Source organism: Bradyrhizobium sp. GW821-FHT13H06 (genome assembly GCF_058803975.1).
The window spans coordinates 166739-250692 of sequence record NZ_JBXAPN010000010.1; the positions used below are offsets into that span (position 1 = coordinate 166739).

General features: G+C 65.0%; 82 protein-coding genes and 1 tRNA gene (1 of these 83 cut by a window edge). 49 read left to right on the forward strand and 34 right to left on the reverse strand.

The features are described 5' to 3' along the window. The 4 genes from AC1RQP_RS32510 to AC1RQP_RS32525 form a co-directional block, all read right to left on the reverse strand. A protein-coding gene (locus tag AC1RQP_RS32510) for an MFS transporter (protein ID WP_492941059.1) crosses the window boundary here: on the reverse strand, positions 1–83 show its start. 1339 nt of this gene lie to the left of the window's left edge; only the first 83 of its 1422 coding nucleotides appear in the window; the start codon lies at positions 81–83; its stop codon lies off the left edge, out of view. A gap of 84 nt (positions 84–167) precedes the next feature. Next, positions 168–512, reverse strand: coding sequence for a c-type cytochrome (locus AC1RQP_RS32515; protein WP_239624046.1), 345 nt, complete (start codon positions 510–512; stop codon positions 168–170). Between the two features lie 115 nt (positions 513–627). Continuing rightward, positions 628–1653: an aldo/keto reductase gene (locus tag AC1RQP_RS32520; RefSeq protein ID WP_492941061.1), complete on the reverse strand. Its 1026-nt coding sequence runs from the start codon at positions 1651–1653 to the stop codon at positions 628–630. 296 nt (positions 1654–1949) lie between these two features. Next, the gene (locus tag AC1RQP_RS32525; RefSeq protein WP_492941063.1) at positions 1950–2906 is read right to left on the reverse strand and encodes an AraC-like ligand-binding domain-containing protein; all 957 of its coding nucleotides are present in this window, start codon (positions 2904–2906) and stop codon (positions 1950–1952) included. 190 nt (positions 2907–3096) lie between these two features. Here AC1RQP_RS32525 and AC1RQP_RS32530 point away from each other — a divergent pair, with 190 nt between their 5' ends. Continuing rightward, the gene (locus tag AC1RQP_RS32530) at positions 3097–4113 is read left to right on the forward strand and encodes a carbon-nitrogen hydrolase family protein (RefSeq protein WP_492941065.1); all 1017 of its coding nucleotides are present in this window, start codon (positions 3097–3099) and stop codon (positions 4111–4113) included. Between the two features lie 27 nt (positions 4114–4140). On the opposite strand, the gene AC1RQP_RS32535 is transcribed toward AC1RQP_RS32530, so the two are convergent. Next, positions 4141–4779, reverse strand: a complete 639-nt coding sequence (locus AC1RQP_RS32535; protein WP_492941067.1) for an HAD family hydrolase — start codon at positions 4777–4779, stop codon at positions 4141–4143. 88 nt (positions 4780–4867) lie between these two features. Between AC1RQP_RS32535 and AC1RQP_RS32540 the strand changes: the two genes are divergently transcribed. From AC1RQP_RS32540 to tsaA, 4 genes are all read left to right on the forward strand, one after another. Further along, entirely contained in the window at positions 4868–5821 is a 954-nt protein-coding gene (locus AC1RQP_RS32540; protein ID WP_492941069.1) for a transglycosylase SLT domain-containing protein, read from the forward strand. A gap of 130 nt (positions 5822–5951) precedes the next feature. Continuing rightward, positions 5952–6692: an AzlC family ABC transporter permease gene (locus AC1RQP_RS32545; protein WP_492941071.1), complete on the forward strand. Its 741-nt coding sequence runs from the start codon at positions 5952–5954 to the stop codon at positions 6690–6692. Beyond that, positions 6689–7039: an AzlD domain-containing protein gene (locus AC1RQP_RS32550; protein ID WP_061877280.1), complete on the forward strand. Its 351-nt coding sequence runs from the start codon at positions 6689–6691 to the stop codon at positions 7037–7039. Before AC1RQP_RS32545 ends, AC1RQP_RS32550 begins: the two co-directional genes overlap by 4 nt. Before the next feature lie 30 nt (positions 7040–7069). Then, a complete protein-coding gene (gene tsaA / locus AC1RQP_RS32555) occupies positions 7070–7561 on the forward strand; it encodes a tRNA (N6-threonylcarbamoyladenosine(37)-N6)-methyltransferase TrmO (RefSeq protein ID WP_131867964.1) in 492 nt (163 codons plus the stop codon). Between the two features lie 120 nt (positions 7562–7681). On the opposite strand, the gene AC1RQP_RS32560 is transcribed toward tsaA, so the two are convergent. The 4 genes from AC1RQP_RS32560 to AC1RQP_RS32575 all read right to left on the reverse strand — a co-directional run bounded on the left by AC1RQP_RS32560 (position 7682) and on the right by AC1RQP_RS32575 (position 10775). After that, entirely contained in the window at positions 7682–8110 is a 429-nt protein-coding gene (locus AC1RQP_RS32560; protein WP_239624035.1) for an HIT family protein, read from the reverse strand. Positions 8111–8170: 60 nt separating this feature from the next. Next, a complete protein-coding gene (locus AC1RQP_RS32565) occupies positions 8171–9427 on the reverse strand; it encodes a GNAT family N-acetyltransferase (protein WP_492941074.1) in 1257 nt (418 codons plus the stop codon). A gap of 128 nt (positions 9428–9555) precedes the next feature. Beyond that, positions 9556–10302 (reverse strand): glycerophosphodiester phosphodiesterase, encoded by a 747-nt coding sequence (locus AC1RQP_RS32570; protein WP_492941076.1) that lies wholly within the window; start codon positions 10300–10302, stop codon positions 9556–9558. 5 nt (positions 10303–10307) lie between these two features. Further along, positions 10308–10775, reverse strand: coding sequence for a RidA family protein (locus tag AC1RQP_RS32575; protein WP_061021329.1), 468 nt, complete (start codon positions 10773–10775; stop codon positions 10308–10310). A gap of 222 nt (positions 10776–10997) precedes the next feature. Between AC1RQP_RS32575 and AC1RQP_RS32580 the strand changes: the two genes are divergently transcribed. Both AC1RQP_RS32580 and AC1RQP_RS32585 read left to right on the forward strand, forming a co-directional pair. Next, the gene (locus AC1RQP_RS32580; protein ID WP_492941078.1) at positions 10998–11843 is read left to right on the forward strand and encodes a cell envelope integrity EipB family protein; all 846 of its coding nucleotides are present in this window, start codon (positions 10998–11000) and stop codon (positions 11841–11843) included. 76 nt (positions 11844–11919) lie between these two features. Beyond that, positions 11920–12321 carry a RidA family protein gene (locus AC1RQP_RS32585; RefSeq protein ID WP_239624027.1) on the forward strand — a complete coding sequence of 134 codons (402 nt, stop codon included), beginning with the start codon at positions 11920–11922 and terminating at the stop codon, positions 12319–12321. 7 nt (positions 12322–12328) lie between these two features. Here AC1RQP_RS32585 and AC1RQP_RS32590 read toward each other — a convergent pair whose 3' ends face one another. Continuing rightward, on the reverse strand, positions 12329–12733 hold the full coding sequence (locus AC1RQP_RS32590) for an ACT domain-containing protein (protein WP_492941080.1): 405 nt from the start codon (positions 12731–12733) through the stop codon (positions 12329–12331). Positions 12734–12800: 67 nt separating this feature from the next. On the opposite strand from AC1RQP_RS32590, the gene AC1RQP_RS32595 reads away from it, so the two are divergent. Further along, entirely contained in the window at positions 12801–13310 is a 510-nt protein-coding gene (locus AC1RQP_RS32595) for a DUF4269 domain-containing protein (protein ID WP_492941082.1), read from the forward strand. 24 nt (positions 13311–13334) lie between these two features. Here AC1RQP_RS32595 and AC1RQP_RS32600 read toward each other — a convergent pair whose 3' ends face one another. Further along, complete coding sequence (locus tag AC1RQP_RS32600; RefSeq protein WP_492941084.1) at positions 13335–14624, reverse strand: DNA polymerase IV; 1290 nt, start codon at positions 14622–14624, stop codon at positions 13335–13337. Further along, a complete protein-coding gene (locus AC1RQP_RS32605) occupies positions 14621–14932 on the reverse strand; it encodes a DUF3572 domain-containing protein (protein ID WP_061877289.1) in 312 nt (103 codons plus the stop codon). Before AC1RQP_RS32605 ends, AC1RQP_RS32600 begins: the two co-directional genes overlap by 4 nt. 238 nt (positions 14933–15170) lie before the next feature. On the opposite strand from AC1RQP_RS32605, the gene AC1RQP_RS32610 reads away from it, so the two are divergent. Beyond that, positions 15171–15536, forward strand: coding sequence for a response regulator (locus AC1RQP_RS32610; RefSeq protein ID WP_028177873.1), 366 nt, complete (start codon positions 15171–15173; stop codon positions 15534–15536). 14 nt (positions 15537–15550) lie between these two features. After that, positions 15551–16924: a PleD family two-component system response regulator gene (locus AC1RQP_RS32615; protein WP_131867980.1), complete on the forward strand. Its 1374-nt coding sequence runs from the start codon at positions 15551–15553 to the stop codon at positions 16922–16924. A 297-nt stretch (positions 16925–17221) separates the two neighbouring features. On the opposite strand, the gene AC1RQP_RS32620 is transcribed toward AC1RQP_RS32615, so the two are convergent. Further along, complete coding sequence (locus tag AC1RQP_RS32620) at positions 17222–17830, reverse strand: TetR/AcrR family transcriptional regulator (protein ID WP_345946136.1); 609 nt, start codon at positions 17828–17830, stop codon at positions 17222–17224. A gap of 129 nt (positions 17831–17959) precedes the next feature. Here AC1RQP_RS32620 and AC1RQP_RS32625 point away from each other — a divergent pair, with 129 nt between their 5' ends. After that, positions 17960–19198: an MFS transporter gene (locus tag AC1RQP_RS32625; protein ID WP_239624018.1), complete on the forward strand. Its 1239-nt coding sequence runs from the start codon at positions 17960–17962 to the stop codon at positions 19196–19198. Between the two features lie 1265 nt (positions 19199–20463). Here AC1RQP_RS32625 and rpmG read toward each other — a convergent pair. The 6 genes from rpmG to topA form a co-directional block, all read right to left on the reverse strand. Continuing rightward, positions 20464–20631 (reverse strand): 50S ribosomal protein L33, encoded by a 168-nt coding sequence (rpmG, locus tag AC1RQP_RS32630; protein ID WP_007603295.1) that lies wholly within the window; start codon positions 20629–20631, stop codon positions 20464–20466. 207 nt (positions 20632–20838) lie between these two features. Then, the gene (locus tag AC1RQP_RS32635; protein ID WP_492941088.1) at positions 20839–22164 is read right to left on the reverse strand and encodes an LLM class flavin-dependent oxidoreductase; all 1326 of its coding nucleotides are present in this window, start codon (positions 22162–22164) and stop codon (positions 20839–20841) included. A gap of 341 nt (positions 22165–22505) precedes the next feature. After that, positions 22506–23258 (reverse strand): NUDIX hydrolase, encoded by a 753-nt coding sequence (locus tag AC1RQP_RS32640; RefSeq protein WP_492941090.1) that lies wholly within the window; start codon positions 23256–23258, stop codon positions 22506–22508. Positions 23259–23289: 31 nt separating this feature from the next. Next, a complete protein-coding gene (locus tag AC1RQP_RS32645; protein ID WP_239624013.1) occupies positions 23290–23730 on the reverse strand; it encodes a DUF983 domain-containing protein in 441 nt (146 codons plus the stop codon). After that, on the reverse strand, positions 23724–26066 hold the full coding sequence (rnr, locus tag AC1RQP_RS32650; RefSeq protein ID WP_492941092.1) for a ribonuclease R: 2343 nt from the start codon (positions 26064–26066) through the stop codon (positions 23724–23726). The genes AC1RQP_RS32645 and rnr overlap by 7 nt, the downstream gene beginning before the upstream one ends. Positions 26067–26073: 7 nt before the next feature. Next, positions 26074–28860: a type I DNA topoisomerase gene (topA, locus tag AC1RQP_RS32655; RefSeq protein WP_492941094.1), complete on the reverse strand. Its 2787-nt coding sequence runs from the start codon at positions 28858–28860 to the stop codon at positions 26074–26076. Positions 28861–29183: 323 nt separating this feature from the next. Between topA and AC1RQP_RS32660 the strand changes: the two genes are divergently transcribed. Beyond that, on the forward strand, positions 29184–29327 hold the full coding sequence (locus AC1RQP_RS32660; RefSeq protein WP_225150133.1) for a hypothetical protein: 144 nt from the start codon (positions 29184–29186) through the stop codon (positions 29325–29327). Positions 29328–29542: 215 nt separating this feature from the next. Here AC1RQP_RS32660 and AC1RQP_RS32665 read toward each other — a convergent pair whose 3' ends face one another. Continuing rightward, positions 29543–30007, reverse strand: coding sequence for a winged helix-turn-helix transcriptional regulator (locus AC1RQP_RS32665; RefSeq protein ID WP_492941096.1), 465 nt, complete (start codon positions 30005–30007; stop codon positions 29543–29545). 122 nt (positions 30008–30129) lie between these two features. Between AC1RQP_RS32665 and AC1RQP_RS32670 the strand changes: the two genes are divergently transcribed. Then, entirely contained in the window at positions 30130–30903 is a 774-nt protein-coding gene (locus AC1RQP_RS32670; protein ID WP_239624003.1) for an SDR family oxidoreductase, read from the forward strand. 176 nt (positions 30904–31079) lie between these two features. Beyond that, on the forward strand, positions 31080–31247 hold the full coding sequence (locus tag AC1RQP_RS32675; protein WP_448031437.1) for a hypothetical protein: 168 nt from the start codon (positions 31080–31082) through the stop codon (positions 31245–31247). A gap of 76 nt (positions 31248–31323) precedes the next feature. Here the strand turns inward: AC1RQP_RS32675 and AC1RQP_RS32680 are convergent, their stop codons facing one another. Then, a complete protein-coding gene (locus tag AC1RQP_RS32680) occupies positions 31324–31932 on the reverse strand; it encodes an FMN-dependent NADH-azoreductase (protein ID WP_492941098.1) in 609 nt (202 codons plus the stop codon). An 83-nt stretch (positions 31933–32015) separates the two neighbouring features. Here AC1RQP_RS32680 and AC1RQP_RS32685 point away from each other — a divergent pair, with 83 nt between their 5' ends. Beyond that, complete coding sequence (locus AC1RQP_RS32685) at positions 32016–32462, forward strand: winged helix-turn-helix transcriptional regulator (protein ID WP_492941100.1); 447 nt, start codon at positions 32016–32018, stop codon at positions 32460–32462. Here AC1RQP_RS32685 and dprA read toward each other — a convergent pair. After that, entirely contained in the window at positions 32459–33601 is a 1143-nt protein-coding gene (gene dprA / locus AC1RQP_RS32690) for a DNA-processing protein DprA (RefSeq protein WP_492941102.1), read from the reverse strand. The genes AC1RQP_RS32685 and dprA overlap by 4 nt on opposite strands. Positions 33602–33692: 91 nt before the next feature. Between dprA and AC1RQP_RS32695 the strand changes: the two genes are divergently transcribed. The 3 genes from AC1RQP_RS32695 to AC1RQP_RS32705 all read left to right on the forward strand — a co-directional run bounded on the left by AC1RQP_RS32695 (position 33693) and on the right by AC1RQP_RS32705 (position 36507). Continuing rightward, the gene (locus AC1RQP_RS32695; protein ID WP_492941104.1) at positions 33693–34934 is read left to right on the forward strand and encodes an amidase; all 1242 of its coding nucleotides are present in this window, start codon (positions 33693–33695) and stop codon (positions 34932–34934) included. A gap of 69 nt (positions 34935–35003) precedes the next feature. Next, positions 35004–35861 (forward strand): helix-turn-helix domain-containing protein, encoded by an 858-nt coding sequence (locus AC1RQP_RS32700; RefSeq protein ID WP_239623990.1) that lies wholly within the window; start codon positions 35004–35006, stop codon positions 35859–35861. A gap of 43 nt (positions 35862–35904) precedes the next feature. Further along, the gene (locus tag AC1RQP_RS32705) at positions 35905–36507 is read left to right on the forward strand and encodes a cupin domain-containing protein (RefSeq protein WP_492941106.1); all 603 of its coding nucleotides are present in this window, start codon (positions 35905–35907) and stop codon (positions 36505–36507) included. A gap of 7 nt (positions 36508–36514) precedes the next feature. Here the strand turns inward: AC1RQP_RS32705 and AC1RQP_RS32710 are convergent, their stop codons facing one another. From AC1RQP_RS32710 to AC1RQP_RS32725, 4 genes are all read right to left on the reverse strand, one after another. Further along, complete coding sequence (locus AC1RQP_RS32710) at positions 36515–37705, reverse strand: patatin-like phospholipase family protein (RefSeq protein WP_492941108.1); 1191 nt, start codon at positions 37703–37705, stop codon at positions 36515–36517. Between the two features lie 217 nt (positions 37706–37922). Then, on the reverse strand, positions 37923–38519 hold the full coding sequence (gene plsY / locus AC1RQP_RS32715; RefSeq protein ID WP_492941110.1) for a glycerol-3-phosphate 1-O-acyltransferase PlsY: 597 nt from the start codon (positions 38517–38519) through the stop codon (positions 37923–37925). 47 nt (positions 38520–38566) lie between these two features. Next, positions 38567–39868: a dihydroorotase gene (locus tag AC1RQP_RS32720; RefSeq protein WP_492941163.1), complete on the reverse strand. Its 1302-nt coding sequence runs from the start codon at positions 39866–39868 to the stop codon at positions 38567–38569. Positions 39869–39873: 5 nt separating this feature from the next. Further along, entirely contained in the window at positions 39874–40821 is a 948-nt protein-coding gene (locus AC1RQP_RS32725; protein ID WP_239623982.1) for an aspartate carbamoyltransferase catalytic subunit, read from the reverse strand. 229 nt (positions 40822–41050) lie between these two features. Here AC1RQP_RS32725 and AC1RQP_RS32730 point away from each other — a divergent pair, with 229 nt between their 5' ends. The 3 genes from AC1RQP_RS32730 to AC1RQP_RS32740 all read left to right on the forward strand — a co-directional run bounded on the left by AC1RQP_RS32730 (position 41051) and on the right by AC1RQP_RS32740 (position 44351). After that, positions 41051–41776 (forward strand): M15 family metallopeptidase, encoded by a 726-nt coding sequence (locus AC1RQP_RS32730; protein WP_492941112.1) that lies wholly within the window; start codon positions 41051–41053, stop codon positions 41774–41776. A gap of 20 nt (positions 41777–41796) precedes the next feature. Further along, the gene (locus AC1RQP_RS32735; RefSeq protein ID WP_492941114.1) at positions 41797–43440 is read left to right on the forward strand and encodes an isovaleryl-CoA dehydrogenase; all 1644 of its coding nucleotides are present in this window, start codon (positions 41797–41799) and stop codon (positions 43438–43440) included. 146 nt (positions 43441–43586) lie between these two features. After that, positions 43587–44351, forward strand: coding sequence for a CPBP family intramembrane glutamic endopeptidase (locus AC1RQP_RS32740; RefSeq protein ID WP_239623977.1), 765 nt, complete (start codon positions 43587–43589; stop codon positions 44349–44351). Between the two features lie 45 nt (positions 44352–44396). Here the strand turns inward: AC1RQP_RS32740 and AC1RQP_RS32745 are convergent, their stop codons facing one another. Together AC1RQP_RS32745 and ruvX are read right to left on the reverse strand one after the other, a co-directional pair. Next, positions 44397–45317 (reverse strand): AEC family transporter, encoded by a 921-nt coding sequence (locus AC1RQP_RS32745; protein ID WP_492941116.1) that lies wholly within the window; start codon positions 45315–45317, stop codon positions 44397–44399. Between the two features lie 3 nt (positions 45318–45320). After that, the gene (gene ruvX, locus AC1RQP_RS32750) at positions 45321–45812 is read right to left on the reverse strand and encodes a Holliday junction resolvase RuvX (protein WP_492941118.1); all 492 of its coding nucleotides are present in this window, start codon (positions 45810–45812) and stop codon (positions 45321–45323) included. A 45-nt stretch (positions 45813–45857) separates the two neighbouring features. Between ruvX and AC1RQP_RS32755 the strand changes: the two genes are divergently transcribed. Both AC1RQP_RS32755 and AC1RQP_RS32760 read left to right on the forward strand, forming a co-directional pair. Continuing rightward, positions 45858–46085 (forward strand): hypothetical protein, encoded by a 228-nt coding sequence (locus AC1RQP_RS32755; RefSeq protein ID WP_239623971.1) that lies wholly within the window; start codon positions 45858–45860, stop codon positions 46083–46085. 271 nt (positions 46086–46356) lie between these two features. Then, complete coding sequence (locus AC1RQP_RS32760) at positions 46357–48603, forward strand: DNA/RNA non-specific endonuclease (protein ID WP_492941120.1); 2247 nt, start codon at positions 46357–46359, stop codon at positions 48601–48603. Between the two features lie 111 nt (positions 48604–48714). Here AC1RQP_RS32760 and AC1RQP_RS32765 read toward each other — a convergent pair whose 3' ends face one another. Beyond that, positions 48715–49650 carry a cyclase family protein gene (locus AC1RQP_RS32765; RefSeq protein ID WP_492941122.1) on the reverse strand — a complete coding sequence of 312 codons (936 nt, stop codon included), beginning with the start codon at positions 49648–49650 and terminating at the stop codon, positions 48715–48717. Positions 49651–49836: 186 nt separating this feature from the next. Beyond that, complete coding sequence (locus tag AC1RQP_RS32770; RefSeq protein ID WP_492941124.1) at positions 49837–50727, reverse strand: LysR family transcriptional regulator; 891 nt, start codon at positions 50725–50727, stop codon at positions 49837–49839. Between the two features lie 99 nt (positions 50728–50826). Here AC1RQP_RS32770 and AC1RQP_RS32775 point away from each other — a divergent pair, with 99 nt between their 5' ends. From AC1RQP_RS32775 to AC1RQP_RS32810, 8 genes are all read left to right on the forward strand, one after another. Continuing rightward, entirely contained in the window at positions 50827–51870 is a 1044-nt protein-coding gene (locus AC1RQP_RS32775) for an NAD(P)H-dependent flavin oxidoreductase (protein WP_492941126.1), read from the forward strand. 104 nt (positions 51871–51974) lie between these two features. Beyond that, complete coding sequence (locus AC1RQP_RS32780; protein ID WP_239623963.1) at positions 51975–53051, forward strand: NAD(P)H-dependent flavin oxidoreductase; 1077 nt, start codon at positions 51975–51977, stop codon at positions 53049–53051. A gap of 139 nt (positions 53052–53190) precedes the next feature. After that, complete coding sequence (gene gatC, locus AC1RQP_RS32785; RefSeq protein WP_008548395.1) at positions 53191–53478, forward strand: Asp-tRNA(Asn)/Glu-tRNA(Gln) amidotransferase subunit GatC; 288 nt, start codon at positions 53191–53193, stop codon at positions 53476–53478. A 78-nt stretch (positions 53479–53556) separates the two neighbouring features. Continuing rightward, positions 53557–53769 (forward strand): hypothetical protein, encoded by a 213-nt coding sequence (locus tag AC1RQP_RS32790; protein ID WP_239623962.1) that lies wholly within the window; start codon positions 53557–53559, stop codon positions 53767–53769. Further along, complete coding sequence (gene gatA / locus AC1RQP_RS32795; protein ID WP_239623960.1) at positions 53766–55241, forward strand: Asp-tRNA(Asn)/Glu-tRNA(Gln) amidotransferase subunit GatA; 1476 nt, start codon at positions 53766–53768, stop codon at positions 55239–55241. The genes AC1RQP_RS32790 and gatA overlap by 4 nt, the downstream gene beginning before the upstream one ends. Then, on the forward strand, positions 55232–55534 hold the full coding sequence (locus AC1RQP_RS32800; RefSeq protein WP_492941129.1) for a hypothetical protein: 303 nt from the start codon (positions 55232–55234) through the stop codon (positions 55532–55534). The genes gatA and AC1RQP_RS32800 overlap by 10 nt, the downstream gene beginning before the upstream one ends. Continuing rightward, positions 55531–56982, forward strand: a complete 1452-nt coding sequence (gatB, locus tag AC1RQP_RS32805) for an Asp-tRNA(Asn)/Glu-tRNA(Gln) amidotransferase subunit GatB (RefSeq protein ID WP_492941131.1) — start codon at positions 55531–55533, stop codon at positions 56980–56982. The genes AC1RQP_RS32800 and gatB overlap by 4 nt, the downstream gene beginning before the upstream one ends. A gap of 1537 nt (positions 56983–58519) precedes the next feature. Further along, positions 58520–58786 (forward strand): hypothetical protein, encoded by a 267-nt coding sequence (locus tag AC1RQP_RS32810; protein WP_061877321.1) that lies wholly within the window; start codon positions 58520–58522, stop codon positions 58784–58786. A gap of 422 nt (positions 58787–59208) precedes the next feature. On the opposite strand, the gene AC1RQP_RS32815 is transcribed toward AC1RQP_RS32810, so the two are convergent. Continuing rightward, positions 59209–59301, reverse strand: a tRNA-Ser gene (locus tag AC1RQP_RS32815). 831 nt (positions 59302–60132) lie between these two features. Between AC1RQP_RS32815 and AC1RQP_RS32820 the strand changes: the two genes are divergently transcribed. After that, complete coding sequence (locus AC1RQP_RS32820; protein WP_492941133.1) at positions 60133–61671, forward strand: porin; 1539 nt, start codon at positions 60133–60135, stop codon at positions 61669–61671. 457 nt (positions 61672–62128) lie between these two features. Here the strand turns inward: AC1RQP_RS32820 and AC1RQP_RS32825 are convergent, their stop codons facing one another. Continuing rightward, positions 62129–64561 (reverse strand): lytic transglycosylase domain-containing protein, encoded by a 2433-nt coding sequence (locus AC1RQP_RS32825; protein WP_492941165.1) that lies wholly within the window; start codon positions 64559–64561, stop codon positions 62129–62131. A gap of 280 nt (positions 64562–64841) precedes the next feature. Here AC1RQP_RS32825 and dapA point away from each other — a divergent pair, with 280 nt between their 5' ends. From dapA to AC1RQP_RS32845, 4 genes are read left to right on the forward strand one after another with little or no spacing between them, the layout of a single operon-like run. After that, positions 64842–65732, forward strand: coding sequence for a 4-hydroxy-tetrahydrodipicolinate synthase (dapA, locus tag AC1RQP_RS32830; RefSeq protein WP_239623954.1), 891 nt, complete (start codon positions 64842–64844; stop codon positions 65730–65732). 54 nt (positions 65733–65786) lie between these two features. After that, the gene (gene mscL, locus AC1RQP_RS32835) at positions 65787–66200 is read left to right on the forward strand and encodes a large conductance mechanosensitive channel protein MscL (protein ID WP_492941167.1); all 414 of its coding nucleotides are present in this window, start codon (positions 65787–65789) and stop codon (positions 66198–66200) included. 59 nt (positions 66201–66259) lie between these two features. After that, positions 66260–66733, forward strand: coding sequence for an SsrA-binding protein SmpB (smpB, locus tag AC1RQP_RS32840; protein ID WP_492941135.1), 474 nt, complete (start codon positions 66260–66262; stop codon positions 66731–66733). A gap of 4 nt (positions 66734–66737) precedes the next feature. Further along, the gene (locus tag AC1RQP_RS32845; protein WP_492941137.1) at positions 66738–67319 is read left to right on the forward strand and encodes a peroxiredoxin; all 582 of its coding nucleotides are present in this window, start codon (positions 66738–66740) and stop codon (positions 67317–67319) included. 256 nt (positions 67320–67575) lie between these two features. Here AC1RQP_RS32845 and AC1RQP_RS32850 read toward each other — a convergent pair whose 3' ends face one another. After that, entirely contained in the window at positions 67576–68250 is a 675-nt protein-coding gene (locus AC1RQP_RS32850; RefSeq protein ID WP_492941139.1) for a uracil-DNA glycosylase, read from the reverse strand. Next, a complete protein-coding gene (locus AC1RQP_RS32855) occupies positions 68231–68875 on the reverse strand; it encodes a LabA-like NYN domain-containing protein (protein WP_239623949.1) in 645 nt (214 codons plus the stop codon). The genes AC1RQP_RS32850 and AC1RQP_RS32855 overlap by 20 nt, the downstream gene beginning before the upstream one ends. 327 nt (positions 68876–69202) lie before the next feature. Here AC1RQP_RS32855 and rpoZ point away from each other — a divergent pair, with 327 nt between their 5' ends. The 13 genes from rpoZ to AC1RQP_RS32920 all read left to right on the forward strand — a co-directional run bounded on the left by rpoZ (position 69203) and on the right by AC1RQP_RS32920 (position 83364). Beyond that, the gene (gene rpoZ / locus AC1RQP_RS32860) at positions 69203–69595 is read left to right on the forward strand and encodes a DNA-directed RNA polymerase subunit omega (RefSeq protein WP_007603391.1); all 393 of its coding nucleotides are present in this window, start codon (positions 69203–69205) and stop codon (positions 69593–69595) included. A 205-nt stretch (positions 69596–69800) separates the two neighbouring features. Then, positions 69801–72083 (forward strand): RelA/SpoT family protein, encoded by a 2283-nt coding sequence (locus AC1RQP_RS32865; RefSeq protein ID WP_492941142.1) that lies wholly within the window; start codon positions 69801–69803, stop codon positions 72081–72083. A 45-nt stretch (positions 72084–72128) separates the two neighbouring features. Further along, positions 72129–72881, forward strand: coding sequence for a pyridoxine 5'-phosphate synthase (locus AC1RQP_RS32870; protein WP_492941144.1), 753 nt, complete (start codon positions 72129–72131; stop codon positions 72879–72881). Beyond that, positions 72878–73297 carry a holo-ACP synthase gene (gene acpS / locus AC1RQP_RS32875; protein ID WP_131868067.1) on the forward strand — a complete coding sequence of 140 codons (420 nt, stop codon included), beginning with the start codon at positions 72878–72880 and terminating at the stop codon, positions 73295–73297. Before AC1RQP_RS32870 ends, acpS begins: the two co-directional genes overlap by 4 nt. A 249-nt stretch (positions 73298–73546) precedes the next feature. Beyond that, complete coding sequence (lepB, locus tag AC1RQP_RS32880; protein ID WP_028179695.1) at positions 73547–74311, forward strand: signal peptidase I; 765 nt, start codon at positions 73547–73549, stop codon at positions 74309–74311. Further along, positions 74308–75144, forward strand: a complete 837-nt coding sequence (gene rnc, locus AC1RQP_RS32885) for a ribonuclease III (protein WP_239623944.1) — start codon at positions 74308–74310, stop codon at positions 75142–75144. The genes lepB and rnc overlap by 4 nt, the downstream gene beginning before the upstream one ends. Next, complete coding sequence (era, locus tag AC1RQP_RS32890; RefSeq protein ID WP_239623942.1) at positions 75134–76060, forward strand: GTPase Era; 927 nt, start codon at positions 75134–75136, stop codon at positions 76058–76060. The genes rnc and era overlap by 11 nt, the downstream gene beginning before the upstream one ends. 21 nt (positions 76061–76081) lie before the next feature. After that, a complete protein-coding gene (locus AC1RQP_RS32895) occupies positions 76082–76462 on the forward strand; it encodes a hypothetical protein (RefSeq protein WP_492941147.1) in 381 nt (126 codons plus the stop codon). Positions 76463–76611: 149 nt separating this feature from the next. Continuing rightward, positions 76612–77364: a DNA repair protein RecO gene (recO, locus tag AC1RQP_RS32900; protein WP_492941149.1), complete on the forward strand. Its 753-nt coding sequence runs from the start codon at positions 76612–76614 to the stop codon at positions 77362–77364. A gap of 99 nt (positions 77365–77463) precedes the next feature. After that, on the forward strand, positions 77464–77751 hold the full coding sequence (locus AC1RQP_RS32905) for a hypothetical protein (RefSeq protein WP_492941151.1): 288 nt from the start codon (positions 77464–77466) through the stop codon (positions 77749–77751). Positions 77752–77812: 61 nt separating this feature from the next. Further along, positions 77813–80068 (forward strand): DNA topoisomerase IV subunit A, encoded by a 2256-nt coding sequence (gene parC / locus AC1RQP_RS32910; protein WP_492941153.1) that lies wholly within the window; start codon positions 77813–77815, stop codon positions 80066–80068. A 196-nt stretch (positions 80069–80264) separates the two neighbouring features. Beyond that, entirely contained in the window at positions 80265–81815 is a 1551-nt protein-coding gene (locus tag AC1RQP_RS32915; protein ID WP_492941155.1) for an ABC transporter substrate-binding protein, read from the forward strand. 4 nt (positions 81816–81819) lie between these two features. Further along, on the forward strand, positions 81820–83364 hold the full coding sequence (locus AC1RQP_RS32920; RefSeq protein ID WP_492941157.1) for a GMC family oxidoreductase: 1545 nt from the start codon (positions 81820–81822) through the stop codon (positions 83362–83364). Positions 83365–83954: the final 590 nt, after the last annotated feature.

The following is an 83954-nucleotide window of genomic DNA, read 5'->3' on the forward strand; positions in this document are numbered from 1 at the left end:
ATGCCGAGCGCAATCGTCAGCACCGCCTGGTTGCGCTGTGGCTGCGGCAGGCCGTCGGCATGCTCGATGGTGGTCGATGACATCGTGAAGCGTGCTTGCTCGAGACGCGGTTGCTGGTCCGCAACCTGATCCGACCCGGGATGGTTCCAGCCAAAGCCTGGGCGGTTTCAGTCCTGTTTCGGCTTCCGTGGCTCCTGAATCGCCTTGAGGTAGCTTACCACGGCCTCGGCGTCGTCTCGGCCGAATCGAGCCGTGGGCATGGCGCGGTGGATGCTGCTGTAGCCGTCCTGGAGGCGCTGCATGAAATCGGGGTCGTAGAGTTTGTTCTCGCCGAGGTTCCGGAAGGGCGGTGCCAGTTCGTTCCGGCTCTTGCCCGTCCTGCCGACCGCGTGGCACTGCGCGCACATCCGTTGCAGCAATGCTTCGGCGCGGCGCTGTTCGAGATCCAGGGCTTGACTTGCCGTGCTCCACAGAACGCCAACGGCCAGCAGCGCTGGCGCGATCCTATTCATCGCTCATGTCCATCGTTCTCAGCGCAGGGCCTTCATGGCAAATCGGCGCGGCAGCCTCGCAAGTGCTGCAGCGTGTCACGGCCGACGCAGGCGGGCTTGATGCAGCTCAACTGTCCTACACCGCCGGGGGATTCCGCTCGGTGAAGGTCACGCGCTGGTGCCAATAGGGATAGGGCAGCGTCACCGTGCTCGCGGCATCGAGCTTTGCGACCTGGTCCTTGGTCAAGGACCAGCCGACCGCGCCGAGATTTTCACGCAGCTGACTCTCGTTGCGCGCGCCGATGATCAGCGTCGAAACAGTCGGACGCTGGAGCAGCCAGTTGAGCGCGATCTGCGAGACGCTCTTGCCCGTCTCCTTCGCGATTTCGTCGATGGCCTCGACGACACGGTAGACATGCTCGTCCGGAACGGGCGGTCCGAACTCGGCCGTCTTGGGCAGTCGGCTGACTTCCGGCTTCGGCTGGCCACGGCGGATTTTTCCGGTGAGGCGTCCCCATCCGAGCGGCGACCAGACCACGGCACCCAACCCCTGGTCGAGCCCGAGCGGCATCAACTCCCATTCGTAGTCGCGCCCGATCAGCGAATAGTAGGTCTGGTTGGCGACGTAGCGCGGAAAGCCGTGCTTGTCGGCGATGGCGAGCGATTTCATCAGGTGCCAGCCCGAGAAATTCGAGACGCCGACGTAGCGGATCTTGCCGGCGCGCACGAGCACGTCGAGTGTTGAGAGCACCTCTTCCGGCGGGGTGAAGGCGTCGAAGCCGTGCAGCTGGAACAGGTCGATGTAATCAGTGCCGAGCCGGCTCAACGAACCGTCGACGGCCGCGAGCAGATGCTGCCGCGACGAGCCGATATCGTTGGGGCCCTCGCCGAAGCGGAAGGTCGCCTTGGTCGAGATCAGAACCTTGTCGCGGCGGCCCTTGATCGCTTCGCCAAGCACCCGCTCGGACTCGCCGAGAGAATAGACATTCGCAGTGTCGAACATCGACACGCCGGCTTCGAGGCAGATGTCCAGAAGGCGCCGTGCTTCGGTCGCGTCGGTCGCGCCCCAAGCCGCAAGGCGGCCGACGCCGCCGAAGGTGCCGGTGCCAAGACTGAGAGCGGGCACCATGAGGCCTGAGCTGCCCAAGCGTCGGTATTCCATCGATGTGCTCCTCGGCTGGCCGCTGGTTGATCGATGCGGCCCGTCGGCCGATGGTAGTGCAAGCAGGCGCTGCGTCCTATCACGCGCTCACATACCGGCCTTGCTTGGGATAGGCGCATCTCGTCGAATACGGCCTCGCAACGCGCGCGCCGAACGTCGTCACCAAAGATTGAGCTTCGAGCCTCGTTGCGGGTGAGAGGGAGCACACGTGTTCGCATCACCCGCCTGCCGCGGCAGAAGCGTCAGGCTCCAGCCATCACGACCAGCACCAGATCGATCGCGGTCACACCCAGATCTCAATGCCGCAACTGGCTCTGCCGGAAGTCGCGCGGCGACATTCCGAAATGTTCGCGGAAGACGCGGCCGAAATGCGAGAGGTCGTTGAAGCCCCAGCCGAATGCGACCTCGCTGATGTGGCGATGGGCGAGCACAGGCGAAGCGAGGTCGCGCCGGCATCGGGCGAGGCGTTCAGCAAGAACATGGCGCTGGAAGGAGGTGTCCTCGTCGGCGAGAAGATCGTTGACGTAGCGCGGCGAGATGCCGAGCGCGCCGGCGGTCTCCGCGAGCGAGAGGTCGGGATCGGAGAGATGCGCGCGGATGTGCGCCTTCAACCGGTAGAGCAGGGCCGAGCGGTGGGTCGAGGACGGCAGCGATGTCCTGCCGAGCCGCTCGCTCAAAGCCATGGCGAGCAGATCGACCGCCTGCTCCGACAGCGCGGCGGCGGTGTCCGGGGCCAGCCCGTCCGCGCTCTGGCAAAGCCGGAAGATGAAATCATAGGCGAGCCGCTCGAGCGGCGCGTCGGCCCCGAACGACGTCGCAGTCAGCGTCTCGGTGCCGCCGAGCCGGCGCCGCAGCATCTCGCGCGGCACCTTGAAGATGGTCTGCGTGAAGGCGTCGTTGAACTTCAGCTCATACGGACGCGTGGTGTCATAGAGCGCGAACTCGCCGGGATGGATCACGGTTTCCCGGCCGTCCTGCACAACACCGCCGCTGCCGCGATTGCCGAGGGCAATGAGAACAAAATCCTGGTCCGAGCGCGCGATGCGAGAGGGCGTGCGGAACACGTGCTGGCGGTCGGAGCAGACTTCGGAGCATGCCGCCTTGCCGAGCGAAGCCTGCGTGACCGAGCCGCGAAAGGCGCTGCCGAGGTCGGACTTGCAGTCGAGGCCGACGAAGACGTCGCAGACGATGTCCTGCCAGAGGGCGAGCCGCCGATAGCCGGGGCTGCCGTCTGTCGTGAACTGGATGGTCATCTGGACAGCCTCCCTTTCACATCCCGCAAAATCGCCGGGGACCCGGCCTGCCGGAGGCAAATCCCGTACCGACCGACGGTCCCTACCCAGTCGAGTTTTTGTTCCGCCGTGGTCGAGCGCCCGGCCGCCCGGCTTGGCCAAATAGACTGCATCGGACGTGGTTTCCGATCAACCGGCAATGGAGGCGGGAATGGGCATCGAGCATCCGAAATACAAGGTCGCGGTGGTGCAGGCGGCGCCGGCCTGGCTTGACCTCGAGGCCTCGATCGACAAGTCGATCGCCCTGATCAGGGAGGCCGCGGAAAAGGGCGCCAAGCTGATCGCCTTTCCCGAGGCCTTCATCCCCGGTTACCCCTGGCATATCTGGATGGACTCGCCGGCCTGGGCCATCGGCCGCGGCTTCGTGCAGCGCTATTTCGACAATTCGCTGTCCTACGACAGCCCGCAGGCCGAGCGGCTGCGCGAGGCCGTGCGCAAGGCAAAGCTCACCGCCGTGATAGGCCTGTCCGAACGCGATGGCGGCAGCCTCTATCTGGCGCAATGGCTGATCGGACCCGACGGCGAGACCATCGCAAAGCGCCGCAAGCTGCGGCCGACCCATGCCGAGCGCACCGTCTATGGCGAGGGCGACGGCAGCGACCTTGCCGTGCATGCGCGGCCCGACATCGGCCGTCTCGGCGCACTGTGCTGCTGGGAGCATCTCCAGCCGCTGTCGAAATACGCGATGTATGCCCAGAACGAGCAGGTCCATGTCGCGGCCTGGCCGAGCTTCTCGCTCTACGATCCCTTCGCGCCGGCGCTGGGTGCCGAGGTCAACAACGCCGCCTCGCGTGTCTATGCGGTGGAGGGCTCCTGCTTCGTGCTGGCGCCTTGCGCGACGGTGTCGCAGGCCATGATCGACGAGCTCTGCGACCGGCCGGACAAGCATGCGCTGCTGCATGCTGGCGGCGGGTTTGCCGCGATCTACGCCCCCGACGGCAGTCAGATAGGCGAGAAGCTGGCGCCGGATCAGGAGGGATTGCTGATCGCCGAGATTGATCTTGGCGCCATCGGCGTTGCCAAGAACGCCGCTGACCCCGCCGGCCACTATTCGCGGCCCGATGTGACGCGGCTTCTGCTCAACAAGAAGCGGTACCAGCGCGTCGAGCAGTTCGCGCTGCCGGTCGACACCGTCGAGGCCACGGAGATCGCGGCGGCGGCAAGCTGAGCGTCGCTGGGCGAAGACGGGCTTACGTCAAGCCACACAATGTCCTAGCAGTTCGGGATGTGCGGCGCAGATGTGGTGCGCGCCGGCATCGCGCAGCTCGGCCTCGCTGCCATAGCCATAGAGCACGCCGATGGCGGTCATGCCGTTGGTCCTGGCTCCGACCACGTCATGGCTGCGGTCGCCGATCATGATCGCGTTGTTCGCGTCGACCCTGGCCTCGTCGAGCGCATAGCGGAGCAGGTCGCGCTTGTCGACGCGGGTGCCGTCGAGCTCGGAGCCGAACACGCGCTCGAAATACGGCTTCAGGCCGAAATGATCGACGATGCGGGTGGCGTAGACCGCAGGCTTGCTGGTCGCGACGAACATGCGCGGTGTTGTCGCAGCAAGCCTCTTGAGGGTGTCCATGATGCCGGCATAGGCTTCGTTCTCGAACAGGCCGATATCGCTGAAGCGCTCCCGATAGAGCAGCAGCGCGCGGTCGGCGAGTTCGTCGGTTCCGGTGAGCTTTTTCAAGCTGGCATGCAGCGGCGGCCCGATGCACCAGGTCAGCTCGTCCTCGCTCGGGACAGGCTGGTTGAGCCGCTCCAGCGCGTATTGGATGGATCGCGTGATTCCCGGCTTGGGATTGGTCAGCGTGCCGTCGAGATCAAAAAAGATTGTCACCATTCGGGCGCGACCTGCGTTGATACTGCCGCTTGTGCTAGTTGGCTGGGGTTCCAAGTCAAGGTCCGATTTGTCCGATAGCGTCAACGCCATGCGAATAGCTCGGGTCATCGCAGTCTTGTGCCACGCCTTCGTGCTGTCGCCGGTGCTCGCAGACGATACGCCGGCCCCCGTCGTGCCTTCCAATGCCGAGGAACCCGCGAAGCCTGCGGAGAAACCCGCAGACGCGCGCGAGAGCGACACGCGGGAGTCGATTTGCCTGATCGTGGAGGCGGCTGCGCGCGATGCCAATCTCCCGCTCGAATTCTTCGCCCGGGTGATCTGGCAGGAGAGCCGCTTCCAGGCCGATGCGGTCGGCCCCATGACGCGCAACGGCGAGCACGCACAAGGGATTGCGCAGTTCATGCCGGGCACTGCAAGCGAGCGCGGGCTGCTCAATCCATTCAATCCGGTGCAGGCATTGCCGAAGTCGGCCGAGTTCTTGAACGAGCTGCGCAACCAGTTCGGCAATCTCGGCCTCGCCGCGGCGGCCTACAATGCCGGTCCGCGGCGCGTGCAGGAATGGCTTGCCGGCACCGGCCCGATGCCGGAGCAAACCCGCAACTACGTCTTCGCCATCACCGGCACCAGCGTCGATGCCTGGGCCAAGGCAGGCAGCACCGGCAAGGGGCCGCCGAGTTCGCCGCCGACGAGCTGCCGTGATCTGATGGCGCTGCTCAAGCGCGCGCCGAACCCGTTCGTCGCCGAGCTCGAGCAGCATGTGGAGCTTGCCGCCGCAAAGATCTGGGGCGTGCAGCTCGCGGCCGGCTTCGACCGCAACAAGGCGCTGGCGATGTATTCCAGGGCGGTCACGAAACTGAGCGCCGTGGTCGGCGAGCGTGACCCGAGCCTGCTAAGCTCGGTGATGCGCAGCCGCGGCACGCGCGCCTTCTACCAGGTCCGTATCGGCGCGGATACCCGAGCCGAGGCCGATGATCTGTGCAACCGCATCCGCAAGGCAGGCGGCGCCTGCTTCGTGCTGAAGAACCGCGGTGTGAGCGGGTAGCTCCGCTCCGGTGCGGGTGTCGCGCCAGACGTCGCCCGCGCATGCCAGCCCCGCCGCGGGCTTCCTTGACGCGGATGCCCCCATTGCCCGTTATGCGGGCACGATTCCGTAAACCCCGACCGACACTCCCGTGGCGCTTCCTCCGCTCGATTCCCCTCAATGGCAAAGTCCGTGGCGCGCGTTTGCGTGGGGACTGCGCTCGATCACGCAGACGATCCTCACCATCGTGCTGTTCGTGACCTATCTCGGCATCGGCGCGCTTGCCCACGACACCCATTTCAGCCTGGTCTGGGCGCTCGCCTCGACGCTGTTCGTCTGGGCCGGTCCCGCGCAGATCATTCTCATCACGACGCTCGGCTCGGGCGCGACCATCATCCAGTCCGCGATCGCGGTGACGGTGAGCGCCATTCGGCTGTTTCCGATGGTCGTGTCCGTGCTGCCGCTGATGCGGACGCCGACGACGAAACGACGCGAGCTGGTCTTCGCCGCGCATCTGACGGCGGTGACGCTGTGGGTCGAGTGCCACCGCTTCCTGCCGCTTGTGCCGCGGGAGCGGCGCATCGCCTTCGTCCACGGGCTCGGCTGTGGCCTCGTTTCGGTGTGCCTCGTCGCCAACACCGTCGGCTATTTCCTCGCCGCCAATCTGACCCAGACGCTGGGAGCGGCGATCCTGCTGCTGACGCCGCTGTCCTTCCTGTTCTCGACCGCACGCAACAGCCGCGAGGTCGCCGACGTCGTCGCGCTGGCGCTCGGGATCGTGCTCTATCCGCTGGCCGCCAGGATGAACTCCGGCCTCGACATCCTCGTCAGCGGCGTGGCGGCCGGCACGATCGCCTATGGCGTGCATTGGTGGCAGGAGGTGCGCGCATGAGCTTTGCGCAGCTCATCGGCGACTGGCACGCGCTCGCCGTGCTGTTCGTCGCCGGCGTCGTTCCCAACCAGATCTGGCGCATGCTGGGCCTGTGGTTCGGCGGTGGCATCGACGAGGGCTCGGAGCTCCTGGTCTGGGTGCGGGCGGTCGCGACCGCGATCCTGGCCGGTGTCATCGCCCAGATCGTGGTGGAGCCGCCAGGGGCGCTTGCCACTGTACCTGACGTGCTGCGCTATGGCGCGGTCGGCGCCGGGCTCGTCGTCTTCCTGCTGACCCGCCGCTCGATCTTCGCCGGCGTGGTCACGGGCGAAGTCTTCATGCTGGCCGGCAAGTGGTGGTTGGGCTAAAACCGCCGGCGAACAGCAAGGAACTGAAATATGGTTCGCGAACAGGAGCTACGCGAGGGCGAGGTCGCCATCGAGCTGCCGCCGACGCAAGATGCCGGCCTCGTCTTCATCGGCCGTATCCGCACGCCCTGGACGTCGCGCCTGGAGACGCCGCGGCAGGGGCGTCAGGACGGCCCGATATGCCGGCTCGAGATCTTCGAGCCGTTCGTGCCGGCGATCAAGGGCGTCGATTTCTACAGCAATCTCGAAGTGCTCTACTGGCTCGACCAGTCGCGCCGCGACATCATCCTGCAAAGCCCGAAGAACAACGAGAAGACCCGCGGCACGTTCTCGCTGCGCTCGCCGGTTCGGCCCAACCCGATCGGCACGTCGATCGTGAAGCTGGTCGGCATCGAGGGCAATGCGATCCTGGTGCGTGGGCTCGATTGCCTCGACAACACACCGCTGATCGATCTCAAGCCCGACCGCTGCGAGTTCACGCCACTGGCCGCGCCGCAGAAGGGCGATTTCGAGATGGAGTAGTCACGCTCTCTCCGTCGTCATTGCGAGGAGCGAAGCGACGAAGCAATCCAGACTGCCTCCGCGGAGGTATTCTGGATTGCTTCGTCGCAAGGGCTCCTCGCAATGACGGAGTCTGTGGGGCTACCCCGCCTTCAACGCCGCGATCAGCTTGGCCGCGTGCTCTTCCAGCACCTTGGCGTCTTCCATGCGGCTCGCCGGCGGCAGCATGGCGACGCCGTCGTGGCGCGGCATGACGTGCATGTGCAGGTGAAACACCACCTGTCCACCGGCCGGCTCGTTGAATTGCTGCACGGTAATGCCGTCGGCCTCAAACGCCTTCATCGCGGCGGCCGCGATCTTGTGCGCGCCGCGGGCGACATGGGCGTAGTCGTCCGGCTTGATATCGAGAATGTTGCGGGCAGGGGCCTTCGGGATCACCAGGGTGTGACCGGGGACGCGCGGCATGATGTCGAGGAAGGCCAACACGTGTTCGTCCTCGTAGACCTTGTAGCAGGGCAGCTCGCCACGCAGAATCTTTGCGAAGATGTTGTTGGTGTCGTAGGCGGTCATGGTAGCTCCTCGGCGGCTCCTCGAGATTTTGCGCTTACTGTCACCAGCAGCGGCGAGGCGTCAAGGCGCCTCATCGGCGCCCTTGCGGAACGGGCCGAGCTCGGCGAGCTCCCGTCCGGCCTCCGCGACATAGGCGCGCTCGCGCTTGAGGTAATCGTCGATGGCGCGGCGCAGGCCCGGATCGGCGATGAAGTGGGCGGAGTAGGTGGTGCGCGGCAGGTAGCCGCGCGCGATCTTGTGTTCGCCCTGCGCGCCGGCCTCGACATGCTTCAGGCCGTGTCTGATCGCGAAGTCGATCGCCTGATAGTAGCAGACCTCGAAATGCAGGAACGGATGATGCTCGACCGCGCCCCAGTTGCGGCCGAACAGCGTGTCCGAGCCGATGAAGTTGATCGCGCCCGCGATCCAGCGGCCGTTGCGGCGGGCCATCACCAGCAGCACGTCCTCGCTCATGGTCTCGCCGATCAGTGAGAAGAACTCGCGCGTCAGGTAAGGCCGGCCCCATTTGCGCGAGCCGGTCTCCATGTAGAATTGGAAGAACGCATCCCAGGCATCCTCGGTGATGTCCTTGCCCGTGAGGCAGTGGATCGTGATCCCCGCGGCCAGTGCGTCGCGCCGCTCGCGCTTGATCGACTTGCGGTGGCGGGAGTTCAGCGTCGCCAGGAAATCGTCGAAGCTCGCAAACCCCTCGTTGTGCCAGTGGAACTGCTGGTCGGTGCGCTGGAGGAAGCCGTGCTCGGCGAGCAGCTTCCATTCGGCCTCGCGCGCGAAGGTGACGTGGACCGAGGACGCCTTGCTGACGCCGCACAGCGCCACCAGGCCGCTCGCCAGGGCGTCGGTGATCTGCGCACGGTCGACGCCTTCGCGGACCAGCAGCCGCGGCCCCGTTGCCGGCGTGAAGGGAACCGAGACCTGGAGCTTTGGATAGTAGCGCCCGCCGGCGCGCTCATAGGCATCCGCCCAGCCGCGGTCGAAGACGTATTCACCCTGGCTGTGCGATTTCAGATAGCAGGGCACGACGCCGACGACGCGGCCGTCGAGCTTGGCCACCAGATGCCGCGGACCCCAGCCGGTGCGGATGGTCGCTGAACCCGATTTCTCGGCGGCGGAAAGAAATGCGTGCGAGACGAACGGGTTATAGGCAGGACTTGAGAGGCCGAGGGAATCGCCTGGAAGGGTGGATGAGGTTCCCAGGGCATGCCCCTTGCAAGCCTTTTCGTTAAGAGCCTTGCCGGGATTGGCGCAGGCGTCCCAATCCTCGGGCGAGATTTCGCCAATGGATGGTACGGCCTCGAGCGTAATGTCGGATGATGCCATTGCGCCCAAGATCGTGCATTGCAGCAGCGACTTCAAGGGGTGGGAACTGAGCTCTCTCGTGCCCGGACGCATCGCAGCGCGCGCTTCCGGGCCACGAGAGCTGGCGCCGTGCAGCGGCGGCGTCCCCTCTACGGCACGAACCCCTCAAAGATCATCTGGTCCGCATATTGGCCGACCCGCGTCCGCTGCTCCGGGGTGCGGACGGTCCAGCCGAGCAGGGCGCAGCCGAAGACGTTGCGCGCGATCCAGGGAGCGGGAGCCGGGAGGTGATCAGTCTTGAAAGCGACGAAGTGGGGCTGGGTCCGGAAGCCGTGGCGAAGGTACAGCATGCTGTCGCGCTGCTGCTGCGTCAGGTTAGCCCAATACTCATCCTCATAGGTCCGTTGCGCGACGATGCCGCGCGGACGGGAGGGCAGCAATTCGCGCAGCGCCAGCACCTGGTCGGGATCGAATGACATGCCGACCGCGGGGCCGTCATAGGACGCCAGCACTTCGGCCATCCGCTTCACCAGCTTGCGGTCGCCGCCAAAATGACTCTTCACCTCGATCACCAGCGGCACGCGGCCGGCGACCATGGCGCAGAGGTCGCTGAGCGACATCATCCGCTCGTCGGTGTCCCTGAACCTGACCGCCTTCAGCTCCGCCGCGGTCTTCGAGATGACGTCCCCGGTGGCCTCGGTGAGACGGCCCAGCGCGTGATCGTGATGCACCATGGCCTCGCCGTCGGACGAGAGCTGGATATCGACCTCGATCGTGAAATTGCCCGCAATCGCAGCCTGCACCGCGCCCGGCATGTTCTCGACGATGCCGCGCGAAATGTCGTGCAGGCCGCGGTGGGCGACCGGCCGGGCTGTCAGCCAATCCGGAGCGCGCATGCGCCTCAGGCGACCTCGAACACGCCGTCGACCTCGACCGCCGCATCGGCGGGCAGCGAGGCGACCCCGACGGTGGTCCGGGCATGGCGGCCCTTGTCGCCGAAGGCGGCGACCATCAGGTCGGAGGCGCCGTTGAGCACCTTCGGCCCGTCGAGAAAGTCCGGCGCCGAGTTGATGAAGCCGCCGAGGCGGACCACCCGCACGACCTTGTCGAGATCGCCGAGCGCTGCCTTGACCTGGGCCAGCAGGTTCACCGCGCAGCCGCGTGCGGCCGCCGCCCCCTCTTCGATGGAGACACCAGCGCCGAGCTTGCCCTTGGCGATCAGCTTGCCGGCGGGGTCGAAGCAGACCTGGCCGGAGACGAACAGCAGGTTACCGGTGCGCACGAACGGGACGTAGTTGGCGACGGGGGTGGGGGCCTCATGCAGCTTGATGCCCTGTTCCGCCAGTTTCTGCTCGACCGTGCCCGCCATGTCCGACCTCGTTGTCCAAAATCATTGCCCCGGCGCGTCCGTTCGAAGGCCGGGCGCGCCCTGTTTCGCCCATCGTGCCGTCACATGCAAGCAACCGGAAGGGGGCGCATTTTGTTGTGGCAGGCCAACGCGAAGCGGCAACTTTACGTGAAACGGCCTCAGTTGCGACGCAATGGAACGGTCATTAAAATGTCGAATCTGCGCTTTCCTCAGGGAACAGACATGGTGCACCTTTTCCGGACTTCGCTCGGTGTGATGGCGCTCGCGGCGGCCGCTTTCGGCCCCGGCGGCGGGGCGCTGGCCGCCAACGGTCCGTTCCTCGCGCACCAGGCGCTGTATGACCTCAACCTCGTCAAATCGCGCTCCAATTCGGTCAACAGCGCCCGCGGCCGCATCCTCTACAATTTCACGGGGAACGCCTGCGAGGGCTATACCTCGGAATTCCGCCAGGTCTCCGAGCTCGACAGCGGCGAGGGCAAGGTCACGCTCAGCGATCTCCGCTCCAATTCCTGGGAGGACGCCGCCGGCAAGAGCTACCGCTTCAAGATCGAGACGCGCATGAACGAGGCGGATGCCGGCCGCGTCGACGGCTCGGCCGAGCGCGACGGCGACCACATCAACGTCAAGCTGAAGCTGCCGGCGCCGAAGAGCTTTACACTCGACGGCAAGATCGTGTTCCCGACCGAGCAGATCCAGCGCATCATCGCCGCCGCCAGGGAGGGCAAGTCGCTGCTCGAGCTCTCCGTCTATGACGGCTCCGACGACGGCCAGAAGGTCTACAACACGCTGACCGTGATCGGCCAGCCGATCCCCGCCGACCGTGCCACCTCGGGCGATGCGTCGACCTCGGACGAGCACATGAAGTCGCTGAAGCGCTGGCCCGTCACCGTCAGCTATTTCGATCGCGACGCCCAGCAGAAAGAGGGCGAGCAGACGCCGGTCTATGCGATGTCGTTCGAGCTCTACGAGAACGGCGTCTCGCGCCAGCTTATGCTCGATTACAACGATTTTGTGATCTCGGGTTCGATGGGCAAGTTCGACGTGAAGGACAGCAAGCCCTGTAATTGAGGGTTCGTTGCATCTAGCCCTCAACACCGTCTCCCGCTACGCTTCCTCCCAACCACAAACCTGCGGGAGCCAGCCCATGCCCAAGCTCGACCATCTCCGCCCCAGCGGCCTGCATCACAATCCCGCTTACTCCCACGTCGTGACCGCCACCGGTGCCCGCACCATCTACATCTCCGGCCAGGTGTCGGTGGATGAGGAGGGGCGGATCGTCGGCGAGGGCGATATCGCCGCGCAGACGACGCAGGTGATGCAGAATCTCGGCCACGCCCTGAAGGCGGCGGGGGCGACCTACGCCAACATCGTCAAGATCACGACGTTCGTCGTGAACTACAAGCCGGAGCTGCGCCCGATCATCGGCAAGGCCCGCTCCGCCTTCTTCGAAGGCATGGAGCCTCCGGCCTCGACGCTGGTCGGCGTCTCCGCGCTCGCCGCGCCGGAATGGCTGATCGAGATCGAGGCGATCGCGGTCACGGATTGAGCCCGGGCTACGCCGACCTGGCTTTGGCCATCTCTTGCAGAACCGCCAAGGCCTCGTCGGCGCGGTCCACCGGCACGAACAGGTGATCGTGATAGAAGGCCGAAACGGCATTCACGCTGATGCCGGCTTCGGCCAGACGTGACGTGACAGCCGCCAGAAAGCCCACCGCATCGAGTGCGGAGTGAACGGCCAGAGTGATCAGGCGCGAGGCAAAGGCGTAGCGCAGTCCTGCACGCTCGGCATCCTCACGCCGCATCACGAGTGTCGTGCCTTCATGCTCGCGGAACGTCAGCAGGCAGGTGGCGGTTGGAAGGGGCTCGTCGTGCGGAATGGTGCAGAACACGAAGATGTCCCCATGCAGGTCCGGCTTCATGTTGCTCAACAATGCGCCGAGATCGAGCTCACCTGTCATGGCGCGTTGCCTTTCCGTAGATGACTTCGCAATCCGGCGACAGTAATCGGTGCTATACGAACCGCAAATGGACTACCAAGCTGCGATTGAGAGCTCAGGGGTGTTGGAGTCGCTTCGTGCGTTCGACCCGCGCGTGGTCGGCACACTGCCCCTCGGACTTGCCGTGTCGGGCAGCGACGTGGATATCGTCTGCCACGCCCTTGATCCCGTCGGCTTTGCCGAGACGATTTGGCGACGATATCATTCCTGCGCTGATTTCCTGATCTGTCAATGGACGTCTGCGGGGCGTCCATTGGTTGCGCGCTTCGTGTGGGGCGGATGGCCGTTCGAGATTTTCGGAGCGCAACGGCCGGTCGACGAGCAGCCGGGATGGTTGCACTTCGAGATCGAAAGAAGGCTGCTGGCACTCGACGATGGTCGCCTGCGCAGCGCCGTCGCTCGGCTGAGATCGCAGGGTGCCAAGACGGAGCCAGCCTTCGCCGCCGTGCTCGAGATCGCCGGAGATCCCTATCGCGGCCTGCTCGATCTCGTCCACGAAACGGACGATCAATTGCGAGACCGGCTGAATGGGCTGTAACCAAGAGCGCGGGCCGACCGGCGATCACTCCTGCGCCTTCTCCGGCCCGTCATAGGCGATGCCGCGGATCACCGCGGCGCTGCCGAACTTCTTGCGCAGGCTGTCCACCGCGCGCTCGGCGTGCGCGGCGCGGCGGTCGAGCATGTCGGTATCGTCGCTCGCTGAGCCTTCGCGCAGCGCGCTGACGCCGGCGCCCATCAGGCGGAAGGCGGTGCCGTCGATCTCCTTGGCCAGCATCTCGCGGCAGATCGAGAAGATCTTCGCGGCGAGCTGGGTCGGGGCCGCAATGGACTGCGATCGGGTACGCTGGCGGAAGTCGGCGGTCTTCAGCTTCAGCGTCACGGTGGAGCCGGCGAGTTCGCTGCTTTTCAGGCGCGACGACGTCTTCTCGCACAGCCGCCACAGAATCTTCTCCAGCGTCGCGAAATCGCGGATGTCGGTCTCGAAGGTGGTTTCGCTGGAGATCGTCTTGGCGCCCCGATCCGGCTCGACGCGGCGGTCGTCGATGCCGCGCGCGAGCCGCCACAGCCGGCGGCCGTCGCTCGGAAACTGCCGCATCATCTCGATCTCGTCGGCCTTCTGCAGGTCGGCGATGATGCGGAAGCCGCGCTGCAAGAGGCGCTCCTGCGTCGCTGGTCCCACGCCGAAGATGAAGCCGACCGGCTTTTCCGCCAGCATTGTTCGCGCTTCCTCCTGGTCGAGCGCAGCAAAGCCGCGGGGCTTGTCGAGGTCGGAGGCGATCTTGGCTAGGAACTTGTTGCAGGACAGGCCGACCGAGACGGTGATGCCGATGTCACGCTCGACGTCGCGGGCAAAGCGCGCCAGCACCTTGGCCGGGATCATGCCGTGCACCCGTTCGGTGCCGGAGAGATCGAGGAAGGCCTCGTCGATCGAGAGCGGCTCGACCAGCGGCGTCAGCGCCTGCATGGCCTGGCGCACCTCGCGGCCGACCCGGACATATTTGGCCATGTCCGGCCGGATCACGGTCGCATGCGGGCAGGCCTCCAGCGCCTTGAACATCGGCATGGCGGAGCGCACGCCATAGGTGCGGGCGATGTAGCAGGCGGCCGACACCACGCCGCGTTTTCCCCCGCCGATGATGACGGGCCTGTCGGCGATGTCAGGATTGTCGCGCTTCTCGACCGTGGCATAGAAGGCGTCGCAGTCGATATGGGCGATGGTCAGGCCCGCCAGCGCGCGGTGGCGGACGAGGCGAGGGGAACCGCAGGCCGCGCAGCGCCGCACCTCCATGTCCAGATCGGCCAGACAATCCCGGCAGAAGCAGCGGGGCCCGGCCGGGTGGGCGGCCGTCACGGCACGTCGCGCTCCCAGGAGGGGTCGCCGAGCGCGTCCCCGAGGACCTGGCGCGCTGCGGCAACGTTGGTCGGATGCAGCTCCGAGGCGCTCGCGAAGGCCTTCACGGTGGCGTCATCGCGCAGCACGAAATCGAGCACGTTGAGGAGGAAATTCGGGTCCGAGGCGGCGTTCCGGAGGGTCTCCGGGCCCACACCTGTCTCAGCCAGGAACAGGCCCAGCCGCTCGGGCTCGCTCGCGACGAAGGACAGCGCCTGAATCGCAACGATTTCAGCGACTTCGCGGGGGTTGTGAACAGGCTTTTTCACGGGCCCGATTTGCCTTTCCGTTAACTTTCGGTGTCTACTTTGCATCATGCCCGAGTCTCGTGCCTGAGTCTTGCGACCCTGGGGGCAAGCAACTGGAAACCACATCGCAGAAAGTGGCCCCTCGGCTTTAACGAACTAGAGCGAATCTGAGGCTAGTTTGAATCCAGTTTTCGAAGCGCCGGAAAGCGGCGCCTGAGGCGTCACATGTATCCGGCTTCGTGCCAATCAGGAGGACGGGATGGCTAAGACCGTCCTGATCGTGGAAGACAACGAGCTCAACATGAAGCTCTTCCGCGACCTGTTGGAGGCGCATGGTTATCAGACTTCGGGCACCAGCAACGGTTACGAGGCGCTCGATCTCGTTCGCAAGATGCGGCCCGACCTCGTGCTGATGGATATCCAGTTGCCGCAGGTCTCCGGCCTCGAGGTGACGCGCTGGATCAAGGACGATCCGGAGCTGCGCGCCATTCCCATCGTCGCGGTCACGGCATTCGCGATGAAGGGCGACGAAGAGCGCATCCGCGAGGGCGGCTGCGAGGCCTATTTGTCCAAGCCGATCTCGGTCGGCAAATTCATTGAGACGGTCCGGCGTTTTATCGGATAGGAAGTGAGTTCAAAGTGTCCGCGCGTATCCTGGTTGTCGATGACGTTCCTGCCAACGTCAAACTCCTCGAAGCCCGCCTGTCCGCCGAATATTTCGACGTGATGACCGCTTCGAACGGCACCGAGGCGCTGGCGATCAGCCGGCGCGCCGAATGTGACATCATCCTGCTCGACGTGATGATGCCCGACATGGATGGCTTTGAAGTCTGCCGCCGCCTCAAGACCGATCCGGCCACGCATCACATTCCCGTCGTCATGGTGACGGCGCTCGACAGCCCCGCCGACCGCAACCGCGGCCTGGAAGCCGGCGCCGACGACTTCCTCACCAAGCCCGTCTCCGACGTCGTGCTGATCGCGCGCGTGCGCTCGCTGACCCGGCTGAAGATGATGACCGACGAGCTGCGCATGCGCGCCATCACCTCGCTCGAGATCGGCATGCAGACGCCGGAGCGCAGCGCCGTGGCCGACACCGGCAAGGGTGGCCGCATCCTGCTGGTGGACGACCGCGAGTCCTCCTACGAGCGGCTGGCGACCATCCTCGCCGCCGAGCACACCATCGACGTCGAGCCGAACCCGACGGAGGCGCTGTTCCACGCCGCCGAGGGCAATTACGACCTTCTGATCGTCTCGCTCGACCTCAACAATTTCGACGGCCTCAGGCTGTGCAGCCAGGCGCGCTCGCTGGAGCGCACGCGGCATGTGCCGATCCTGGCCATCGCCGACCCCGAGAACTCGACGCGGCTGCTCCGCGGCCTCGAGATCGGCGTCAACGACTACCTGCTGCGTCCGATCGACAAGACCGAGCTCTTGGCCCGCGCCCGCACCCAGATCCGCCGCCGCCGCTACACCGATCATCTGCGCGACAACGTGCAGAACTCGATCGAGATGGCGATCACCGACGCGCTCACCGGCCTGCACAATCGCCGCTACATGGAGAGCCATCTCGCGACCCTCGCCGAGCAGGCCTCGATCCGCGGCAAGCCCCTGGCGCTGATGATCCTCGACATCGACTATTTCAAGTCGATCAACGACAATTACGGCCACGATGCCGGCGACGACGTGCTGCGCGAGTTCGCGGTGCGTGTGCGCAAGTCGATCCGCGGCATCGATCTCGCCTGCCGCTACGGCGGCGAGGAGTTCGTCATCGTGATGCCGGAGACCGATCTTCACGTCGCCGGCATGGTCGCCGAGCGCCTGCGCCGCTCGATCGCCGGCGAGCCGTTCGCGATCCACAAGGGCACCAAGCGCATCGAGGTCACGATCTCGATCGGCCTCACCACGCTGGAGCGGAAGGGCGAGGCGGTTGCCGACGTCCTCAAGCGCGCCGACACTGCGCTCTATCGCGCCAAGCACGACGGCCGCAACCGGGTGGTGTCGCATGCGGCCTGAGGCCGCCGCGACACAAAAATTGCGAAAACAACCCCATGCACAGTAGCCGGCGCCAGTCGGATCAATGACTTACGCGGGTGGCAAAGAGGCATGCGCGGGTCGCGCGCCCGTTTGACTTGTCGGGCAAAACAGGAGCATGTTGGTAGGATCGAGACGGTCCTGCAAACTCCGCTGTCATTCCCCGCGAAAGCGCGGAATCCAGTCCACTGCAGCCTTTCGGTTCTAGCCTTGCTGCCTTTGGAATACTGGATCACCCGCCTTCGCGGGTGACGACACCGCATAACGCGGCGGCCGCGGCTATTGTGACGCGCGCCTGCCGCGCGTAGCAGCCGCCTTCGCATCATCGCCCACATCCACGCCCGCATTGCGCAGCAGCACCTTTGCCGCTTCCTTCGCGGCGCGCGCCATCGCGGGATCGTCGCGCACGAGATCCTGGGCGATGGAGCCGTCGACCAGCAGCACGAGCTGCGTCGCGAGCGCGTCCGGGTTCGCCACGCCGAGCTCGGTCAACCGCTCGCGAAACCAGATGCGGCGGCTTTCCTTGAAGGCGATCGCGATCTTTTTCACGGCGCGGTCCGTGGGGCCCAGCTCGGCGACTGCATTGACGAACGGGCAGCCGCGAAAATCTTTCGCCGCAAACCGCCGCTCCAGCGAATCGAAGGTGGCGAGGATCTGCTCGGCCGGCGGCTTGTCCGACGGGCGCTGAGCTACGAAGCGGCGCTCGAGATAGGCCGCGATCAGCGCGTCCTTGGACGGGAAGTGGTTGTAGAGCGTGCGCTTGGAGATGCCGATCTCGGCCGCGATGGTGTCGACGCCGATGGCGCGAATGCCTTGCAGATAGAACAGCTTGTCGGCGGTCTCGAGGATCCGCTCTTTCATCGTCTGTTGTTTGGGCGGGGGAGCCATGCGGTAGCACGCGTCCTGTTCGCTTGACAGCACCTGACATCCATAGCCTATGTAAACAGGTCTGTGTACCCAAAATCAACGGCAAAAGCAGACGACGGCATTTGCGCCGTGCCGACGAGGGAGAAGAAAATGCCCCTGCTGCAGGTCCTGCGTCCGACATTGCCGATCCTGATCGGGGCCTCGATCATGCTGACGCTGAGCATGGGGCTGCGGCAGAGCCTCGGGATCTTCATGCAGCCGCTGACGCATGACATCCACATTTCGATCTCGGATTTCACGCTGGCGCTGGCCGTGCAGAACCTCGCCTGGGGCTTTCTCCAGCCGCCCGCCGGCGCGCTCACCGCGCGCTACGGCTTCCGCCCGATCATGATCGCGGGCGCGCTGATGTACATTGCGGGGCTCGCGCTGATGGCAACCGCGAACGGGCTCGTCAGCATCATGATCGGAGCGGGCGTGCTGATCGGCACGTCGCTGGCCTGTACCGCGGCGGCGATTGCGATGTCGGTGGCGGCGCGCGCGGTGCCGGCAACGGTGCGCTCCACCGTGCTCGGCATCGTCTCCGGCGCGGGCTCGCTCGGCGCGCTCTTGTCGGCGCCGATCGGCCAGATGCTCAACGAGGGTTTCGGCTGGCGCGTTGGCCTTGCCGGATTCGTCATCATGTCGGTGCTGATGATCCCCGCCGCCTGGTATGCCGGCCGTGTCGACAGGATCCCGCTGCCTAAGCCGGCAGCCGACGAGATCGACGACGCCACGGCTGCGGCCGCGGCGAGAACCGCATTCGGCAATGCCTCCTTCGTGGTGATGACCTGCGCCTATCTCGTCTGCGGCATGCAACTCGTGTTCCTCACCACGCACCTGCCGTCGTACCTCGCGATCTGCGGCCTCGATCCCATGCTCAGCGCGCAGACTCTCGGCATGATCGGCGGCTTCAACGTGCTGGGCTCGCTATTCTTCGGCTGGGCCGGCCAGCGCTGGAACAAGCTGGCACTGCTCGGCGGCATCTACATCCTGCGCTCGCTGGCGCTCGCCTGGTATTTCACGCTGCCGGCGACGCCGTTCTCGACGCTGCTGTTCGGCGCGATCATGGGCTTTTTGTGGATGGGCGTCGGCCCGCTGGTCGCGGGCGCGGTCGCCGAGATGTTCGGCCTGCGCTGGCAGGCGATGATCCAGGGCCTCGCCTTCATGAGCCACCAGATCGGCAGCTTCCTCGGCGCCTATGGCGGCGGGGTGCTCTACGACGCGCTCGGCTCCTACACCATGGCCTGGCGCATCGGCGTGGCGCTGGGTCTTGCCGGCGGCATCGTGCAGGTCGCGTTCGCGCTGATCCGCCCATCGCAGCCGCCAGCGCCGGTGTTGCGGACGGCGTAGCAGGGCGGCTGGTCGCTTTCGTCAGCTTGGGAGCTTACAACGGACGCCGCGCAGTTTGGAGCGGACGTCGAGGGCCTCTGCTGAGGTCTGCGTTTTCGAGCGAAGTGGACACCGGTCGCGTCAAGAAAACGAGTCAAGACTCGAATCCAGAGCCGTTCCGATTCCATCGGAACGGGAAAGGCTTTTGGGTAACCAGGAATAGCGCCCCGGCGTAGCCCTATCGGACGCCATGTCGCAGTCTGCCTTGCTAGGAGTTGTCGGACGTCAAGTCGACTGATCACAAAACCGCTAGCACGCCCCTCGCCACAGGGACTAAGACATGGAATGGGCGGGCCATACGAAGCATTGGACACTTGAGACCGGAGCTAAGGTGTGGCTGAGAACCAATTCCGGATTTCACGATTATCCACCGGCAGGAACCGACCTGCCGATCATACTCGGTGATGCAACTGTCATCAGCACCCGGGTGGTGAGCTCGTCGCCGAGCAAGATTGTCCTTGAGCTGGACGACGGTCATCTCCGAAGTCTGACGCCGGGCGTTTCGGGCTTATCGCCTCGCGGATTTCCTGGCTCAGAGTGGATCGTGCAGCGGCGCGTGTAGCTAAGCGGTAGGCCGCTTGTCACGCGTCGAACGAAACGATTTGTACCGATCAATCTGGTTTGCAAGGCGGACCCAGCTTTGCGACAGAGACTTCAGGAGTCTTGCTTCAGTCTCGTCGCGCGCTGATTGCATCAAGCTGAGGCATTCAATGGATTGGGCTCGACAATGTTTCACCGTTTCCATGAATGCTACCCCATCCCAATCGCCAAACCTGTCTACCAGCTTGACATACTTCCGAACGAAAATCTGTGGGCTGGCTCACATTTTTTATTGCGCCTGGTTCCGCCGCATTAAATGCGTTGAGCGTGGTCGACAGCGTCGAGCAAAGCGAGCCAGCGCCTGTTTCGTGCGTTTCTTAGGCGCCTCTACACGGTTCGATAAGTGTCAGTTCTGCGCTAATCGCGGGCGAGTCTCGGGATACGAAAGGGACGAGTGCTGTCACCCTCATTCCGTCATTGCGAGCGCAGCGAAGCAATCGAGAGTGCCTCTGCGTAACGACTCTGGGTTGCTTCGTCGCAAGAGCTCCTCGCAATGACGCCGTGGAGAAAGAAAGAGTGCGCGTCGATCTCCTTCTCGTGCCCCGGACGCAGCGTAGCGTCCGTAGGGGAGAAAATGAAAACGGGGCCCGCGAGGGCCCCGTCAAAGTCTTCAACGTCCCGCGATCTTACTTGATCTTGGCTTCGCGGAATTCGACGTGCTTGCGCGCGACCGGATCGTACTTCTTCTTGACCAGCTTGTCGGTCATGGTGCGCGAGTTCTTCTTGGCGACGTAGTAGAAGCCGGTGTCGGCCGAGGACACGAGTTTGACCTTGATGGTGACCGCTTTGGCCATGTTCTGAACCTCAGAATATCGGGGAATCTGGAGCCGGCCAAACGGCCCGCGTTGGCCGGCAACCTAGCCAGAAACCGCCTGATGTCAAGGTTTCGAAGCGTTTTCGAGCGAAGTGGACACCGGTTCGCGTCAAGAAAACGCGTCAAAACAACAACCTAGAGCCGCGAAGGGGCTCTAGGCGCCGGAAAACCACTCAAAACGGGCCGATCAGGCCTCGAAGAACCGGTTTTTCGGCCGCGGCAGGCCCAGATTCTCCCTCAAAGTGCGCCCTTCATACTCTTTGCGGAAAATCCCGCGCTTCTGAAGCTCCGGGACGACCTTGTCGACGAAATCGTCGAGGCCGGCGGGCAGGAACGGGAACATGATGTTGAAGCCGTCAGAGCCGCGCCCGACCAGCCATTCTTCCATCTGGTCGGCGATGGTCTTTGCGGTGCCGACGAAGGACAGGCCGCCATAGCCGCCGACGCGCTGGGCGAGCTGGCGCACGGTGAGCTTTTCGCGGGCGGCGAGATCGATCATCCGCTGGCGGCCGCTCTTGCTGGCGTTGGTCTCGGGGATCTCCGGCAGCGGGCCGTCGGGATCGAAGCCGGAAGCATCGGTGCCGAGGATGACGGAGAGCGAGGCGATGGCGCTGTCGTAATGCACGCGGCTGTCGAGCAGGGCGCGCTTCTCCCGGGCCTCATCGACGCTGTCGCCGACCACGACGAAGGCGCCGGGCAGGATTTTCAGATGTTCGGGATCGCGGCCGACCTTCTCCATGCGGCCCTTGATGTCGGCGTAGAGCTTCTGTCCGTCGGCGAGACTGCCGCCGCCGGTGAACACGGCTTCCGCGGTCTCGGCCGCGAGCTGCTTGCCGTCTTCGGACGCGCCGGCCTGCACGATCACCGGCCAGCCCTGCACGGGCCGGGCGATGTTGAGAGGGCCGCGCACCTTCAGGTATTTGCCGTGGTGGTCGAGCGTGTGCATCTTCTGGGGATCGAAGAACAGGCCGCTCTCGACATCGCGCACGAAGGCGTCGTCGGCGAAGGAATCCCAGAGGCCGGTGACGACGTCGTAGAACTCGCGGGCGCGCTTGTAGCGCTCGGCGTGCTCCATGTGGTCGTCGAGGCCGAAGTTGAGTGCGGCGTCAGGATTCGAAGTGGTCACGATGTTCCAGCCGGCGCGGCCACCGCTGAGATGGTCGAGCGAGGCGAAGCGCCGCGCGACGTGATAGGGCTCGTCGAAGGTGGTCGAGCCGGTCGCGATCAGGCCGATGCGCTCGGTGACGGCCGAGAGCGCCGACAGTAGCGTGAACGGTTCGAACGAGGTCACGGTGTGGCTGCGCTTGAGCGCGTTGATCGGCATGTTGAGGACGGCGAGGTGATCGGCCATGAAGAAGGCGTCGAACTTGCCGGCCTCGAGCTTTCGGATCAGCGTCTTGATGTGCGAGAAGTTGAAATTGGCGTCCGGCCACGCGCCGGGATAGCGCCAGGCGGCGGTGTGGATGCTGATCGGGCGCATGAACGCGCCAAGCTTGAGTTGCCGTTGTGCCATCGCCCGGGGTCCGTTCTTGGTGACGCTCGGGAAGACATAGGGACGCGGCGGAGCTCCGCCATTGGCGGACGGCGGGAAGATTATTTTGTTTTTCGATGTGCGCTCAGCACAATCTCGTCATTTCATTTGACGCCGTCGCCTGCGGCCATCCTTCGAGACGCCCGCCGTTGGCGGGCCCTCAGGATGAGGACTGAAGGCGCGGCGCCAGATTCAACAGGCAAGAATCCAACCTAGCCTCATCCTGAGGAGACCGCGAAGCGGTCGTCTCGAAGGACGAGGCGCGCGCTCGACGGCTGCCAAGAAGCAACTTGCAACGCTTCGGGAACGACGCCGAGAGCGGCTCAGCCCAAAATATCCTTCTGCATCCTGCCGCCGTAGAAATGGAAGAACGGCACCGGCGCCTCGTGGTGGAGCGGGCCGGTGGCAAGGCGGGCGTCGAGCTCGTTGAGCACGTTGCGCGTCATCGGGTGCAGGTCGGCGAGCGGTTTCGAGCCGAGCTCGACCCAGACCAGCTCGACCAGCTCGGCATCTGCATGGATCACGCCCTCGACGCGGTGGGTGATCGCGGAGGCGTCGGCGGTGAAGAAGCGGGTGTCGAACCGCTTGACGCGGCCGGGCGGGGTAATCGCGCGCGCGATCAGGAACAGGCCGGAGGGATCGGGCAGCAGGCCCGCATCCGCAAAGGGTTTCCAGGGGCCGTCGAGCCTCGTCACCTTGCCCTCGGCCTTGCGGCCGAGGCACAGGCCGGTTTCCTCACAGGCTTCGCGGATCGCGGCAATGGCGAGCGATTTCGCGCGCGAGGCCGGCGTCTTCGGGCTGCCCTTGGCGAGATTGGCCTCCAGCTCGGCGGTGATCGGCGCGGCACAGGGCACGCGATAATCGGCCTTGTCGACGCGGCCGCCCGGGAAGACAAATTTTCCGGGCATGAACACCACCTTGTCGTGGCGCTTGCCGACCAGCACTTTCGGAATGGCGCCGCTGCGATCGACCAGGATCAGTGTCGCCGCATCCCGTGGGCGGAAATAGGGATGATGGTCGGCTTCCTTCTCCTCGTGGACCCTGGCTTTCTCCGCTGCCTGCGCAATATCCGTCATGTCCTCACCCAAACCGCTTCTTGCTTGTTGCTTACACAGGCGGAATACCATCCGGAGGGTTCTCGTCAAACCCGTGCATGCGCAGAGCCCATTGCAAGCCGACCACAGCTCCCTTTACCGGCTGCAGCAGCGCGAGCGAGGCGACGAGGGTGAAGGGCAGGTAGGCCGCGAAGCTGATCCAGACCGGCGTGGTGTAGTTGGTCTCGATCCACAAAACGCCCGGCACCACGACGTGGCCGACGATGACGATGACGAGATAGGCGGGCAGATCGTCGGCGCGATGCGGCGTGAAATCGAGGCCGCATGTCGCGCAATTGTCCGCCGTCTTCAGGAAGGCGCGGAACAGCTTTCCCTCGCCGCAGCGCGGGCAGCGGCCGCGAAAACCGCGCTTCATTGCCGTCCAGAGGTCGCGCTTCTCGACGAGGCCGCTCTCGCGCGTCCAGATCTTCGGGGCCGTGCTCATCGTCACCATGCCTTGCCCTTCTGTCCCTTGCCTTTGCTCTTGCTCTTCTTCCCCTTGCCGGGCTTTTTCTTCTCCGGCTTGCGTTTTCTCTCCGGGCTGCGTCCAGGATGCGGCTTGGATGATTTTCGCTGCGGGCGGAACGGCCTGCGCTCCCTTGGTGAGCTCTCGCTCTCCGACGACAGCAGCTCGAAGCGCAGTGCGCCCGCAACCGGGGCTACTTCTATCAGACGGACATCGACGACGTCACCGAGCTGATACGTCGTGCCGCTGCGTGTGCCGACCAGCGCGTGACGGCTCTCGTCATAGTTGAAATATTCCGTGCCGAGGGATCGGATCGGGATCAGCCCGTCGGCGCCGGTCTCGCTCAGCTTGACGAACAGGCCCGCGCGCGTGACGCCGGAGACACGGCCCTGGAAACTTGCGCCGATGCGATCGGCGAGATGATGGGCGATCAGGCGGTCGACGGTCTCGCGCTCCGCCTTCATCGCGCGCCGTTCGGTCACAGAGATGTGGGCGGCGACTTCGCTCAAGGTCTCCGGCGTCTCGCTGTCGGGCAGGGCGCCTTCACCGAGGCCGAGCGCACGGACCAGCGCACGGTGCACGACGAGGTCGGCATAGCGGCGGATCGGCGAGGTGAAATGCGCATAGCGGCGCAGGTTCAGGCCGAAATGGCCGTAGTTCTCGGAGGAATATTCGGCCTGCGCCTGGGCGCGCAGCACGACTTCGCTCACCAGCGGATAGTAGTCATGGCCTTCCAGCTGGGCCAGCACGCGGTTGAACAGCGTCGGGCGCAGCGCGCCTGATTTCGTGAAGGGGACGTCGAGCGTCTCCAGAAATTCCGCGAGCGCGTGCACCTTCTCCAGCGTCGGCTCGTCGTGCACGCGGTAGATCAGCGGCAGCGATTTCTTCTCCAGCATCTCGGCTGCCGCAACGTTGGCGAGGATCATGAACTCCTCGATCAGCTTGTGCGCATCGAGCCGCTCAGGCACGACGACGCGGTCGACCGTGCCGTCGCTCTTCAGCAGGATCTTGCGCTCGGGCAGATCGAGATTGAGCGGATCGCGCTCGTCGCGTGCGCGCTTGGCGCAGGCATAGGCGGCATAGAGCGGCTTCAGGATCGGCTCGAGCAGGGGGCCGGTCGTGTCATCCGGCCGCCCGTCGATCGCGGCCTGGGCCTGCGCGTAGCTCAACTTGGCCGCCGAGCGCATCAGGATGCGGTGGAAGCTGTGCGAGCGCTTGCGCCCGTCGGGGCCGAGCACCATGCGAACCGCGAGCGCGCCGCGCGGCTCGCCGGGCACCAGCGAGCAGAGATTGTTGGAGATGCGCTCGGGCAGCATCGGCACGACGCGGTCGGGGAAATAGACCGAATTGCCGCGGTCGAGCGCGTCGCGGTCGAGCGCAGTGCCGGGCCGGACGTAGAAGCTGACATCGGCGATGGCGACGTTGACGATGAAGCCGCCCTTGTTGTTGGGATCGTCGTCGGGCTGCGCCTGCACCGCGTCGTCGTGATCTTTTGCGTCCGGCGGATCGATCGTGACGAGCGGGACGTCGCGCCAGTCCTCGCGTCCCTTGAGATTGGCGGGCTCGGCCGCCTCCGCCTCGTGCTCGGCGGCGGCGGAGAATTGCAGCGGGATGTCGTGAGCGTAGATCGCGATCAGGCTGATCGCCTTCTCGGACTTGACCGAGCCGAGCTTCTCCTTGACGCGGCCTGAGGCCAGGCCGAAGCCGCGCGAGCGGACGATGTCGACGCTGACGAGGTCGCCATCCTGCGCGCCACCTGTATCGGCCTTGGCGATGTTCAGCTCACGGTCGGCGAATTTCTTGTCGACGGGAACGAGCCGTCCGCCGCCTTCGGGAAGCTCGCGGAACACGCCGAGGATGCGGCTCTTGGCCTTGTCGATGACCTTGATGATGCGGCCGCGCCAGGCGGGGCCTTCGGTCTCCTCCGAGCGCTCGATGCGCAGCAGCGCGCGGTCGCCGACACCGGCGGCGGTGCCGGGTTTCGGCCGGCGCGGCATCTCGATGAGGATCTTCGGCGGCTCGCCGCTCTCGACCTCGTCCCATTCGGCGGGAGAGGCGATCAATTCGCCGTCGCTGTCGCGGCCGGTGATGTCGGCGAGCAGCGTCGGCGGAAGCGTGTCCGGCTCCGAGATCGTGTGGCGCTTCTTCTTGACGATGCCGTCGTCGGCGAGCTCGCGCAGCATGCGCCTGAGCTCGGCACGGTCGGCGTTCTTCAGGCCGAACTCGCGTGCAATTTCGCGGGTCCCGACCTTTCCCTGATTTGCCTTGATGAAGGCGACGATGGCGTTCCTGTCGGGAAAGCCATGGTCATTCTTGCGTTTCACTTAGCCTCTAACTCTTGCCGGCACTCTTCTTGGCCGGAGTATTTGCAGGATTCTTGGGGGCGGCTGCCTTGGTCGGTGACGTCTTGGCAGTCGACGACACGGCGGCGCGCGCCTTGCTGGTAGATTCGGATTTGGTTTTGGCCGCGGCTTTCTTCGCGGCCGGCGTCTTCGGTTTCGGCGCGGCGTCTTCGCCGTCCGCTGTTTTCTCTGCAGTCTTCCTGGCCTTGGCCGGCTTGGCCGCTTTCTTCGCCGCCTTGGTGGTCTTGGCCTTGCCGCCGCCCTTGCCACCGCCCTTGGCGGCGCGCTCGTCGATCAGCGCGATCGCCTGCGGCAGGGTGATGGTATCCTTCTCGAACTCGGCCGGGATCGTCGCGTTGACGCCGCCGGCCGTGACATAGGCGCCGTAGCGGCCGCTCTTGACGGTGACGGTGCCGAGCGTCGGATGATCGCCGAGCGCCTTGCCGGGATCCGCGCCGAAGCGGCGGCTCGGGCCTTTGGCGACCTTTTCCGCGATCAACGTCACCGCGCGGTTGAGGCCGATGTCGAACACTTCGTCGCCGGCTTCCAGGCTGGCGTAGGTCTTCTCGTGCTTCACGAACGGCCCGAAGCGGCCGAGGCCGGCGACGATCGGCTGGCCGGTTTCCGGGTGCTTGCCGATCTCACGCGGCAGCGACAGCAACTTCAGCGCGAGCTCGAGGTCGACATCGCCGGGCGAGGTGCCCTTTGGGATGCCGGCGCGCTTGGGCTTCTCGCCTTCCGCATAATCCTTCTGCTCGCCGAGCTGGATGTAGGGCCCGAAGCGGCCGGCCTTGACCCAGACGTCGAAGCCGGTGTCGGGATCCTGGCCCAGCGAACGGTCGGCGGTCGCCTCGCTGTCGGCGGCGAGCTGACGGGTGTAGCGGCATTCCGGATAGTTCGAGCAGCCGACGAAGGCGCCGAACTTGCCGGCCTTGAGGTTCAGCCGGCCGGTGCCGCAGTTCGGGCACTGGCGGACGTCGCCGCCGTCGGCGCGCGGCGGATAGATGTGCGGCCCCAGCATCTCGTCGAGCACGTCGAGCACCTGCGCGACGCGCAAATCCTTGATGTCGTCGACGGCGCCGATGAAGTCGCGCCAGAAATCCTTGAGCACCTGCTGCCAGGAAATCTCGTTGTTGGAGATGCGGTCGAGCTGTTCTTCAAGGGCCGCGGTGAAATCGTATTCGACGTAGCGGCTGAAGAAGCTCTCCAGGAACGCGATCACGACGCGGCCCTTGTCCTCGCCGTGCAGGCGCTTCTTCTCCAGCTTGACGTAGCCGCGGTCCTTCAGGACTTGGAGGATCGAGGCATAGGTCGAGGGCCGGCCGATGCCGAGCTCTTCCATGCGCTTGACGAGGGATGCTTCCGAGAAGCGCGGCGGCGGCTCGGTGAAGTGCTGGGTGACGGACAGACTCTGCCGCTTCAGGGCGTCGTTCGGGCTCATCGCGGGCAGGCGGCGGGAATCCTCGTCTTCCTCGTCGTCGCGGCCTTCCTGGTAGAGCGCCAGGAAGCCGTCGAACTTGACGACCTGGCCGGTGGCGCGCAGCTCCAGCGTGCGGGAGCCTGCCTTCGCCACGATGTCGACCGTGGTGCGCTCGAGCTCGGCGGATTCCATCTGGCTCGCAATCGTTCGCTTCCAGATCAGCTCGTAGAGCTTCGCCTGATCGGCATCGAGCTTGCGGCTCAGGCTGTCGGGGCGGCGGGACAGGTCGGTCGGGCGGATCGCTTCGTGCGCTTCCTGGGCGTTCTTGGCCTTGGCCTGGTACTGGCGGGGCGCGTCGGGCACGTAGGCGTTGCCGTAATCCTCGCCGATCACCTTGCGCGCCTGGGTGATCGCGGACGGATCGATCTGCACGCCGTCGGTACGCATATAAGTAATGAGTCCGGTGGTCTCGCCGCCGATGTCGATGCCCTCATAAAGGCGCTGGGCGATGCGCATGGTGTGCGCCGGCGCAAAGCCGTATTTGCGGCTGGCTTCCTGCTGCAGCGTGGAGGTGGTGAAGGGCGCCTGCGGATTGCGCCGGGCCGGCTTGGCATCGACCGCGGTCACGGTGTAGCTGGCTGCCTCCAGCGCCTTCTTGAAGTCTTCGGCTTCGGCGCCGGTGCCGATGTCGAGACGCTGGATCTTCTTGCCGTCGGCGCCGACGAGGCGGGCCTCGAAGGTGTCGCCGCGGGGGGTGAGCAGGGTCGCGATCAGCGACCAGTATTCGCGCGGCACGAACTTCTCGATCTCGAGCTCGCGGTCGCAGACGAGGCGCAGCGCCACCGACTGCACGCGGCCGGCCGAGCGCGCGCCCGGCAGCTTGCGCCACAGCACGGGGGAGAGGGTGAAGCCGACCAGATAGTCGAGCGCGCGGCGCGCCATGTAGGCGTCGACCAGCGCGCCGTCGATCTGGCGCGGATGCTTCATCGCGTCGGAGACCGCCTGCTTGGTGATGGCGTTGAACACCACCCGCTCGATCTTCTGGTCCTTCAGCGCGCGCTTTTCCTTCAGCACCTCCAGCACGTGCCAGGAGATGGCCTCGCCCTCGCGATCAGGGTCGGTGGCGAGAATCAGGCGGTCGGCGCCCTTCAGGGACCTGGCGATCTCGTTGAGCCGGCCCGCCGCCTTGGGATCGACCTCCCAGATCATCTTGAAATTGGCATCGGGATCGACGGAGCCGTTCTTCGCGGGCAGGTCGCGGACATGGCCGAACGAGGCCAGAACCTCATAGGACGAGCCCAAATATTTGTTGATCGTCTTGGCTTTCGCCGGCGACTCCACGATGACGATATTCATGTAGTTCCAGTAACTTACGGGGAAATCTTGGGCCGAAAACGAAAGGACTCGGGTCGGCCGTTTCGACCCGAACATGGGTGGTGCGGCCTCCGCTGTCAAATCGAGGGGTGTTGAGAGCCGCCTCGATGGGAAAAGTTTCATATCGAGAAAGTTGCAGAATACCACCTTGGAGTTGCGGTCGATGTGGGCGTAATGTTGCTGTTGGGGCCATGGATTCGGGTGGGGTCTTGGTAACTAAGCCAAAGAAACGGAAGCGTGCCGCGTCGGGCGCGCGGGGAGGCTCGCGTCACGAGGAACCAGGGGAGGGCGGCGCGGACGAGGCGGTGGCCTTCATCGCCGAGCAGACCGGAGCATTGCGCAAGCTCGCCGAGCGCCACAAGCTCGACGTGCTGCATTATCTCCTGGGCATGACCAAGCTGGAGGCCGACGAGCATCTGCGGCTGCGGACCAAGCGCAAGCTGTCGTGAGCCTTGCGTCATTGTCAGTCCCGTCATCCTGAGGCGCGAGTGGCGCGATGCCAGGCATCGCGCCGGGAGCCTCGAAGGATGAACGGCCGAGATGCAGCCGCGCGGAGAAAGCCGGGCCGTCGCCCTTCGAGGCTCGCCGAAGAGGCGAGCACCTCAGGCTGACGGTGAGAAATTGGGGGCTCGCAATGACGCTGTGGCGGGCCACGCGTGCGCCGTCAAGCCGACCGCCGTCGCGCCGGCCGCGGCTTCAGCGTGGTGTCGGCGGGATTGAGCAGCCGCCCGTCCTCGGCGCGCATTTCCAGCTTCTTCACCGGGCGGCCTTTCGCACGATCGACCAGGATGGTCGCGATCTCCTCGGGGTGATCGTCGAACGCCTCGCTCCATTGCCGCAGTGCGACCAGGATCGGGAAGGTGCCGCGGCCCTTCGGCGTCAGCAGATATTCCTGATAGGCGCTGCCGTCGGAGGCGGGGGCGGTCTCGAGAATGCCGTGGTCGACCAGCGATCGCAGGCGGGCCGACAGGATGTTCTTGGCCATGCCGAGCCTGCTCTGGAATTCGCCGAAGCGGCGGACGCCGAACAGCGCCTCGCGGATGATCAGCAGCGACCACCAGTCGCCGAGCGCCTCCAGCGAGCGTGCGATCGGGCAGGAATCGCCCTCGAAGCTGGTTCGTTTAACCATCGCGGTCTGTCCTGTCGCATTCGCACGGCGCCGGCGCCGATCACGCGCTTGTGTGGTTGCATCATAAAACCATGTGCCCTAGATGGCAATCTAGTTTCATCATGCAACTACTGGAGGCGAGCGTGAGACTGAAGGACAAGACGGCATTGATTACGGGCGGCAACAGCGGCATCGGGCTTGCGACGGCAAAGCTGTTCGCGGCCGAAGGCGCCAAGGTGGTGATCACCGGGCGCAACAAGCAGACGCTGGAGGCTGCCGCGAAGGAACTCGGGCCGAACGCGCTCGCACTCGCCGCCGATGCCACCGACATCGCCGCGACCGAAGCCGCCATCAAGCAGGGCGGGGAAAAGTTCGGCAAGTTCGACATCGTGTTTGCCAATGCCGGCATCGCCGGCGGCACGCCGCTGGGCTCGGCGACGCCCGAAGTCTTCGAGAAGGTCATCAGCACCAATCTGACCGGCGTGTTCTTCACCGTGCAGTCGGCGCTGCCCTATCTCAACGACAATGCCTCGATCATCCTCAACGGTTCGGTGATCTCCGTGCTCGGCATTCCCGGTTACTCCGCTTACGGTGCCGCGAAGGCCGGCGTGCGGGCGATGGCGCGGATCATGGCCTCGGAGCTGTCGCCGCGCGGAATCCGCGTCAATGTCGTGGCGCCCGGCGCGATCCGCACCCCGATCTGGGGCCCCGCGACCGCGACGCCCGAAGCCGAGAAGGCGTTCGAGAAGCGGATCGCGCTATCGACGCCGCTCGGCCGCATCGGTGAAACGGATCACGTTGCGAAGACGGTGCTGTTCCTCGCCTCCGATGATTCCGCGCATGTCCAGGGCCAGGAAATCTTCGTCGATGGCGGCGCGGTGGCCTCCCCGAGCGGCGCGCCGATCTATCGCGGCTGATCAAACCAGGCGAAATCGAACTGGCCGGCGCAGTCTATGGGTTGCGCCGACCGGTTCCGACGTCTTGCGGGATCATTGACTGAACCTAACCTTTGCGCGCGGCGTTGAACCTTCGCGCGAGCTGGGAAGACCCTCTTATGGGGCGGGGCAGACTCATTATCTATAAGGAGTCTAGCATGCCGAAAGCAGCCCGCTTTTTCTCGTCGCTTTCATCGCCGCGCATCTTCACCGAAAGATCCGCCGTTCCGGCCAAGCGCTCCGACACGTCCGAGTTCGTCGCCATCGCGTTGTTTTCCGGCATCGGCCTGTTCGTCTCGCTCGTTGCCGTGATCCTGGGCATTTAGGGCGTCTGGTTCCAGCTTTGCAGATCGTGCAGCCGTCAGCCGCCGCATTTCGGCGGCGGCCGATCTCGGCGCGGCGTCAGGCCGCCCGCAGGCTGGTGGCCGCTTGAAGCGCGCCCGCGAGCGCTTTCTCGCGGTGATCCGGTCCGACCTGGATGCCGTCGGCGATGATGAATTCGGCATTGTAGATGCCCATGAAGCCGAACACGCCGCGCAGATAGCTTTCGAGATGCTCCAGCGCGGCGGCGGGCGAGCCCGCGCCGTAATAGCCGCCGCGCGAGATCGCGACGATCACGCGCTTGCCGCCGGCGAGCCCCTCCGGCCCGGCCGCGCCATATTTAAAAGTCTTCCCCACCACCATGATGCGGTCGATCCAGGCCTTGAGCTGGCTCGGAATGGTGAAGTTGTACATGGGGGCACCGACGACGACGACGTCGGCGCCCAGGAACTCGTCCAGCACGGCCGCGCTTGCGGCAAGATCGGGCGCGAGTTCCGCCGGCGCGGGGGCGCCTTGCGCGGCCGCGAGATGCGAGCCGGAGAGATGGGCAAGCGGGGTCTGGGTCAGGTCGCGATAGGTTACGTCGAGACCGGGCGTCGCCTGCCGGAGCCGGTCGACGATGGCGGCGGAGACCTGCCGGCTGACGGAGTGGGGGCCGAGGACGCTGGAGTCGATGTGGAGCAGTTTCATTTGGGGTCACCCTGGTATAGGTTTGTAACCAGCGCTACATGAGTGACTGTCGAAATCCTCGCAAGAACGCACTTTTTTGAGCCATGGGCACATCATTGAAACCTGAGAACACCGATTTGCCTGCTCCGCCGAGGCCAAATCCAAGGCCAAATCAGCGTCCCGATCCAATGCCGGATCCCAACCATGCGGACTGCCGTGGGGTCGCCTCCATCCTGTCCCGCGTCGGCGACAAATGGAGCGTGTTCGTCATCATGATGCTCAGCGACGGGCCGAAGCGCTTCAACGAGCTGAAGCGAATGATCAACGGCATCTCGCAGCGGATGCTGACCTTGACGCTGCGCGGCCTCGAGCGCGACGGCCTCGTCACGCGCACGATCTTCCCGACCATCCCGCCCCGCGTCGATTACGAGCTCACCGATCTCGGCCGCGGTCTTCAGCAGCCGGTGAAGGCCCTCGGCGAGTGGGCGATCGAGCACCAGGCGCAGATCGCGGCCGCGCGCACGCGGTTTGACGAGCGCAACGACGGCTAAAGCAGCGAGACCAACCCGCCACCGTGGCGCTCGAGCCTGCCGGCGAGTTCGAGCTCCAGCAGCACCGTGCGCACGATCGCAGGCGAGGCGCCGGACATCCGCACGAGATCATCGATCGTAACAGGCGCCGGACCGAGCAGGTTGGTGATCTGGTCGCGGTCATGGCCCTGCGGATCGCTCTCGAACGGCTCGCTGTCGGGCTCGCCTGCGGGATGCATCAGCGGCCGCTCCATGATCGGCTGAACCGCGTTGATGATGTCGGCGGCCTCGGTGACGAGCGTCGCGCCCTGCTTGATCAGATCGTTGGCGCCTGCCGCGCGCGGATCGAGCGGCGAGCCGGGCACCGCGAACACCTCGCGCCCCTCTTCAGCCGCCATGCGCGCGGTGATCAGCGAGCCCGAGCGGTGCGCCGCTTCCACCACGACGACGCCGAGCGAGGCGCCCGAGATCAGCCGGTTGCGGCGGGGGAAGTCGCGCGCGCGTGGCTCGTGGCCGAGCGGCATCTCGGAGATCGCAGCGCCGGCGTGACCGAGGATCGCGGCGAGCAGATCGCCATGCTCGGGCGGATAGATGCAATCATGCCCGCCGGCCAGCACCGCGATCGTGCCGCTCTCGACGCTGGCGCGATGCGCGGCCTGATCGACGCCGCGGGCGAGGCCCGAGATGACGACGAAGCCGGCCTCGCCGAGTTCGCGCGCGAGCTGGCCGGCGAACTTCAAGCCGGCGCCCGAGGCGTTGCGCGAGCCGACGATGGCGATCATCGGCCGCGTCAAGGTTTTCGTGTCGCCGCGCACGGCGAGCAGCGGCGGCGCATCGTCGATCATCGCCAGCCGCGCCGGATAGCCGTCCTCGCCGGGCGCCAGCCAGGCGATGCCGAACTTGCGGCTTGCGGCAAGCTCGGCCTTCGCTTCATCGGCACTACAGATGCGACCCGTTCGCTGCGCACCGCCGCGGCGGGCGAGATCCGGCAGTCGCTCCAGCGCTAGCCGCGCGGTGCCGAAATGATCGACCAGCGAACGGAAGGTGCGCGGCCCGACATTGTCGGAGCGGATCAGCCGCAGGCGGTCGATCCTGTCAGGCTCGGTCAGCTCCACGCTGGGATTGATGGCGTCCACGGTGTCTCCTTGCAGGGACAGCATGGAACAACCTGAGGGCGTTGCGCAACAGTCACCTGCGCTTGCGCGACCTTGCTGCGATGCTAAAAGCGATCCCAATAAGAAGGGTTTTGCCATGATCTCACTTGCCGACCTCCAGCGCCGCATCGAAGCGGGCGAGCTTTCGCCTGACGCCGCCATCGCGCAATCGCATGCGGCGATCGAAGCCAAGGAGAAGGACGTCCACGCCTTCGTCCGCCACGACAAATCGGCGAAGGCGCAAGGCTCCGGGCCGCTGCGCGGCATCGCGGTTGGCATCAAGGACATCATCGACACCGCCAACATGCCGACCGAGATGGGCTCGGAGATCTACCGCGGCTGGCAGCCGCGCGCCGATGCGCCGGTCGTGATGATGCTGAAGCGGGCAGGGGCCACCATCATAGGCAAGACCACCACGACCGCGTTCGCCTCGCGCGATCCGACGCCGACGCGCAATCCCCACAATACAGGTCATTCGCCGGGCGGATCCTCCTCGGGCTCGGCGGCGGCCGTCGGCGCCGGGATGATCCCGCTGGCGCTGGGCACCCAGACCGGCGGCTCGGTGATCCGGCCCGCTGCCTATTGCGGGACGGCCGCGATCAAGCCGTCGTTCCGGATGCTGCCGACGGTCGGTGTGAAATGCTACTCGTGGGCGCTCGACACCGTCGGCCTGTTCGGCGCGCGCGCTGAGGATCTCGCGCGTGGGCTGCTCGCGATGACGGGGCGCACGGAGTTCTCCGGCATCGTCGCGGCGAAATCGCCGCGGATCGGCGTGGTCAGGCAGGAATTCGCGGGCGCCGTGGAGCCGGCGGCCGAGCAGGGGCTGCAAGCTGCCATCAAGGCGGCCGAGCGCGCCGGTGCCAGCGTGCAGACCATCGATCTGCCCGAGGCGGTGCAGGAAGCCTGGCGCATCCATCCTGTCATTCAGGATTTCGAGGCGCATCGCGCGCTGGCCTGGGAGTTTTCCGAGCGTCACGACGAGATCGCGCCGATGCTGCGCGCCAGTCTCGATGCGACGGCGGGACTGACGCCGAAGGAATATGACGAGGCGCGCCGGGTCAGCCGTCGCGGCCGCCGCGAGCTAGGCGAGCTGTTCGAGGGTGTCGACGTGCTCTTGACCTATTCGGCGCCGGGCACGGCGCCGGCCAAGGAGCTCGCGACCACAGGCGATCCTCGCTACAACCGGCTCTGGACGCTGATGGGCAATCCTTGCGTCAACGTGCCTGTCCTCAAGGTCGGCGGCCTGCCGATCGGTGTGCAGGTGATCGCCCGCTTCGGCAACGATCCGCTCGCGCTTGCGACGGCGTGGTTCCTGGAGAACGCGCTGGCGCGGGCGTGAGCGTGCCCTCAACTGTATGTAAACGCGGCGGAGGCAACTGCGCCGCCGCTCGGACGACCAACTGAATTCATGGCTCTTCCGCACCGACAGGGTCCGCGCGGCCCACAATTCTTCGCTGCGAGCGAAAGTCTCGGCGAGATCGTCGAGGCGCTTTGTGATGTCGATCTCGCGGATGCCGCGACCGCCTGCGCGCGAACGATCAAGGTGCTACCGGCGACGTCGCCGGTGCTGATCGTGCACTATCGATCGCCAATGGCCTCGCAACGCGGAGTCTACAAGCGCACCGTCAAAGGCATGCACACGCGCGCGGCGGCGCTGAAGCCGAGTGGTCCGGTCGGTGTCGTGCTGGTGCGGTTGAAGCCCGAGGCGGCCGATCGCGTGCTCGGGGTCAAGCCTGCCGAGCTGCTCGATGCCAGCGTCGAAATCTCAGATATCTTCGGCGACAACGCTGCTGCATGTCTTGAAGAACGCCTCGCCGGGGCTGGCAGCGCGGCTGCGCGCGTGACTTGCATGCAGGGCTTTCTCGAGCAGAGGCGGAGGCCGTCACGGCTCGATCCGCTGGTTGCACAGGCGATGCGGGCTATCAGGCGGAATCCGGCGATCTCGATGCGCGGGCTCGCCGATTGCCTCGATGTCGGCGAACGCAGCCTTCAGCGCCGCTTCAAGACCGAGACCGGTGCGAGCGCGAAGCGGTTCGCACGGATCGAGCGGATGCTGCAGGCGATCGCCGCGCGCCGGTCCGGCGCCGATTGGGCCGATGTCGCGCATGCATGCGGGTTCACCGACCAGGCGCATCTGATCCGCGACTTTCGCACTTTCGCAGGAAGCTCGCCGGAGGTGTTCTGCCGGCGTGTTGCGGCCGACAGAGTGCAGGGGTGGAATGACGAACTCGCCTCGTCGGATTTTTACAATACGTTCGTTGCCTAGGCCGCTACCAGCGCGTCTCCAGACTTCGCAAGGAGACGCAAACATGTCGACAGAGTTCGCCCGCGGCACTCGGCTGCGCAATGCCTTCAACAAGGAGACGTTCGTCTTCTCCGGACTGCTCGACAACCGTGACGTCGCACGTTTCGGTGTGATCCTCGAAAAGGGCGGCTCGGGCGGCGGCAACGCGCTCGTACACGTGCATCCCGGCGCGGACGAGCAGTTTGCAGTGAAGAGTGGACGCATCAAGGTCGTCGTCGACGGGCGTGAGCAGTTGGTGGACGCCGGCGGCAGCGTCACCGTGCCCCGCGGCAGACCGCATTATTTCGCCAATGCGGGCGACGGTAACGCCGAGTTCGAGGTCTCGTTCATGCCGGCGCAGCAGCATCTGCGCTTCTTCGCCAATTTCGCAACGCTCACGGTGAAGCAGCCCAAATGGTTCTCCAGCGCTGGCGATCCCAACTTCCTGCTGATCGCGCTGGTGCTGCACACCTATCGCGATCACATGTATCTTGCTGGCGTACCGATCTGGCTGCAAAAACTGCTGTTCGCCGTGTTTGCGCCGATGGCGCGCCTTGCCGGCTACCGGTTGGCGATCGAGCCGCTCAGCGAGGCGGCTACGTCCGGAACGTCAGGCTTTGCGGCGTAGGCGAGGATCAGACCAGTGCCAGCTCGGCTCGCGAGGGTGCGGCGTCCTGTGTTGCGCCCGCACCTTGCCCGAGCCAGCGCTCGGCGGCTGCGCGGCCGCTTCGGTGCAGCAGGCGAATGAAGCCCCGGCCGAGATCGGTCGATGAGCGTTGCGCCAGACCATCAACGGAGTCTTCCGCCGCGATCCTGGTGAGCCGCAGCGGAGAGGCCATGTGCGACTGCGCCCATTCGATCGCCGCGATCTCGGCATTGAGGGCGGCGTTGGCCACGATCTGGTCGAGCCTGCGGTCGATCGCGGCGAGCGTGATCGGCACATAGCCGTCGCGCGTCGGCGTGACCTGGACGAGCAGCAGATCCGTCGCCACCGTTTCCTGGACCAGCCGCAGCAGCGGCGGATTGCCGCCGAAGCCGCCGTCCCAATAGGCCTCGCCGTCGATCTCGACCGCGCAGTGAACCAGCGGCGGACAGGTCGAGGCCAGCGCGACGTCCGCGGTGATGGCGTCGTTGGCGAAGATCTGCTGCTGCCCGTCGCGGATCCGCGTCGCCGCGATCAGCAGCTTCGGGCATCGCGGGTCGCGCAAGATGGAAAAGTTGATGTCGCGCGCCAGCGCCTGCCGCAGCGGGTCGAGATCGAACGGATCGAACTGACCGGAGCGCAGCGTCGGGCCGAACGCGACCGAGCTTCCCGCCGGCGAAAAGCCGCCGACCAGCATCAGCGAGCGGAACGAGGCCTCGTGCATCAGTCGGACCCAGAACCGGTTCAGCCGGCTGCGGGCGCCTTCACGGCCGCCTTCGGCAAGGCCGCAGGCCAGCAGCAGCGCATTGATGGCGCCGGCGCTGGCGCCGCTGACGGTGTCGATCGCAATTTCGGGCTCTTCCAGCAGCCGCTCCAGCACGCCCCAGGTGAAGGCGGCAAAGGTGCCGCCGCCCTGGAGCGCCAGCGAGAGTCTTCGCGGCGGCCATTGGCCGGAACGCGCCTGCGGGCGCGCGACCGGTGCAGCCTTGGGGACCACGACGTCGCGGGGAGCGTCGGCTTGCCCGACGGGCGCAGGCTGCGGCACTTGCGGCGAAACGGGCGCGGGGGCGGGCGGCGGCGCATCGGACCAGATATTGGTCGCCGAGAGCAGCCGGCTTGCCGCGCTGCCGGAAGCACTGAACGAACCAACCCCGTTATGTGCGCCGACAATCATCTCGCTCATTCTGAGCAACCGCGTAACGCCGTTTCCTGTGTCAGGATGACAGGCATGGAACCCGTTCGCTACTGTCTGCACCGAGCGGTGCGGAAGTTGCGAACAGGATTTGGCGTATAATGCGGAGGGTGTGCGGCGATATCCGTACTTTTTCCGGCTTCAGATTCTTTGTTTGACGCGTTTTCTTGACGCGAACCGGCATCCACTTCGCTCGAAAACGCTCTAGCTAGGCCTTCTCGCCGATCCGGCTTTCCTTGCCGGTTTGCAGGCGCCGGATGTTCTCGCGATGCGCGTAGAACAAGAGCAGCGTCAGCACCGCCGTCAGCGCCGACAATGCGAGGTGGCCGAACCACCACAGGAACATCGGCGTGATGAACGCCGCCACCAGCGCGGAGAGCGAGGAATAGCGGGTGGTGAAGGCGGTCGCCAGCCACAGCACGCAGAACACGACGGCGCCCGGCCAGAACAGGCCAAGCAGGATGCCGATATAGACGGCGACGCCCTTGCCGCCCTTGAACTTGAGCCAGACCGGGAAGAGGTGGCCGAGGAAGGCGCCGAGCCCGGCCACCATGGCGGCATTGGGTCCTGCGATGTAGCCGGCGATCACCACGGCCACGGTGCCCTTGAGCGCATCGAACAGCAGGGTGCCCGCGGCAAGGCTCTTGCGTCCCGTGCGCAGCACATTGGTGGCGCCGATGCTGCCGGAGCCGATCGAACGGATATCCTGGGTGCCCGCGAGCCTGGTCAGGATCAGCCCGAACGGAATCGAGCCGAGGAGATAGCCGATGACGAAGGCCACCGGCAAAAATGCTTCAAGCCCCATGACGGCAGCTCCAAAGGCAGGATTCGCGTGTCGAACGATCGCGTATGTCAGACATGCTCGTAGACCGTCCGGCCGCCGACAATGGTGCGCACCACGCGGCCTGTAAAGCGGGCCTCGTCGAACGGGGTGTTCTTGCAGGGGGACTTGAGGTCGGCGGGATCGACCACCCAGGGCGTATCGGGATCGATCACGATGACGTCGGCGGGGCTCCCGGCGCGCAGGGTTCCGCCTGGCAGCCCGAGCAGCTCGGCCGGACGGGTCGACATCGCCCGGATCAGCGTCTTCAGCTCCAGTTCGCCATTATGCACCAGCCGCAGGCCGGCCGGCAGCATGGTCTCGAGCCCGATGGCGCCGGGCGCGGCTTCCGCGAACGGCAGGCGCTTGACCTCGACGTCCTGCGGATTGTGGTCGGACATGATGACGTCGAGGAGGCCGGAGGCGATCGCCGCCACCAGCGCGCGGCGGTCGTCCTCGGTCCGCAGCGGCGGCGACAGCTTCAGGAAGGATCGATAGGGGCCGATGTCGTTCTCGTTCAGCGCCAGATGGTTGATCGAGACCGAGGCGCTGACGGCGAGCCCGGCGTCGCGGGCGCGCTGGAGGATGTCGAGGGAGTCGATGCAGGTCAGCGAGGCCGCATGGTAGCGGCCGCCGGTGAGCGCGACGAGGCGCAGGTCGCGCTCCAGCATCACGGCTTCGGCGGCATTGGGGATGCCCATCAGGCCAAGTCGGGTCGCGAACTCGCCCTCGTTCATCACGCCTTCGCCGACGAGGTTGGGGTCCTCGGTGTGATGCACGATCAGCGCGTCGAAGTCGCGGGCGTAGGTCAGCGCGCGTCGCATGACCTGGGCGTTGGTCACGCTCTTGTCGCCGTCGCTGAAGGCAACCGCGCCGGCCGCTTTCAGGAGGCCGAACTCGGTCATCTCCTCGCCGTGCATGCCCTTGGTCAGCGCCGCCATCGGCTGGATGTTGACGATCGCGGTGTCGCGGGCGCGGCGCATCACGAAGTCGACGGTTGCCGAATTGTCGATGACGGGAGAGGTGGCCGGCTGGCAGATGATGGTGGTGATGCCGCCCGTCGCGGCGGCCTGGCTTGCGGAGGCAAAGGTCTCGCGATGGCTGAGGCCGGGCTCGCCGACGAAGGCGCGCATGTCGATCAGGCCCGGCGCCACGATCTTGCCGGAGCAGTTGACGATGTCGGTGCCCTCGGGGACGCCGGCCGCGCCGATGCCGCGGCGCGTCTCGCGGATGGTGCCGTCCGCAATGAGAACGTCGCCGACGCCGTCGAAATCCCTGCTGGGATCGACGACGCGGGCATTGGCGAGCAGGATGGGGCGGCGATCGGTCAACATCAGCATCACGCGTTCGGCAGGTTGCGGGCGAGCGCTTCCAGTACGGCCATGCGCACGGCGACGCCCATCTCCACCTGTTCGCGGATCAGGGACTGGGCGCCGTCGGCCACGATCGAGTCGATCTCCACGCCGCGGTTCATCGGACCTGGATGCATCACGAGGGCATCCGGCTTGGCGTAGGCGAGCTTCTTCTGGTCGAGCCCGAAATAATGGAAATATTCCGATGACGAGGGCACGAAGGAGCCGTTCATGCGCTCGCGCTGGAGCCGCAGCATCATGACGATGTCGGCGCCTTCCAGGCCCTCGCGCATGTCGCGCATGACCTCGACGCCCATCCGCTCGATGCCGGTCGGCAGCAGCGTGGAAGGGCCGACGACGCGGACGCGGGCGCCCATGGTGTTGAGCAGGATGATGTTGGAGCGGGCCACGCGCGAATGCAGCACGTCGCCGCAGATCGCGACCACGAGGCCTTCGAGCCGGCCCTTGTTGCGGCGGATGGTGAGCGCGTCGAGCAGCGCCTGCGTCGGATGCTCGTGCGCGCCGTCGCCGGCATTGATCACGGAACCGTCAACCTTGCGCGCCAGCAGTTCCACCGCGCCGGAGGCGTGATGGCGCACCACCAGGATGTCCGGGTGCATCGCGTTCAGCGTCACGGCGGTGTCGATCAGGGTCTCGCCCTTGCGGATCGAGGACGAGGACACCGACATGTTCATGACGTCGGCGCCGAGCCGCTTGCCGGCGAGCTCGAACGAGGACTGGGTCCGGGTGGAAGCCTCGAAGAAGAGGTTCACCTGCGTCCGTCCACGCAGGACGGTGCGCTTCTTGTCTACCTGGCGGTTGACCTCGACATATTCTTCGGACAGGTCGAGGAGGCCGCTGATGTCGGCGGCAGAAAGGCCCTCGATGCCCAGCAAATGCCGGTGGCCGAGGACGAAGGTCGATTTCGATGTCATTAAAAGCAGAGCTATAGGGGGGGATGGCGGGGGGAGCAAGGGGCAAACGATGGGATGGGAGTTATCCCCTGATCTGTCGATGGTGGCTCATCACCGTCATGCCCGGGCTTGTCCCGGGCATCCACGTTCTTGCACGCTCGCCGCAAAAGGGGCGTGGATGGCCGGGACAAGCCCGGCCATGACGATGCGGAGGCATCTCGTGAAGTCAATTCCAATTGCGGCCATAGCCATGGCGATAACCATAATCTCACCGGCCCACGCTCAATCTCTCCCCGGCGGCTTCGTGTACCTGCGCGACATCGATCCCAGCATCATCCAGGACATCCGCTACGCCACATCGAACAATTTCGTCGGCTGTCCGCTCGCCGGCTACGGCGCCGGCGAATGCGTGGTGAAGCGCGAGGTGGGGCTGCGGCTGAAGGCGGTCCAGCAGGAACTGGCCGCGCAGAACCTGTCGCTGAAAATGTTCGACTGCTACCGGCCGGCGCGGGCCTCGCTCGACATGGTGAAATGGTCGCAGAACGGTCATGAGACGGCGGCCGAGCGGCGCTACAACCCGAACATTCCCAAGACCGAGCTGTTCCGCCTCGGCTACATTGCGAGCCGCTCGCAGCATTCCACGGGTGCAGCGCTCGATCTCACGCTGGTCGATCTCAAGGCCGACAATTCGGGCAGCTACGACCCGTCGAAGACCTATGCCGACTGCACGGCGCCGGTCGCGATGCGCGCGCCGGAGGGCAGCGTCGACATGGGCACAGGCTACGACTGTACCGACGTGAAGGGACATACCGCTGTAACGTCGATCAATCCGGAGCAACGCACCTGGCGCAAGCGGCTGGTCGCTGCGATGGCCAGGCAAGGCTTTGTGAACTATTCGAAGGAGTGGTGGCATTTTTCCCTGCCGGGGGCAGGCGGGGCGGCCTATGATTTCCCGATCCAGCCGCGCCGGAACTGATCACGCGCCGAGGAAACCTGATGACCCAGCCGAGCTTTGCGACCCATGAGGTCTTCAACCAGTCGCCGCCGTTCGAGGAGGTCGACCTGTTCGCGGTGGACCTTCCGCTGGTCGAAGCGGTCAGGGCCAATGGCGGGGCCAAGGCGGAGCGGGAGCTGTCGGAGTTCGGCAAGCAATGGGGCTCGGCGGCGATGGCCGATCGCGGCCGCCTCGCGAACGAGAACACGCCGAAGCTGCGCAGCTTCGATGCCAAGGGCAATCGCCGCGACCAGGTCGAGTTTCATCCCGCCTATCACGAGCTGATGGCGCACAGTGCGCATGCGGGCGTGCACAATTCGACCTGGACGGCGGACGGAAGGCCAGCGGGCGATGCCGCCGAGGTCATTCGTGCCGCGAAATTCTATATCGCCGCGCAAGTCGAGACCGGCCATCTCTGTCCGATCACGATGACGCGCGCCTCCGTGGGTGCGCTGGCGATGCAGCCCGACTTGCTCGCCCGAGTGATGCCGGTGCTGTCGACGAAGAGCTATGATCCCACCTTTGCGCCGTGGTGGCAGAAGCGCGGCATGACGCTCGGCATGGGCATGACCGAGAAGCAGGGCGGCACCGACGTGCGCGCCAACATGACGCGCGCCGTGCGTGACGGGGACGGCTATCGCATCACCGGTCACAAATGGTTCATGTCGGCGCCGATGTGCGATGCGTTCCTGGTGCTGGCGCAGGCAGATGGCGGGCTGACCTGCTTCTTCATGCCGCGCTTCGCGCCTGACGGCTCTGTCAACGCCATCCAGTTCCAGCGGCTGAAGGACAAGCTCGGCAATCGCTCCAATGCCTCGTCCGAGGTCGAGTTCGCCGGCGCCTACGCGGAAGCGGTCGGCGAGGAGGGCAAGGGCATCCGCACCATCATCCAGATGGTGCAGCTGACGCGGCAGGATTGCGCGATTGCGTCCGTCGGCCTGATGCGCTCGGGGCTCGCACATGCGCTGCATCACGCGCGGCACCGCAGCGTGTTCCAGAAGCATCTTGCCGATCAGCCCCTGATGCAGGCGGTGCTGTCGGATATGGCGCTGCATGTCGAGGCCAGCACGGCCCTGGTGATGCGGCTCTGCCGCGCCTTCGACCGCACGCCGCATGATGCGGCGGAGGCGGCCTATATGCGGCTGTTGACGCCCGCGATCAAATACTGGACCTGCAAGAGCGCGCCGCCGTTCCTCTACGAGGCGATGGAGTGCCTCGGCGGCAATGGCTATGTCGAGGACGGCATCCTGGCCCGCCACTATCGGGAGTCGCCGGTCAACGCGATCTGGGAAGGCTCGGGCAACGTCATGTGCCTCGACGTGCTCCGCGCGCTCTCGCGCGAGCCGGAGGCGGCGATGGCGGTGCTGCAATCGCTGGCGGCCGAGACCAAGGGCCTGCCGGGGGCCGGTGAGGCGGCCACCTTCATCGGCAAGACCTTCCGCCGCGCCGACGGCGAGCGCGTCGCGCGCCTTGCCGTCGAGAAGCTGGCGCTGCTTGCCGCGGCTGCGGCGCTCAACGGCGTGTCGCCGCACAATGCCGAATTGTTCGCGGCAACGCGTCTCGCGGCCAATCACGCCAGCATGTACGGCGCGGTGGAGCTGGACAGCGGCGAGGTGCGCGCGCTGCTGGAACGGGCGCTGCCGTGAGGAGTGTCCACCTCAACCTCTCGTCATGGCCGGGCTTGTCCCGGCCATCCACGTCTTGCTGTGCGGCACGAAGAACGTGGATGCCCGGGACAAGCCCGGGCATGATGACCTCTCGATAGTTTGCGCGACCTAACGAAAGCCTCCTGATGGACTCCCTCAATCCCGACCATCCGCCGCTGACCGATACGTCTGCGCCACCACGTGTCTGGATGTTCTGGGGCACGGCGCTGTGGGGCGTCTTCATCTTCGTCGCGATGTTCGTCGGGCAGATCGGCGCCGTCGTTCTGCTGGCGGCGCAGCGCGGTCTTCCGATGGACCTCTCTTCGCTCCAGCTCATCGGCCGCGAGCCCCAGACGCTCGCGCTGTCGGTCATCATGGGACTGCCGGCGACGCTTGGTGCGGTTTGGATCGCCATTCGCATCAAGAAGGCGTCCTTCGTCGATTATCTCGCGCTGCATTGGCCTTCCTGGAAGCAGTTGCTGTTCGGCGCCGTCGGCCTCATCCTGATCGTGCTGGTGTGGGAGACGATGTCGCGCGCGCTGGGGCGCGAGGCGACGCCGGGCTTCATGACCGATCTGTTGAAATCGGGACGCGACAAGGGCGCTGCCCTGTTGCTCCTGTTCGCCTTCAGCGTGGCCGCGCCGATGTCGGAAGAGATTCTGGCGCGGGGCTTCCTCTATCGCGGCTGGTCGGCGAGCTTCCTGCGCGTGCCCGGCGCGATCCTGCTGTCGTCGCTGATCTGGACGGTCGTGCACCTGCAATACGACCTGTACTTCCTCACCGAAGTCCTCGCCATCGGCCTGTGGTTCGGCTACATGCGCTATCGCTCCGGCTCGCTCTGGCTCACCATCGTGCTCCACGCGCTGAACAATCTGACCGCGGTGGTGCTGACGATGTGGCTGGGGAGCTAGGCCTCATACTCCGTCATTGCGAGCCCCGCGAAGCAATCCGGAATCCTAGGCCAGCGCGATCGCGATCGGCATCGTGATTGCCGCCAGGATCGTTTGCAGCGTGATGATCTGCGCCAGCAACGGCGCGTCGCCGCCCATCTGGCGGGCCAGCACATAGGCGCTGGGCGAGGTCGGCACGGCCGCGCAGATCGCGACGATCGCGAGGCTGTTGCCGGTGATGCCGAACCAGGCCGCGAGCCCCAGCGCGAGCGCAGGCATCAGCACCAGCTTCAGGCCGACGCCGATGGCTGCGCCCAGGCTGGGACGCAACAGGCCTTTCAGATGCAACCCCGCGCCGGTGACGAGCAGGCCGATGGCGAGCGAGGACCGGCTCAGCGCGTCCGCCACCTCGTGCCAGATTTTCGGCAGCGGCAGGTGCATCAGATTGACGGCAAGGCCGATCGCGCAGGCCCAGATCAGTGGATTGCGGATCACCGTCATGGCGATGGCGCGCGGGGGTCGCTTCTCCTGTGCGGCGTAACGAGCGAGCACCGAGACGCTGAACACGTTGACCAGCGGGATGATCGCGACCATGGCCACGGAGGCGAGCGCCAGCCCGAGATCGCCGAACATGTTGGCGGCGATCGACAGCGCAACGAAGGTCTGCCAGCGCGTCGCGCCCTGAAAGATCGAGGTGAAGGCGGGGCCGTCGATGCCGAGCCGCGACAGCGCCGGCCGCAGCGCGAGACAGAGCAGCGACATCGCCAGCGCCGACAGCAGCAGCGCGCCGCCGACGCCGGCGACCGGCACCCTGGAGAGGTCGGCCTTGACCAGGGTCTGGATCAGCAGCATCGGAAACAGCACGAAATAGGTCAGCTGCTCCAGCCCGTGCCATTGCGTGTCGAGACGCATCAGGCTGTGCTTCAGCACGACACCGAGCACGATGAGGATGAAGACCGGCAGCAGCGCCGCGACCACGACCGGCATGGATCAGTCCGTCCCCGGCGCCGCGCGCAGATTTGCCAGACGGTCGAGCGCGCCCTGCAGGATGAAGATGGCGGCATGCTCGTCGATCACCTCGGCGCGTTTGGCGCGGCTGACGTCCATGCCGATCAGCTCGCGCTCGACCGCCGCCGTCGAGAGGCGCTCGTCCCAGAGACCGATGGGCAGCTGGGTCAGTCCTGCGAGATTGCGGGCGAAGGCGCGGGTGGATTGCGCGCGCGGGCCCTCGCTGCCGTCCATGTTGATGGGCAGGCCGAGCACGAAGCCGACCACCTTGCGCTCGATCGCGATCGCGAGCAGCCGGGCGGCGTCCTGCTTGAATGCCTTGCGGGCGATGGTCTCGACGCCGGTCGCGAGCCGACGATCGGGGTCGGACACGGCAACGCCGATGGTCTTGGTGCCGAGATCGAGCCCGACCAGCGCGCCGCGCGCGGGCCAGTGGGTTGCAGCATCGACGAGGGACAGGATAAGAGCCGGCATGGCGTAGCGCATATCACGCGTTACGCAGCGGAGTGAACCCGGAAGATGGACGTGCTGACATTATTCGGCCTGTTCGCCGTCACGGCGATGCTGGTCACCTACGCCCTGGAGGATCGCAGCCACTGGTTCGTGCTGCTGTTCGCCGCATCCTGCGCGCTCGGCTCGGTCTACGGTTTTCTCCAGGGCGCCTGGCCGTTCGGGCTGGTCGAGGCGATCTGGTCCGTCGTGGCGCTGCGGCGGTGGCACCTGAAGGCGACAGCAAGAAGCGTGTGAGAATGGCCACGCACAAATGCAACGATCATTTGTGGCGAATCTCACACGGGCGACGTCGCAGGCCATGGCATGATGTCGCGTCCTCGGCAGCGCACGTCGATTGACGCTCTGGTTGCCGAGCGATAGAAATATAGGCCTAAGGTAGTGCGGGGCGCGTGCCCCGATTTTCAGAATGATCGGCAGCGACCGGCAGTCCGGTCCGCGCTGCAGCCTTGGCGCAGATTTTCAGGCGCCGACCACGTCCAATACTCGCCCTTGATTTTGAGAGGTCATGATGCTCATCAAGCCAAGCCTGATCGCGGGCTCAGAAAGGCGATTCAAGCAAGCCGAGTTCTCACCCGATGCCTTGAACAAAAAACTCGGCGACGGTCCGATCGAGATGACCGTCGAGAAGATGCGCCTGCGCCAGCGTCAGCTTCTGGCCGAGACGCACGACATGCAAACGGCCGAGATCGGCCTGGAGCGGATCATCCAGGGCAATGATCTCGACAGCATCAATTATCTCGCCAAGGGGACCGCCGCCGCGCGCTCGGTCTGCCGTATTCAGCTCAGGGATCTCAAGTCGAATCTCCTCGGCTATGGCTCCGGCTTTCTGATCGGGCCCGGCCTGCTGCTGACGAACCATCACGTCTTCGGCCGGCCGGCCGACGCAGCCCATTCGATCGCCGATTTCAACTACGAATTGGACGCTTCGGGACAGGAGCGTGTGCCGGTGAGGTTCGGATTCGAGCCGCGCAGGTTCTTCTACACCAATGACCGGCTGGATTTCTCGGTCGTTGCGGTGGCGCCGACCTCGCTGTCAGGCCACGAGGAACTCGAGGATTGGGGATGGCTGCCGCTCAGTGGCGCGCCCGGCAAGGCGGACCCGGGAGAGTATCTCACCATCGTCCAGCATCCCAGCGGGCAGATGAAGCAGGTCTGCGTCCGCGAGAACAAGCTGCTCAAATATGTCGGCGACTTCCTCTGGTACAATACCGATACGACGGCCGGATCGTCGGGGTCGCCGGCGTTCAACCGCTTCTGGCAGGTGGTCGCGTTGCACCACAGCGGTGTTCCCCGGAAGAATGCGCAGGGTCGCACCCTGACCAAGGACGGCAAGGTGTGGAGGCCGTCGATGGACGAATCCTCGATCGACTGGATCGCCAACGAAGGCATCCGGATCAGCGCGATCGTCGCCGATCTCAAGGTGGCCGTCGGCTCTCACCCTCTGATCAGGCCGGTGCTGGACGAGATGGACCCGCCGAGCCCGCACGAAATCGAGCGAGCCTTGCGGCCGCCGGTTGACGCAACTCCGTACGGCGCCAGTGTCTGGGTCGAGCAATCCGTCGACGGCACGTCTCTGGTGGTCCCGATCCGCGTGCCGCTGCCGATGTTCAGGAAGGAGATTCCTCTGGCTCCAACGGCGCCGCTACCGAGCCCGGCGGGAGGTCATGGCAATGGCCGGACGCCGAACGGCGGCACGGACGGCGGCAAGCGCAACGGCGGCACGCCATTGATTGCGCCGCCGACCGGCCTGTTGCCTCACATCAGTGCGAGGAACGGCCTGCCGATGGAGGCCGTGCATATCGATCAGAGCACGCTGAAATCGCGTCCAGGATACAAGGCGAATTTTCTGGGCACCGGCAAGTTCTCCGTCCCGTTGCCGAAGATTCCGGCCGCCCTCAAGTCCAGGATCGCGATGCTCAAGGGCCGCTCCAGGCAATCCGAGCTGAAATATTTCAACTACAGCGTCGTCATCAACAAGGAGCGGAGGCTCGCCTTCTTCAGCTGCGTCAATATCGACGGCGGCAAGCAACAGGACGTCGGCAAGCGTGAAGGTGATTCCTGGCTGCGCGATCCGCGCATCGACGAGGATGCCCAGATCGGCGACGAGTTCTACCGCAAGCAGGCCACTTTCGAGGCGGACCGCAGCAAGAATCCGTTCGACCGCGGTCATCTGGTGCGCCGCCTCGATGCGACCTGGGGCGACACCGTCGCCGCGGCCAAGCAGCATGGCGACGATTCCTTCCATTTCACCAATTGCTCGCCGCAGTTCTTCTCGTTCAACCAGGGCAAGCAGCTCTGGGCAGGACTGGAGGATTACACGCGCGATGTCCTGCTCGAAGGTGAGGAGAAGGGCATCGTCATGAACGGCCCGGTGTTCGATGGGCCGGATGCCCAGGAATCCGATCTGCCCAATCCGGCCGGCCGGCCGCACAAGGATCCGAGCTTCGGCGGCGTTCAAATTCCGAAGTATTTCTGGAAGATCCTGATCCGACGCAACGACGATGACGACGCTCTCAAGGCGGCGGCGTTCCTGATGAGCCAGCGAAAGCAGGTGATGGAGATCGACCGAATCCAGGAGGCGGACCTGCTCGAGCGGATGTCCGAGGAGGATGTCAGCGTCTTCCAGGTCTCGATCGCGGACCTGACGAAACTGACCAAGCTCGACTTCGGCAATCTCACTGATGCGGATTCGCACGAGGCGACCTCGGTCGGCCCGCGGCGGATCGAATCCTATGAGGACATCCGAATCTAGGACCCAGGTTCTTGGAGTGGGGACCGACGCGGCTTTCGGGTGAGGGGAGCGGTGTGCTCTGTCGAGACACTGACGGCCCTCACCCGGAGCGCTTGCGATGCAGGCCGCGCGTCAGCGGATCGCGATCGGGTTGATCATCGCCTGCACGCCGCCGGTCCAGCGCGGCTGTCCCAGCACGAACAGGAATTCATAGCCCTTGTCCCGGGCGAGCGCGGCGGTATCCATGTTTTCGAGGATGTAGGTCCCGTTCATCGCGAGCAGGATCTGGTGCACCTCGAACACGTTCTTGGATTCGAACGGCAGCACCTCGAGCCCCCAGGTGTCGGCACCGACCGCGACGACACCCTTGCCAGTCAGATATTTTGCACCCTCGACGCCGAGGCCGGGCTCGCCGGCCGAATAGCGCTTGTCGTCCTTACCCATCAGGCTGAGCCAGCCGGTGTGAAAGATGACGACGTCGCCCTGGCGGATCTCGACGTTCTGCTGCTTGGCGGCCTCCTCGATCTCCTTGACGTTGAAGGCGGTCCCTTCCTTCACCACGTCGGTCTTGAAATAGGCGGCCATGTCGAGCAGGACGCCGCGGGTGACCATCGGCGGCACCTTCTCGATGCCGAGCTTCTTCAACCCGGTCGGATCGGCGAAATCGGCGAGCTTGTTGCCGTTGTAATAGACGTGCTCGACGCCGAGATGGCCGAGCCCGTCGAGCTGGCTGCCGATGCCGACCCAGCTGTCGAGGATGTCATCGTTGTAGGTGGCCTTGTTCGGACCAAGCCCCGCGATGCCGGCCTGTCCCGGCTGCACCACCGTGATCTTGTAGGTGCGCGGCGGATAGGCGGGCGTCTGCGACGTGACGGGAATGCCGAGGGCGTAGGTCTTGCCGGTCTTCACCAGCGATGCCGCCTTCACCACGAGCTCGGGCGTCATGTAGTTGGCGGCGCCGATCTCGTCGTTCGGCCCCCATTTCGATTTGGTCCAGTCCTGTGCGCTTGCAGTTCCTGATGTCGCCGACAACACAGCGACACAGCACAACACGAGCGTATTGCGCATCGATAGTCCTCCCGATGTTCTTGCCGATGTTTGGCTTCGTTATGGTTTTGCGCTGGCCAGTCAGTCATCCTAACGTAGAATGATCGCGGGCTTCAAAGCTTTTTGATGTGCTGCGTTGCCGCGGAAGGCAGCGTGGAAACGCGATGGATTTGTGACGAATTTCGTGGAGTGGAACGCTGCGTCGCGTCAGGCCGCGATGACGTCGTCGTCCTTCTTCAGGCAGTCGGCAAAGCCGCTCAGCGCGCTGGTTTGATGGCCTGCGCGGCGGTGGATGAACAATGTCTCGACGCGCGCGTGCGCCGGGCTCAGCGCGTGGATCGCGATGCTGCCGTTCATCGCGCTGCGCTCGACGACCGCGCGCGGCAGCAACGTTACGCCCATGTCGGCGGCGACACAGCCGATCATGCCGTCGAGCGTGCCGAGCTCGAAGCGCGCGGCAGACGGCCAGCCGAACTCGACGAACACTTGTTCGAGCCGCTGGCGGTAGGTGCAGCCGGTGCGGAAAACCAGCGCGGTCGGCCCGGACTCCGGCGTTCCCGCGCGCAGCTCGGCCATCGAGGCCCAGCGCCGTGCGCTGACCAGCACCAGCTCCTCGCGGAAGGCGCTCGTCGCGATGAGATCGGCGTGCGTGATGGGACCCGCGACGAAGGCGCCGTCGAGCGAGCCTTCAAGCACGCCGGTGACGAGGTCGGCCGTCGGCGCGGTACGCAAGGAAAGGCGCACGGCGGGGAAGCGGCGGTGGAAGTCGGCGAGCAGCGGCGGCAGGCGCACGGCCGCCGTCGTCTCCATCGATCCGATCGCGAGCGGTCCTTTTGGCGCGCCATCGTCGCGTGCGGCGAGCAAGGCTTCGCGCGACAGCGCCGCCATCCTTTGTGCGTAGGGGAGAAGGCGCTTGCCGGCACCCGTCAGCGTCATGCCGCGGCTGTGGCGCTCGAACAGCGCCGTGCCGATCTCCGCCTCCAGCGCCTTCACGCGCTGGGTGACGTTCGACTGCACCGTGTTGAGCTCTTCGGCGGCGCGGGTGATGCCGCCCGTGCGGGCGACGACGGTGAAGGTCTGGAGATCGCTGAGTTCCATGGCGTCGTTCCGATTTCGAGATGGCAGCGTTCGCAACAATTCATTTCTGGAGAATGCTAGTCGCGCCTAGTCTCGCTGTCCAGAGATCGGGGAGAAGCCATGCCGATGACGATGTCGCTGACCACGCTGCTGGAGATCGCGCATCCGATCTTGCTGGCGCCGATGGATGTCGTCGCCGGCAGCCGCCTGGTCGCGGCTGTGAGCCGCGCCGGCGGGTTCGGAATTCTCGGCGGTGGCTATGGCGAGCGAGCGTGGCTGGAGCAGGAGACTGCGAAGCTCGCCGAACTGCGTGCGCCGTTCGGGATCGGCTTCATCACGTGGAGCCTCGCCAAGCGGCCCGAGCTTCTCGACATCGCGCTCGGCGTGAAGCCATCGGCGATCATGCTGTCGTTCGGCGATCCCGTGCCGTTCGCACCCAGGATCAAGTCCGCCGGCGCACGCCTGATCTGCCAGGTCCAGGACGAGGCGATGGCGCGACAGGCGCTCGATGCCGGCGCCGATGTCCTGATCGCGCAGGGAACGGAGGCGGGAGGTCATGGTGCCTCACGCACCACCCTCGATCTCGTGCCGGCGATCGTCGATCTCGCCGCCGGCCGCGTGCCGGTGGTTGCGGCCGGCGGCATCGCGGACGGGCGTGGGCTCGCCGCCATGATGATGCTGGGCGCAAGCGGCGTGCTGCTCGGCACGCGCTTCTATGCGAGCCAGGAGGCCGACGGCGCGGAGGAGGCCAAGCGGCGGATCTGCGCAGCAAACAGCGGCTCGACCGTGCGCGGCATCATCTTCGATCTCTCGCGTAACAATGTCTGGCCGGCGCCGTTCACCGGCCGGTGCCTGATCAATGATCACGCCCGGCGCTGGATCGGCCGCGAGGTCGAGCTGATGCAGAATGTCGCCGCAGTTGCGGTGGACTATGCCGCGGCGAAAGCGGCCGGCAATTTCGATGTCGCGGCCGTGATCGCGGGCGAGGCGGTCGGGCTGATTCATGATATTCCCCCGGCGGCCGAGATCGTCGAGCGGATCGCGGGCGAGGCGGAGCAATTGCTGGAAGGAAGACGCAATTCGGTGAACGGTGCCTTCCCTTCTCCCCTTGTGGGAGAAGGTGGCGCGAAGCGCCGGATGAGGGGTATCTCTCCGCAAACTTAGCATGGTGATTGAGGAGAAATACCCCTCACCCGTCTCGCCGCTGGCGCGGCGATCCACCCTCTCCCACAAGGGGAGAGGGGAAGAGCGAATATGAGGCAAGAACCATGTGGCCTGACCGTCGACTGATCGATCTGTTCAAGACCGAATTTCCGATCGTGCTGGCGCCGATGGCCGGCGTGATGGATGCGGAGCTAGTGATTGCGGCCGCGCAAGGCGGCGCGCTGGGCTCGCTGCCTTGCGCGATGATCTCGGCCGAGAAAGCGCGCGAGCAGGTCGGCCTCATTCGCCAGCGCGTGAAGGCGCCGGTCAACATGAACTTCTTCTGCCACACGCCGGTCGAGCTCACGGCTGAGGCGGAAGCGCGCTGGAAGCAGCGGCTTGCGAGCTATTACGGCGAGCATGGTCTGGATCCGGCGGCGCCGATCGCCGCGGCCAACCGCGCGCCATTCGATGCGGCCTTTTGTGAAGTCGTCGAAGAGCTCAAGCCGGAGGTCGTCAGCTTCCATTTCGGCCTGCCGGAGCAGGCGCTGCTCGGGCGGGTCAAGGCGGCCGGCTGCCTCGTCATCGCATCCGCCACGACGGTGAAGGAAGCGCTCTGGCTGGAAGAGCGTGGCGTCGACGCCGTGATCGCGCAGGGCGCCGAGGCGGGCGGTCATCGCGGCATGTTCCTGACGGACAGGATCGCAGAACAGCCCGGCACTTTTGCGCTGGTGCCGCAGGTTGCCGATGCCGTGAAGGTGCCGGTGATCGCGGCGGGCGGCATCGCCGATGGACGCGGCATCGCCGCGGCCTTCGCGCTCGGCGCATCCGGCGTGCAGATCGGCAGCGCTTATCTGCGCTGTCCGGAATCCAGGCTCAGCGCGGGCGGCCGCAAGGCGCTCGCTGAAGCCCGGGACGATTCTACCGTCATCACCAATGTCATGACGGGCCGTCCGGCGCGCGGCGTCCAGAACCGCCTGATGCGCGAGGTCGGCCCGGTCTCGCCGGATGCGCCGCCGTTTCCCCATGCCGCGACTGCGCTGGGGCCGCTGAAGGCCGCGGCCGAAAAGCAGGGCAGGGTGGATTTCACCAACCTCTGGGCGGGACAGGCCGTTGCGCTAGGCCGCGAGGTCGGCGCCGCCGAGTTGACCCGCGATCTGGCCAAATCGGCCTTGGCTCGCCTGAAAGCGCTGGCCGGATAAGCCTCCAGGTTCTTGTTTGCGCATGATCTTTTCGGAAAACCGCTTCACACTTTTCCGGATCATGCGCTAGCGCCGGTTGCGGCGCAAAAGCGGCCTCTGCTATACGGCACATGGGTTTTGCCGTGAGAGGCCTTATATAATGTCCGTCGACGCTGCTACCGTCCGCCGCATCGCGCATCTGGCGCGCATTGCGGTTTCCGAGGACGAGGTTCCGCATCTGCAGGGCGAGCTCAACGCCATGCTCGCTTTCGTCGAGCAGCTCTCGGAGGTCAATGTCGAGGGCGTGGAGCCGATGACCTCGGTCACCCCGATGCAGATGAAGAAGCGGCAGGACGTGGTCAATGATGGCGAGATCGCCGACGATATCGTTGCCAACGCGCCCGCGACCGAAGGCCACTTCTTCCTGGTGCCGAAGGTCGTCGAGTAGCATGGCGTTTTCGAGCGAAGCGGAAGCCGGTTCGCGTGAAGATAACGCGTCAAACAAAGAGTCTTAGGACGTAGTCCGATGTGTCTGCTTTGCGACGATGAGAAGGCCTATCAGGCCTACATGAATTATCTCGACAAGATGGAGCGGCAGGGCAAGGCTGCCGACCCCAATGTCGCCGTCAGTGCCGTGCTCGACGAGATCGAGGCCGCTGCGAAAGCCGCCGCCAAAAAAGACGACCCGGCCAACGACAAGACCCTGTCTCCGTTCTTCTGCAGCCCGATCAATAAATGACCGATTTGACATCGCTGACGCTCGCCGAGGCCCGCAAGGGTCTCGCCGACAAGACTTTCACGTCGCTTGAGCTGACCGACGCGCATCTTTCCGCGATCGAGGCCGCGCGCGTGCTCAATGCCTTCGTGATGGAGACGCCCGACCAGGCGCGCGCGATGGCGCGCGAGGCGGACGGCAGGATCGCCAAGGGCGATGCGGGCCCGCTCGCGGGCATCCCGCTCGGCATCAAGGACCTGTTCGCGACCAAGGGCGTGCGCACGACGGCGTGCTCGAAGATCCTCGGCAATTTCGTGCCGACATATGAGTCCACCGTCACCTCGCAGCTCTGGCGGGACGGCGCGGTGATGCTCGGCAAGCTCAACAACGACGAGTTCGCGATGGGGTCGTCGAACGAGACCTCCTGCTTCGGCCCCGTCGGCAATCCCTGGCGGCGCGACGGCAGCAACACCACGCTGGTGCCGGGCGGCTCGTCCGGCGGCTCGGCCTCGGCCGTGGCCGCGCTGCTGTGCATGGGCGCGACCGCGACCGATACCGGCGGCTCGATCCGCCAGCCGGCGGCGTTCACCGCCACCGTCGGCATCAAGCCGACCTATGGCCGCTGCTCGCGCTGGGGCATCGTCGCCTTTGCGTCGTCGCTCGACCAGGCCGGTCCGATCGCGCGCAGCGTGCGCGATGCCGCGATGCTGCTGCGCTCGATGGCCGGTCATGACCCCAAGGACACGACCTCGGTCGACATTCCCGTGCCGGACTACGAGGCCGCGATCGGCAAGTCGGTGAAGGGCATGAAGATCGGGATCCCCAGGGAGTATCGTCTCGACGGCATGCCGGCCGAGATCGAGAAACTCTGGAGCGAGGGCGCGGCGTGGCTGAAGGCGGCTGGCGCCGAGCTGGTCGAAGTCTCGCTGCCGCACACCAAATATGCGCTGCCGGCCTACTACATCGTGGCGCCGGCGGAGGCCTCCTCCAACCTCGCGCGCTATGACGGCGTGCGGTACGGCCTGCGCGAGCCGGCCAAGAACATCATCGAACTCTACGAGAATACCCGCGCGTCGGGCTTTGGCGCCGAGGTGAAACGCCGGGTCATGATCGGCACCTATGTGCTCTCGGCCGGCTATTACGACGCCTATTATCTGCGCGCGCAAAAAGTGCGGACGCTGATCAAGAAGGACTTCGAGGACTGCTTCGCGAAGGGCGTCGATGCGATCCTCACCCCCGCGACGCCGTCGGCCGCCTTCGGCATCGGCGAGAAGGGCGGCGCCGATCCGGTCGAGATGTACCTCAACGACATCTTCACCGTGACGGTGAACATGGCAGGCCTTCCGGGCATCGCCGTGCCCGCCGGCAAGGACGCGCAGGGCCTGCCGCTCGGCCTGCAATTGATCGGCCGTCCGTTCGACGAGGAGACGCTGTTCTCGCTCGGCGAGGTGATCGAGCAGGCCGCCGGCCGCTTCACGCCCGCGAGGTGGTGGTGAATGTCGCTGATTTCATCGCGAGCCTCGGCAGCGCGGCGCCCGCGCCGGATCTGAACGCGCCGCTTGCAGGTCTCTGGTGGGCCGCGAAGGGGGACTGGGACCGCGCGCACAAGATCGTTCAGGACGAGAGCAGCCGTGAGGCCGCCTGGGTGCACGCTTACTTGCACCGCGTCGAAGGCGACCTCGGCAATGCCGGCTACTGGTACCGTCAGGCTGGCCAGCCCACGGCAAAGGATTCATTGGAGGCAGAGTGGGAGCGGATCGCTGCCACGCTGCTCGGGAGCAGGACATGAGCAAGCTACTCGACGGGGAGACCGGCAAATGGGAGGTCGTGATCGGCATGGAAGTCCATGCCCAAGTTGCCTCCAAATCGAAGCTATTCTCGGCTTCTTCAACTGAATTTGGAGGAGAGCCAAATACTCACGTCTCTCTGGTCGATGCGGCAATGCCGGGTATGCTGCCTGTGATCAACGAGGAGTGCGTCCGCCAAGCTATTCGCACCGGGCTCGCGCTTAACGCAACGATTAACGAGCGATCAGTTTTCGATCGGAAAAACTATTTTTACCCGGATTTGCCGCAGGGCTATCAAATCAGCCAATACAAATCTCCGATCGTAGGCGAAGGCGAGTTGGAGATTGACTCGGAAAACGGCACCACTGTCAAAATCGGTATTGAGCGCATCCATCTTGAACAGGATGCGGGGAAGCTGATCCATGACAGATTCCCTGACCTGTCACTGGTAGACCTCAATCGGTCTGGGGTGGCGTTGATGGAGATTGTTTCCAAGCCCGATATTCGATCTGCCGAAGACGCGATGAACTATATCACGAAGCTTAGGTCGATTCTCCGCTACATTGGCTCTTGCGACGGCGACATGGAGAAGGGCTCCCTCCGCGCGGACGTCAACGTCTCGGTTCGGCGGCCCGGAGAGCCCCTCGGCACACGCTGTGAGCTCAAGAACCTTAACTCGATCAACTTTATCGGCTTCGCGATCGACGCCGAAGCCAATCGCCAGATTGGGGTTATTGAGGGCGGAGGGACGATCGAACAGGAGACGCGGCTCTTCGATCCGGACAAGCATGAAACGCGGTCCATGCGGAGCAAGGAAGAGGCGCACGACTACCGCTACTTCCCCGATCCGGATTTGCTGCCATTGGTGGTTACAAGAGCCGAGATCGAGCGGCTACGGGCCGATTTGCCTGAGTTGGCGCATCAGAAGAGAGCGCGGTTCATGGCCGATTTCAGCCTTCCCCTCTATGACGCCGAATTGCTGTCTCGCGATCGAAGCTTGGCTGACTATTTCGAGGCCGTGGCTAATGGGCGAGATAAGAAGCTGTCGGCCAATTGGGTCCTGAACGAGTTATCTGCTCGCCTCAACAAGGAAGGGCGGGATATTACGGGCTCTCCGGTCAATGCGGAGCAGCTGGCGGCGATCATCGACCTGATCGGCGAGGGCACGATCTCCGGCAAGATCGCCAAGGATCTGTTCGAGATCGTCTGGCAGGAAGGCGGCGATCCCCGCGCGCTGGTGGAAAGCCGCGGCATGAAGCAGGTGACGGATCTTTCGGCGATCGAAAAGGTTGTCGACGACATCATCGCTGCCAATCCCGACAAGGCCGCGCAGGTGAAGGACAAGCCGCAGTCGCTCGGCTGGTTCGTCGGCCAGGTGATGAAGGCGTCCGGCGGCAAGGCCAACCCGCAGAGCGTCAACGACCTGCTCAAGTCCAAGCTCGGCCTCTAGCCTCACGCGCTCGAGCGAGGTGGCGGACACGTTTCGTCGCCTCGCTTTCGGTTCTCGGTGCGACGCACGCGCGCATCCTCGGAAGCAAACTTCATCCCGATCGACAGTGCCGCGGCGACCGAATCGCCGTCACGCGATTCGCGCAAAACGGCGGCTTGCACACGCTCAGACGAGCGTTCGCGCCGTTAAGGATGAAAATATTTTCGTTGCCAAAATTCACGACTCAGAGTCCGCGAAGTGCCTCTGCGAGACAATCGGGGGAATGGCGACGCACATCATCGCGTCGGTCGCGCGCGACGCGCACGTGCAGAAAAATACTTGCTGCATAGTGTTTTTCTGCAATCGCATCAGTCGCGAACGTCGACGCTGCGCCTGTTCTCCGTGATCGCAGCTACACCTCGTGCGGTGCGCTTGCGTCGCGCTCGACAAGCGCACGCGCGTTGCGCCGTCAACACTTCTTTAAGCGAGACGCTGTTTTTTTCTTCGTGTTGGTGTATTCGGGATGAAGTGCATTCGATCCCCGAGTGCACGCAGCGATTAAAGCCATCTCACACATCGGAGGGCAACATGGCCAAGAAAGCGAAGAAGGCGAAGGCGAAGAAGGCGAAGAGCGCAGTGAAGAAGACTGCGAAGAAGACCCGCAAGGTCGCGAAGAAGAAGAAGTAACTTCGCTTCTGAAGTTGCCGGCTCCAGATAGCCGGCACGTCATCAGCGCCTCCTAGAGGGTTCTGGTCGACGATAGAGGGTGTCGGCGAGACATCAGGTCAACGGTCGGACCGTTCTCTTTCGCGGTCCGGCAGAAGAAACGAGTTTTCTTCGTTCGGTGCGGTTCTCCGAAAAGGAGCTCCGCAATTTCACAAGCGGCCTTCGGGCTTGCGTGGAATCTGGTCCTGACGTGTTCGCCGACGCCCTCGTTCTCCTGACGCCGGGGTATTGCCGGCATTCCTTTCCCCCCGACATCGCTGATCTGACTGCGACGTGGCCGCGCTGCCTTGGAGCAGGCGAGGGTTATGCGCCTGCTTGCCGCGGTCCGCGGGTCGTTCCACGTGTGCGGTGTCATCGCCCGGCCGATCCAGTACGCCACAGCTTCTCGGCGGGTCACTGCTGCCTCTTGGACAGGGGTCACCCGCTCGCCGCCTTCGCCGAAGCTTCGGCGACCCGAGACCGCGTGCCCCGGCGAAGCCTTGGCGTAGCCGGGTCGCGGGTGACGACGGAGAGTGGGACGCCACCTGACACGCGCCACCGCGCGCGATGGTTATCGATCTCCCAAAATCCCAGGGTAAACCGAATCTGACGAATTGCAGAAGTGCCTGCAAATCAGGGACTTTTTGAATTTCCCGTACGCGCCTCGCGCGCTCGCGTTTACGTCTGCTTCATCGCGATACTTAAACTGCCATTCAAATTTGCCCGCCATCATCGCCTCCAACAAGCCGGCAAACGGCATGGGCAAGAAGACTCGGGGAAGAGTTGAACAGCTATTTGGACGGGAGCCGCGCTCGGTGGAGCGGGACGGCACAAGAATAAAAGGGGATGCGTGATGTTTCAGGGTACTTTCGATCTGGAGACGGCGACGCCGATCGACGCGAGCGCGCTGTCGGACGTGCTGTTCGAGCGCGGGATCTATTGGGCGAGCGGTCGCTCCGGGATCGTCGATCTCGTCGCCGCGCACAAATGGTTCAACCTCGCGGCGCTGAAGGGCCGCAAGGACGCGGTGGCGCTGCGCCAGGAAGTCGCCGGGCAGATGTCGGATGCCGAGATCTCCATCGCCCAGCGCGAGGCGAGGGCCTGGGTCTCCGCGCACTGAGATGAGAACGGCCTCTGATCCGTGTTTGCACGGGTGGGCCCGGTTGCGCTGAATCAATTTTGCTCGTCGTGCCGCCGCATAAGACCCGACGGCATGGGCGACCAAAACACGAATGGACGATGGCTTCCGATTCAGATCGCTCCCGACGAGTGCGACCTGGAACTCGGATGTCTTCACAAGACGGGAATCAAGGCCTGGTCCTTTCCGTGCCGGCGCAAGGGCGGCGTCTGGTTCAACGTCTGGGCCGGCGAGGCTGTGCTGATATCGCCCTCGCATTGGCGGATATGGCGATCCGGTCTCTAGGTGCGCGCACATATATATAAGGAGCACGCGAATCGGGCTGAACGCCCCGTGCTCGTCCGTGGACCGGCTTCACGATCGCTTCCAAGTGAAAGAACGCGGTGATTGAGTCTGCTGCTGGGTGGCGGAGAGGGAGGGATTCGAACCCTCGATACAGCTTGAGACCGTATGACGCTTTAGCAAAGCGTTGCCTTCAGCCACTCGGCCACCTCTCCGGTGCGAGCCTTATGCCTCTAATTACTTGGGCCGGTCAATTTAGAAGCGTGTGTTTTCGCTCGAATATTCCCAGTGATCTTCGCCACAGGACGGCTGTTGTCGCGGCGAGAGTGTGGCGCTGCGAGAGCGGACGCGAAGCTTGACCTCTGGCATATTGCAAGGGTGTTCCCCGCATGGAAACGTCCTTGCTCACGTCGGAAGCCGATTTGCTAGGAAATTCAATGGCTCGCGAGAAGGGGCTATAGAGACTTGGCAGCCCGCGTCTCGGCTCGCCCAGCTGCCGGCCCGCTTCCAATGATCCCGCCTCCATAAAGAGTGTCTGCCGGCCGCCTCAGGCGCAGCAGGCGGCCCAGCTTGCATCAGGCTGGCTGCCGCGGAGGCGGTCGATACGCCTCAGTGAGTCTCGTTTCTGATTCCACGATTCGAGGTCGTCAAAGCCCATCCAGGCCGAGGGCCCGGCTGGGCGCCTCATGTGGGGAACTTTGATGGCGGGTGGAACCCTCCAAAAAAACACAAATGAAAACAAAGTCTTGCGAGGGCAGTTTGATCACATCTGCGTGTTATTTGTGCAACACCCGTTGGAAAACGCGCTTCATCGGCCCGTTTCGGAGCGTTCTCTTGTTGTGTGTGCAAGGGCGTTCGGTAATTGTGGCTGAGCGACGGAGGGGGGCATCCCGAGGTCGTCCCGTTTAGGTCTTTCGCTTAAGTCCCTCGCGTTCATGCGGGTGTGTCCGAAGGCGCGAAGGGACTCGGAGCGGTGATTTAGAGGGGGTTTGGGAATTGGCCGTCCGGTCAGTGACCTTCCCTGAAGAGCAACTTGGAGGTTTAACATGAAGTTGGTTAAGAGCCTTTTGCTCGGCTCAGCGGCGGGTCTGATCGCCGTGGGCGGAGCGCAGGCAGCCGATCTCCCCGTGAAGGCCAAGGCGGTCGAATACGTGAAGATCTGCTCCCTGTATGGAGCCGGGTTCTACTACATCCCGGGCACTGACACCTGCATCAAGCTGGGTGGTTATCTGCGCGCTGAAGTCGCGCTGAACACCAACAGCGTGTACGGCGGCCAGTTCAGCGGTACCGGCGGGGCGCACAACCGTCTCAGCAACTACTACACGATGCGCGCTCGTCAGGATCTCAACATCGACACGCGCACCGCGACCGAATACGGCGTCGTCCGCACCTTCTTCGATGCGACGTTCTCCTGGACCACTGGTAACTACACCGGTCAGGGGTCGGCCACTGGCGCGACCGGCTACTCCGCCACGACTGCTGGTACCGCCACCATCAACCCGACCGACGGTGGCACTTCGGGCGGCTCGCTCGGCGTGTACTACGCCTTCATCCAGTTCGCCGGCTTCACGATGGGTAAGGCCGTGTCGCAGTTCGACGCGCCCTGGACCAACTATCCCGGCAACAACTTCGACGGTCTCGTCGGCGGCAGCGGCACGGTCACTGGTGTCAACCAGTTCACCTACACCGCTGACTTCGGTCAGGGCATCACGGCGTCGTTCTCGGCGGAAGATGCGACGGCTTACTATCAGGCAGGCAATCTGAACCTGACGGGCGCAACGGTTGCTGGCATCGCTGGCGGTTCGTACGGATCCAACGCCATCGGCGGCTCGCGTTCGCCGAACCTCGTCGGTATGGTCCGTGTCGACCAGGCTTGGGGTCTGTTCCAGGCGTCGGTTGCTGCGCATGACAACCATGTCGCCTATTACGGCCCGACCGAGGTCACTGGCCACCCCGACGACAAGTGGGGTTGGGCGGTTCAGCTCGCTCTGTCGATCAAGAACATCCCGACCGGCGCGGGTGACACGATCAACATTTCGGGCGTCTACACCGATGGTGCGACCCGCTACAACTTCCAGAATCTTGCGGGTAGCTCGTACTCGATGTTCAGTGGTTCCGACGTCGGGTACCAGAGCATCGGCTTCGCCAATGCTCCGGACACCGTGTTCGTGACCGGCGGCTCGCAGGAAACCGTCAAGACCTGGGGCTTCCGTGGCGCTTACACCCACAACTGGGATCCCTACTGGAACACCGCGATCTACGGCGCTTATGCTGCGGCCCAGTTCGGCTCGCTGGCTAAGAACGCCATCTGCGGCGGCGGCGGTTTCGTCGGTGTCATGGCTGTGGCCGGTGTCACCAGCTGTAACCCCGACTTCAACATCGGCCAGGTGGGTGTGATCACCCGCTGGACTCCTGTGAAGAATCTGACCTTCTCGGCGGATTTCAACTGGACCCGTCTCGATCAGAAGTATGCCGGCACGGCCGTCATCACTCCGGCTGCTGCTGTCTCCAAGCCGACCGCGGTGTATGAGCTCAAGGATCAGGACTCGTTCACCCTGCTCCTCCGCGCTCAGCGCAACTGGTAAGTTCCGGTCTAACGACCTGACAGAGAACCCCGGCGGGCAACCGCCGGGGTTTTTCTTTTGCCGGTCGCATGTCTAGTTCGCTCGGGGCAGGGTCCGACGTGGTACCGCCACTCTCCGTTGATTTCGCGGTCTTGGTTGCGACCTGATGGAAGTCACTGTGGAGGGATGCGCTGCAAGCGGTCTCCGACCGGGGTGCGCAGAGAAGCCGCCGGTGCCTGGCCCAACCGTACAAGCGCCCCGACGATTTCGCCCTGCAGCAGGAGCGACCTAGGCCTTCATCTGTCAGGGCACCGGTTCATCCGCCAGCTGGCGCACCGGTGAGCGCGCCGATCGGGCCGCAACGGTCGAAAGAGCTCGCCTGCGGATCGTGGCCGGTCGCCGGATATGTCTCGGCGACTTAAGGTCTAGACGAAGGCGCTCGCCCCCATGCTCGGCCGCTAACCGGAACGGGGCAGCGTCATTCCACGCTTACGGCGCCGCGACGCAGATCGGCTTCGATCTGCAGGCGCGTGCCACCGCCGAAGCGGGCGCGGTAGACCTGAAGGTTCTCCATGATCCGCTGCACGTAGTTGCGCGTCTCGGAGAACGGAATCAGCTCGACCCAGTCGACCGCATCGACCTTCGGATCGCGCGGATCGCCGTAGCGCTCGACCCACTTCTTCACGCTGCCGCGGCCGGCATTGTAGGCGGCGAAGGTCATGATGTAGGAGCCGCGATAATCCTCGAGCAATCCGCCGAGCTCGGCCGAGCCGAGCGCGGCGTTGTAGACCGAATCGTTCTTCAGCCGCCCCAGGTCGTAGGTCGCGCCGTGGCGCTTGCAGACGTAGCGGGCGGCGTCCGGCGTCACCTGCATCAGTCCATAGGCCTGCGCCGGCGAAACCACGCGTGGATTGAACGCGCTCTCCTGTCGCGCGATCGCATAGATGATGCTGCGCTCGACGTCGGGGCCGATCGGCGTGAACTGCGGAATGCCGTTGACGGGATAGGCGTAGAAGTCAAATGGCAGGCCGCGGTTGAGGGCAGACTTGCCGACCAGCAGCATGCCCCGTGCATCGCCGTAGCGCTGGGCGAGCTCGCCAAGGCCGGCAAGCGCTTCGGGATCGCCATTCTCGCCCATGTCGGCGAGCATGGGCACCGCGAGCTCGCGCTCGTCGAGCTCGTAGAGCAGATGCGCAGCGCGCACGATCTCAAGCCGCTCGGCGCCGCGCCCGCGGGGCTGGCTGTTGAGCTCGATCTGCGGCAGGCCGAGTTTGGCCCGGGCGAGCTGGCCGTAATAGCTGGTCGACTGTTCGGCGGCGCGGGCATAGGCGTTGCGCGCCTCCTGCTGACGCCCCATCGCTTCGGCCGCGCGGCCCTGCCAATAGCCGGCGCGCGCCAGCGCGGTCGGATTGACGCTGCCGACGCCGATGCGGGCAAAATGCTGGGTGGCGGTCGCGGGGTCGTTGAGGAATCGCAGCGCGATCCACCCGGCGGTGAACTCCTGCTCGGTCTTGTAGATGTCGCGCGAGGGCAGGGCGGCATCGCGCGCGATCAGATAGGCCGAGCGGAATTCCTCGGTGTCGATCATCTTGCGGGCCAGGAGGCGCCGCTCGATCCACCATTCGTCGAGATTGTGAAGCCGACCCGGATCCTTGGGCGCCGACAGCATCAGCTGGGCGGCCTCGGCGAACTTCTCCTCGCGGCGCAGGAGCTGGATCTTGCTGAAGGTGTAGCCGGGGTCATTGTGCAGCTCGCGCGGCACGGCGTCGAGCAGCGCCCGCGCGTTCGGCGCTTTCTTGACGGCGCCGATGCGGGCCTTGGCGAGCGCGACATAGCCGGCGCCGAGGCGCTTTGCAGCGCGCAGGGCCGCCTCGGTCTCACTGCCGTAGAGCAGGGTGTCCATCCGCGCTTTCTGATCGCCCGGCGTCAGCAGGGCACCGAACTGGTCGAGCGCGTTGTTCTCGGTGTCCTCCGACATCGGATCGCTGCGCCAGGCCTCGCGCACCAGCCGCTCGGCATTGGCGCGATCGCCGCGCGCCAGCATCGCCTTGGCGAGCGTGAAGCGGCCCTTGGCGGAGATCGGAGACTCGTTCTCGAACCACGACCACGCGACCGAATCGTCGCGCCTGTCGTCCCACATCGCGGCCTCGAGGCGCCGGCGCAGGAAGGTCTGCGACGGCCAGGTCGGATTGGCGGAGATGAAGGCGCGATAGCGTTCCACGGTCGCGCCGTTGTCCTCGCTGCGCAGGATGATCCATTCGGCGAGCTTTCGCGCGACCGGATCCGAGATGCCGGCGGCGGCATCGGTGGCGTCGCCGGCCTTGCGCTTGCGTACGAGCTCGATGACGCTCTCGAGCGTGTCCTTGTCGGCTTGCGACGTCGACGATGTCGCCGCAACCGCGGCCGGAATGACCGGCTTGCGTGGCGCCGCATGCTGGCGGGTCGCGGGGGCCAGCACGGGAGCTGCGAGCGGTCTGGCGGCGGCCGGGGCGGTGGGCCTGTCGGTGGCCGTCACGGCCGGCGCGGGTGCGGTCTTTGCGGGCTTGGGCGGCGATCCGTTGCTCGCCGGGTGAGATTTCGGCGAGGAGACCGCTGCCGCGGGTTTCGGCTTGTCCTTCGCCGGTTCCTTGGCGGCAGCATCCTTGGCTGGCGTCTTCGCGCCTTCCTTGGCCGCGGTGCCACCCTTGCTCGCGCCCTTCGCTGCGTCCTTGCCGGCTCCCTGGACCGTGCCTTTGGCTGCTTCCTTCGCTGCTTCCTTGGCCGCGCCCTTGTTCGAGTCCTTGTTTAAGTCCTTGGCCGGTCCCTTCGCGGCGTCCTTGGCAGCTGGCTTCGCGGTCTCCTTGTTGCCCGTCTCAGCGGTCGTCTCATTGGACTTGGCGAGGGCGGCGCAACCCAGCGACAGCCCTGCCATCAGGCACACGACCAGACCGGTGGATCGCCATGCGGCACGTGCAAAGGAGGTCACGGCGTTTCGTCGCCCCGAATCAGTGAAGTGGCTCAAGACCTAGCTGAATTTGATTGAATATGCGGACAAAATACCAACAGCCGCTTACCTCGGACCGATTTGCACCATCACCGCGGCAAAATCGCGGCCTAAACGCTGCCTCACCCAGAAGCGGGCCTTTTACCGGCAGGATAGACCCGATATGAATGGGGCTTGCTCAAGAGATAGCCGCGTACGGAGGAAGTCCATGGCAGCCAAGACGAAGTTCCGGGGGTCGTTCACCGCCTTGGTCACGCCGTTCAAGAACGGCTCGCTGGACGAGGCGGCGTTCCGCTCCCTGGTCAACTGGCAGATTTCGGAGGGGACCAACGGCCTGGTTCCGGTCGGCACCACCGGCGAGAGCCCGACGATGAGCCACGACGAGCACAAGAAGGTCGTCGAATGGTGCATCGCTGAAGCCAAGGGCCGCGTGCCGGTCATCGCGGGCGCCGGCTCCAACTCGACCAAGGAAGCGATCGAGCTCTCCCAGCACGCCGAAAAGGCGGGTGCGGACGCCGTGTTGATCGTCACGCCCTACTACAACAAGCCGACCCAGGAAGGGATGTACCAGCACTTCAAGGCGATCAACGACGCGATCGGCATTCCGATCATCATCTACAACATCCCGCCGCGCTCGGTGATCGACATGTCGGTCGACACCATGAAGCGGCTGTGGGAGCTGAAGAACATCGCCGGCGTCAAGGACGCCACCGCCAGCATGGTTCGCGTGTCGCAGCAGCGCGCGGCGATGGGCGAGGATTTCAACCAGCTCTCGGGCGAGGACGCCACCATCATCGGCTACATGGCCCATGGCGGCCATGGCTGCATCTCGGTCACCTCCAACGTCGCGCCGCGCCTCTGCTCGGAGTTCCACGCCGCCTGGCAGAAGGGCGACACCAAGGCGGCGCTCGCGATCCACGACAAGCTGATGCCGCTGCACAACAACCTCTTCATCGAGAGCAATCCGGCGCCGATCAAGTACGCGATGTCGCTGCTCGGCAAGCTGGAGGAGACGCTGCGGCTGCCGATGGTGCCGGTCTCCGAGCCGACACGCGTTGCCGTGCGCAGCGCGATGGTGCACGCGGGTCTGATCAACTGACGCGCCGGCCTGTCGGGGGAGCCTTTCATGACCGTCGAGGAAAAGGGCGCGCGAATGCTGAAGGAGTTCCGCGAGTTTGCCATGAAGGGCAACGTCGTCGATCTCGCGGTCGGCGTCATCATCGGCGCGGCGTTCGGCGCCATAGTCAACTCGCTGGTCGGCGACGTGATCATGCCGATCATCGGCGCGGTTACCGGCGGGCTCGACTTCTCGAACTACTTCACCCCCTTGTCGAAGGCGGTCACCGCCACCAACTTGGCCGATGCGAAAAAGCAAGGAGCCGTGCTGGCTTGGGGCAGCTTCCTCACGCTGACGATCAACTTCATCATCATCGCCTTCGTATTGTTCCTTGTGATCCGCGCCATAAACACGCTGAAGCGCAAGGAAGAGGCGGCGCCGGCCGCTCCACCGAAGCCGTCGGCCGAGGTCGAGCTGCTGACCGAGATCCGCGATCTCCTCAAGAAGTGACGCGCGCACTTCGTCCGAACTGTTAGAATCCGCGCGCATCTCGATCAGGTTTGCCCGACATGGCCGATAAGAACGAACGTCCGATCAAGGTCATGGCGGAAAATCGCAAGGCCCGCTTCAACTATGCGATCGAAGACACGATCGAGGCGGGGATTGCGCTGACGGGGACCGAGGTCAAGTCGATCCGCAACGGCAAGAGCACGATCGCGGAATCCTATGCCGATTCCAAGAACGGCGAGATCTGGCTGATCAACGCCACCATTCCCGAATATCTCCAGGGTAACCGGTTCAATCACGAGCCCAAGCGGCCGCGCAAACTGCTTCTCCACCGCCGGCAGATCAACAAGCTGATGGGCGCAGTCGACCGCGAGGGCATGACGCTGATCCCGCTCAAGCTCTATTTCAACGAGCGTGGTTGCGCCAAATTGCAGCTTGCGGTTGCAAAGGGCAAGAAGCTGCACGACAAGCGTGAGTCCGAGAAGAAGCGCGACTGGAGCCGGGAGAAGGGCCGGCTGATGCGGGCGAGGGGATGACGAAATGAATCAACGGAACCTGCTCGAGGTCGACTGGAGCCAGATTCCTGCGCCTGCCGACGACGGTGGCGCCGCGCATCTCAAGGGCATGACGTTGCCACCGATCGGCCTGCTCGCGACCGACGACACGTCGGTCACGCTGTCGGCGCTGCGCGGCCGCACCGTGGTATTCGCCTATCCCCGCACCGGCGAGCCCGGCAAGATCGCGCTGGTCGACGATTGGGACATGATCCCGGGGGCGCGCGGCTGCACACCTCAGACCTGCGCATTTCGCGATCTGTTCGCAGAGCTGAAGGCCGCGGGCGCCTCACACGTGTTCGGCCTCTCGACCCAGAGCAACGCGTACCAGACCGAGATGGCTTCGCGCCTGCATCTGCCGTTCCCGGTACTTTCGGACGAGAAGCTGGCGCTGACGCGCGCCTTGAACCTGCCGACCATGGGGGTCGCGGGCCTGACGCTGATCAAGCGTCTCGCGCTGGTCATCGACGACGCACGCATCACGCGCGTCTTCTATCCGGTGTTCCCGCCCGACCGGAATGCCGGCGAGGTGCTGGACTGGCTGAGGGCCCATCCGGTCAGGACGTAAAGCGTATCCCGCATGCGGCCAGGTCTATGGCCAGCCAATGATGGCAGCGATGCCGCGCACCCAAGTCCGTCCCCGTCATCCTGAGGTGCTCGTCCTGCAACGCAGGGCGAGCCTCGAAGGACGACGGCCCGGCTGCATCCCGGCCGTTCATCCTTCGAGGCTCCCGGCGCGATGCTCCGCATCGCGCCACTCGCGCCTCAGGATGACGGGTTCAACATTGCCGGTGCCCCAGCTGCTCTCTAATCCAGGTCCGCCTTCAATCCAGGTCCGCCTTCACCTTCGCGAACACGCTGCGGAACATGTCCGGCGTCAGGACGCCGGTGTTCGTGTTGTAGCGCGAGCAATGATAGCTGTCGTAGAGCTTGAACCGGCCTGCCTGATGCACTGCGCCGTGGCCGAAGGGGGCCTGAGAGGCCTTCAGCTTTAGCGGCTTGAGCACGCTGTCGTGCGCAATTCGCCCGAGCGCGATGATCGCGCGCAGCCGGGGCATGGTCTCGAGATTGGCGACCAGGAACTGCCGGCAGGTGTTGATCTCGACCGGCAGCGGCTTGTTCTGCGGCGGCACGCAATGCACGGCATTGGCGATCCGGCAGTCGACCAGTTTCAGGCCGTCGTCGGGGCGCGCCTGATAGGTCCCCCTGGCAAAGCCGTATTCGATCAGCGTGCTGTAGAGCAGGTCGCCGGCATAATCGCCGGTGAAGGGCCGTCCCGTGCGGTTGGCGCCCTGCATTCCCGGCGCGAGGCCCACGATCAGGAGGCGCGCCTCGAGGTCGCCGAAGGGCGCAACCGGCGCATTGTGCCACGACGGCTCGCGTGTGCGGTTCGCCTCGCGAAAGGCGACCAGGCGCGGACAGAGCGGACAGTCACGGTCGGGAACGACGGCGAGAGGCTGGCGGCTTGACCGGGCCGCCTCACTCCTCGAAGTCTTCATCGCCCCTCGGCGCCATCGTGGTTGCGCGCTGGAGGAATTGCGGGGCGTGGTGGCGTTCGCCACGCTCGCCGCGGTCACGCGGGGCGGGGCGCTCGGACGGGTCGCGGCCGAGCTTGGATTGCAGCTCGACGAGGTCGGTGAAGACGTCAGCCTGGCGGCGCAGCTCGTCGGCGATCATCGGCGGCTGGCTGGCGATGGTGGAGATCACCGTGACCCGCACGCCGCGGCGCTGCACGGCCTCGACCAGGGAGCGAAAGTCGCCGTCACCCGAGAACAGCACCATCTGGTCGATGTGCTCGGCGAGCTCCATGGCGTCCACGGCAAGCTCGATGTCCATGTTGCCCTTGACCTTGCGGCGGCCGGAGGCGTCGATGAATTCCTTGGTCGCCTTGGTGACGACGGTGTAGCCGTTGTAATCCAGCCAGTCGATCAACGGGCGGATCGAGGAGTATTCCTGGTCTTCGATGATGGCGGTGTAATAGAACGCCCGCAACAACGTCCCGCGGCCCTGAAACTCCTTCAGCAGACGCTTGTAATCGATGTCGAAGCCCAGAGTTTTCGCGGTCGCGTAGAGATTGGCCCCATCGATGAAGAGCGCGATCTTGTTGGTCGGAGAAAGTGACATTCAGTTTGCTCGCGTAGTGTCCGTGATTGATCGTTTTTTGTTGGCGCGGCGACAGCAAGCCGCGCAGTTCTAAAGTGCCGCTGAGACCCGTCGAAACCGCAAGTCCGGAGAAGTCGGGGCAATCAAGGTATAGTTATGGCGGACTTGCATACACCCGGGGTTGCCCTCGATGGCAGCCCAGAAAACCCCGTCCCAGTCCCAATGTGGCGTTAGCAGAGCCGTTTGGCGAGACCAAATCACAAATTGGCCTTGCGAAATCGTCCCGGCCCCTATAACTAGCCCCAATCATCCACATATTTCGTCCCACCCACAACGGAGCGACAGTCCATGGCTCGCGTCACCGTAGAAGATTGTATCGACAAGGTCGACAACCGGTTTGACTTGGTCCTGCTGGCCGCCCACCGAGCCCGCATGATTTCGTCCGGTTCACAACTAACGGTTGACCGCGATAACGACAAGAACCCTGTTGTGTCTTTGCGTGAAATTGCCGAGACCACGATCTCGCCGGAGGATCTCCGCGAGGAGCTGGTGCACTCGCTCCAGAAGTTCGTCGAGGTGGACGAGCCCGAGCCGGACACGGTGCCGCTGATCGGTTCCGCAGGGGCGAGCGTCGATGCGGACGACACCGAAGTCGCCGTCGAGCGCATGACCGAAGAGGAGCTCCTGAAGGGTCTGGAAGGCCTCGCGCCTCCCGAGGAGCAGCCCGAGGAAGACGAGTAATTCCTCCATCGTGATCATCGACTGCTTGTGATCTTATCAAAGGCCCGAACCCGTGTTCGGGCCTTTGCTTTTGTTGACGTTTTCGTGGTTACCATAGTGTTGCCGGTTGGCGCTGCGCCTGTCACTGAATTGATCGGACACACGCGCGATCGGAGCTAGGATGTATACAACGGACCGCCTCGGGCCCGTTTGAAAGCAGGACGGAATGGTATATCGGCGCCGCAGACCCACGCAGATGCAGGCCGCAACCGAATCGGTTGCCGTGGCCCCGACTGCGCCGGTCGCGCGCCCCGCCAGACCCCGCGCGCGCATGATGCGTCAATATGACCTCGTCGAGCGCGTCAGATCCTACAATCCCAACACCAACGAAGACCTGCTGAACCGCGCCTATGTCTACGCCATGAAGGCGCATGGTTCGCAGACCCGCGCCTCGGGCGATCCGTATTTCTCGCACCCGCTCGAAGTGGCGGCCATTCTCACCGACCTGAAGCTCGACGACGCCACCATCGTGGCAGCACTGCTGCACGATACGATCGAGGACACCGAGGCGACGCGGGCCGAGATCGACCAGATCTTCGGGCCGGAGATCGGCGCGCTGGTCGAGGGCCTGACCAAGCTGAAGCGGCTCGAGCTGGTGTCACGCGAGGCCAAGCAGGCCGAGAACCTGCGCAAATTGTTGCTAGCCATTGCCGATGATGTCCGTGTGCTTCTGGTCAAGCTCGCCGACCGCCTGCACAACATGCGCACGCTGGAATTCGTGCCGACGGAATCGCGCCGGCGCATCGCCGAGGAGACGCTCGACATCTACGCGCCGCTGGCGGGGCGCATGGGCATGCAGGAAATGCGCGAGGAGCTGGAGGACCTGTCCTTCCGCACCCTCGATCCCGAAGCCTATTCGGTGGTGATGCAGCGGCTCGACGCGCTTGCCGAGCGCAACCGCAATTTGATCGGCGAGATCGAGGACCAGCTCTCCAACAATCTGCGGCACAGGGGCCTCGGCGCGCGGGTCTATGGCCGTCGCAAGAAGCCGTTCTCGATCTGGACCAAGATGGAGCGCAAGTCGGTCGGCTTCGAGCAATTGTCCGACATCTTCGGCTTCCGCCTCGTCGTCAACGACATCGAGGCCTGCTATCGCGCGCTCGGGATCGTCCACACCACCTGGCCGGTCGTGCCGGGGCGCTTCAAGGACTACATCTCGACGCCGAAGCAGAACGACTACCGCTCGATCCACACCACTGTGATCGGCCCCGGCAACCAGCGCGTCGAGCTCCAGATCCGCACCGAGGCGATGGACCAGATCGCCGAGCGCGGCATCGCCGCGCATGTCTTCTACAAGGAAGGCGTGGGCTCGCCGACCGAATACCTCAAGCGCGAGTCCAACGCGTTCTCCTGGCTGCGCCACACCATCGGAATCCTCTCCGAGAGCGCCAATCCCGAGGAATTCCTCGAGCACACCAAGCTCGAGCTGTTCCACGACCAGGTGTTCTGCTTCACCCCGAAGGGCAAGCTGATCGCGCTGCCGCGCCACGCCAACGTGATCGACTTCGCCTATGCGGTGCACACCGACGTCGGCAACAGCGCGGTGGGCTGCAAGATCAACGGCAAGTTCGCGCCGCTGTCCTCGGAGCTCCAGAACGGCGACGAGGTCGAGGTGCTGACCTCGGAAGCGCAGTCCGCGCCGCCGTCGGCCTGGGAAACGCTCGCAGTCACCGGCAAGGCGCGTGCCGCGATCCGCCGCGCCACGCGCACCGCGGTGCGCGATCAATATGTCGGCCTCGGCCGGCGCATCGTCGAGCGACTGTTCGAGCGCGCCAAGATCGAATACGCCGACGACAAGCTCAAGGGTGCGCTGCCGCGGCTCGCGCGGACTTCGATCGAGGACGTCATGGCGGCGGTGGGCCGCGGCGAGATCAAGGCATCGCACGTCGCGCGTGCGATGTACCCGGACTACAAGGAGGAGCGGATCGCGCGCTACGGCGTCAAGAAGGGGCTTGCGGCCAAGTTCAAGGAGAAGTCCTCGGAACCGCGCAGCCCGGTTGCGATCCCGATCCGCGGCATCAATTCCGACCTTCCGGTCAAGTTCGCTCCGAACGGCGGCGCCGTGCCCGGGGATCGCATCGTCGGCATCGTCACGCCGGGCGAGGGTATCACGATCTATCCGATCCAGGCGCCCGCCCTGAAGGATTTCGAGGAGGAGCCGGAGCGCTGGCTCGACGTCCGCTGGGACATCGAGGACTCCGCGCCGCAGCGCTTCCCGGCCCGCATCAAGGTGGAGAACGTCAACGAGCCCGGCGCGCTGGCGCAGATCGCGACCGTGATCGCCGAGCACGACGGCAACATCGACAACATCAGCATGCAGCGCCGTTCGCCGGACTTCACGGAGACGACGATCGATCTCGAAGTCTACGATCTGAAGCACCTGAGCGCGATCCTGGCTCAGTTGCGCGCGAAGGCGGTCGTCGCCCGCGTCGAACGTGTTAATGGATAGGCGCTTTGCGTATGCGCCTGTCGCCCCGATTTCGTGAGTCCTGAAATGCCCGCAACTCCGCTCCGCCTCGGCGTCAATGTCGACCATGTCGCGACCCTGCGTAACGCGCGCGGTGGCCGCAATCCGGATCCGGTGCGCGCGGCGCTGCTCGCGATCGAGGCCGGCGCCGACGGCATCACCGCGCATCTGCGCGAGGATCGCCGGCACATCCGCGACGAGGACATGGCGCGGCTGAAGGCGGAGATCTCCAAGCCGCTCAATTTCGAGATGGCGGCGACCGATGACATGTTGCGCATCTCGCTCGCCACCAAGCCGCATGCGGTCTGCCTGGTTCCGGAGCGGCGCCAGGAGGTGACGACCGAAGGCGGGCTGGATGTGGTCGGCCAGCACAACGCGCTCGCGCCCTATATCGCGCGGCTGAACGATGCCGGCATCCGGGTCTCGCTGTTCATCGCCGCCGACCCCGCCCAGATCGAAATGGCGGCACGGCTGCGCGCGCCCGTGATCGAGATCCACACTGGCGCATGGTGCGACGCCGTCGTCGACGGCCACGCCGACAAGGCCGAGGCCGAATGGCGGCGGATCGTGGCGGGGGCGAAGCTGGCCAGGGATGCGGGGCTCGAGGTCCATGCCGGGCACGGGCTCGACTATGCCACGGCGGAGACGATCGCGGCCCTGCCTGAGATCATGGAGCTCAATATCGGCTACTACATGATCGGCGAGGCGCTGTTCGTGGGTCTGGCCGAAACCGTGCGCAACATGCGCGCGGCGATGGACCGTGGCCGGAGCCGGGCATGATCATCGGCATCGGCTCCGACCTGATCGACATCACCCGCGTGGCCAAGGTGATCGAACGTCATGGCGAGCGCTTCCTCGACCGCATCTTCACCGCGGCCGAGCGGGCCAAGGCGGAGCGGCGCGCCAAGAACGAGAAGATGGTGGTGGCGACCTACGCCAAGCGCTTCGCCGCCAAGGAGGCCTGCTCCAAGGCGCTCGGCACCGGCATCAGGCGCGGTGTCTGGTGGCGCGACATGGGCGTGGTCAACCTGCCGGGCGGGCGGCCGACCATGCAGCTGACCGGCGGCGCGCTGGCCCGGCTTCAGGCCCTGACGCCGGACGGATTCGAGGCGCGGATCGACGTTTCGATCACCGACGACTGGCCGCTGGCGCAGGCCTTTGTCATCATTTCCGCCGTGCCACCTGCGAAGCCCTGAGGATATCCGCTTCATTTTATAATTCGTATGTGAAATCAACGCCTTACTCAGTTTTGATGTGATCCTTGATTGCGTGGCCTCCGACAACCGTCTAAAAGTCCGCCGTCGCAAATCAGCTTGGGCGAATTCGGCTTTACGCCGGAATTGGCCCTCACTATCAGAATCAGGACAATCTCCATGGGCCGCGAAGCAAAGGACTGTTCGCGCCAGGAGGGCGCTCTGTGACCGCCGGCCGGAATTGAGAGAGCAATGAGCGTGACTTCAGGAACGAAAACTGAGAGCGGCGTCGGTGAAACGATCCGGGTCGTCATTCATGCTCTCCTGATCGCGCTGGTGATCCGCACCTTCCTGTTTCAGCCTTTCAACATCCCGTCGGGCTCGATGAAGGCGACGTTGCTGGTCGGCGACTATCTGTTCGTCTCGAAATATTCCTACGGCTATAGCCACTATTCGATTCCGTTCTCGCCGCCGCTGTTCTCGGGGCGAATCTGGGGCTCGGATCCGAACCGCGGCGACATCGTCGTGTTCCGCCTGCCGAAGGACGATTCCACGGACTACATCAAGCGCGTGATCGGCCTTCCCGGCGACCGCGTCCAGATGCGCGACGGGCTGCTCTACATCAACGACGCGCCGGTCGAGCGGCAGCGCATGAGCGAATATGTCGGCGAAGATCCCTGTGGCTCGGAAGGCGGCGGCATCTCCCGGGTGAAGCGCTGGAAGGAGACGCTGCCGAACGGCGTGTCCTATGAGACGCTGGACTGCGCCGACAACGGCTACATGGACAACACCAACGTCTACACGGTGCCGCCCGGCCACTTCTTCATGATGGGCGACAATCGCGACAACTCCACCGACAGCCGCTTCCTCGGCCAGGTCGGCTACGTGCCGCAGGAAAATCTGATCGGCCGCGCCCAGATGATCTTCTTCTCCATCGCCGAAGGCGAGCATGCCTGGATGTTCTGGCGCTGGCCGTGGGCGGTACGCTGGAATCGTTTCTTCAAAATCGTCCGATGAAAGACGAAGCCAAGGACATCGCGACCCAACCGATCGAGGCGCAAGCGGGCCCCGAAGGGGAAGCTGCGACCAAGACGGCTGCAGACAAGGCGCCTGCGAAGAAGAAGCGGGTGCGGAGCAGCAAGGCCAAGGCCACGGATGCGAGCGCGGCGCTCGAGGCGCGCATCGGCCACAGCTTCGCTGACCCGAACCTCCTGATGCAGGCGATCACGCATGTCTCCGCGCTGAAGTCCGGACGCAAGCGCGGCGACAGCTATCAGCGCCTGGAATTCCTCGGCGACCACGTGCTCGGGCTCGTCGTCTCCGACATGCTCTATCACGCCTTCCCGAACGCCGACGAAGGCGAGCTGTCCAAGCGTCTGGCCGAGCTCGTGCGCAAGGAAAGCTGCGCCGACGTCGCCAAGTCGCTCGGTCTGGTCGACGACATCAAGCTCGGCTCGGTCGGCCCCAGTGCCGATGCGCGCCTGCGCAAGAGCGTGCTGGGGGACATCTGCGAGGCCGTGATCGGCGCCATCTTCCTCGACGGCGGCCACGCGGCGGCAGCCGAATTCGTCAAGCGCAACTGGACCGAGCGCATGCACAAGCCGCGCCGTCCCTTGCGCGACCCCAAGACCGTGCTGCAGGAATGGGCGCAAGGGAAGGGGCTGCCGACGCCTGTTTACCGCGAGGTCGAGCGCACTGGCCCGCATCACGACCCGCAGTTCCGCGTGGCAGTCGATCTGCCGGGGCTGGCGCCGGCGGAAGGCATCGGCGGCAGCAAGCGCGCGGCAGAGAAGGTGGCAGCTTCAGTGATGATCGAACGCGAAGGCGTTGGCGGCGGCAATGACGGCTGAAGCAAGCGGCGAGGCGCCCATTGGTACGCGCTGCGGCTTCGTTGCGCTGATCGGCGCGCCGAATGTCGGCAAGTCCACGCTGGTCAACGCGCTGGTCGGGGCCAAGGTCACGATCGTCTCGCGCAAGGTGCAGACCACGCGCGCGCTGATCCGCGGCATCGTCATCGAGAACAATGCGCAAGTGATCCTGGTCGACACGCCCGGCATCTTCTCGCCCAAGCGCCGGCTCGACCGCGCCATGGTCTCGACCGCCTGGAGCGGGGCGCATGACGCCGACCTCGTCTGCGTGCTGCTGGATGCCAAGACCGGGATCGACGAGGAAGCGGAGGCGATCCTCGCCAAGGCCGCCGGCGTCAATCACGAGAAGATCCTGGTCATCAACAAGGTCGATCTGGTCCAGCGCGAGAAGCTGCTGGCGCTGGCGCAAGCCGCCAACGAGCGCATGAAGTTCGCGCGGACCTTCATGATCTCGGCGATCTCGGGCGACGGCGTCGACGACATCCGCAAGACGCTCGCGGAAATGGTGCCGCCGGGCCCGTTCCTCTATCCCGAGGACCAGATGTCGGACGCGCCGATGCGGCAACTCGCGGCCGAGATCACGCGCGAAAAGATCTATCAGAAGCTGCACCAGGAATTGCCCTACCAGTCCACGGTCGAGACCGACAAGTGGGAGGAGCGCAAGGATCATTCGGTGCGGATCGAGCAGACGATCTTCGTCGAGCGCGAAAGCCAGCGCAAGATCGTGCTTGGCAAGGGCGGCGCAACCATCAAGTCGATCGGCGCGGATTCGCGGAAGGAACTGATGCAGATCCTCGACGTGCCGGTGCATCTGTTCCTGTTCGTCAAGGTACGCGAGAACTGGGGCGACGACCCCGATCGCTACCGCGAGATGGGCCTGGACTTCCCCAGGGAATAACCAAGAAAAGATCGGTATCCGATGAGCGTGCCCAGCAACGTCCGGCGCTTCGAAGCGCTGCTCTATGCATCGTTGATGCTGGATGCCCTCTCGGTCGCGGCGCAGGACCGCACGCCCAACACCGAGATGACCGAGCAGATGATCATGACGGCGACCTTGCTCGCCGGCGGCATGATCCTGCTGCTGGTCTATTTCGTCTGGCTGGCCGCGCATCGGCGCAAGAACTGGCCGCGCTGGGTGCTGGCGGCGGCCCTGGGGTTGTCGGTGATCTCGCTCGGCCAGATCATCGGGGAGAGGGGCCTGGAGCTCGACAGCGCCATCGAGATCGTCTCCTGCGCGCTGACCGCGATCGGACTTTATTTCTCCTTCACCGGCGACGCGCAGGGCTGGTTCAACGCCTAGCGTCATTCCGGGGCGCCTCGAAGAGGCGAACCCGGAATCTCGAGATTCTCGGGTGCGCAAGGGCGCACCCGAGTTCGATGCTTCGCATCGCCCCGGAATGACGGGGAGAAGGCACTGCGCTCCTCACTGGAATCCTGTAATATTTCCTCATGGAATGGACCGACGAGGGTATCGTGCTGGGGGTGCGGCGGCATGGCGAGAGCAGCGCCATCGTCGAGCTCCTGACGCGCGCCCATGGCCGGCATCTCGGCCTCGTCCGCGGCGGCGCCGGCTCGCGGATGCGGCCCCTCCTGCAGCCCGGCAACAGCGTCAGCGCAGTGTGGCGGGCGCGGCTCGACGAGCATCTCGGTACCTATGCGGTCGAGGGATTGAAGCTGCGTGCGGCGACGTTGCTGGCATCGTCCCATGGGGTCTATGGCATCACCCATCTCGCCTCGGTTGCGCGGCTCTTGCCGGAGCGCGATCCGCACGAAGAGATCTTTGCGTTGCTCGAACATTCGCTCGACGATTTCGAGGACATCGGCAGCGCCGCCGTGCACCTGATCCATTTCGAGCTGGCGATGCTCGCGGAGCTGGGTTTCGGCCTGGCGCTGGACAATTGCGCGGTGACCGGCGAGACCACGGACCTGATCTACGTCTCGCCGAAATCCGGCGGTGCGGTGTCGCGCGGTGCGGGCGAGCCGTGGTGCGACCGGCTGTTGCGGCTGCCGCCCTTTCTGCGCCATGGTGAGACCGCGAGCGATCTCACCGAGCAGGATCTCCAGGACGGCTTCCGGCTCACCGGCCTGTTCCTGCTGCGTCACGTGCTGGAGCCGCGCGGGCAGGGCCATTCCGATGCGCGGGCCGGCTTCATCAACGCCCTGATACGGCAGCAGGCGAGGGCAGCGATTCCCGCGCCATGAGCTCATTGGGACTCTGCACTGCCCGTTGGCATCGAGTTCCCCGGAACGAAATCGGGCCGGTCGAGTTCGCCTTCAGGTTCCACAACGGGGACAGCCTAAATGTTGATCAGGGGATTCGCCTTCTCCGCGGCGCTGCTTGCGTTTGCGCCCGATGCAATGGCCGGCGAGCCGCAACCCGGCTTGTTTCGCCGGGCTTCCTGCACGGTCGTCCGGTATTATGTGGCCAAATATTCCGCTGCCACCGCAGAGACATGGGCGCGGGCCCATGGCGCGACCGAGGCTGAGATCGAGGCCGCCCGGCGCTGCGTGACCAATGCGCCGGCACCCGCCCAAACGCCTGGTCAGGCCAAAACCCAGACATTTACGGCCGGCTGGGCAGGCCATTAGGCCGCCCACAGGGAACCATTCGATCCTTGCCCGATTCGCTTCCACGGTTTAACCGGGCGGCATGGGAAAACGAATCGTTCCACCGGAAGAACCGGCCGAAATCCACGAGGTGCCGCTGCGCGAGGCGCTGGAAGAGCGTTATCTCGCCTACGCGCTCTCCACCATCATGCACCGCGCGCTGCCGGACGCACGCGACGGCCTGAAGCCGGTGCACCGGCGCATCCTCTACGGCATGCGGCTGCTCAGGCTCGACCCGGGTACGGCCTTCAAGAAATCCGCAAAGATCGTCGGCGACGTGATGGGCTCGTTCCATCCGCACGGCGACCAGGCGATCTACGACGCCATGGTGCGCCTCGCGCAGGATTTCTCCTCGCGCTACCCGCTGGTCGACGGCCAGGGCAATTTCGGCAATATCGACGGCGATAACCCTGCCGCCTACCGCTACACCGAAGCGCGCATGACCGACGTCGCGCGGCTTCTGCTCGATGGCATCGACGAGGACGGCGTTGAGTTCCGCGCCAACTACGACGGCCAGTCGAAAGAGCCCGTCGTGCTGCCCGGCGGCTTTCCGAACCTGCTCGCCAACGGCGCGCAGGGCATCGCGGTCGGCATGGCCACCTCGATCCCGCCGCACAACGCCGCCGAGCTCTGCGACGCTGCGCTGCATCTGATCGAGAAGCCCGACGCGAAATCCAAGGCGCTGCTGAAGTGGGTCAAGGGTCCGGATTTCCCGACCGGCGGCATCTGCGTCGATTCAAAGCAGGCCATCGCGGAGGCCTATGCAACGGGCCGCGGCTCGTTCCGTGTCCGTGCGAGATGGGAGCAGGAAGAGGGCGCCCGCGGCAGCTGGGTCGTCGTCGTCACCGAGATTCCCTTCCTGGTGCAGAAGTCGCGCCTGATCGAGAAGGTCGCCGAGCTGCTCGACCAGAAGAAGCTACCGCTGGTCGGCGACATCAGGGACGAGTCGGCCGAAGACGTCCGCATCGTGATCGAGCCAAAGTCCAAGAACGTCGATCCCGCGCTGATGATGGAATCGCTGTTCCGGCTGACCGAGCTCGAGAACAAGATTCCGCTGAACCTCAACGTGCTGATCAAGGGGCGCGTCCCCAAGGTGGTCGGCCTGGCCGAAGCCCTGCGCGAATGGCTCGATCATCTGCGCGACGTGCTGATCCGCCGCACCAAGCACCGCAAGGGCGAGATCGAGCACCGGCTCGAAATCCTCGGCGGCCTGCTGATCGCCTATCTCAACATCGACGAGGTGATCCGGATCATCCGCGCCGAGGACGAGCCGAAGCCGGCCTTGATCAAGGCTTTCAAGCTCACCGAGTTGCAGGCCGACTCCATCCTCAACATGCGGCTGCGCAATCTGCGCAAGCTCGAGGAGATGGAGATCCGCACCGAGGACAAGGATCTGCGGAAGGAGCTGAAGGGCATCGAGGCCCTGCTGGCCTCCGAGCCTGAGCAGTGGAAGAAGGTCAGCGAGCAGGTCGGCAAGGTCCGCGACATGTTCGGGCCGAAGACGCCGCTCGGCAAGCGCCGCACCACCTTTGCCGACGCGCCCGAGCACGATCTCGCCGCGATCGAGGAGGCCTTCGTCGAGCGCGAGCCGGTGACCGTCGTCGTCTCCGACAAGGGCTGGATCCGCACCATGAAGGGGCACGTCGAGGATCTCTCGGGCCTGGCCTTCAAGCAGGACGACAAGCTCGGCTTCGCGTTCTTCGCGGAGACGACCTCAAAGCTGCTGCTGTTCGCGACCAACGGCAAGTTCTACTCGCTCGACGTCGCGAAGCTGCCGGGCGGCCGTGGTCACGGCGAGCCGATCCGCCTGTTCATCGACATGGAGCAGGAAGCCGCGCCCGTCGCGCTGTTCGTCCACAAGGGCGGACGCAAATTCCTGGTCGCGAGCCACGAGGGCCAGGGCTTCGTCGTCAACGAGGACGATTGCGTCGGCACCACCAAGAAGGGCAAGCAGGTCCTCAACGTCGACATGCCGAACGAGGCGCGCGCGATCACCGAAGTGCTCGGCGACACCGTCGCGGTCATCGGCGAGAACCGCAAGATGCTGGTCTTCCCGCTCGACCAGGTGCCGGAAATGGCGCGCGGCCGCGGCGTTCGCCTGCAGAAGTACAAGGATGGCGGCCTTTCGGATGTTGCCGTGTTCGACGCCAAGGCCGGCCTGACCTGGAAGGACTCCGCCGGTCGCGAATTCTCCGCGACCATGAAGGAGCTCGCCGAGTGGCAAGGCACCCGCGCCGACGCCGGCCGCCTGCCGCCGAAGGGTTTTCCGAAGTCGAACAAGTTCGGCCGGGGCATCTAGTACGCCGCGGCCTTTCCGTATCATCGCAGGATATCTGGAATACTGGGTCGCCCGGTCAAGCCGGGCGATGACACCGACGGTGTAGCCGCAAACGCGCGGCTGATAGCCGTGTGCGCATACGTGCTTCTGCCGTGTGGGCACGAACATTGCTTTTTGCTGGCGACCGTAACCGTTTCGCCAAGGCAAGAAGAAACCAATGTTCAAACTCAAGTCTTTGATCCCCGCGCTGTTCGGCCTCGCGCTGGCCGCGGCGCCCGCGCATGCGGCGGGGAATCTCGTCGCGGTGCTCGAGGCGGAAATCGTCACCCTCGATCCGCATTTCTCCACGGCCTATATTTCGCGCACGTTTGGCTACATGGTGTTCGATACGCTGTTTGCGAAGGACTCCAAGGGCGACATCAAACCGCAGATGGTGCAGGACTGGAAGGTCTCGCCCGACAACTTGACCTACACATTCACGCTGCGCGACGGCCTGAAGTGGCACGACGGCCAGCCGGTTACGGCCGCCGATTGCGTGGCCTCGCTGCGCCGCTGGGGCACCCGCAGCGCGCTCGGCCGTCGCATCTTCGCGATCACGGCGTCGCTCGAGCCGACCGATGCCAAGACTTTCGTGCTGACGTTGAAGGAGCCGTCGGGTCTCGTCATCGACGCGCTCGGCAATCCCGTCAGCCCCGTCGCCTTCATGATGCCCGAGCGCATCGCCAAGACGCCCGGCGACCAGCGCATCACCGAGATCGTCGGTTCCGGCCCGTTCGTCTACAGCAAGGCCGATCACCGCACCGGCGATCGCATGATCCTGAAGAAGTTCGCCGATTATGTGCCGCGCCCCGAGCCCGCCGACTTCCTCGCCGGCGGCAAGCGCGTCAATGTCGACACGCTGGAGGTCCGCGTCATTCCCGACGGTGCGACCGCAGCCTCCGCGCTGCAGGCCGGCGAAGTCGACTTCATGCAATACGCCCCGTTCGATCTGTTGCCGCAGTTGGAGAAGAACTCCCGCGTCAAGCTCGTCAACTTCACCGGCGGCAACATGTTCGCAGGCGCCTATCGTCTCAACGCCGCGTCGAAACCGTTCGACGATCCCGCGATCCGGCGCGTGCTGTGGAAGCTGGTCGACCAGCGCGAAGTGCTGGATGCGCTCGGGCTCGATGCCAAATACGCCACGCCTTGCGCGACGTTCTTCACCTGCGGCACCACCTATGAAAGCAAGGCCGGCACCGAGGCGGCGGCAAAGCCCTCGATCGAGGCGGCGAAGGCCGCGCTGAAGGCGACCAAATATGCCGGCGAGCCCGTCGTGGTCATGCAGGCCAACGATCTCGAAGCGCCGCGCGTCTCGGCGCAGGTGCTTGCCGAGCGGCTGAAGGCCGCCGGCTTCAACGTCGATCTGCAGGTGATGGACTGGGCGAGCGTGCTGGCGCGCCGCGCCAAGAAGGAGGGCTGGAGCGTCTACGGCGTTCACGCCGGCGGTTTCGATCTGGGTTCGCCGCTGACCAATGTGATGGTTGCCTTCAACTGCGCCGACTTCACCGGCTGGCAATGCGATGCGCGCATCACGCCCTTGATGGAAGCCTTCGCCAAGGCGCCGGCCGAGGAGGACCGCAAGAAGATCGCGGGCGAGATCCAGGCCGTCATGTACGATCAGGCACCCGCGATTCCCTGGGGCCAGTTCGCCCAGCCGGCCGCCTATCGCGCGACCTTGCGCGGTCTGATACCGTCCGCCATCCCGGTGTTCTGGAACGTTGAGAAGTAACGCGATGTACGATGTCATTGTTGTCGGCGGCGGCTCCGCCGGCGCCGCTGTTGCGGCACGGCTGTCCGAGGATCCCGCACGGCGCGTCCTGCTGCTCGAAGCAGGGCGCGACTGGCGCGCCGATGAGGCGCCCTGGGAGGTGCGAACGCCCAATCCCATCCCGATCATTCACAAGCGCGAATACCAGGAGAAATGGCAATGGCCTGACCTGTTAACGCGCCGGGTGGCGGGGCAGGAGCCTCGCTTCTACTGGCGCGGCAAGGGGCTCGGCGGCTCATCGATGATGAACGGCCAGATCGCCATCCGCGGCGTTGCGGACGCCTTCGACGAATGGGCGGCCAATGGCTGCACCGGCTGGTCGGCGAAGGAGGTGATGCCGCTGTTCTCCGTGATCGAGGATGATCTGGAATTCGGCGATGCCGACGGCCACGGCCGCGGCGGGCCGTTGCCGGTCTATCGCGCGCCGCCGGAGACATGGGGCCCGATCGATCGTGGCCTGCGCGACGCGGCGCTGGCGAGCGGGTATCCCTGGTGTGCCGATGTCAACGGCCCGGACGGCGAGGGCGTCGCCTGCTATCCCATCAACAGCCGCGACAGCCGCCGCATCACCACCAATGAGGGCTATCTCGAGCCCGCGCGCGGCCGCGCCAATCTGGATATCCGCGGGCATGCGCTGGTCGATCGCGTGCTGATCAGCGAGGGCCGCGCGACTGGCGTCCGCGTTCATGTCGAGGGGCAGGGCACAAGCGAGATCAGCGCGCGCCAGATCGTGCTCTGTGCTGGCGCCATTCACAGTCCGGCGATCCTGCTGCGCTCGGGCATCGGACCGGCCGAGGAGTTGAGGGCGATGGGAATCGCGGTCGCGCGCGATCTGCCGGTCGGCCGCCATTTCTTCGACCACCCGCTGTTTCGCGCCACGATCCAGCTCCGGGAGGGGCTTCGCCCCACCGATCCCGATACGCGCCACACCAATTGCTGCGTGACCTACTCGTCGGGCCTCGCCGACGGCGGCAAGCGCGACATGATCCTGATCGCGTTCAACCATCGCGGCATCGGCGTATCAGGGGCGATCGGCGCCGGGCTGTTCAACGCGTATTCTCGCGGCACGCTCAAATTGGCCTCCGTCGATCCCGCGATCGATCCCGTCGTCGAGGAGAACATGCTGGCCGATCCCCGTGACATGCTGCGGATGATGGATGCGGTGAAACGCTTGGCGGTGATCACCACCCAGCCGGCGCTGTCGGGCATCGCCGACTGGATCCGGCTGACCGACACCGACCTGACGCTGCCGCAGGCAGCAAGCCTGCCGGATCACGAGCTCGACGCGGTGCTGCGTCGTGAGACCGGCGACATCCAGCACGCTGCCGGCAGCTGCCGCATGAGCGGCGTTGGGGATGCCGACGGCGTGGTCAATCCGGACGGCACGGTGAAGGGCATTTCCGGCTTGCGTGTCGCCGACGCCTCCATCATGCCGTCGGATTGCCGGGCCAACACGCATTTCACGACGGTGGTGATTGGAGAGGCGATCGCGCGGATGATGATGCGGTAGTTCTGCTGCATAAACTCGCTCATCAGAGTGACGGTGAGGGTGCTTGCGGCTCTCTCCGCGTCATTGCGAGCGCAGCGAAGCAATCCAGAATCTTTCCGCGGTGACAGTCTGGATTGCTTCGCTGCGCTCGCAATGACGGAGCAAGGGGTGCGGCCATCGCTCTCCAAGTCACAGTTCAAACAGCAGATACACAATCTCTTTCTCGCGGCGCGTTTCGCCCGAGTTTTGCTCATGTGCCGCCCTCGAAGAAGACAAGGGCGCAGGGAAGGCCGGGCGCCGGCGGCACCCGAGTCCGTGCGCTGTAGAAATGCACACGGGGTGGACCACAGGTGTTGCCGGTCGCCCGGCCGTCCCTGCGCGAGTGGTTTTAACGGTGTCCTTCGTGCTCTCCCCGGGGAGCGATGCACTATTGCCCCCGTCGCCTTGCGGATGATCGATGCGCGTGCCGGTCGGCCGCCACATCACCGCAAGCCTTGACGCACAGACCCCGGGCGTCAGGACCACACGACTAAACGTCAAGGCCGTTTTTCCCGGTGTTTTCGCTTGGTTCCAGCGGCTGGGCCCCAATAGGCCCTAGTCTCAGTACAGCG

Excerpts from the sequence above, each read along its gene's own strand:
- AC1RQP_RS32770 (WP_492941124.1), bottom strand. The coding sequence starts at position 50,727 with ATGGAACTCAGCGATCTCCAGACCTTCACCGTCGTCGCCCGCACGGGC.
- era (WP_239623942.1), top strand. The coding sequence starts at position 75,134 with ATGACGGCTGAAGCAAGCGGCGAGGCGCCCATTGGTACGCGCTGCGGC.
- AC1RQP_RS32635 (WP_492941088.1), bottom strand. The coding sequence starts at position 22,164 with ATGGCACAACGGCAACTCAAGCTTGGCGCGTTCATGCGCCCGATCAGC.
- AC1RQP_RS32765 (WP_492941122.1), bottom strand. The coding sequence starts at position 49,650 with ATGCGCAATACGCTCGTGTTGTGCTGTGTCGCTGTGTTGTCGGCGACA.
- AC1RQP_RS32530 (WP_492941065.1), top strand. The coding sequence starts at position 3,097 with ATGGGCATCGAGCATCCGAAATACAAGGTCGCGGTGGTGCAGGCGGCG.
- smpB (WP_492941135.1), top strand. The coding sequence starts at position 66,260 with ATGGCCGATAAGAACGAACGTCCGATCAAGGTCATGGCGGAAAATCGC.
- AC1RQP_RS32640 (WP_492941090.1), bottom strand. The coding sequence starts at position 23,258 with ATGACGGATATTGCGCAGGCAGCGGAGAAAGCCAGGGTCCACGAGGAG.
- AC1RQP_RS32810 (WP_061877321.1), top strand. The coding sequence starts at position 58,520 with ATGTTTCAGGGTACTTTCGATCTGGAGACGGCGACGCCGATCGACGCG.
- AC1RQP_RS32705 (WP_492941106.1), top strand. The coding sequence starts at position 35,905 with ATGTCGACAGAGTTCGCCCGCGGCACTCGGCTGCGCAATGCCTTCAAC.
- AC1RQP_RS32820 (WP_492941133.1), top strand. The coding sequence starts at position 60,133 with ATGAAGTTGGTTAAGAGCCTTTTGCTCGGCTCAGCGGCGGGTCTGATC.
- AC1RQP_RS32700 (WP_239623990.1), top strand. The coding sequence starts at position 35,004 with ATGGCTCTTCCGCACCGACAGGGTCCGCGCGGCCCACAATTCTTCGCT.
- AC1RQP_RS32790 (WP_239623962.1), top strand. The coding sequence starts at position 53,557 with ATGTGTCTGCTTTGCGACGATGAGAAGGCCTATCAGGCCTACATGAAT.
- tsaA (WP_131867964.1), top strand. The coding sequence starts at position 7,070 with ATGGTTCGCGAACAGGAGCTACGCGAGGGCGAGGTCGCCATCGAGCTG.
- AC1RQP_RS32585 (WP_239624027.1), top strand. The coding sequence starts at position 11,920 with ATGCCCAAGCTCGACCATCTCCGCCCCAGCGGCCTGCATCACAATCCC.
- rpmG (WP_007603295.1), bottom strand. The coding sequence starts at position 20,631 with ATGGCCAAAGCGGTCACCATCAAGGTCAAACTCGTGTCCTCGGCCGAC.
- AC1RQP_RS32525 (WP_492941063.1), bottom strand. The coding sequence starts at position 2,906 with ATGACCATCCAGTTCACGACAGACGGCAGCCCCGGCTATCGGCGGCTC.
- topA (WP_492941094.1), bottom strand. The coding sequence starts at position 28,860 with ATGAATATCGTCATCGTGGAGTCGCCGGCGAAAGCCAAGACGATCAAC.
- plsY (WP_492941110.1), bottom strand. The coding sequence starts at position 38,519 with ATGGGGCTTGAAGCATTTTTGCCGGTGGCCTTCGTCATCGGCTATCTC.
- AC1RQP_RS32850 (WP_492941139.1), bottom strand. The coding sequence starts at position 68,250 with ATGAAGACTTCGAGGAGTGAGGCGGCCCGGTCAAGCCGCCAGCCTCTC.
- AC1RQP_RS32535 (WP_492941067.1), bottom strand. The coding sequence starts at position 4,779 with ATGGTGACAATCTTTTTTGATCTCGACGGCACGCTGACCAATCCCAAG.
- AC1RQP_RS32580 (WP_492941078.1), top strand. The coding sequence starts at position 10,998 with ATGGTGCACCTTTTCCGGACTTCGCTCGGTGTGATGGCGCTCGCGGCG.
- AC1RQP_RS32560 (WP_239624035.1), bottom strand. The coding sequence starts at position 8,110 with ATGACCGCCTACGACACCAACAACATCTTCGCAAAGATTCTGCGTGGC.
- parC (WP_492941153.1), top strand. The coding sequence starts at position 77,813 with ATGGGAAAACGAATCGTTCCACCGGAAGAACCGGCCGAAATCCACGAG.
- gatB (WP_492941131.1), top strand. The coding sequence starts at position 55,531 with ATGAGCAAGCTACTCGACGGGGAGACCGGCAAATGGGAGGTCGTGATC.
- AC1RQP_RS32620 (WP_345946136.1), bottom strand. The coding sequence starts at position 17,830 with ATGGCTCCCCCGCCCAAACAACAGACGATGAAAGAGCGGATCCTCGAG.
- AC1RQP_RS32565 (WP_492941074.1), bottom strand. The coding sequence starts at position 9,427 with ATGGCATCATCCGACATTACGCTCGAGGCCGTACCATCCATTGGCGAA.
- dapA (WP_239623954.1), top strand. The coding sequence starts at position 64,842 with ATGGCAGCCAAGACGAAGTTCCGGGGGTCGTTCACCGCCTTGGTCACG.
- AC1RQP_RS32745 (WP_492941116.1), bottom strand. The coding sequence starts at position 45,317 with ATGCCGGTCGTGGTCGCGGCGCTGCTGCCGGTCTTCATCCTCATCGTG.
- AC1RQP_RS32590 (WP_492941080.1), bottom strand. The coding sequence starts at position 12,733 with ATGACAGGTGAGCTCGATCTCGGCGCATTGTTGAGCAACATGAAGCCG.
- AC1RQP_RS32915 (WP_492941155.1), top strand. The coding sequence starts at position 80,265 with ATGTTCAAACTCAAGTCTTTGATCCCCGCGCTGTTCGGCCTCGCGCTG.
- AC1RQP_RS32760 (WP_492941120.1), top strand. The coding sequence starts at position 46,357 with ATGATGCTCATCAAGCCAAGCCTGATCGCGGGCTCAGAAAGGCGATTC.
- AC1RQP_RS32725 (WP_239623982.1), bottom strand. The coding sequence starts at position 40,821 with ATGACATCGAAATCGACCTTCGTCCTCGGCCACCGGCATTTGCTGGGC.
- AC1RQP_RS32645 (WP_239624013.1), bottom strand. The coding sequence starts at position 23,730 with ATGGTGACGATGAGCACGGCCCCGAAGATCTGGACGCGCGAGAGCGGC.
- AC1RQP_RS32710 (WP_492941108.1), bottom strand. The coding sequence starts at position 37,705 with ATGAGCGAGATGATTGTCGGCGCACATAACGGGGTTGGTTCGTTCAGT.
- mscL (WP_492941167.1), top strand. The coding sequence starts at position 65,787 with ATGCTGAAGGAGTTCCGCGAGTTTGCCATGAAGGGCAACGTCGTCGAT.
- AC1RQP_RS32695 (WP_492941104.1), top strand. The coding sequence starts at position 33,693 with ATGATCTCACTTGCCGACCTCCAGCGCCGCATCGAAGCGGGCGAGCTT.
- AC1RQP_RS32520 (WP_492941061.1), bottom strand. The coding sequence starts at position 1,653 with ATGGAATACCGACGCTTGGGCAGCTCAGGCCTCATGGTGCCCGCTCTC.
- AC1RQP_RS32870 (WP_492941144.1), top strand. The coding sequence starts at position 72,129 with ATGCCCGCAACTCCGCTCCGCCTCGGCGTCAATGTCGACCATGTCGCG.
- recO (WP_492941149.1), top strand. The coding sequence starts at position 76,612 with ATGGAATGGACCGACGAGGGTATCGTGCTGGGGGTGCGGCGGCATGGC.
- rnc (WP_239623944.1), top strand. The coding sequence starts at position 74,308 with ATGAAAGACGAAGCCAAGGACATCGCGACCCAACCGATCGAGGCGCAA.
- AC1RQP_RS32675 (WP_448031437.1), top strand. The coding sequence starts at position 31,080 with ATGCCGAAAGCAGCCCGCTTTTTCTCGTCGCTTTCATCGCCGCGCATC.
- AC1RQP_RS32720 (WP_492941163.1), bottom strand. The coding sequence starts at position 39,868 with ATGTTGACCGATCGCCGCCCCATCCTGCTCGCCAATGCCCGCGTCGTC.
- AC1RQP_RS32845 (WP_492941137.1), top strand. The coding sequence starts at position 66,738 with ATGAATCAACGGAACCTGCTCGAGGTCGACTGGAGCCAGATTCCTGCG.
- AC1RQP_RS32775 (WP_492941126.1), top strand. The coding sequence starts at position 50,827 with ATGCCGATGACGATGTCGCTGACCACGCTGCTGGAGATCGCGCATCCG.
- acpS (WP_131868067.1), top strand. The coding sequence starts at position 72,878 with ATGATCATCGGCATCGGCTCCGACCTGATCGACATCACCCGCGTGGCC.
- AC1RQP_RS32515 (WP_239624046.1), bottom strand. The coding sequence starts at position 512 with ATGAATAGGATCGCGCCAGCGCTGCTGGCCGTTGGCGTTCTGTGGAGC.
- AC1RQP_RS32595 (WP_492941082.1), top strand. The coding sequence starts at position 12,801 with ATGGACTACCAAGCTGCGATTGAGAGCTCAGGGGTGTTGGAGTCGCTT.
- AC1RQP_RS32540 (WP_492941069.1), top strand. The coding sequence starts at position 4,868 with ATGCGAATAGCTCGGGTCATCGCAGTCTTGTGCCACGCCTTCGTGCTG.
- AC1RQP_RS32755 (WP_239623971.1), top strand. The coding sequence starts at position 45,858 with ATGGACGTGCTGACATTATTCGGCCTGTTCGCCGTCACGGCGATGCTG.
- AC1RQP_RS32685 (WP_492941100.1), top strand. The coding sequence starts at position 32,016 with ATGGGCACATCATTGAAACCTGAGAACACCGATTTGCCTGCTCCGCCG.
- AC1RQP_RS32855 (WP_239623949.1), bottom strand. The coding sequence starts at position 68,875 with ATGTCACTTTCTCCGACCAACAAGATCGCGCTCTTCATCGATGGGGCC.
- AC1RQP_RS32825 (WP_492941165.1), bottom strand. The coding sequence starts at position 64,561 with ATGGCAGGGCTGTCGCTGGGTTGCGCCGCCCTCGCCAAGTCCAATGAG.
- AC1RQP_RS32895 (WP_492941147.1), top strand. The coding sequence starts at position 76,082 with ATGAGCGTGCCCAGCAACGTCCGGCGCTTCGAAGCGCTGCTCTATGCA.
- AC1RQP_RS32680 (WP_492941098.1), bottom strand. The coding sequence starts at position 31,932 with ATGAAACTGCTCCACATCGACTCCAGCGTCCTCGGCCCCCACTCCGTC.
- lepB (WP_028179695.1), top strand. The coding sequence starts at position 73,547 with ATGAGCGTGACTTCAGGAACGAAAACTGAGAGCGGCGTCGGTGAAACG.
- AC1RQP_RS32625 (WP_239624018.1), top strand. The coding sequence starts at position 17,960 with ATGCCCCTGCTGCAGGTCCTGCGTCCGACATTGCCGATCCTGATCGGG.
- AC1RQP_RS32865 (WP_492941142.1), top strand. The coding sequence starts at position 69,801 with ATGGTATATCGGCGCCGCAGACCCACGCAGATGCAGGCCGCAACCGAA.
- AC1RQP_RS32735 (WP_492941114.1), top strand. The coding sequence starts at position 41,797 with ATGACCCAGCCGAGCTTTGCGACCCATGAGGTCTTCAACCAGTCGCCG.
- gatC (WP_008548395.1), top strand. The coding sequence starts at position 53,191 with ATGTCCGTCGACGCTGCTACCGTCCGCCGCATCGCGCATCTGGCGCGC.
- rpoZ (WP_007603391.1), top strand. The coding sequence starts at position 69,203 with ATGGCTCGCGTCACCGTAGAAGATTGTATCGACAAGGTCGACAACCGG.
- ruvX (WP_492941118.1), bottom strand. The coding sequence starts at position 45,812 with ATGCCGGCTCTTATCCTGTCCCTCGTCGATGCTGCAACCCACTGGCCC.
- AC1RQP_RS32905 (WP_492941151.1), top strand. The coding sequence starts at position 77,464 with ATGTTGATCAGGGGATTCGCCTTCTCCGCGGCGCTGCTTGCGTTTGCG.
- AC1RQP_RS32740 (WP_239623977.1), top strand. The coding sequence starts at position 43,587 with ATGGACTCCCTCAATCCCGACCATCCGCCGCTGACCGATACGTCTGCG.
- gatA (WP_239623960.1), top strand. The coding sequence starts at position 53,766 with ATGACCGATTTGACATCGCTGACGCTCGCCGAGGCCCGCAAGGGTCTC.
- AC1RQP_RS32920 (WP_492941157.1), top strand. The coding sequence starts at position 81,820 with ATGTACGATGTCATTGTTGTCGGCGGCGGCTCCGCCGGCGCCGCTGTT.
- AC1RQP_RS32570 (WP_492941076.1), bottom strand. The coding sequence starts at position 10,302 with ATGCGCGCTCCGGATTGGCTGACAGCCCGGCCGGTCGCCCACCGCGGC.
- dprA (WP_492941102.1), bottom strand. The coding sequence starts at position 33,601 with ATGCTGTCCCTGCAAGGAGACACCGTGGACGCCATCAATCCCAGCGTG.
- AC1RQP_RS32780 (WP_239623963.1), top strand. The coding sequence starts at position 51,975 with ATGTGGCCTGACCGTCGACTGATCGATCTGTTCAAGACCGAATTTCCG.
- AC1RQP_RS32550 (WP_061877280.1), top strand. The coding sequence starts at position 6,689 with ATGAGCTTTGCGCAGCTCATCGGCGACTGGCACGCGCTCGCCGTGCTG.
- AC1RQP_RS32610 (WP_028177873.1), top strand. The coding sequence starts at position 15,171 with ATGGCTAAGACCGTCCTGATCGTGGAAGACAACGAGCTCAACATGAAG.
- AC1RQP_RS32665 (WP_492941096.1), bottom strand. The coding sequence starts at position 30,007 with ATGGTTAAACGAACCAGCTTCGAGGGCGATTCCTGCCCGATCGCACGC.
- AC1RQP_RS32730 (WP_492941112.1), top strand. The coding sequence starts at position 41,051 with ATGGCGATAACCATAATCTCACCGGCCCACGCTCAATCTCTCCCCGGC.
- AC1RQP_RS32575 (WP_061021329.1), bottom strand. The coding sequence starts at position 10,775 with ATGGCGGGCACGGTCGAGCAGAAACTGGCGGAACAGGGCATCAAGCTG.